This is a genomic window from Hyphomicrobium sp. (assembly GCF_035548195.1).
Classification (GTDB): domain Bacteria; phylum Pseudomonadota; class Alphaproteobacteria; order Rhizobiales; family Hyphomicrobiaceae; genus Hyphomicrobium_B.
On record NZ_DASZTY010000013.1, the window covers coordinates 55364 to 170706 of the forward strand.

The 115343-nt window shown below is 58.2% G+C and carries 101 protein-coding genes and 2 tRNA genes (2 of these 103 running past the window's edge); 46 read left to right on the forward strand and 57 right to left on the reverse strand.

Translation table 11 applies throughout. The features are described 5' to 3' along the window. On the forward strand, nucleotides 1–436 hold the 3' portion of the coding sequence (locus tag VHB22_RS03335) for a transglutaminase family protein (RefSeq protein ID WP_325455533.1). 404 nt of this gene lie to the left of the window's left edge; only the last 436 of its 840 coding nucleotides appear in the window; the start codon falls outside the window, past its left edge; it ends in the stop codon at nucleotides 434–436. A 19-nt stretch (nucleotides 437–455) separates the two neighbouring features. Here the strand turns inward: VHB22_RS03335 and efp are convergent, their stop codons facing one another. Continuing rightward, nucleotides 456–1025, reverse strand: coding sequence for an elongation factor P (gene efp, locus VHB22_RS03340; protein WP_325455534.1), 570 nt, complete (start codon nucleotides 1023–1025; stop codon nucleotides 456–458). Nucleotides 1026–1177: 152 nt separating this feature from the next. Here efp and epmA point away from each other — a divergent pair, with 152 nt between their 5' ends. The 3 genes from epmA to VHB22_RS03355 all read left to right on the forward strand — a co-directional run bounded on the left by epmA (nucleotide 1178) and on the right by VHB22_RS03355 (nucleotide 3829). Next, complete coding sequence (gene epmA, locus VHB22_RS03345; protein WP_325455535.1) at nucleotides 1178–2218, forward strand: EF-P lysine aminoacylase EpmA; 1041 nt, start codon at nucleotides 1178–1180, stop codon at nucleotides 2216–2218. A 70-nt stretch (nucleotides 2219–2288) separates the two neighbouring features. Beyond that, complete coding sequence (locus tag VHB22_RS03350) at nucleotides 2289–2762, forward strand: GFA family protein (protein ID WP_325455536.1); 474 nt, start codon at nucleotides 2289–2291, stop codon at nucleotides 2760–2762. After that, entirely contained in the window at nucleotides 2747–3829 is a 1083-nt protein-coding gene (locus VHB22_RS03355; protein ID WP_325455537.1) for a lysine-2,3-aminomutase-like protein, read from the forward strand. The genes VHB22_RS03350 and VHB22_RS03355 overlap by 16 nt, the downstream gene beginning before the upstream one ends. 12 nt (nucleotides 3830–3841) lie before the next feature. Here the strand turns inward: VHB22_RS03355 and VHB22_RS03360 are convergent, their stop codons facing one another. Continuing rightward, nucleotides 3842–4216, reverse strand: a complete 375-nt coding sequence (locus tag VHB22_RS03360; protein WP_325455538.1) for a DUF6980 family protein — start codon at nucleotides 4214–4216, stop codon at nucleotides 3842–3844. 243 nt (nucleotides 4217–4459) lie between these two features. Here VHB22_RS03360 and VHB22_RS03365 point away from each other — a divergent pair, with 243 nt between their 5' ends. The 4 genes from VHB22_RS03365 (at nucleotide 4460) to VHB22_RS03380 (ending at nucleotide 8627) form a co-directional block, all read left to right on the forward strand. After that, on the forward strand, nucleotides 4460–6592 hold the full coding sequence (locus VHB22_RS03365) for a molybdopterin oxidoreductase family protein (protein WP_325455539.1): 2133 nt from the start codon (nucleotides 4460–4462) through the stop codon (nucleotides 6590–6592). A 294-nt stretch (nucleotides 6593–6886) separates the two neighbouring features. Then, entirely contained in the window at nucleotides 6887–7273 is a 387-nt protein-coding gene (locus tag VHB22_RS03370; protein WP_325455540.1) for a DUF3307 domain-containing protein, read from the forward strand. Between the two features lie 158 nt (nucleotides 7274–7431). Next, the gene (locus tag VHB22_RS03375; RefSeq protein ID WP_325455541.1) at nucleotides 7432–7989 is read left to right on the forward strand and encodes a sigma-70 family RNA polymerase sigma factor; all 558 of its coding nucleotides are present in this window, start codon (nucleotides 7432–7434) and stop codon (nucleotides 7987–7989) included. Next, the gene (locus tag VHB22_RS03380; protein ID WP_325455542.1) at nucleotides 7986–8627 is read left to right on the forward strand and encodes an NrsF family protein; all 642 of its coding nucleotides are present in this window, start codon (nucleotides 7986–7988) and stop codon (nucleotides 8625–8627) included. Before VHB22_RS03375 ends, VHB22_RS03380 begins: the two co-directional genes overlap by 4 nt. A 146-nt stretch (nucleotides 8628–8773) precedes the next feature. Here the strand turns inward: VHB22_RS03380 and VHB22_RS03385 are convergent, their stop codons facing one another. The 5 genes from VHB22_RS03385 to VHB22_RS03405 form a co-directional block, all read right to left on the reverse strand. Continuing rightward, nucleotides 8774–10051, reverse strand: coding sequence for an FAD-binding oxidoreductase (locus VHB22_RS03385; protein WP_325455543.1), 1278 nt, complete (start codon nucleotides 10049–10051; stop codon nucleotides 8774–8776). Between the two features lie 53 nt (nucleotides 10052–10104). Continuing rightward, nucleotides 10105–10929 carry an ABC transporter permease gene (locus tag VHB22_RS03390; RefSeq protein ID WP_325455544.1) on the reverse strand — a complete coding sequence of 275 codons (825 nt, stop codon included), beginning with the start codon at nucleotides 10927–10929 and terminating at the stop codon, nucleotides 10105–10107. Beyond that, on the reverse strand, nucleotides 10926–11828 hold the full coding sequence (locus VHB22_RS03395; protein WP_325455545.1) for an ABC transporter permease: 903 nt from the start codon (nucleotides 11826–11828) through the stop codon (nucleotides 10926–10928). Before VHB22_RS03395 ends, VHB22_RS03390 begins: the two co-directional genes overlap by 4 nt. A gap of 10 nt (nucleotides 11829–11838) precedes the next feature. Next, nucleotides 11839–13044 carry an ABC transporter ATP-binding protein gene (locus VHB22_RS03400; RefSeq protein WP_325455546.1) on the reverse strand — a complete coding sequence of 402 codons (1206 nt, stop codon included), beginning with the start codon at nucleotides 13042–13044 and terminating at the stop codon, nucleotides 11839–11841. A gap of 106 nt (nucleotides 13045–13150) precedes the next feature. Beyond that, nucleotides 13151–14275: a polyamine ABC transporter substrate-binding protein gene (locus tag VHB22_RS03405; RefSeq protein WP_325455547.1), complete on the reverse strand. Its 1125-nt coding sequence runs from the start codon at nucleotides 14273–14275 to the stop codon at nucleotides 13151–13153. 445 nt (nucleotides 14276–14720) lie between these two features. Between VHB22_RS03405 and VHB22_RS03410 the strand changes: the two genes are divergently transcribed. From VHB22_RS03410 to VHB22_RS03440, 7 genes are all read left to right on the forward strand, one after another. Further along, nucleotides 14721–16121: a glutamine synthetase family protein gene (locus tag VHB22_RS03410; protein WP_325455548.1), complete on the forward strand. Its 1401-nt coding sequence runs from the start codon at nucleotides 14721–14723 to the stop codon at nucleotides 16119–16121. Between the two features lie 330 nt (nucleotides 16122–16451). Then, a complete protein-coding gene (locus VHB22_RS03415; protein WP_325455549.1) occupies nucleotides 16452–18122 on the forward strand; it encodes a sulfatase-like hydrolase/transferase in 1671 nt (556 codons plus the stop codon). 193 nt (nucleotides 18123–18315) lie between these two features. Further along, nucleotides 18316–19455, forward strand: coding sequence for a response regulator (locus VHB22_RS03420; RefSeq protein ID WP_325455550.1), 1140 nt, complete (start codon nucleotides 18316–18318; stop codon nucleotides 19453–19455). A gap of 109 nt (nucleotides 19456–19564) precedes the next feature. Beyond that, a complete protein-coding gene (locus VHB22_RS03425) occupies nucleotides 19565–20962 on the forward strand; it encodes a class I SAM-dependent methyltransferase (protein WP_325455551.1) in 1398 nt (465 codons plus the stop codon). A gap of 4 nt (nucleotides 20963–20966) precedes the next feature. Next, nucleotides 20967–23597 carry an ATP-binding protein gene (locus tag VHB22_RS03430; protein WP_325455552.1) on the forward strand — a complete coding sequence of 877 codons (2631 nt, stop codon included), beginning with the start codon at nucleotides 20967–20969 and terminating at the stop codon, nucleotides 23595–23597. After that, nucleotides 23578–24825 (forward strand): response regulator, encoded by a 1248-nt coding sequence (locus tag VHB22_RS03435; RefSeq protein ID WP_325455553.1) that lies wholly within the window; start codon nucleotides 23578–23580, stop codon nucleotides 24823–24825. The genes VHB22_RS03430 and VHB22_RS03435 overlap by 20 nt, the downstream gene beginning before the upstream one ends. A 437-nt stretch (nucleotides 24826–25262) precedes the next feature. Further along, entirely contained in the window at nucleotides 25263–26687 is a 1425-nt protein-coding gene (locus VHB22_RS03440) for a coniferyl aldehyde dehydrogenase (protein WP_325455554.1), read from the forward strand. A gap of 10 nt (nucleotides 26688–26697) precedes the next feature. Here VHB22_RS03440 and VHB22_RS03445 read toward each other — a convergent pair whose 3' ends face one another. Beyond that, nucleotides 26698–27240: a c-type cytochrome, methanol metabolism-related gene (locus VHB22_RS03445; RefSeq protein WP_325455555.1), complete on the reverse strand. Its 543-nt coding sequence runs from the start codon at nucleotides 27238–27240 to the stop codon at nucleotides 26698–26700. Between the two features lie 291 nt (nucleotides 27241–27531). Between VHB22_RS03445 and VHB22_RS03450 the strand changes: the two genes are divergently transcribed. Continuing rightward, on the forward strand, nucleotides 27532–27948 hold the full coding sequence (locus VHB22_RS03450; RefSeq protein WP_325455556.1) for a dihydrofolate reductase: 417 nt from the start codon (nucleotides 27532–27534) through the stop codon (nucleotides 27946–27948). Nucleotides 27949–28039: 91 nt separating this feature from the next. On the opposite strand, the gene VHB22_RS03455 is transcribed toward VHB22_RS03450, so the two are convergent. The 4 genes from VHB22_RS03455 to VHB22_RS03470 form a co-directional block, all read right to left on the reverse strand. Then, nucleotides 28040–28429, reverse strand: a complete 390-nt coding sequence (locus tag VHB22_RS03455; RefSeq protein ID WP_325455557.1) for a hypothetical protein — start codon at nucleotides 28427–28429, stop codon at nucleotides 28040–28042. A gap of 320 nt (nucleotides 28430–28749) precedes the next feature. Continuing rightward, complete coding sequence (locus tag VHB22_RS03460; protein ID WP_325455558.1) at nucleotides 28750–30021, reverse strand: RNA polymerase sigma factor; 1272 nt, start codon at nucleotides 30019–30021, stop codon at nucleotides 28750–28752. Then, nucleotides 30018–30401 (reverse strand): YciI family protein, encoded by a 384-nt coding sequence (locus VHB22_RS03465; RefSeq protein WP_325455559.1) that lies wholly within the window; start codon nucleotides 30399–30401, stop codon nucleotides 30018–30020. Before VHB22_RS03465 ends, VHB22_RS03460 begins: the two co-directional genes overlap by 4 nt. A 161-nt stretch (nucleotides 30402–30562) precedes the next feature. Beyond that, entirely contained in the window at nucleotides 30563–30964 is a 402-nt protein-coding gene (locus VHB22_RS03470; RefSeq protein WP_325455560.1) for a DUF7282 domain-containing protein, read from the reverse strand. 424 nt (nucleotides 30965–31388) lie between these two features. Between VHB22_RS03470 and VHB22_RS03475 the strand changes: the two genes are divergently transcribed. Beyond that, a complete protein-coding gene (locus VHB22_RS03475; protein ID WP_325455561.1) occupies nucleotides 31389–32267 on the forward strand; it encodes a TIGR01459 family HAD-type hydrolase in 879 nt (292 codons plus the stop codon). A 12-nt stretch (nucleotides 32268–32279) separates the two neighbouring features. On the opposite strand, the gene VHB22_RS03480 is transcribed toward VHB22_RS03475, so the two are convergent. Beyond that, nucleotides 32280–33284, reverse strand: a complete 1005-nt coding sequence (locus VHB22_RS03480) for a hypothetical protein (protein WP_325455562.1) — start codon at nucleotides 33282–33284, stop codon at nucleotides 32280–32282. A gap of 474 nt (nucleotides 33285–33758) precedes the next feature. On the opposite strand from VHB22_RS03480, the gene VHB22_RS03485 reads away from it, so the two are divergent. The 5 genes from VHB22_RS03485 to VHB22_RS03505 are packed head-to-tail and all read left to right on the forward strand — an operon-like array spanning nucleotide 33759 to nucleotide 38921. After that, nucleotides 33759–34793: a zinc-binding alcohol dehydrogenase gene (locus tag VHB22_RS03485; protein WP_325455563.1), complete on the forward strand. Its 1035-nt coding sequence runs from the start codon at nucleotides 33759–33761 to the stop codon at nucleotides 34791–34793. Between the two features lie 15 nt (nucleotides 34794–34808). Continuing rightward, nucleotides 34809–35213 carry a 6-carboxytetrahydropterin synthase gene (locus VHB22_RS03490; RefSeq protein WP_325455564.1) on the forward strand — a complete coding sequence of 135 codons (405 nt, stop codon included), beginning with the start codon at nucleotides 34809–34811 and terminating at the stop codon, nucleotides 35211–35213. Beyond that, entirely contained in the window at nucleotides 35206–36252 is a 1047-nt protein-coding gene (locus VHB22_RS03495) for a glycosyltransferase family 4 protein (RefSeq protein WP_325455565.1), read from the forward strand. Before VHB22_RS03490 ends, VHB22_RS03495 begins: the two co-directional genes overlap by 8 nt. Further along, on the forward strand, nucleotides 36249–37103 hold the full coding sequence (locus tag VHB22_RS03500; RefSeq protein WP_325455566.1) for a class I SAM-dependent methyltransferase: 855 nt from the start codon (nucleotides 36249–36251) through the stop codon (nucleotides 37101–37103). Before VHB22_RS03495 ends, VHB22_RS03500 begins: the two co-directional genes overlap by 4 nt. Nucleotides 37104–37133: 30 nt before the next feature. Beyond that, nucleotides 37134–38921 (forward strand): glucan ABC transporter ATP-binding protein/ permease, encoded by a 1788-nt coding sequence (locus VHB22_RS03505; protein ID WP_325455567.1) that lies wholly within the window; start codon nucleotides 37134–37136, stop codon nucleotides 38919–38921. A gap of 8 nt (nucleotides 38922–38929) precedes the next feature. On the opposite strand, the gene VHB22_RS03510 is transcribed toward VHB22_RS03505, so the two are convergent. The 5 genes from VHB22_RS03510 to VHB22_RS03530 all read right to left on the reverse strand — a co-directional run bounded on the left by VHB22_RS03510 (nucleotide 38930) and on the right by VHB22_RS03530 (nucleotide 47774). Next, a complete protein-coding gene (locus VHB22_RS03510) occupies nucleotides 38930–40270 on the reverse strand; it encodes a cyclopropane-fatty-acyl-phospholipid synthase family protein (protein WP_325455568.1) in 1341 nt (446 codons plus the stop codon). Nucleotides 40271–40310: 40 nt separating this feature from the next. Further along, complete coding sequence (locus tag VHB22_RS03515; protein ID WP_325455569.1) at nucleotides 40311–41615, reverse strand: acetyl-CoA C-acetyltransferase; 1305 nt, start codon at nucleotides 41613–41615, stop codon at nucleotides 40311–40313. A 91-nt stretch (nucleotides 41616–41706) separates the two neighbouring features. Further along, the gene (locus tag VHB22_RS03520; protein ID WP_325455570.1) at nucleotides 41707–43722 is read right to left on the reverse strand and encodes a 3-hydroxyacyl-CoA dehydrogenase NAD-binding domain-containing protein; all 2016 of its coding nucleotides are present in this window, start codon (nucleotides 43720–43722) and stop codon (nucleotides 41707–41709) included. 35 nt (nucleotides 43723–43757) lie between these two features. Beyond that, on the reverse strand, nucleotides 43758–46235 hold the full coding sequence (locus VHB22_RS03525) for an acyl-CoA dehydrogenase (protein ID WP_325455571.1): 2478 nt from the start codon (nucleotides 46233–46235) through the stop codon (nucleotides 43758–43760). A 210-nt stretch (nucleotides 46236–46445) separates the two neighbouring features. Further along, the gene (locus tag VHB22_RS03530; RefSeq protein ID WP_325455572.1) at nucleotides 46446–47774 is read right to left on the reverse strand and encodes an NAD(P)/FAD-dependent oxidoreductase; all 1329 of its coding nucleotides are present in this window, start codon (nucleotides 47772–47774) and stop codon (nucleotides 46446–46448) included. A 168-nt stretch (nucleotides 47775–47942) separates the two neighbouring features. Between VHB22_RS03530 and soxY the strand changes: the two genes are divergently transcribed. From soxY to VHB22_RS03545, 3 genes are all read left to right on the forward strand, one after another. Further along, nucleotides 47943–48431: a thiosulfate oxidation carrier protein SoxY gene (gene soxY, locus VHB22_RS03535; RefSeq protein WP_325455573.1), complete on the forward strand. Its 489-nt coding sequence runs from the start codon at nucleotides 47943–47945 to the stop codon at nucleotides 48429–48431. An 8-nt stretch (nucleotides 48432–48439) separates the two neighbouring features. Next, the gene (soxZ, locus tag VHB22_RS03540) at nucleotides 48440–48763 is read left to right on the forward strand and encodes a thiosulfate oxidation carrier complex protein SoxZ (RefSeq protein ID WP_325455574.1); all 324 of its coding nucleotides are present in this window, start codon (nucleotides 48440–48442) and stop codon (nucleotides 48761–48763) included. Between the two features lie 93 nt (nucleotides 48764–48856). Further along, the gene (locus VHB22_RS03545) at nucleotides 48857–49096 is read left to right on the forward strand and encodes a hypothetical protein (protein ID WP_325455575.1); all 240 of its coding nucleotides are present in this window, start codon (nucleotides 48857–48859) and stop codon (nucleotides 49094–49096) included. Between the two features lie 30 nt (nucleotides 49097–49126). Here VHB22_RS03545 and cimA read toward each other — a convergent pair whose 3' ends face one another. The 4 genes from cimA to VHB22_RS03565 all read right to left on the reverse strand — a co-directional run bounded on the left by cimA (nucleotide 49127) and on the right by VHB22_RS03565 (nucleotide 52364). Then, entirely contained in the window at nucleotides 49127–50746 is a 1620-nt protein-coding gene (cimA, locus tag VHB22_RS03550; RefSeq protein WP_325455576.1) for a citramalate synthase, read from the reverse strand. Next, nucleotides 50743–51258, reverse strand: a complete 516-nt coding sequence (locus VHB22_RS03555; protein WP_325455577.1) for a GNAT family N-acetyltransferase — start codon at nucleotides 51256–51258, stop codon at nucleotides 50743–50745. The genes cimA and VHB22_RS03555 overlap by 4 nt, the downstream gene beginning before the upstream one ends. Nucleotides 51259–51413: 155 nt before the next feature. Beyond that, entirely contained in the window at nucleotides 51414–52055 is a 642-nt protein-coding gene (locus tag VHB22_RS03560; protein WP_325455578.1) for a GTP cyclohydrolase II, read from the reverse strand. 224 nt (nucleotides 52056–52279) lie between these two features. Next, nucleotides 52280–52364: transfer RNA gene (locus VHB22_RS03565), tRNA-Tyr, on the reverse strand. Nucleotides 52365–52733: 369 nt separating this feature from the next. Between VHB22_RS03565 and rlmB the strand changes: the two genes are divergently transcribed. Further along, nucleotides 52734–53429 (forward strand): 23S rRNA (guanosine(2251)-2'-O)-methyltransferase RlmB, encoded by a 696-nt coding sequence (gene rlmB / locus VHB22_RS03570; protein WP_325455579.1) that lies wholly within the window; start codon nucleotides 52734–52736, stop codon nucleotides 53427–53429. Nucleotides 53430–53483: 54 nt separating this feature from the next. On the opposite strand, the gene VHB22_RS03575 is transcribed toward rlmB, so the two are convergent. Continuing rightward, nucleotides 53484–53801: a hypothetical protein gene (locus VHB22_RS03575; RefSeq protein ID WP_325455580.1), complete on the reverse strand. Its 318-nt coding sequence runs from the start codon at nucleotides 53799–53801 to the stop codon at nucleotides 53484–53486. A gap of 181 nt (nucleotides 53802–53982) precedes the next feature. After that, nucleotides 53983–54321, reverse strand: a complete 339-nt coding sequence (locus tag VHB22_RS03580) for a hypothetical protein (protein WP_325455581.1) — start codon at nucleotides 54319–54321, stop codon at nucleotides 53983–53985. Nucleotides 54322–54746: 425 nt separating this feature from the next. On the opposite strand from VHB22_RS03580, the gene VHB22_RS03585 reads away from it, so the two are divergent. The 3 genes from VHB22_RS03585 to VHB22_RS03595 all read left to right on the forward strand — a co-directional run bounded on the left by VHB22_RS03585 (nucleotide 54747) and on the right by VHB22_RS03595 (nucleotide 56792). Continuing rightward, the gene (locus VHB22_RS03585; protein WP_325455582.1) at nucleotides 54747–55034 is read left to right on the forward strand and encodes a hypothetical protein; all 288 of its coding nucleotides are present in this window, start codon (nucleotides 54747–54749) and stop codon (nucleotides 55032–55034) included. A gap of 247 nt (nucleotides 55035–55281) precedes the next feature. Continuing rightward, nucleotides 55282–55356 (forward strand) — tRNA-Thr (locus VHB22_RS03590). 248 nt (nucleotides 55357–55604) lie between these two features. Beyond that, the gene (locus VHB22_RS03595) at nucleotides 55605–56792 is read left to right on the forward strand and encodes a TonB family protein (RefSeq protein WP_325455583.1); all 1188 of its coding nucleotides are present in this window, start codon (nucleotides 55605–55607) and stop codon (nucleotides 56790–56792) included. A 114-nt stretch (nucleotides 56793–56906) separates the two neighbouring features. Here the strand turns inward: VHB22_RS03595 and VHB22_RS03600 are convergent, their stop codons facing one another. Together VHB22_RS03600 and VHB22_RS03605 are read right to left on the reverse strand one after the other, a co-directional pair. After that, nucleotides 56907–57278 carry a hypothetical protein gene (locus tag VHB22_RS03600; RefSeq protein ID WP_325455584.1) on the reverse strand — a complete coding sequence of 124 codons (372 nt, stop codon included), beginning with the start codon at nucleotides 57276–57278 and terminating at the stop codon, nucleotides 56907–56909. A gap of 339 nt (nucleotides 57279–57617) precedes the next feature. Continuing rightward, nucleotides 57618–58838 carry a hypothetical protein gene (locus VHB22_RS03605; RefSeq protein ID WP_325455585.1) on the reverse strand — a complete coding sequence of 407 codons (1221 nt, stop codon included), beginning with the start codon at nucleotides 58836–58838 and terminating at the stop codon, nucleotides 57618–57620. Nucleotides 58839–59048: 210 nt separating this feature from the next. Here VHB22_RS03605 and VHB22_RS03610 point away from each other — a divergent pair, with 210 nt between their 5' ends. Further along, the gene (locus tag VHB22_RS03610) at nucleotides 59049–60845 is read left to right on the forward strand and encodes a hypothetical protein (RefSeq protein WP_325455586.1); all 1797 of its coding nucleotides are present in this window, start codon (nucleotides 59049–59051) and stop codon (nucleotides 60843–60845) included. Between the two features lie 194 nt (nucleotides 60846–61039). Next, nucleotides 61040–61279, forward strand: coding sequence for a hypothetical protein (locus tag VHB22_RS03615; RefSeq protein ID WP_325455587.1), 240 nt, complete (start codon nucleotides 61040–61042; stop codon nucleotides 61277–61279). 37 nt (nucleotides 61280–61316) lie between these two features. On the opposite strand, the gene VHB22_RS03620 is transcribed toward VHB22_RS03615, so the two are convergent. Next, nucleotides 61317–62273 carry a patatin-like phospholipase family protein gene (locus tag VHB22_RS03620; protein ID WP_325455588.1) on the reverse strand — a complete coding sequence of 319 codons (957 nt, stop codon included), beginning with the start codon at nucleotides 62271–62273 and terminating at the stop codon, nucleotides 61317–61319. 261 nt (nucleotides 62274–62534) lie between these two features. On the opposite strand from VHB22_RS03620, the gene VHB22_RS03625 reads away from it, so the two are divergent. After that, nucleotides 62535–63275: a DUF1236 domain-containing protein gene (locus VHB22_RS03625; RefSeq protein ID WP_325455589.1), complete on the forward strand. Its 741-nt coding sequence runs from the start codon at nucleotides 62535–62537 to the stop codon at nucleotides 63273–63275. A gap of 83 nt (nucleotides 63276–63358) precedes the next feature. Here the strand turns inward: VHB22_RS03625 and VHB22_RS03630 are convergent, their stop codons facing one another. The 4 genes from VHB22_RS03630 to VHB22_RS03645 all read right to left on the reverse strand — a co-directional run bounded on the left by VHB22_RS03630 (nucleotide 63359) and on the right by VHB22_RS03645 (nucleotide 67293). Continuing rightward, complete coding sequence (locus VHB22_RS03630; protein ID WP_325455590.1) at nucleotides 63359–64354, reverse strand: aldo/keto reductase; 996 nt, start codon at nucleotides 64352–64354, stop codon at nucleotides 63359–63361. 120 nt (nucleotides 64355–64474) lie between these two features. Further along, the gene (locus VHB22_RS03635; RefSeq protein ID WP_325455591.1) at nucleotides 64475–65935 is read right to left on the reverse strand and encodes an MFS transporter; all 1461 of its coding nucleotides are present in this window, start codon (nucleotides 65933–65935) and stop codon (nucleotides 64475–64477) included. Between the two features lie 111 nt (nucleotides 65936–66046). Next, on the reverse strand, nucleotides 66047–66259 hold the full coding sequence (locus tag VHB22_RS03640; RefSeq protein ID WP_325455592.1) for a hypothetical protein: 213 nt from the start codon (nucleotides 66257–66259) through the stop codon (nucleotides 66047–66049). Between the two features lie 599 nt (nucleotides 66260–66858). Further along, nucleotides 66859–67293: a hypothetical protein gene (locus VHB22_RS03645; RefSeq protein ID WP_325455593.1), complete on the reverse strand. Its 435-nt coding sequence runs from the start codon at nucleotides 67291–67293 to the stop codon at nucleotides 66859–66861. A gap of 300 nt (nucleotides 67294–67593) precedes the next feature. On the opposite strand from VHB22_RS03645, the gene VHB22_RS03650 reads away from it, so the two are divergent. Beyond that, the gene (locus tag VHB22_RS03650) at nucleotides 67594–68121 is read left to right on the forward strand and encodes a PRC-barrel domain-containing protein (RefSeq protein ID WP_325455594.1); all 528 of its coding nucleotides are present in this window, start codon (nucleotides 67594–67596) and stop codon (nucleotides 68119–68121) included. A 36-nt stretch (nucleotides 68122–68157) separates the two neighbouring features. Beyond that, nucleotides 68158–69426, forward strand: coding sequence for an MFS transporter (locus tag VHB22_RS03655; protein WP_325455595.1), 1269 nt, complete (start codon nucleotides 68158–68160; stop codon nucleotides 69424–69426). A 15-nt stretch (nucleotides 69427–69441) separates the two neighbouring features. On the opposite strand, the gene lpdA is transcribed toward VHB22_RS03655, so the two are convergent. From lpdA to aceE, 3 genes are read right to left on the reverse strand one after another with little or no spacing between them, the layout of a single operon-like run. Continuing rightward, complete coding sequence (lpdA, locus tag VHB22_RS03660; RefSeq protein WP_325455596.1) at nucleotides 69442–70905, reverse strand: dihydrolipoyl dehydrogenase; 1464 nt, start codon at nucleotides 70903–70905, stop codon at nucleotides 69442–69444. 17 nt (nucleotides 70906–70922) lie between these two features. Further along, nucleotides 70923–72209, reverse strand: coding sequence for a 2-oxo acid dehydrogenase subunit E2 (locus VHB22_RS03665; protein ID WP_325455597.1), 1287 nt, complete (start codon nucleotides 72207–72209; stop codon nucleotides 70923–70925). Nucleotides 72210–72235: 26 nt separating this feature from the next. Further along, on the reverse strand, nucleotides 72236–74911 hold the full coding sequence (aceE, locus tag VHB22_RS03670) for a pyruvate dehydrogenase (acetyl-transferring), homodimeric type (protein WP_325455598.1): 2676 nt from the start codon (nucleotides 74909–74911) through the stop codon (nucleotides 72236–72238). Between the two features lie 315 nt (nucleotides 74912–75226). Between aceE and VHB22_RS03675 the strand changes: the two genes are divergently transcribed. Together VHB22_RS03675 and VHB22_RS03680 are read left to right on the forward strand one after the other, a co-directional pair. Then, on the forward strand, nucleotides 75227–75631 hold the full coding sequence (locus VHB22_RS03675) for a hypothetical protein (RefSeq protein ID WP_325455599.1): 405 nt from the start codon (nucleotides 75227–75229) through the stop codon (nucleotides 75629–75631). Nucleotides 75632–75779: 148 nt separating this feature from the next. Beyond that, nucleotides 75780–76082 (forward strand): hypothetical protein, encoded by a 303-nt coding sequence (locus VHB22_RS03680; RefSeq protein ID WP_325455600.1) that lies wholly within the window; start codon nucleotides 75780–75782, stop codon nucleotides 76080–76082. 39 nt (nucleotides 76083–76121) lie between these two features. Here the strand turns inward: VHB22_RS03680 and VHB22_RS03685 are convergent, their stop codons facing one another. From VHB22_RS03685 to VHB22_RS03695, 3 genes are all read right to left on the reverse strand, one after another. Continuing rightward, nucleotides 76122–77078: a hypothetical protein gene (locus VHB22_RS03685; protein WP_325455601.1), complete on the reverse strand. Its 957-nt coding sequence runs from the start codon at nucleotides 77076–77078 to the stop codon at nucleotides 76122–76124. A 201-nt stretch (nucleotides 77079–77279) separates the two neighbouring features. Further along, a complete protein-coding gene (locus VHB22_RS03690; RefSeq protein ID WP_325455602.1) occupies nucleotides 77280–77882 on the reverse strand; it encodes an SH3 domain-containing protein in 603 nt (200 codons plus the stop codon). 184 nt (nucleotides 77883–78066) lie between these two features. Continuing rightward, on the reverse strand, nucleotides 78067–78240 hold the full coding sequence (locus VHB22_RS03695; RefSeq protein WP_325455603.1) for a hypothetical protein: 174 nt from the start codon (nucleotides 78238–78240) through the stop codon (nucleotides 78067–78069). 180 nt (nucleotides 78241–78420) lie between these two features. On the opposite strand from VHB22_RS03695, the gene VHB22_RS03700 reads away from it, so the two are divergent. The 3 genes from VHB22_RS03700 to VHB22_RS03710 all read left to right on the forward strand — a co-directional run bounded on the left by VHB22_RS03700 (nucleotide 78421) and on the right by VHB22_RS03710 (nucleotide 82123). Further along, on the forward strand, nucleotides 78421–79575 hold the full coding sequence (locus VHB22_RS03700; RefSeq protein WP_325455604.1) for an alpha/beta fold hydrolase: 1155 nt from the start codon (nucleotides 78421–78423) through the stop codon (nucleotides 79573–79575). Between the two features lie 571 nt (nucleotides 79576–80146). Then, a complete protein-coding gene (locus VHB22_RS03705) occupies nucleotides 80147–80743 on the forward strand; it encodes an AraC family transcriptional regulator (RefSeq protein WP_325455605.1) in 597 nt (198 codons plus the stop codon). 384 nt (nucleotides 80744–81127) lie between these two features. Beyond that, a complete protein-coding gene (locus VHB22_RS03710) occupies nucleotides 81128–82123 on the forward strand; it encodes a helix-turn-helix domain-containing protein (protein ID WP_325455606.1) in 996 nt (331 codons plus the stop codon). 49 nt (nucleotides 82124–82172) lie between these two features. On the opposite strand, the gene VHB22_RS03715 is transcribed toward VHB22_RS03710, so the two are convergent. The 4 genes from VHB22_RS03715 to ilvD form a co-directional block, all read right to left on the reverse strand. After that, entirely contained in the window at nucleotides 82173–83105 is a 933-nt protein-coding gene (locus VHB22_RS03715) for a hypothetical protein (RefSeq protein WP_325455607.1), read from the reverse strand. 130 nt (nucleotides 83106–83235) lie between these two features. Then, nucleotides 83236–84390, reverse strand: a complete 1155-nt coding sequence (locus tag VHB22_RS03720) for an alpha/beta fold hydrolase (RefSeq protein ID WP_325455608.1) — start codon at nucleotides 84388–84390, stop codon at nucleotides 83236–83238. Nucleotides 84391–84623: 233 nt separating this feature from the next. Further along, the gene (locus VHB22_RS03725; protein WP_325455609.1) at nucleotides 84624–85511 is read right to left on the reverse strand and encodes an AraC family transcriptional regulator; all 888 of its coding nucleotides are present in this window, start codon (nucleotides 85509–85511) and stop codon (nucleotides 84624–84626) included. A gap of 686 nt (nucleotides 85512–86197) precedes the next feature. Continuing rightward, nucleotides 86198–88027 (reverse strand): dihydroxy-acid dehydratase, encoded by a 1830-nt coding sequence (gene ilvD, locus VHB22_RS03730; RefSeq protein WP_325455610.1) that lies wholly within the window; start codon nucleotides 88025–88027, stop codon nucleotides 86198–86200. Between the two features lie 457 nt (nucleotides 88028–88484). On the opposite strand from ilvD, the gene VHB22_RS03735 reads away from it, so the two are divergent. After that, the gene (locus VHB22_RS03735; protein WP_325455611.1) at nucleotides 88485–88715 is read left to right on the forward strand and encodes a hypothetical protein; all 231 of its coding nucleotides are present in this window, start codon (nucleotides 88485–88487) and stop codon (nucleotides 88713–88715) included. 67 nt (nucleotides 88716–88782) lie between these two features. On the opposite strand, the gene VHB22_RS03740 is transcribed toward VHB22_RS03735, so the two are convergent. Genes VHB22_RS03740 through VHB22_RS03760 form a run of 5 tightly spaced genes read right to left on the reverse strand, consistent with a single transcriptional unit; the run spans nucleotide 88783 to nucleotide 92492 of the window. Then, nucleotides 88783–89625, reverse strand: a complete 843-nt coding sequence (locus VHB22_RS03740) for a heme ABC transporter ATP-binding protein (protein WP_325455612.1) — start codon at nucleotides 89623–89625, stop codon at nucleotides 88783–88785. Continuing rightward, nucleotides 89622–90680 carry a FecCD family ABC transporter permease gene (locus tag VHB22_RS03745; RefSeq protein WP_325455613.1) on the reverse strand — a complete coding sequence of 353 codons (1059 nt, stop codon included), beginning with the start codon at nucleotides 90678–90680 and terminating at the stop codon, nucleotides 89622–89624. The genes VHB22_RS03740 and VHB22_RS03745 overlap by 4 nt, the downstream gene beginning before the upstream one ends. Then, a complete protein-coding gene (locus VHB22_RS03750; protein ID WP_325455614.1) occupies nucleotides 90680–91597 on the reverse strand; it encodes a heme/hemin ABC transporter substrate-binding protein in 918 nt (305 codons plus the stop codon). The genes VHB22_RS03745 and VHB22_RS03750 overlap by 1 nt, the downstream gene beginning before the upstream one ends. Nucleotide 91598: 1 nt before the next feature. Continuing rightward, the gene (gene hutX / locus VHB22_RS03755) at nucleotides 91599–92144 is read right to left on the reverse strand and encodes a heme utilization cystosolic carrier protein HutX (RefSeq protein WP_325455615.1); all 546 of its coding nucleotides are present in this window, start codon (nucleotides 92142–92144) and stop codon (nucleotides 91599–91601) included. 15 nt (nucleotides 92145–92159) lie between these two features. Further along, nucleotides 92160–92492: an antibiotic biosynthesis monooxygenase gene (locus VHB22_RS03760; protein ID WP_325455616.1), complete on the reverse strand. Its 333-nt coding sequence runs from the start codon at nucleotides 92490–92492 to the stop codon at nucleotides 92160–92162. Between the two features lie 440 nt (nucleotides 92493–92932). Here VHB22_RS03760 and VHB22_RS03765 point away from each other — a divergent pair, with 440 nt between their 5' ends. Beyond that, nucleotides 92933–95149 (forward strand): adenylate/guanylate cyclase domain-containing protein, encoded by a 2217-nt coding sequence (locus tag VHB22_RS03765; protein WP_325455617.1) that lies wholly within the window; start codon nucleotides 92933–92935, stop codon nucleotides 95147–95149. A 14-nt stretch (nucleotides 95150–95163) separates the two neighbouring features. Here VHB22_RS03765 and VHB22_RS03770 read toward each other — a convergent pair whose 3' ends face one another. The 4 genes from VHB22_RS03770 to VHB22_RS03785 form a co-directional block, all read right to left on the reverse strand. Continuing rightward, nucleotides 95164–96162, reverse strand: a complete 999-nt coding sequence (locus VHB22_RS03770) for a FecR family protein (protein ID WP_325455618.1) — start codon at nucleotides 96160–96162, stop codon at nucleotides 95164–95166. A 376-nt stretch (nucleotides 96163–96538) separates the two neighbouring features. Continuing rightward, nucleotides 96539–98044: a cellulose biosynthesis protein BcsS gene (bcsS, locus tag VHB22_RS03775; RefSeq protein WP_325455619.1), complete on the reverse strand. Its 1506-nt coding sequence runs from the start codon at nucleotides 98042–98044 to the stop codon at nucleotides 96539–96541. Nucleotides 98045–98241: 197 nt separating this feature from the next. Then, the gene (locus tag VHB22_RS03780) at nucleotides 98242–102336 is read right to left on the reverse strand and encodes a Pls/PosA family non-ribosomal peptide synthetase (RefSeq protein WP_325455620.1); all 4095 of its coding nucleotides are present in this window, start codon (nucleotides 102334–102336) and stop codon (nucleotides 98242–98244) included. After that, the gene (locus VHB22_RS03785; protein WP_325455621.1) at nucleotides 102233–103162 is read right to left on the reverse strand and encodes a 4'-phosphopantetheinyl transferase family protein; all 930 of its coding nucleotides are present in this window, start codon (nucleotides 103160–103162) and stop codon (nucleotides 102233–102235) included. The genes VHB22_RS03780 and VHB22_RS03785 overlap by 104 nt, the downstream gene beginning before the upstream one ends. A gap of 356 nt (nucleotides 103163–103518) precedes the next feature. Between VHB22_RS03785 and VHB22_RS03790 the strand changes: the two genes are divergently transcribed. Further along, on the forward strand, nucleotides 103519–104196 hold the full coding sequence (locus tag VHB22_RS03790) for a M23 family metallopeptidase (protein ID WP_325455622.1): 678 nt from the start codon (nucleotides 103519–103521) through the stop codon (nucleotides 104194–104196). Between the two features lie 92 nt (nucleotides 104197–104288). Further along, a complete protein-coding gene (locus VHB22_RS03795; protein WP_325455623.1) occupies nucleotides 104289–104825 on the forward strand; it encodes a VOC family protein in 537 nt (178 codons plus the stop codon). Nucleotides 104826–104904: 79 nt separating this feature from the next. Here the strand turns inward: VHB22_RS03795 and VHB22_RS03800 are convergent, their stop codons facing one another. The 6 genes from VHB22_RS03800 to VHB22_RS03825 form a co-directional block, all read right to left on the reverse strand. Beyond that, nucleotides 104905–105030: a hypothetical protein gene (locus VHB22_RS03800; RefSeq protein WP_325455624.1), complete on the reverse strand. Its 126-nt coding sequence runs from the start codon at nucleotides 105028–105030 to the stop codon at nucleotides 104905–104907. 324 nt (nucleotides 105031–105354) lie between these two features. Further along, entirely contained in the window at nucleotides 105355–105582 is a 228-nt protein-coding gene (locus tag VHB22_RS03805; protein WP_325455625.1) for a general stress protein, read from the reverse strand. 225 nt (nucleotides 105583–105807) lie between these two features. Further along, the gene (locus tag VHB22_RS03810; RefSeq protein WP_325455626.1) at nucleotides 105808–107343 is read right to left on the reverse strand and encodes a DHA2 family efflux MFS transporter permease subunit; all 1536 of its coding nucleotides are present in this window, start codon (nucleotides 107341–107343) and stop codon (nucleotides 105808–105810) included. Next, entirely contained in the window at nucleotides 107336–108634 is a 1299-nt protein-coding gene (locus tag VHB22_RS03815; RefSeq protein ID WP_325455627.1) for an HlyD family secretion protein, read from the reverse strand. Before VHB22_RS03815 ends, VHB22_RS03810 begins: the two co-directional genes overlap by 8 nt. After that, nucleotides 108627–109097, reverse strand: coding sequence for a MarR family transcriptional regulator (locus VHB22_RS03820; RefSeq protein WP_325455628.1), 471 nt, complete (start codon nucleotides 109095–109097; stop codon nucleotides 108627–108629). Before VHB22_RS03820 ends, VHB22_RS03815 begins: the two co-directional genes overlap by 8 nt. Nucleotides 109098–109377: 280 nt before the next feature. After that, complete coding sequence (locus VHB22_RS03825; protein WP_325455629.1) at nucleotides 109378–110145, reverse strand: FCD domain-containing protein; 768 nt, start codon at nucleotides 110143–110145, stop codon at nucleotides 109378–109380. Nucleotides 110146–110320: 175 nt separating this feature from the next. Here VHB22_RS03825 and VHB22_RS03830 point away from each other — a divergent pair, with 175 nt between their 5' ends. The 3 genes from VHB22_RS03830 (at nucleotide 110321) to VHB22_RS03840 (ending at nucleotide 114877) form a co-directional block, all read left to right on the forward strand. Then, nucleotides 110321–111973, forward strand: a complete 1653-nt coding sequence (locus tag VHB22_RS03830) for an L-lactate permease (RefSeq protein WP_325455630.1) — start codon at nucleotides 110321–110323, stop codon at nucleotides 111971–111973. 88 nt (nucleotides 111974–112061) lie between these two features. Further along, entirely contained in the window at nucleotides 112062–112514 is a 453-nt protein-coding gene (locus tag VHB22_RS03835; RefSeq protein ID WP_325455631.1) for a (2Fe-2S)-binding protein, read from the forward strand. Beyond that, complete coding sequence (locus VHB22_RS03840; protein WP_325455632.1) at nucleotides 112511–114877, forward strand: xanthine dehydrogenase family protein molybdopterin-binding subunit; 2367 nt, start codon at nucleotides 112511–112513, stop codon at nucleotides 114875–114877. Before VHB22_RS03835 ends, VHB22_RS03840 begins: the two co-directional genes overlap by 4 nt. A gap of 72 nt (nucleotides 114878–114949) precedes the next feature. On the opposite strand, the gene VHB22_RS03845 is transcribed toward VHB22_RS03840, so the two are convergent. Then, nucleotides 114950–115343, reverse strand: the end of a protein-coding gene (locus tag VHB22_RS03845) for a Do family serine endopeptidase (protein ID WP_325455633.1). Its footprint extends 1190 nt past the window's final position; only the last 394 of its 1584 coding nucleotides appear in the window; its start codon lies off the right edge, out of view; it ends in the stop codon at nucleotides 114950–114952.

A 115343-nucleotide genomic window follows, 5' to 3' on the forward strand; every position in this document is an offset into this window, starting at 1 on the left:
GGTTTGCGATTTCGTGCATAACCACATCGCGTTCGACTATAAGGCCGCGCGATCGACGCGAACGGCTCTAGGTGCTTACACGGAGCGTATCGGCGTCTGCCGCGATTTCGCGCATCTGGCGATCGCATTTTGCCGTTGCCTCAATATCCCAGCCCGCTACGTCAATGGCTATCTCGGCGATATCGGCGTCCCGCGCGATCCGGCGCTCATGGATTTCAGCGCCTGGTTCGAAGTTTATCTCGATCATCGCTGGATCACGTTCGACGCGCGCCATAACGTGCCGCGCATTGGTCGCATCGTCATTGCCCGCGGCCGCGATGCCGCCGACGTTGCAATGGTGACATCGTTCGGCCAACACACGTTGACGCAATTTACTGTGGTCACGGACGAGGTGGCGCCCCAGAACCCCATTGCCACGGGCCAACACGCGGCGTAGCTCGCAGCTCAGAGATCAATCAGTCCTTGGCGCGTTCGACGTAAGAACCGTCCGCTGTCATCACAACGACGCGTGTGCCTGCACCGATATGCGGCGGCACCATTACGCGCGCACCGTTTGAAAGCTTGGCCGGCTTGTAGGACGACGACGCGGTTTGCCCCTTAACCACAGGATCGGCTTCGACGATCTCGAACGTCACGCGCTGCGGCAGCTCGACCGAAATCGGGTTGCCTTCGTGTAGAGCGACGAGGCAGGTCATGCCTTCCTGCAGCCACTGGCCTTGATCTCCCAAAACGTCCTTGGGAATGGTGATCTGGTCGAATGTCTCGGGGTGCATGAAGTTGTACCCCATGTCGTCTTCGTAAAGGAAATTGAAGTCTTTTTCATCGAGGTAGGCGCGCTCGACCTGATCGGTCGTCCGGTAACGTTCAACCACCTTCACGCCGTCGGCGATCCGCCGCATTTCGAGATGGGTAACGGGCGTTCCCTTTCCGGGATGAATGTTTTCCGCATGCATCACGACGGCGAGCTTGCCGTCGAGATCGAGAACATTGCCTTTGCGGACCGAGCTTGCGATAACCTTGACCACCTAACGTCTCCGTTCTGAAATTCGAAATGCCGCGCCCGTCCGCTGGACGGCCGGTCAGTCGGTATCCTCATGGGAATCTGACGCGTCTCTTACCCGCTTACCCTCGCGTCGCCAAGTGCGGCAACGGCACCGCAAAAGCCCTAATTTCAGCCATGTCCCAATCTTCACCCTGGTGGAACCCCGGCCGGCATTCGGATCGCAGGCCCTTTCTCGTGGCGCGAAGCCGTATCAAGGCCGCATTGAGGGAGTGGTTTGGCTCCGAAGGTTTCCTCGAAATCGACGCCGGATGTCTGCAAATCTCTCCCGGCAACGAGACGCACCTACACGCATTCCGCACCGAGCTTGTCGGTACTGATCTCGCGCGCCGGGATCTTTACCTGCATACCTCGCCGGAATTTGCCATGAAAAAACTGCTCGCTGCGGGCGAGACGAAAATTTTTACATTCGCCCCCGTTTTTCGCAACCGCGAGCGTGGCGCACTGCACGCTCCGGAATTCACGATGCTGGAATGGTATCGCGCCGATGACGACTACGAGACGCTTTGGCGCGACTGCGCGGCCATCCTTACGATTGCAAGCGATATTACCCGGCGCGCGACTTGGACGTATCGAGGCAAAACGTGCGAAGCCGCAGGTCCATTTCAAAAACTCACACTCACTAAGGCATTTGAGCAATTCGCGCATATTCCCCTTTGCAAAACGCTATCGACCGACGGCGTCGATCGTGAGCGCTTCGCGGCCTTGGCTGAGGCGAACGGCATTCGCGTCTCAACGGATGATACGTGGTCGGATATTTTCAGCCGTGTGGTGGTGGAGAAAATCGAACCCGAACTCGGCCGCCGGTATCCCACGATCCTTTACGAATACCCTGCAAGCGAGGCTGCGCTTGCGCGCCCGTCGCCTCGCGATCCGGCCGTTGCGGAACGCTTCGAGCTCTATACTTGCGGTGTCGAGATGGCGAACGGCTTCGGAGAACTGACCGATGCCGAGGAACAGCGCCGCCGCTTCGAAAGATGGATGGCGGAGAAAAGTCAGATCTACGGAGAACGCTACCCGATCGATGAGGATTTCCTTTCCGCTCTGGAGCAAATGCCCAAGGCATCGGGCTGCGCGCTCGGCTTCGACCGGCTCGTCATGCTCGCGACCGGCGCCGAACGGGTCGATCAGGTGATCTGGACGCCACTGCCCGAATGAGGGCAAGTAATTGGATTATCACGTCCCCCTCCCCATTTGAGTGCAGGGAATGGGGAGAGGGAGAAGAGCAATGCACGAGCAAACACATTCAGGCGGATGCCAGTGCGGAGCGGTGCGCTTTCGCATTGCAGGCCAATTGGGAGATGCTTCCGTCTGCCACTGCCGCATGTGTCAGAAAGCGTTCGGCAGTTTCTATGCGCCTCTCGTTTCGGTGCGCAACGCGAAGCTCACGTGGACACGTGGCGCGCCGAAAAAATTCCGCTCGTCGAATTTTGTCGAGCGCGGTTTCTGCGCCGAATGCGGCACACCGCTGACGTACGAGGCGCCCGACGGCATCGCGGTTGCGATCGGTGCGTTCGACAATCCGCAAAACATTACGCCCAAGCTGCAGTGGGGCATTGAAGGTAAGCTCCCCTACGTCGATACGATTCCGGCACTCCCCGCGCATCACACGCTTGCCGATACGAACGCGGCGCCGTTTTTAAAGCAGCTCGTTTCTCACCAGCACCCGGATCACGACACCGCGCAATGGCCGCAGAAATAAAACGCATTACGCGAAAGCTCACCTCTGGTGACGATCTCATCGCCGCCGGTCTGATGCCGCGCGCCGCATCGTCCCTGTTAAGTGAAGTGGGCGCGCGTTATGCCATTGCGCTCACGCCCACCATTGCGAGCCTGATCGACACAGGCAATCCGAACGATCCGATTGCCCGGCAATTCTTGCCCGATGGCCGCGAACTCGAAACGCATCCCGCCGAGCGCAGCGATCCCATCGGCGACATCATAAAAAGCCCAGCGCCCGGCATCGTGCATCGTTATCCGGATCGGGTTTTGCTGAAAATCGCGAGCGTCTGTCCTGTCTATTGCCGCTTCTGCTTCCGCCGCGAAATGGTCGGTCCTGAAAACGGCGAGGCGCTCTCCGCGGACGATTTTGCAGCTGCGTTGGATTATATCCGGCGCACGCCCCAGATTTGGGAAGTCATCCTGACCGGCGGCGATCCGCTTGTCCTTTCCCCACGCCGCATCCGCGAGGTGACACAAGCGCTATCTGACGTCTCGCACGTCAAGGTCCTTCGTTGGCACACACGTGTCCCTGTCGTCGATCCGGAGCGCATCACGGACGAGCTTGTCGATGCGCTGCGTACAACAAACAAAACGGCCTTCGTCGGTCTTCACACCAACCACGTCCGCGAACTGACTGACGCGGCGCGCTCCGCCATCGCCAAGCTCGTCGACGCCGGAATTCCGCTCGTCAGTCAGACTGTTCTTCTCCGAGGCGTGAATGACGATGCCGATACTCTGGAAGGCTTGATGCGCGCGCTCGTCGAAAATCGAGTGAAGCCGTATTATCTTCACCATGGCGATCTTGCGCCGGGGACGGCGCACTTTCGGACAACAATCGCCAGAGGTCAGGAGCTGATGCGCGAATTGCGCAGACGCCTGTCAGGTCTTGCCTTGCCGACCTACGTGCTCGATCTCCCGGGCGCATACGGAAAGGTGCCGCTGGATAGCTATAGTTCGTTCGATGCACGTGGACGGACCCGCATTCACGATGCACATGGGCGTGAGCATTTTTACGACGACTGTTGTACCGCGGCTGACACGCCGTAAGACGCGAACGGCCTAAATCCGGCGACGCCATTCGCTCGTAAAATATCGGGCAGGCGGATCGACGCCTTTGCCAAGGTCGAGCGCATCGACCTCATCGAACCATTTGTCCCGCGCGCTTTCCGGAAGCTTCGTTCCGCACCACGGGCAATGGTCGATCAATAGATATGATGCCGTGCCGTCATGGATGATCAGGCCGTATTCATCCATGACTTCATTGTAGACAATGAGCGCATCTGCGCAGTCGAACGGGTCTGCGTGCTGGTCGCAATCGAATTCGAGCGCCTTCACCATCGAAGCGCAGCAATGGACGACCGAACGCGTAGGCGGGCTCCAGTCCCCAAGCGGCAACCAGATGACTCGTCGGTCCGGAAACAGTGTTTTCGACACAGGGGCGACTCTTCCAGAAGGCAACAACAGCTATTCCACACGCATTGCTACTTTCGATCAATCCTCAGATTGTCATAGAAAATCAGTGGATTGCTAAATACTCGGCGCATGTTTTTGTGCACACGGATATTTGTCACCGTTCGCGATGAATTTTGCTTGGGATTGGTACCTTCCAGTGCCAAACTGTCACAATATAACGGGCAAAGACCTCCTGAAGCGGGGCAAATCAGCCAGGGATGAAACATGAACGAGCAGCTTAAGCGCGATAAGTTTTTCGGCGCATGTCCACATGACTGTCCGGACACCTGCGCAATGATCTACGAGGTCGTCGACGGCAGGCTTGTTGATGTGCGCGGCAACAAAGACCACCCGATGACGCGCGGCGGCTTATGCGTCAAGCTCAAGGATTTTCATGATCACCATGTCAATCCTGATCGCCTGATGTATCCACTCAAGCGTTCCGGTCCGAAAGGCTCGCGAAAATTCAAGCGTATTACCTGGGATGAGGCAATTTCCGAAATCGGCTCGCGGTGGCGCGAGATTATTTCCGAATACGGCTCGCAGGCCATCATGCCTTACAGCTACCTCGGCAATATGGGCCTCGTGCAAGGCATCAATTCCGGCGATCCATTCTTCAACAAGCTCGGAACGACGGTCAACGAAAAGACCTTCTGCGCCTCGGGCTCATCAACGGCCTGGCTTTTGACCGTCGGCCCAACCGGTGGCGTCGATCCCGAAAGCTTTGTCCATTCGAAATTCATCGTCATCTGGGCGTGCAATTCGATTTCGACCAATCTTCATCATTGGCCATTCGTTCTCGAAGCCCAAAAGCGCGGCGCCAAAGTCGTCGTCATCGATTCCTATAAATCGCGCACCGCGAAGGCCGGTGACTGGCACATCTGCCCGAAGCCGGGCACCGATGGCGCGCTGGCGATGGGCTTCATCAATTCCATCATTCAGCAGGGCTTGGTCGACCAGGATTACGTCGACAATTACACCTACGGTTATCCCGAGCTGAAGGAACGCGCCGCCGACTTCACGCCCGAATACGTCGAGAAGGTCACCGGCGTAAAAGCTGCCGATGTCCAGAAATTCGCGCGTGAATTCGCGACGGCTCAGCCTTCCGTTATACGCATCGGCGTTGCGCTGGAGCGGAGCGCCGGCGGCGCTCAGGCGATCCGTGCCGCATGTTGTCTGCCGGCCCTTGTAGGATCATGGCGCCACGTCGGCGGTGGTCTCCTGCAGATGCCGCTCTGGGATTTCCCGATCGACTGGGTAAAGGCCGCACGTCCGGACTGGATCAAGCCCGGCACGCGCGTGGTCAACAATCTGCGCCTTGGCGCGGCGCTGACAGGCGAAATGAAGCTCGATCCGCCGATCAAGAGCCTGTTCGTGTTCTGCACGAATCCCGTTTCGCAGGCGCCTGAAACGAACAAGATCGTCGAAGGCTTGCAGCGCGAGGATCTGTTCACAGTCGTCTCAGAGCATTTCCTCACCGATACCGCCAAATACGCCGACATCGTGCTTCCTGCCGCGATGGCCGGCGAAGCCGAGGACATGATGTGGTCCTGGGGGCACTTCTATCTGACGTACAATCAGAAGGCCGTCGATCCCCCCGGCGAATGCAAGCCGACGAGCGATATGTGGCGTCTGCTCGCGAAAGAGATGGGCTTCGACGATCCGGTCTTCAAAATGACCGACAGCGAGCTTTGCGCCGAATATATCAACTGGTCCGACCCGAAGATGGGCGGCATCGACATGGAATATTTCAAGCAGCACGGCTTCTATAAGATTGACGTTGGGCCGGCCGATACGCGCACGCCGCATGCTGAAGGCAAGTTCCCGACGCCTTCGGGCAAGGTGGAATTCCTGCTGCACGATGCGAAGAACTTCGTCGCGGGACCGTTCCGCGCGATGTACGAAGGCGAGCAATCGGGCGAAGACGTCGATCCATTGCCGGGTTACGTGCCAGCGCGTGAGCGGCCCGAGACCAACCCGGAACGCGCCAGGCTCTATTCGCTCAACATCATCTCGCCGAAGAGTCACGCATTCCTCAACTCGTGCTACGCCAACGAGCCGCACAAGATCAAAGTTCAAGGCGACCAGTTCGTCATGATCTCGCCCGGCGACGCGCAAAGACGCTCCGTCCGCGACGGCGATCCGGTCCGCGTTTATAATGACCGTGGCGATTTCGAAGGCGTTGCACGCGTGACCGACGATGTTCCCGACGGTGTCGTCGTTGCCACGCTCGGCTACTGGCGCTCGTTGAACCGCTCCGACGGCTCGGTGAATTGTATCTCATCTGACGCGTGGTCGGGCCTCGGGCGCGCGCCGACCTTCTCCGACAACCTTGTCGAGGTCCAGCGCGTCAACTGACGCGAAGGACAACATTACCCCGTTTGTCGTCTTGGGCGAGCCCCATCTGCGGCGAGATCCGGGGCTTGCCCAGGAACGCCGGTCTGGTCCCGGCTCTCCGCTTCGCCTCGGCTCGGATGACAGTATTTCATTCGGGGCCACAAATAGTGATGTCGCCCTGTTCCCCGGGTGACAGCGGCGCATGTTTGGTTGCGTTACCAACAGACCCAAAAAGCACCTGCGGCCGCCTTACCTTCTGCTTACGCAGAGCATTCCACAAGAAACACGGTCGGCCGCCCAAAGCACGGGATACCCATGGCACCGACACACGCGGCTCTGGCCGCGATCATATATCTGCTGGCGAAGCATGCCGTCGCCGACTTCTTCCTACAGACGCCGTTCATCTACAGCCAGAAGGGCACCTATGGCGCGCCGGGCGGCGTGCTGCATGCGTTCACCCATATCATATTGACTTTGCCAGTTTTTCTTCTCTTTCCGGCCGGCAGTGCAGCGCTCGCCTTCACCCTTTTGACGGCCGAATTCGTCGTGCACTATCACATCGACTGGATGAAGGAGCAGGTCGTCCGCCACTACGGCTGGAAGTTCGCCGATCGCCAATATTGGTGCGCGCTTGGGCTTGATCAGTTCCTGCATGGGCTGACCTATGTTGCCATTCTCTGGATCTGGCTTCCTATAGGCTGAAGCACCGTGTCTGAGCCCCGCGACTCTGCCATCTTGCGAACCGCCCTGCCTCTCTGCCATATGCGACGGGCTAGCCGCTCCGGGCATTCTGCGCTGATATCGCGGCTGTGATGTAACGTTTTGGTTTCCGCTGGCGAAACTTCTGGAAGGCATGATTTTTGGACCGGAAGGCTCGAGACGCGGAATGGTCGGAGCTGATGCGCACCGCTATTGCGGGCGACGAGGCGGCTTACCGCAAGCTTCTCGCGGAACTTTCCCGGCTTTTGAGAGGAGTCGTCCGGCGCGGCTTCGCTGGTGTCGGCGTGGCGCGCGACGATGTGGAAGACGTGGTACAGGACGTATTGCTGGCCGTTCATCTGAAGCGGCACACCTGGGATCCGGCGATGCCCTTGGGGCCGTGGGTCTTGGCCATTGCGCGCAATAAAATGATCGACGATCTGCGCCGTCGTGGCCGCCGGCCCGAGGTCGCGCTGGACCTGTCTCAGTTCGATATCGAAGGTGAGGACCAGCAGGCTTCCATCGACGCTCACGACGTTGATCGTGTGTTGAACGGGTTGTCCGACCGCAACCGTGACATCGTGAGGTCGATCAGCATTGACGGCCACTCGGCGCGGGATGTCGCTGACCGACTCGGCATGACGGAAGTTGCCGTTCGCGTCGCGCTGCATCGAAGCCTGAAAACACTGGCCGATACCTATCAAGAGAAAGCGGGATGAAGACAGACGACCTCATCAATGCGCTTGCAGCCGACGCCAAAAGCGTCGAGCCGCCGATTGCGCGCACGTTTGCGGTTGCGCTTGCCATTGGTGCCGTGGTGTCGCTCATCGCCTTCATGGTCACGCTTGGACCGCGTCCTGATTTTCCGCAACTATTGACGAATTCGGTGCGATACACGTTCAAGCTGATTGTCATGCTGAGCATTGCTATTCCGGCGTTTTTTATCGTGCGCGGCCTCTCGCGGCCCGATTTCGATCCTGGCCGAAGCCTTTGGTGGCTGGCGTTTGGACCGGCGCTTCTCCTGCTCGGAATTGGAATGGAGCTAGCCGTCGTGCCATCGGGCGACTGGCATCAGCGCATGATTGGGCATAATTCCTTCTATTGCATGACGATTATACCGATACTGTCGGTCGCGCCCTTCCTAGCAATGCTCTACGCCCTGAAATCGGGCGCACCGAGCCATCCAGTGATTGCGGGCGCGATTGGGGGCGTCCTTTCCGCTGGAATTGGCGCCACGCTTTACGCGAGCCATTGTCCGGATGACAGCCCGCTTTTCGTGGCGGTTTGGTATCCAGTCGGCTTTGCAGTAATGGCCGTCCTCGGCGCGCTCGCCGGTTCGCGCTTTTTGCGCTGGTAGCGGCCGCACTCCCCCGCCCCGTACCCGTCCAGGGAAGGGGAGAAGTAGTTTATTCCCCCTCCCTTGACGCGAAGGGGTTAGGCGCAATTCGTAAGGGGCGATGTCTGAAGCACATATACTCCGCAATCGCAGACAAGGGCTCCGATCTAAAGCAAGTCACGCAACCGATAGTAAAGCATGCCGAGCGCCAGCATCTGATTGCCGAACCAGCCGCTGAGCGGCAAGCGCGTATGCCGGATGCGATCAAAAAGGTCGAATCTTTCGGTCGTCCCACAGATAGCATCCGACACAATTTCTGCCGCGATATGCGTGGCGTTGACGCCGTGGCCCGAGTAGCCTTGCAGCACGTACAGATTTGGCGCCAGGCGTTCGATGACCGGCACACGATTTAAGACAATTGCGATACGGCCACCCCACGCGAAATCGATCTTCGCATTCTTGAGCTGCGGAAAAATCTCGATCATGCGGGGACGGATCGAGGCGCCGATATCTTTCGGATCGCGGTTCGAATAGTTACAGCGTCCGCCGAATAGCATCCGGCGATCCGCAGACAGCCGATAATAATCAAGCACGACATTGCTGTCGCATACGGCGAGATCTTGCGGATTGATCTGCGCAACAATGCCTTCGCTTAAGGGCTCGGTCGCGATGATGTAGCTCCCGGTCGGCAGCATCAATCCTTTAAGCCGCAACAGACCGAAGTGGTCGAAGATTTCGCCGCCGATAACAACCGTGCCGGCTTCTACTCGTCCTTTTTCCGTTTTGACCCATGGCTTGGCGCCACCTTCGAGGGCAATGACGCGCGTATGTTCGAAAATTTTGACGCCGAGTGCGGAGGCAGCCCGCGCTTCGCCAAGGCAGAGATTGAGCCCGTGCAAATGTCCGCTGCGCCGGTCTATGAACCCGCCGTGATACGCCGACGTGCCAAGCACGCGCGGCAGATCTTCGGGCTCGACCAATTCGAGATGACCGCCCTCCCCTTCCCGCACCCGCTGTTCGAACTGGGCGCGGATGGACTGCATGTGCCGCGGCCGCGCCGCGACTTCCATCCAACCGTACTTCAGATCACATTCAATGCCGTACTTCGCGATGCGCTGTTCTATGATTTCGTGCCCGCGGTAACGAATGTCACGCACGAGCTTTGCACCCTCTTTGCCGAGTTGCTGCTCGATCATCGCTTCGCCGCTGATGCCGCCTATCATCTGGCCGCCGTTGCGGCCCGACGCGCCCCAACCGATGCGATGGGCTTCGAGAAGCACGACCGATCGCCCGCGTTCGGCCATTGTCAGCGCTGTTGCAACGCCTGAGAAACCGCCGCCGATGACGCAAACGTCGGCCTTGATCGCGCCTTCGAGCGACGGATATCGTGTCGGGTCGTTCGCCGTCGCGGCGTAGTACGATGCTATGTGGTTTTTCCCTGTCACGATGGCACGATTATCGTGCTTTCCAGGAAAGCACAAACCGCCGGATTGACCGCTTAGTCCGTCGCGCCGAAAGCCAAGCGGCGCTCCCGTTCCGCACGCTGCGTCTGGCGACGGCTGAAGTAAGCCGCACACAGAACACCGAACGTCACGATTCCGATCAAGATCGTCGAGATGGCATTAATCTCCGGGGTTACCCCGAGCCGGACCTGGCTATAGATTTTCATCGGCAGCGTCGTCGCGCCAGGCCCCGTGGTGAAGCTTGCAATCACCAGATCGTCCAACGAAAGCGTAAACGCCAGAAGCCACGCGGAAACGACAGACGGCGCGATGATCGGCAACGTCACCTGAAAAAATGTGCGCACCGGCGTCGCGCCAAGATCCATCGCCGCTTCCTCGACCGACTTGTCGAAGTCCTGCAATCGCGCCTGCACGACAACCGCCGCATAACACATCGTAAACGTGATATGCGCCAGCGTAATCGTCCCGATGCCGCGATCGATGTTGAGCGCCACGAAAACCAGAAGCAGCGACAAGCCGGTTATGACGTCGGGCATGACGAGCGGCGCAAAGATCATCCCCGAGAATAGTGTCCGGCCGCGAAACCGGCCCATCCGTGTCAACGCCAACGCCGCAAGCGTCCCCAAAACTGTCGCAACCGTTGCCGATACGAACGCAACACGGATCGTTACCCATGCCGCGTCTTTTAGCGATTGGTTCTGGAGCAGTGACCCATACCACTTCGTGGACCAACCGGCCCACACCGTTACCAGCTTCGACTCGTTGAAGCTGAAAATCACGAGAAGCAGGATCGGAATGTAAAGGAATGCGAAACCGAACGTCAGCGACGTCGCATTAAACCAGGAAAACCGGTTGTTCATCGCCCCGCCTCCCGGACCGCTTCCTGCTGCCGCTGGAACAGGACGATCGGAATGATCAGCACCAGCAGCAAAATCACCGCGACCGCCGATGCGAGCGGCCAGTCGCGGTTGCTGAAAAATTCGGACCACAATGTCTTTCCGATCATCAGCGTATCGGACCCGCCGAGAAGATCCGGAATGACAAACTCGCCGACAGCCGGAATGAAAACGAGCAGACAGCCCGCAAGCACGCCCGGCAACGACAGCGGAAATGTGATTTGCCAGAATGCACGCCAGGGCTGCGATCCGAGATCCTGCGCCGCCTCAAGCAAAGCCGGATTGATCTTTTCAAGGCTCGCATAGAGCGGCAGGATCATGAACGGCAGATACGAATACACGATGCCGATATAAACGGCCGTCGTCGTGTTCATGATTTGTAACGGCTCTGAAATGAAACCAAGCTTCATGAGAAACAGGCTGAGAAACCCTTCGGGTTTCAGAATGGCGATCCAGGCATAGATGCGGATCAGGAAGGACGTCCAGAACGGCAGGATCACAAGCATCATAAGCGTCGGCTGCCAGGCTTTCGGCGCTTTCGCCATGCCGTAGGCCATCGGATACGCGACAAGCAGCGTAAGCAACGTCGAGATCGCCGCGATCTTGAGACTCGACAGATAGGCGTTGACGTATAGAGGATCGCTGAACAGAAACGTGTAGTTCTCGAAATCGAGTTGTTTGAGGAAGTTCCATATTCCCGTCGACCAACTGAAGATCGGCACGTAGGGCGGAATAGCGATCGCGGAATCGGATAACGACAGCTTGAAGACGATGAAGAACGGGATGAGGAAAAAGACGAGCAACCACAGATAAGGCGGCCCGATCACATACCAGCGGCGATAGTTTGCGGTGTTGGTGCTCATCGCTCTCGCCTCAACCCGTCAGAATAACACCAGCGTCAGTTGGCCAATCGAGCCAGACGTTCTCTTCCCAATTGATCGTGCGCTCGACGGCATGCGCCGAATTTGCGCGGAGCGCCGTAACGCGCTGTCCCCCTGGCGTGCGTACGTGATAGTGCGAGATGGATCCGAGATAGCCGATGTCCTCGACCTTGCCGGGAATGGAATTAACGGCGCTCGCCGGCTGGTCATGCGAAATGCGAATCTTCTCCGGTCGCAGCGCGAGCCAAACCTGTTGGCCGACAGAGACCGACTCTCCGCTCCTGGTTTTGAACTGATGCCCATCTTTCCCTTCGATTTCGATGCATCCATCGCTGCGGGCGGAGACATTCCCTTCGAAGACATTGACGTCGCCTATGAAGCCCGCGATGTACCGGGTCTTCGGATTTTCATAGATATCGCCCGGCGTCGCGACCTGGACCAGGACGCCTTTTTCCATGACCGCAATGCGGCTTGCGACCGTCATCGCCTCTTCCTGGTCATGCGTCACGATAATGAAGGTCGTGCCGGTCGTTTCCTGGATGCGCATTAGCTCGAATTGCGCCTGCTGGCGGAGCTTTTTGTCGAGTGCGCCGAGCGGTTCGTCGAGCAGGACGATGCGCGGCTTCTTGGCGATGGCGCGGGCCAACGCGACGCGCTGCTGCTGTCCGCCCGACAGTTGGTTCGGCTTGCGCTTCGCGAATGGGCGCAACTCCAGCATCGCCATTGCTTCCTCGACTCGCGTGGCGATCTTATCTTTCGGCATCCCCTCCTGCCGAAGCCCGAAGCCGATGTTTTTCTCGACCGTCATATGCGGGAAAAGTGCGTAGGACTGGAACATCATGTTGACCGGACGCTCGTAAGGCGGCAGTGCCGAGATGTCCTGGCCTCCGACGATCATCCGCCCGTGCGTCGGCCGTTCGAATCCCGCCAGCATGCGCAGAAGCGTGCTCTTTCCGCATCCTGACGGTCCGAGCAGCGCGAAAAACTCGCGCTCGTAAATATCGAGGGTCACGTTATCGACGGCCGTGAAATCGTCGAAGCGCTTGGTGATGTTTTCGAACCGCACGATCGGCGGTAGATCCGGATCTTTCCAGGGCGCAAAGCCCGATTGAGGCGCGGCCGTACGTGGTCCGGCACGCTGCTGCGGAGCCGATGCCGTTGCGTCGTGCTTCATCCCTCCGACTACACCCCCCGTCATGCTCGTTCCCTTGACTGGCTCGCTTAGACAAAAATATTTTTGTTCGATCGGACGCCCGCAAAACGAAAAGGGCTCGGTCATTGACCGAACCCTCCAGATTGCCGGGCTACTGCCCCGTGATCACCTTCGTCCATGTGCGTGTTACGACACGTTGCGTTTTCGGATCGTACGCGGTCTTGACGAACAATCGCTTCATCGTATCCGCATCGGGATAGATCGATTTATCCGACTTGATCGTATCGTCGAGCATCTTCTGTGATGCGAGGTTGCCGTTCGCATAGGACACATAGTTCGATGCCTTGGCGATCACCTCGGGTTTCATCATGTAATTTAGAAAAATATGCGCTTCCTCCGGGTGCTTGGCATCCGCAGGAATGGCCATTTCGTCGAACCACATCTGCGCGCCTTGCTTGGGCAAAGAGTAGACGATCTCCTGCCCGTTTTTTGCTTCTTGCGCGCGGCTACGCGCCTGCAAAATATCGCCCGAGTAGCCAACGGCAATGCAGATGTCTCCATTGGCAAGCGCATTAATGTACTCGGAAGAATGGAACTTCCGGACATACGGACGAACCTTCTCAAGCAGCGCTCCGGCTTTCTCGATGTCCGCAGGCTTATTGCTGTTGGGATCAAGCCCCAGATAGTTCAAGGCCGCCGGAAGGATATCGTCCGGCGCATCGAGCATCATGACGCCGCAATCCTTGAACTTAGAGATGACGTCAGGATTGAACACAAGATCCCAGGAATCGACTGGCGCGTTTGCCATGCGCTCCTTCACCTTCGCCGCATTATAGCCGATACCCGTCGTGCCCCACATATAGTTGATCGCGTATTGATTGCCGGGATCGTATATCGCCAACTGCTTCATGATCTCCGGCCACATGTTGGCAAGGTTCGGCAGCTTGGACTTGTCGAGCTTTTGAAAAACGCCAGCCGCGATCTGACGGGATAGAAACGGTCCGGTCGGCACGACAACGTCATATCCGCTTCCGCCCGCCAGGAGCTTCGTTTCGAGAACCTCGTTGCTATCGAAAACGTCGTAGACGACTTTAATACCAGTCTCTTTTGTGAAGTCAGTCAGAATGGAGGGATCGATATAGTCCGACCAGTTGTAGACCCTGACAACTTTTTCCTCAGCGCCTGCTTGTTGGCAAATGAGTTGACCCGAAATGAGAGAGGCAATAGCTGCAAACAGATACACGGCGCGGCGCGCCACTTTCCCGAACGTCAACATTAAATGTCTCCACGGACTGGTGTGCCCGAGCGGACCCTGCGCCTAGCCTGTCCCAACAAAGGGCTTGCCGCGTCACACGGCCTTTGCTCAACGCCGACTATTCTGCCAGTTAAATTACGAAGCACAATAACATCCTGCACTAAACCGCCGGACAAACGGCTTTTGCCTGTTACGACATCATGGCGGCGCAAGATTGGGCGAATTAAGCTTGCCGTCCAGAACCTGCATTTTGAGCGGATCGGATGGCCTCGCCTTTAGGCCTGGCATTATTTATGATGCTCATGGAAAGTGGTGCTGCGGCCTCGCTTCCCTCTACCAGCTGCCCTACTCTCTGAGACTTATGAAAGCACGCTCGTCGGAGACCCGACTCCCCGATGGCGACTGTCGCGGCGAAGGCTGATTGCCGCGTACCAGCACGACGAAAATATATACGACCAGGTGACTCATGACGGCTCAAATCGGAGCTATCCCCGGCGAGGACGGCGAATTCGGCGCTGGTTCGACGCCTGAAACATTACGACATTGGCTGAGACAGCATCGCATCGAAGAGATCGATTGCGCGGTGCCTGACATTGCAGGCGTCGCGCGCGGCAAGACGATGCCCGCGGAAAAGTTCGTCAAGCTCGATCCGGTGCATCTGCCGATTTCGATCTTTCATCAGACGATCACGGGAGACTACGTCGGCTTCGAAGAAGATGGCCAGGAGCTTTACGCCGAGAGCGACCTGATGATGGTGCCCGATCTCGCAACCATCAGGCCCGCGCCGTGGGCGTCGAGCCCGACCGCGCAAGTGATACACGATGCGCTCTGGCAGGATGGAACACCTGTCGAGATTGCCCCGCGTAACGTCTTGAAACGCATTGTCGCGCTCTACGAAAAGGAAGGCTGGCGGCCCGTCGTTGCGCCGGAACTCGAATTCTACCTTACCAAGATGAACCCGGATCCCGATTACCCGCTCGAACCGCCGACGGGGCGATCGGGCCGCCCCGGCGCAGGGCGCCAAGCTTACAGCCTTGGCGCGGTGGACGAATACGATAAAATCGTCGACGATATTTATGAGTATGCCGAGCGGCAATATTTGAAGATCGATACGATCATTCAAGAGGGCGGCGCGGCGCAGCTCGAAATCAATCTATTGCACGGCGATCCGGTCGATCTCGCCGATCAGGTTTTCCTTTTCAAGCGCACCATTCGCGAAGCCGCTTTCACGCACAATTGCTATGCGACGTTCATGGCGAAACCGCTCGCGAATGAGCCAGGCAGTGCCATGCACGTGCACCAGAGCGTGGTCGATAAAAAAAGCGGAAAGAACATCTTCACACTCGGCAACGGCGAGCCGAGCAAGCTCTTCTTCAGCTTTCTTGCCGGTCAACAGACCTACCTGCCGGCCGCCATGTGCCTCCTCGCGCCTTACGTCAATTCGTATCGCCGTTTAGTCCCGAACGGCGCAGCGCCGATCAATGTCGAATGGGGTTACGACAATCGCTCGGCAGGCCTGCGCATCCCGGTTTCCGACGATACGGCGCGACGTGTCGAGAACCGGCTGGCGGGGGCCGACTCCAACCCCTATCTAGCACTGGCCGCCAGCCTCGCATGCGGATATCTCGGGATGAAGAACGCGATTGAGCCTCGCGCCGCGGTTGTCGGAAATGCCTATCGCAATGACCACCAGCTACCGCGCGGACTGCTGGAGGCCTTGACCGCTTTCGAGGAAAGCACGCCGCTGCACGACGTGCTGGGCAAGCGCTTCTGCCACGTCTATTTGGCGTTGAAGCGAAGCGAATTCGAGGAATTCATGCGTGTCATTAGTCCCTGGGAACGGGAGCACCTGCTTTTGAGCGTGTGACGCTCAGGAGCGGGCTAAAAGATTTTCGACCACCTCAGGAAGCGCAACAGACTTTTTCCCTAAGATTCGCCGGGAACTTTTACTCGGTGGGTTTGCGAGGCTGAACGCAAACATATCGCGCAATCGCGCTCGTCTAAAACAAACTTATGGCATCCTGGCTCAATGGCCAAATCGCCATGAGAAACATTCTTGACCCATACGAAAGCTGAGTTTTATTTCGACACCACGTTCAATTTATTCGCGCCGTCATTCAAATTTGGACCGCGGCACTCGCTTTTATGACAGCTATATGACATATATGCTCCCCGAAAGCATTTGGGGGATCAGCTTATGCCAAAGCTGGGTTCGGACCGCGTCCGCATTTTCATAAAATTTGCCGCGCTTATCGTTCTACTTTTATCCGCTCCCTTAGCCTGGTCAAATTTGGCCAGACAAGCGCCAGCACTTTTCACAAGATTTCCCCCAGCCCATGGTAATGGAATTTGGTTATATTGGATTGGCTTTGCCATTGGGATTGTCGCCATAGTCGCAACGCCATTTCTCAATAGCGCAACATTACGAGTCTTGTCGGCACTTACTATTCTACCAGGATATATTTTTGAAAGGACGGCGGTATCAATTGGTGCTCTAGAGCCCAACCTGGAACGAATGACGTATGATTTGCTTCATTTGTGCTGGACAGAACTGGGCAGCACGAGCGCTGCTCTCGAGGCATACGGTAACGCCGCAATCCCCTATCTGATTATCGGCTCGGTTTTTCTTTTTGGGTCCGCAATTTCGCCGCCGAAAAAGATTTCACTTCCTAACGTCTTTTTCTTTGTCTTGCCGCTTGCCTTTTTCGTCACCGCATTTGTGGCACAGAAACCTTATTCTTATCTGAGATTTGTGTTCCCCGCGCCATATAATGTTCCGGCTTATTTGCTCCGCGTTGTCATGTTTGAAAAGCACTACACAGGCAACAAAGATCAAATATCAATCGTTCCTACAAATTCTGGTGTACCAAATATCGTATTTATTCTCGACGAGAGCGTACGAGGCGATTTCATTTCTCTCAATCGACCAACTCTTGACGACACGCCTTACCTAACAAAAGCCGCTAAGGAAGGTGTTTCATATGGAATCGCCACATCGATCGCGAATTGTTCGGCGGCATCTCGTCTTGCCCTTCGTGCCGGCGCGCGGACAAAGGACCTTCCTGACAGAAAAGATAAAACCCTGCACAAATCAACTTTTTGGCAGTATGCAAGGGGAGCAGGATACAAAACCATATACCTGAATGCATTTGCACATGGTTTTATGTATCATAGCTATATGAACTCTCACGAAGCAAAGTTCATTTCAAAGCAATACCCCTTTAAACCCGAGATAGAAGTCGACAACAAAGTCGCAGAGCGCATAAAAAACGTTCTCGCAGACCCCGGCAAAAAATTTATTTTCGTTGAGAAATACGGCGTCCATTATCCCCACGACGGTCATAACGCACCACCCAACTACGAATATGAACCAAAAGGCATAAATACCTTGCCTATGAGGTATTCGCAAGATCAGCGGGCTGTTGTCCGCGAATATCTTCGTTCGATACGTTGGAGAGTAGATGAGTTTTTTGAAAAACTAGGCGATACGCTACGTCGTCCCGATATACTTATAATCTATTCATCCGATCACGGACAGAACATGTTCGAGAATGGCACCAAGGGACAGCACTGCGATGGACCTAACGCGTCCAGAGGCGAAGCAGAAGTGCCTCTTCTTGCCTTTTCTGGAGATGCTACGCTTTTGGCCAAACTTCGAAGAAACAGTGACAAGTGGTATAATATGGCGTCGGCAGAAGTAATTTTCCCGACCCTTCTCGTTTCGATGGGCTACGAACCGACGGATGTAAATAGGCTATACGGGCCATCCTTGTTCGACGCGCCAGTTCCGATGCACAGATATTTCATGGCACGCGACCTCTGGGGCACGAAGAAGATTATTGAAATTCAAAGTGCGCATGCCCCCTGACACTCGGCATCCCGTTTTGATCGACGCGAAAACAAAAACTTAATCTTACTACTGATTATTCGGAAAAATACCCACAAAGACGCATTGTTTCAAATTATTTATAATATCACATGGTGGCATAGCCGCGGGGAAATGCCTTTCCCAAGGCATAGAAACCGCACATTGCGCTAAGCGACGGACGAGAACCGAACAGATGAATGTTCAGCCGGAAACAGACGCAATTCGAGGCCGCACTATTCTGTTCGTAGACGACGAGCCTCTCTCGCTCAAATATTTTAAAGCTTCCGTCGGGCGTTACGCCAACGTCGTCACTGCAGACTCGCCGGACGCGGCTTTGAAAATTCTCGAATCCCAAGGCGACGCAATTTCCGTTGTCGTGAGCGATGAGCGCATGCCTCGCGATAGCGGCGTTTCGTTTCTCAGCAACGTGCGAAAATCTTGGCCCCAGGCTGTCCGGATCCTGACTAGCGCTTACGCGAATATCGATTTGCAGCAAGCCATCAACGGCGCGGGCATTCATTGCTTTCTGCCGAAGCCGTGGGATCTCGACGAGCTATGCTCGGCGATGCAGGAAGCCCTCCATGTCGAACGCGCGCAAGATCGCACCGATGCCAAGGAGGAGCGGGTTGCGGACGCAGAAAATGCCAGCCTGGAGTTGCTCGCCGTTCTGAGCCGTGAGCTTGTGCGACCACTGCAGTCGCTCGAAGCAGAAGCTTCCGTGCTTTCTGCTATGTCTGAACTCCAGACCGCTCTGCAGGTACCGAACAGGCAATCTCAAACCGCGAGTTGGTCGGCACAGCTTCGCGCCGGAAAAGCGGGAGCAGCCGCAGGCCGAATGCAGCGCGACATCGCCTATTGCAAGGCGCTTGCGGAACCGATCTCGGCGTTGGCGGAAAGCCTGTGCGAACCTCTAAGCAATCAGACCTTCTCCATGACCGAGACGGCTAGCGCCGTCATGGAAAAAGTCACGGGAAGCGCCAGCGGGAAGTTCATCACTCTGGATGCCCGGAATGATTTCCAATACCGCGCGCCGAAGCAGGTGATCACATTCGTCCTGCTCGATGTCATGCGACGGACAATCCGCCTTGCCCGCAATGGCGCCGACATCTTGATAGAACTCGTTCCATCCCAAGAGTTCAACGAAGTGCGGATTATCGCCCCCATTCCCCGTGCACCAGGCAATCATATTCCGGAGCTCGAGCGTGCATGCCGGAGTGCATTGTGGGCTTTTGGCGGCGAATTGTTGCTTTCCAGTGACAATACGGCGGGTACGGAAACCGCGTCGATACGCCTGCCCAAGCCTCAAACTGGGCTTACTGCTTCAACTCATTAACAAAACTTAAAAAATCATCTAAACGGGATCTTAATCCGACGCACCAAAACTGAACGCATGTGGTAAGGTTGATGCAACAGGCCACATCATCAGTTATGGGAGCAGGTCCTTGCGTATCGAGCGAGATATTGACCGCACGGTCTCCTTCAGAAGCAGCCAGGGGACTATTGTCCGAGGCACGCTCAGCAAGCTCTCACGACAAAGCGTCGTCTTCGAAATCTACAACCCCTTTTCTCCGATCCAGACGAGCGAGGTGCTGAGCGACCTGAGGGTCCGGCGCGGCAAAAATATTCTTTACGAGGGCGACGCCGTTGTCACTGGGGTGGTGAATACGAGCATCCTGGTCGTGGTTTCCGCGACTCTCGTCAACAAGTGGTCGGCCGTCGATACGATCCTCTCCGAGCCCGCAGGGCTTCGGTCGGAGGTCGAGCATTTCGTCACCGAGTGGGAACGCTTAAACCGGCTCGATCCTAATTATCAGCTCAAAGTCGGTGATCTAAGGTCGTTCCTGACCGATTTAAGCTTCTGGCTCAATCAGGTGGATCTGGCCGTCGAGGGCGAGCCCGGCGCATCCCCGATGCTGCTCGACGCCGACCGGTTTGAAGAAATCAAAGTCCCCGTCATGCCGCGCCTCACCAACCTTTTCATGGAATTGGAGGAGGCCTGCCGACAGCTGGACGGTGACGAGGTCGAAAACCATAAGCAGTTGGCTCAGCGGGACTTATTACCGCTGATGATGGCGTCGCCCTTCTTCAATCGAGTCTACTCCAAGCCGCTCGGCTACGCCGGGGACTACGAAATGGTCAACATGATGTTCCGCAAGGAGCGGGGCGGAAAGACGACCTACGGGCAGATCGTCAACGACTGGCTTCTGAACGGCGGCCCGCCGCAGGCCCACCGCAACCGGATTTTCATCCTCGAAAAAATGCTCGAGCAGGCGGCCGAGGAAGCGAGCCTGAGCAATAAGTGTCCTCGCGTTCTGAATGTCGGCTGCGGACCGGTGCAGGAGCTGCAGCTCTTCATTGGAAAAAACAAAGCAGCGCATCGTTTTTCGTTCGATTTGCTGGATTTCAATGCCGAGACGCTCGATTACGCAAAACGCCAAATCGAGACGATAACGGCTGGCCGTACCGAGGCGCCTAAAGTTACTTACATTCTCAAAACGGTACAGGAGCTGTTGCGCCAAGCTATCGAAATGCCGGCAAATGCACAAAGCTACGATATCGTCTATTGTGCGGGCCTGTTCGATTATCTCTCGGACCGTGTTTGTGCCAAGCTCGTCAAGCTTTTCTACCAGTGGTGCGAACCCGGCGGGCGCGTGATCGTCACAAACGTCCATTCTTCCAATCCCGTGAAAGGATTGATGGAGCATGTGATGGAATGGCATTTAGTGATGCGCGACGAGTCAGATATGCTGCGCCTCGCGCCCGATCAAGAATCGGCAAAAATATATACGGATGAGACCGGTATTAACGTCTTCCTTGAGATCGTTAAGCCGACTACCTAGTGCAATGGACGACAAGTTAGACCTTCATCAAGCCTTTGAAGCGGATGAACACGAGCTTCGGTTAAGGCAGTCGAAGGTTGCCTGTATCCTCGGCATCGTCCTAATTCCGGCCGGCGTGACGCTCGATTACATTACTTACCCTGGTCAGCTTATCTCGCTAACCGGAATAAGGTTCGTTGCGGCCGGCTTGATTGCCGTCATCTATGCCTTGCATTTCTGGGACAAGACCGCCGTCTACGTCCGCTATCTCACAATGGCCGGACTGCTGATAGCCGTGACCTCAATCGCCTCGATGGTCGCCATCACCGATGGCGCGATGTCGACCTATTACAACGGCCTATTCCTGATTCTTTTCGCTGTGGGCGTACTGGCGCCGATGCAGCCATTCGAAGCCACGCTTCTTTGCATCTCGACACTGGTCATCTACATCATCGGCTGCTCGCTTGTCCCGAACGCGGATCTCGCACGCAACACGCTGCTGAATAACCTCTACTTCCTCGTTCTGACGTGCATCATCTCGGTGACGGCGGTCCACTTCAATTACCGGCGCCGCTTCAACGAATTCCGGCTGAAATTCAAACTGGCGGCACAGCACCAAGAGCTTTCGGCGCTCGACCGGTTAAAGTCGCAATTCTTCGCCAACGTCAGCCACGAGCTAAGAACGCCGCTGACGCTCATTCTCGCTCCCGTCGAAAAACTCAAATCGGAAGTCGCGGCTTTGGCGGGGCCGGCGCAAGAGCTGCTCGACGTCATCGAAAATAACGCTCTGAGGCTTCTCCGGCTCGTCAACGATATTCTGAGCTTGATACGTCTTGAAGAAGGACGAGCCACGCTCGCCAAAAAGTCGATAGATATGGCGCACTTCCTGAGCCATACGACGGCCTCCATGAAGCATCTCGCGGCGATGAAGGAGGTCATCCTCGACCTCGAAGAACCGCGTGGCGATCTGCATATCGACGCCGACCCGGACGCCCTCGAAAAAATCGTCGGCAACGTGATCGCAAACGCCATAAAGTTCACGCCGCCCGAAGGCCGCATCGATGTCTCGGCGGCATTGGAAGATGAAATGGTTGTGGTGCGAATTTCCGATACGGGTATCGGTATTCCGCCAGAGCAGTTGCCCCATATTTTCGACCGCTTCTATCAGGTCGATGGCTCGGCCACGCGGCGGCACCAAGGCTTGGGTCTCGGCCTCGCTTTGGTTCAGGAATTGATCACGCGCCACGGAGGTGACGTAACCGCTTCCAGTGATTCCGGCCGCGGTACGACATTCGTTTTACGTTTTCCTCACGCTCAACGCGATACTCAGCAAAGCATGGGCAATTCCGAGCCGACACCCGATCGCTTGGCGAACGATCCCTTGCGCACGTTCGATCGCAAGGCCTCGGCGCGCGCGATCGCTGAATTCGACGCGCCTCCACGGCCCGTTTCCGAAACTTTATCCGGCAAAGATACGCGCGGGCTGCCCCTGTTGCTGGTTGTCGACGACGAGCCGGACATGCGGCGCTACCTCGTGACGATGCTCAGGGAAAGTTATCGCGTCATCGAGGCCGGAGACGGCATTGCCGCACTCGAAAAGGCAAGGTCGGCCCTTCCCGATCTCATTCTGCTCGACGTTATGCTCCCCGGTGTCAGCGGGCTTGAGGTCTGCCGCACGTTGAAGGAGCGTTCCGAAACGCGCCCGATCAAGATCATCGTTCTGACCGCGCGAGCGGATGAAGAAGCGAAGATCGTAGCGCTCAAGAACGGCGCCGACGATTTTCTTATCAAGCCCTTCAGCGGTCTTGAGGTTCGTTCGCGCATCGCCAATCTCATCCGCGCCGCTCAACTCGAACGCGATCTTCAGCTTACCAACGTCGAGTTGAAGCACAGCCTGCAGCAGCTTCGCGAAACCGAGGCTGCCCTCGTGCAGAACGCGAGATTGAGCGCGCTCGGTACGATGGCTGCTGGGTTACTGCACGAAATCGGCAATCCGCTGAACTTCATGGGTACGGCGCTGCAGCTTGCCGCTCGTGATCCGACGATCCAAGGCGATCCAGACACCGCCGACACAATGAAAGATATTCAGGCAGGTTACGACCGCATTCATCGGGTCGTCACGGATCTGCGCGGGTTTACCGCGCCCCAAAAACCAGAACATCCGCGTCCCTTCCCCATCGACGCAGCTATCGATCACGCGCTTCGTTTTACGGCACACGTTCAGAAAGGGATAAGTATAAAGCGCGATATTGCTGTCGCCGGAACGGTGTTCGGATCGCAATCGACGATCACGCAGGTGCTCGTCAACCTCATCGCCAACGCCGTGGCAGCCGTCAGAACTATCGAAGAACAGCGCCAGCCGGAGATCAGGTTGAGCTCGTGGGTCGAAGGCGACCAGCTTTTTGTCTCAGTTCGGGACAATGGAACGGGGATCGATCCCGCAATCCAGTCACAGATATTCGATCCTTTCTTCTCGACAAAGGAAGTCGGCGAAGGAATGGGCCTTGGGCTGGCGGTCAGCCACCGCATTATTGCCAATCACGGTGGTTCACTGAGTGTTAAGAGTTCCCTTGGAGAGTGGACTGAGTTCCGTTTCAATCTGCCGCTTGCGTCAGAGAAAGAAGACCAGTTCCCTCATGGACTCGTTTCGTCCTGATCAGCCAGTCGAGATCTTGATCGTCGACGACGAGCCGCAAGCCGTCAAATATTTCAAAAAAGCATTCGGCACCAAATACGACGTCCTGACCGCGACGAGCGCGGACGAAGCGGAGGCTTTGGTGCTCTCCGGCAATCATAACATCGGTCTCGTCATCACCGATCAGCGCATGCCGGGCCGAAGCGGCGTCAGCCTGCTCAACAGGATTCGCAATGAGCGCCCCGATATCATCCGCATGCTGACGACGGCTTACGCCGATCTCGACAGCGCGATAGAGGCCGTGAATAAAGGCGAAATCCTCCGCTACATTTCGAAACCGTGGGATTTGCGCGTCCTTGAGGCCGAGATCGATCAGGCGATCACGTTCTATCTGCTCAAGAGCGAATATGACATGCTATTGCGCGACAAGCTCAGCGCATTGCATCGCAATCTCCTCCGCGACCGCATGAATGGCCTCGCGATCATGGCGGGAACGCTGCCCTACAACAACGCTCCGCGGACGATGTATAATTATCTGAAGGATACACTCGCGGAAACGGCATGGCGTCCGGCCATTCAGAAGCAGTGGTCGCAATTCCGCGCCCAGGACCACTGGCGCATTCCGGTTGAGGAAACTCAGCGCGCCATCAACCTTGCCGAAGATCTTATGGAACGGGTCCTCGTCGCCAGCAACGATACCGGCACCGAGGCAGACCTCGTCGCAATTGCGAATGCTTGCGCCCGCGTGATCAACGACGAATATGGCGGCCAAGATACGCGCGTCACCAGCGATCAGTCAAAAATTGCTGTGATGGCGAGCCCCGACGCGATTCAGTCCATAATGCAGATGGTTATGGAACCGATGCGGCGGTGGGCAGCGCCCGGCAGCACACTTCAAGTCGATCTCGCCCAAGGACCGAATGGGGAAGCGCGTATCCGTTTCGAAACGCGGAATTGCGAGCCGTCGAAAGCAGTCCAGGATTCCGTGTTATTTGCACCTGCCATGCAGGCAACGTCCAAAAGCGCGAGTGATTTTTTGAAAGCCCTTCTGGCAATCGGTCATATGGGGGGAGAAGTCACTTCCCCGCCAATGGAAAACGGCTACAAGCAGATTCAGGTCAGCTTGCCAATGCAGCAGACCGTGCGCTCGACAGAAGACGCCATTCCGGCGTTTCCAAGAGAATGGGTTCAGGATTTAAGCCAGGACTACGAAAAGTGGGTCCTGGGCACGCTTGATATTGCCGCTTGAGCGCTCCCGCGTCCATCTTCTCTGTGACCAATCCCGCGCTCTGCCGCAGGGAATTTTGAACCAGGCAAACGCCGTTGGACTGAGCGCCGCGCTCACAACTGAACGCGTGCCATAAGGTCCGTCGACCTCTGGCTCCACTTGTAGATACCGAATCTGAGTATTACGTCCGACTGGGAGGGTTGAGTCCACGGATTCAGCCCGCCTGATCGGTTGACGAGGCTGCTCCTGGCGTAGCCGGGCAAGTCGCAACCTGAGTGCGCCGTGAAGTTTCCCGAATCCCCTGTCAGCAAGGGGCTGTTGTGTTGCGGACCATGCGCATAAGGCGCACCGTGACTTGGGGAAGCATTCGTCAACAACGAGGGAACCCGCGCCGGCAGCCCGAGCTTTGCAGGTAAGGCGCGGCGGCAGTTGCTATTGTGCAGGGGAGAAGGGATTCAATGACAGCTCACGTTCTGCTCAAGGATGAATTCCTGCTCAGCGGAATTCTGGAGAGACAGCGCGCCGCATTCCTGCGCGAGGGCGCGCCGGGCCTCGCAGAACGTACGGCTGACCTTACCAAGCTCAAACGGGCCGTGCTTGCGCAGAAACGAGCAATCGAGGAAGCGATAAACGCCGACTTCGGTCATCGGTCCGCCTACGAAACACGCATCATGGAATTGGCACCCGTCGTTCAGACGATCAATTATCTGCGGCGCAATTTGAAAAAATGGATGCGCCCAGAGCGCCGCCGCATCGCAATCCATTTTGTGCCGGCACGTTCTTACGTCGTCCATCAACCGCTCGGAGTGGTCGGCATCATCTCGCCTTGGAATTATCCGCTGTCACTCGCGCTGATGCCGCTTGCGACCGCGCTCGCTGCCGGCAATCGTGTCATGCTCAAGCCTTCGGAATTGGCTCCCGCGACGACCGCTTTCCTGAAACGGCTGCTTGCAGATTTGTATTCGGAAGAGAAGGTCTCCGTTGTCACGGGCGGCGCTGAGATCGGTGCAATGTTCGCCAGCCTCCCCTTCGATCACCTCGCGTTCACGGGCAGTACGAGCGTCGGCCGGTCCATCATGAAAAAGGCAGCCGATAACCTGGTGCCGGTCACTCTCGAACTCGGCGGCAAGTCTCCGGGCATTATCGGTCCGGGTGCCGATCTCGATGCGGCGAGTATGAGTATCGCCTACGGCAAGCTCGCGAATGCCGGACAGACATGTATCGCGCCTGACTACGTTCTCGTGCAACGCGACCAGGCAGATGCTTTCCTCTCGGGCTACAAGGATGCCGTCGCCAAATTATACCCAGACGGCGCGCGCAACGAAAACTACACTTCCATCATAAACGCGCGGCATATGACCCGTCTGCGGGACCTTGTCGAGGATGCGAAAAAGAAAGGCGCGCACGCCGTTGAGATGTTTCCCGGCGGATTAGCACGTATAGGTGCTCAAAAACTTGCTCCCATTGCGCTGACCGACGTTTCGGACGACATGGCCGTGATGCAGGAAGAAATCTTCGGTCCCATCCTGCCCATTGTCACATACACCGATATCGACGACGCAATCGCCGTCGTTAACGATCGCGGGCGGCCTTTGGCTCTCTACTATTTCGGCAGTGCTGGAGAAGCCCGCCGCAAAGTTCTGGAGCGAACGACATCGGGCAACGTTACGATCAACGATACCTTGATGCATTACGTGCAAGCCGACCTTCCGTTCGGCGGCGTCGGTGCGAGCGGCATGGGCGCCTACCACGGTATCGAGGGCTTCAAGTCGTTCAGCCATGCGAAAGGCATCTTCGAACAGGCTCGCTGGAACCTAGGGGGTCTGCTGCGTCCGCCGTTCAATCGCATCACCGATATTTCGATCCGCTATCTGTTCTGGTGAGGGCCGAGCATCACGGCCCCATGCAGCTATTTTCGTAATCGGTCGCTTCTTTCGACTTCGCTTGGTGCTTCGCCGGGCGGCCGCGGCCCAGTGCGCCATCAGAGCGCGCCCGTAGATAAACGTAGATGTCGTCGAGATAGCACATGACGTTCTTGTTGGTGCCGAATGCGGGCATCACCAGCGTCTGAGCTGTGTTTACGTCCTGTTTGCCTCCCGAGACGATTGCCGCGAACTGGGAGTAATCGAGCGATTTCAAAGCCTGCGTAAGATCGGGACCGAAGCTCGATCCAGCTCCATCAGGCCCATGGCAAACATCGCACGTCCCATTGAAACGGCGGAATCCCGAAAACGTATACCAATCGACAGTCCCGTCCGGCGCGATCTTGTAGGTCGGGTCGCCTTTCGCATCGAAATACTTACCACCCTCTTCCTTCACGGCCTTGGAGGACGCGGGCGGCGTCGCGGCACTGGCTACATCAGCTGCACCCAAAAGGGACGCGCCAATCAGCAATGCACGGCATGCGGAGCCCCAACCAAGGTTAAAAGAGTTCATCGATATCTCCTTGACGTAAGCAGCCTTGCCGCGCGCCGAACGCCGACGTTATGAACTGCGAGGGATGGAATGATGACAGCCATGAAGGACCGGCCTGCGGCTCTGAGGGCACATTGATCGTTAGAGAAGCCGACACCGGAGCTGGATCGGCGATGACATATGCCTGACGCAGAGTAGGCATCTTTGTTCCGATATTGGCTATTTACTTTCCTGTAATGTAAGCAAAAACAATCGTTTCAATCGTGCTCGATCCAGAGAGCGCGACAACGTGAGCAGAGGGAACGAATACGCGTGCAACAGACAGTCGTCAGGGTGATATGTGCAATTGGCCAATCCGGGCAGCTTGGCCTTAACGGTGTGCTTCCTTGGGAAGGAAACACAGACCCAGAGTATGTCGCCGACGTCGCTCGCTTCTTCGATATCACCAGAGGACATGTCCTGCTCGCAGGGCCGAGGACGATCGCAAGCGTCCCGAAGTTCGCATTCGCCGATAGGACGATTGCCGTTCTACGTTCCGACATGGACCCGGAGCAGACGCTGAAGCATTATGCCGGGCGCGTGGTTTTCATCGGTGGCGGCCCGCCCGTTTGGGACGTCTATGCGCGCTTCGTAAGCCACTGGGATGTCACGCGCCTGCCCTACGATGGGCCTGCTGATCGCTGGTTCAATCCCTCTTGGTTGACCTGCGGCAAACATCAGCGGCGCTAGCTGCGCACCCGCTGCCAGTTGCTTTTAAAAAATTAAAGGCGGCGCAATACGCCGCCCCTCCAAGAAAATCGGACGCCCGCGCCGATCGTCGTCAGTGACGCGGCTCGGTGAATGTGAATTCAAAGTCGTCGTTGATGTTTTGCGTCGCCTGCCGCCAATCGGCGCCGCGCGTGTTGTTCGGCGCAGCTTCGATTTCAGCCTGCTCATAGTTCTGCGTCTGCTGATCAATTGCAGCGACGGTCGCGCGTGCCGCATTCCGCGCCGGAAGCGCGAGCAATCTTGTGGCGAGCGTCTGCAGTTCTCCGACGATCGCTTCCCGTCGCATCTCATGCTGGATCGTCACATTGCGCACTTCGCGCAGAAGCTGCTCGTCGACACGACGGATCGCATCGCCGAGCGCACGGATCAGCTCCGTTTCGCCTTGGGACTCTTCCGTCAGGCGAACCAGCATTTCGTCGACGTTCTGATGTATTCGTGTCATGTATATCTTCGCTCCTAGAGACCGAGACTTAAACTTGTGATTCTAGTGGCGAAAAAATGATCGCTATCGCAGCCGGCATGCGCAATGGCGAAGTTCGGCTACCCCACGAAAAATCGGCGATAGTGCTCAGCGTAGAGAAGATGGATCGCCGAACGCGATTAGGCTCACATCGCGCTTAAAGCTCAAGCTCCGAGCGACACAAGCTTTTCCGCGATAGGGGGCGGTTCCATTCCGCGATGCAGCCATGGTGGATCTTCATCGGAACTGCTCAGGTGCTGGATAATCTGGCAGCTCTCCGACTTCAGCTTGCGGCGGACCCTCTACTGGATCGTTGGAACGCTGCCTTTCGCACTCTCCTTGATAAGCCGGTCGATCTGCGTGCGAATGTGCGCCGCCTCGGCTGGGGTATTGGCGCGTGCAATGGCGTGATCGAACGCAATTCGCGCATCCTCGGCTCGTCCCACCTGCATGAGGAATGCCCCCTTCACACCATGAAAATAAAAGTACCCCGATAATTGCTGTTCCAGAGGCTCGATCATTCGAAGTGCCTGCGCCGGCCCTCGTACCTTCGCGACAGCGACAGCCCGATTAAGCGTCACGATGGGCGATGGCTGCATCAATTCCAAAGTTCCATAGAGAAGATCGATTTGCGCCCAATCCGTATCCTGGGCGCGGGGAGCCTGCGCGTGAAGGGCGGCAATCGCCGCTTGCAGCTGGTAAGGACCCGGTCTGCCGTGACGCACCGCTTTGTCTATCAACGCCAATCCTTCGGCTATCAATCTCGCGTCCCATAGCGTGCGGTCCTGATCTTCGAGAACGACGATGGCACCGTCTGCATCCAGCCGGGCCTTTTGCCGGGCATGTTGCAGCAAGAAAAGTGCCGTCAGCCCCATCATTTCCGGTTCGGCCGGAAAGAGACGCAAGAGCAGCCGGGCCAAGCGGATCGCTTCATCGCAGAGCTGCGCTCGTGCATGCGCGTTTCCAGCGCTTGCCGAGTACCCTTCATTGAAGATCAGGTAAATGACCGTTGCAACGGCTGCGAGCCGTTCGGCGCGTGCGATCGCACCCGGCGTTTCAAACGGGATTTGCGAATGCCCGACTTTTCGTTTTGCACGCGTGATACGTTGCTCCATCGCCGCCTCACTGACGAGAAAAGCCCGTGCGATCTCCTTGACCGTCAGTCCCGAGACGATGCGCAGCGCCAACGCAATCTGCTGGTTCGACGGCAAAATCGGATCGCAGCAGACGAACAGCAAGCGGAGGATGTCGTCGCGATAATGCGAAGCATCGAGTTGCTCGGCCATTTGTCCTTCCGCGTCATCGGTATCGGAGATGACGTCCTCGCTTGGCAGGACATCCTCTTTCCGCTTGCGGCGCAAAGCATCGACAGCGACGTTGCGCCCCACAAAGATCAGCCACGACGCCGGATCGCGCGGCGGTCCGTTCGCCGGCCACGCCTTGAGGGCGCGGACACATGCTTCCTGAAATGCTTCTTCCGCGGTATCGAGGTTGCGAAAATTCCTGAGCAGCGCCGCGACAGCCTGCGGTCGCGCTGCCGTCAGAATCTTTTCGATCGCGGGCGCATCAATCACGCGACGCCGGCCTTTGCGGCCGTCCCATCTTGGAAAAAAGCAACGGGGCGTATCTCATACGCACCGCCCGGATTGACGCGGGCAAGTTCGCGCGTGAACGCGAGCGCCTCGTCAAGCGACGCGAAATCGACGACATAAAATCCGAGCAATTGCTCTTTCGTTTCAGCGAATGGTCCGTCGACCACCAAAGGTGGATCGCTGTCCTTCCGAAGCGTCGTTGCGGCCGTTGTCGGCATCAAGCGCGCCACGGGCCCCAGCTTTCCTGCCTTCGCGTAAGGCTCCTGCACGGTCATCAGCTTGGCCATCACCGCGTCGTCTTCCTCTTTACTCCAAGAGCAGACGACGTCTTCGGAATGGTAACAAAGTATGGCGTACTGCATGTCGGCTCCTAGCTTGCTATTCGGCCACAAATGACCGGCTTAGGACGATCGAGCAAGCTGAAGACCGACATGGGTCGGCAGAAATATAATGCGAATTCGTAAAATTTATCGCCCGAAATCAAGCCCGGCGCTCCCCGCGCCGGGCTTTTTGGCAGATCCCTTTATAGGATTTTGAACGTCCGTTCTGGCAGGTCTCCCGAATTCCGGACCGGTTGACCGGAATGCTCGACGACCGCTTCGAGCCGCTCGCCCTGTTTAGGAGCGGGCTTCAGCGACACGCTTACGTCGCGGTGATCGCCAGCCTTCAGTGAAACTTTGCCGAGCGGCGAACTCGACATCTTCCCCGATGCGTTGACAGAGTAGATGCCAAGAGAACCGTCCTTAGGTAAATACGCGTACGTGATCGAGACGGCATCGTTTTTAAGTTTCTGATTTCTTGCGATGATCGACGCTGGGGTGCTTGCGGCCGCCAAGGCGGCGCCGCTTGCAAGGAGCGTGGCGAGAAGAATCCCGCTTAAGACGGCGACGGGACGTTCGAGGGGAGACGCGACTATGTTTCTCATGGTGATGGTCCTCGACTTTGCGGTTTGCGCAGCTGGACTCCAGCTGCCTGACATCCCGCGAACCAGGAAGCGGCTTGGCTCAAAGACGCTTCATCGATCGCTTCCCAACTCCCTTTTCTAATGTGGCTGCCTCAGTGAAAACGACAAGATCGGGGAGTCTTCACTCACCAAAACGTAAGATTTCAAACATCGCGCTTGGCGCCGTTTCCGATCATGGACGGAAATAATCACAGCGAAGTGATAGCGGACGCGGGCTACTCGACGATGATGCGCATCGGCAAATCCGATCGATCGCGCTTGATTAGCAAATCTGCGAGCGTTAAGTGGCACGTCCGCCAGCGTCGAACAGTCATTGCGCGCGACAGCATCATCAGGTTAATGACGTCGATCCCTCCCCGACATGACGAAAGACCTCTAACCATCTATGTCGAAATCGTACCTGCCGCCTCCAGTCATCGACCACGCCGCGCCGCTTTTCTCGAATTACGAGGTAATTTTCTGCGACGTGTGGGGCGTCGTTCACAACGGCATTACGGCCTTCCAGACAGCTTGTGATGCGCTCGAACGCTTCCGGGCCGGTGGCGGCACCGTCATCCTGGTTTCAAACGCGCCGGTTCCGAAGCGGCGCGTTGCGGACATGCTGGAGAGCCGCAAAGTCCCGCCTTCGGCATGGGATGATATCGTTTCGTCCGGCGACATTGCGCTCGCGCACATACAGGAACGCGGCTTCTCTCGCCTCCACTGTATCGGCCCGCAGGATCGTGACCAGGCGTTCTTCGGCACGCTCAAAGCGCGATCGGTCGCCGTGGCGGAGGCCGAAGCCATCGTTTGCACCGGGCTCAATGACGATAGGCGTGAAACGCCAGACGACTATCGCGGTCTGCTTTCTGACGCGCTGGCGCATAAACTCCCATTCGTTTGCGCCAATCCGGATTTCGTCGTCGATGTCGGCGGAACGCTGCTCTACTGCGCGGGGGCGATCGCCGACGTCTACGCCCATATGGGCGGTGCGGTTTTCTGGGCCGGCAAGCCCCATCTCAACGCCTACGAAACAGCCCATCACAAGGCCGAGGCCCTGCGCGACCGCAACGTGCCGCGCGAGAGAATCCTCGTGATCGGCGATTCTCTCCGCACCGATATGAAAGGCGCGGAGAATTTCGGCTGCGATGCCTTGTTCATCGCATCGGGGATTCACCGTCACGAGACGATGGACGACATCAGCCTTTCGCCGAAACGGCTTGAAGAGCTTTTCGTCGCTGGATCGCCGCCGGCCCTCGGCGCCATGGCCGAACTCATGTGGTAGCTACGAAACCGCTCAGGGCGTCGCTGCGGGCGGCGGCGCCTCGCGTTTCGGACGCTTCGGGATTGGCCCATCCGAAAAGCTGTTGAATACGATATCCGGCGACGTCGTATTGTGATGCGACGGTGTTAGCCGGCCGATCCAGATATCGGTCGCGCGCGCGTGGTCAAACTTCATGATGTTGTCCTCGCGCCAGCCCTTGGCACCCTGCTCCCGCACCGCGATGCGCGCCGCATCGTTGTTGAATTCCGTGACGTACATCGAACGAAGCATCGCGAACGGCGCGCCCGAGATGCCCTCATCGAACGAAACATCGAGCGCGATCCGGTTCGTATCGACGTTTGCGATCCTGAGCGTCGCGGTGCCGCCTTTCACGAACTTGAGCGTAAACGTCCGCGTCTTGGGATCGATGCTGACTTCGTCGATACTGACGTATGGCCGCTCAGCGTATTCCACAGGCCCGATGAGAAACGACGATCCGTACGCGGTGATGCGCATATTGTCCGGCGTCATCGGCCGTGGGCGCCAATAGCCGTCTTGCGGATAAAGCACGAGGACTTCCTCCGCATCGTCCGATCCATGTATCCAGAATTGCAGCATGTGAATGCCGCTATCGACGCGATTACCGATGCGGACCTTAGCCGTTGCTGGACGCCAGAACGTCGGAAATGTGTAGCCAATGACCCAGACGGAGGGATCCTCATAAAGCGTCACTTTTTTCGGTTCGCCGGGCGGTTTGTAGTTCGGGTCGCCCGACATGTCGCAAGCGGTCCAGTCGGCTTCGAGATTGTTCCGCATCGCCGACGAGAGATAGACCGGGTGCGCGGCTTCTATACGAAAGGAGCGGACATCTTTGTTGGCGAACGAAACCGCCACATTGTCCTTTTCGGCGCAAAGCACCGGTTCGCTCTCGTTCTTCACATCTACGGCAAGCCCGTCGAGCGATGCGGCGTTCGTCTCTACGGCGAAGGACGCCGAAAGAAGAAGCGCGAGAGCGAGAGCACGAAAGCAGTGCGGCATTGAAGAACTCCGGTAGTGATGATTTCCGTTTTGCGACACAAGAGCGGCGTGGTCGTAACCCGAATTCGCGGCAGACGGCAGGCTGAAGAGAGGGTGCAGAGGCCCGCTGGCCGAGCCTCAATGTCGGATCCTCGCCGAGTTCGATGTTGTAGAGGTAGTCGCCCAATAACGACAACCTCTTGAAGCTGGCGACGGCAATATCACGCATGATCGGCGTAAATTTGAACAAAGGTTCCGTGCGCGAATAGCCCAAGCCGTTAAGCACGGCGTTTTCCGAGCCGTTGACGTCAGGCCTAGTGGATGCCCACGTCGCAGCGCACGACCCAGGACGGTATCGCAAAGACAGGCGCTCGCGGCGATTGCCTCGACGCCCGCCGGTGTCGTAAAGGCTTGAGCCTGCCGCGGAGCCGCAGACCGCCTCTGGCAAGACTTCACATTCGCAATCAGCCGGCACGTCGGATTGAGTTTCTCGCAATGAACGACCAGCGCAGCACACTCGATCATAACCCTCGACAGACGCGGCGAAGCCAGGGCCAGATTGTCGTCGCCCGGGGGCTTTGGCACGCCCGGCCAGGACACGCCGAATTCCGAACCGAGCGCTTGCCTCCGCTCGCACCCGGCGAAGCGCGCGTCGCGACCGAATACTCCGCCATCAGCCGCGGCACCGAGCGTCTCGTAGCGCTCGGCCAGGTGCCGAAAGAGGAATGGCAGAGAATGCGCGCGCCGCACCAGTCCGGGACGTTTTCTTTTCCGGTCAAATACGGTTATTCAGCGGCCGGTGTGGTCACGGCCGGACGGGAAAAATGGATCGGGCGCCGTGTCTTCGCTTTGCATCCACATCAAGATTATTTTCAGGTGTCCGAGTCCGACTTGATCGAGCTTCCCGATACCGTTCCGACCCGGCGCGCTGTTCTGGCTGCAAATATGGAAACGGCGCTCAATGCCCATTGGGATGCCGGCACAGGCCCGAGCGATCGCATACTTGTTGTCGGTGCAGGCGTCCTAGGATTGCTTGTTGCGTATCTGGCGCGCCGGATCGCAGGAACCGATGTCACGATCGTCGATATCGACCCCAGTCGCGCGGAGCTTGCGGCGGCGCTCGATGTGAATTTTTCCGGGCCGGACGACATCGGCGATGATTACCACATTGCCTTCCACGCAACCGCCACGAGCGAAGGTTTGCAGACTGCCATCGATGCCTGCGCTTTCGAAGGACGAGTGGTCGAATTGAGCTGGTACGGTACGACCCCGGTTACGGTTAAGCTCGGCGGCGCCTTCCATAGCCGCCGCCTCCAAATCGTATCATCCCAGGTCGGCCACGTCGCGCCGAGTCGTCGCAGCCACATCGGACACCGCGATCGTTTGGAACGTGCCATCGGGCTTCTCGACGATCCGGCGCTCGACACCCTTGTCGCTCGATCCATTCCGTTCGATGAATTGCCCGAGGCATTGTCCAGCATCTGGTCATCCGCCGCCTTGCCGCCCGTGGTCTGTTATCGATCCGAGTAGAATGAGCCCCATCGCATGTTTTCCGTCGAAGTCCGCGACCGCATCATGATTGCGCACTCCCTCCCCGATCCGTTTTTCGGACCGGCGCAAAAGCTTCACGGCGCGACATATCTGGTGGACGTGACATTCTTCCGCGAACAGCTCACCACCCAGAACGTCGTCGTCGATATCGGTGCCGCTCTCGACGTGCTCGGCAAGACGCTGAAACCGCTCGCTTACCAAAACCTCGATGCTTTACCCCAATTTGGCAGTCAGCTCACGACAACCGAATTTCTTTGCAAGTATATCTTCGATCGCATCGCCGAAGCGGCCCGTACCGGTGCGCTCGGCGCGGATGGAAAAACCCTATCGCGCATCCGCGTCACGCTTTCGGAGACGGATCTCGCGCGCGCGAGCTACGAGGGAGCGATCGGTGGCTGAGGCTGTCTTCGCCATTCCAGGAGATTTGAAGAGCGCAACCGGAGGCTATGCCTACGACCGGCGCGTGATCGAATCGCTCCCCGATTTCGGCGTGTCCGTCTCGGTATTGCCGCTGCCAGATGCATTTCCTAATCCGACCCCGGCCGATCTTGCTGAAACGCATCATCTTATCGAGAGCAAACCGCGCGATGCCGTACTCCTTGCCGACGGACTGGCGTTCGGCGCATTCAATGAGGATTTGCTGAACGCTCTCCAAGGCCGCGTCATCGCTCTCGTACATCATCCGCTGTTCCTTGAAACGGGATTGCCACACGCGCGCAAGGTCGAACTGAAGGCAACCGAAGAGCGCGCTCTTTGCCGCGCCAACCACATCGTCGTCACGAGCCGCGTCACCAAACGTATTCTCGTGGACAATATGGGCATCTCGACGGAAAAGATCACGGTGGCGGAGCCTGGCACCGATCCTGCCCAACGGGCGACCGGAACGGGCGCGCCGTTGCAGATATTGTCCGTGGGCACCGTTCTTCCGCGCAAGGGCTACCATTTGCTCGTCGAGGCGCTTGCACCTCTCAAACATCTCGATTGGCGCCTGACGATCGCCGGCGCTCTCGATCGCCATGCCGAAGCCGTCGCGACCCTGCGAGAGGCCGTTCGCGCAAATGGCTTGGATGATCGCGTCACTCTCGCCGGCAAGGTCGTTCCGGCCACGCTCGAACGCTACTATGAGAGTGCCGACCTGTTTGTCTCCGCTTCGCTATTCGAAGGTTACGGCATGGTGCTCGCGGAAGCGATGGCCCGCGGGCTGCCGATGGTCATCGCGGCGGGTGGCGCTGCTGCCGAAACCGCAGGCGACGCGGCGGCCCTGCACGTTGAAGCCGGAAATGTCCTCGCTTTGACAACCGCACTGGAGCGCGCATTAACGGACAAGAAGCTGCGTGACCGGCTTGCCGACGCTGCGTGGGAAGCGGGCCGCACGCTGCCGACGTGGCATGAAACGGCTCGGCGCATCGCTGCCGTTATTCTGGGTCTACGCTCGTGAGCGAATTTTCCTCCGAGTGGCTCGACCTCCGCGAGCAAGCCGATGCGCGCGCCCGTTCTGCGGACATCACGAATGCTGTCTCGGCGCATTTCGCTCTTCGCGATGAGGTGCACGTTCTCGATCTTGCGTCGGGAACCGGCGCCAACCTCCGCGCAACCGCATCTTTGCTGCCACGGCGGCAAGCTTGGACTCTCGTCGATCACGATGCCGCCTTGCTCGCGACAGCAAAAAAACGCTTGGCAAGCTGGGCCGACACGTTCGAAACCGAAGGCGAAGCCCTGCAGATGAGAAAAGACGGCTGCGAAATTGCCGTTACCTTCACCGTGGCGGATCTCGCCATTGAAACAGCAGCTCTTCTCGATAAGCCCTGGCATCTCGTCACGGCCTCGGCATTCTTCGATCTTGCTTCCGAAACCTATATCCGCTCGCTCGCGAAGATCCTTGCCGCGCGCCGCACCCCCTTGTACGCCGCACTCACCTACAACGGCTTGCGCCGCTGGATACCGCATCGACCGGCCGACAATCAGATGGCAGCCGCATTTCATCGCCATCAGATGCGCGATAAAGGCTTTGGCAATGCGGCGGGTCCGCTGGCTGCATCGGTCCTGGGTGATCAGTTTCGTTTGCATGGCTATACCGTGCTCGAAGGCGATAGCTCCTGGCGTCTCGAACGTGGCGAACGCATGCTAATCGAGGAACTCGTGCGCACCCATGCAGTCGCCGTCTCCGAGATCGGCGGTGTCGAAGACAAGACAATCCTTGATTGGGTCAAAGTTCCGCGAACCGGTACGCTCGTCGGCCATACCGACACCTTCGCGGTACCGGGCTTGGAGCAGAGTTCGTTCGATTAGAATTCCTTTTCAATCAAACTGCGGGCGCCCATGTCTCAGAAGCCGATGAGCCTCATTCAGATCTATCGGCGCGCACTCGGCTTGCTCGCTTCGGAAAAATATCTCGCGATCGGACTTGCTGCGGCGGGCGTCTTTATTGCGGCAGTACAGCTGGCGGAACCGATTTTATTCGGACGTGTCGTCGACGCCTTGAGCAAAGGACAGAATGCGTTCGGCTACATCGGGCTGTGGGCGCTGCTCGGATTGTTTGCCGTTGTCGCAGGCGTCGTCGTCAGCATCAATTCCGACCGGCTTGCGCACCGCCAGAAGCTGAAACACCTTGCGAGCATCTTCGAGAAGACAATAGCGCTGCCGCAAAGCTCTCATGCCGCACGCGGTTCCGGCGCTACGATCCGAACGATCCTTTCTGGCACGACAGCATTGTTCTGGCTATGGCTCGGCGCCATGCGCGAACAATTGACGGCCTTGTTCGGCATCCTCCTATTGATCCCAACCGCGATCGGTATGGACCCGCGCATGGCCGCAATTCTTCTCGCGCTGGCCGCCACGTACACCTTGATGAATGTGTTCGTGATGCGCCGCACCGCCTACGGACAGGCCGCAGTCGAAAAGCACGAAACAGCACTGTCGAGCCGCGTGGTGGATGTGATCGGAAACGTCACCGTCGTACAGAGCTATGCGCGGCTGCAAGCCGAGGCCGACGCCCTGCGCGGCTTGTCGCGCGATCTCCTGGCTGCGCAGTATCCGGTCGTCACGTGGTGGGGCATCCTGACTGTGATGCAACGTTCGGCGGCGACGTTGACGATGGTCGTGATCTTTATCGCGGGCGCGATCCTTGTCGGACGCGGCGAGCTGACTGTCGGCGAGATCGTAAGCTTTGTTGCATTTGCGACGCTGCTCATCAGCCGCCTCGATCAGTTATCGGCATTCATGGTCAAGGTCCATCAGCAGGCCCCTGCCCTGACTGCGCTGTTCGAATTGATGGACGAAGGCAGCGGCTCTCAGGACAAACCGGGCGCGACGCCACTACAAAACGTTTCAGGCGCAGTTGCATTCGACAACGTCACATTCCGCTATGCCGGCAGTGCGCAGGGCATCACCGGCGTCAACTTCACCGCAAAGGCCGGAGAAACCGTCGCAATCGTCGGGCCGACGGGGTCTGGCAAATCGACAACGATTGCGCTGCTCCAGCGGTTTCAGACGCCGTCGTCGGGACGCATCACGATCGACGGCCAGAACATCGCGGACGTCACGTTATTATCGTTGCGGCGGGCGATTTCGGTCGTATTTCAGGATGCGGGACTGTTCAACCGCACGATCAGAGAAAACATTCGCATCGGCAAGCCTGACGCCACCGAGGCCGAGGTCCAACGCGCCAGCAGGCTTGCAGAAGCGCACGACTTCATCATGCGCAAGCCGGGCGGATATGACTTCATGATCGGTGAGCGCGGCCTGGCGTTGTCCGGCGGCGAACGACAGCGCATCGCCATCGCCCGCGCCATTCTGAAGGACGCGCCCATTCTCATCCTCGATGAAGCGACGAGCGCGCTCGACTCCGAGACGGAGGCGAAAATCAAGCGTGCTCTCGATACGCTGCGATCCGGACGCACGACCTTTGTCATCGCACACCGGCTGTCGACAGTCGCCGACGCCGATCAGATCCTCGTTCTCGATCACGGCCGCATTGTCGAGCGCGGCCAATTCTTGGAGCTTGCCGAAGGAACCGGCCTCTTTGCTCGCCTTGTCGCGGAAGGCGGCTTCACCGTGCCGAAGACGACAGAAAAGCCGCCGCCTGAAGCCAATGGCAAGTCTAACTGACCGCGTGCTTACCGATACAAATCGGCCCGCGTTGGCGGCAACGGAGGCGGGCGTTTCGCAGATTTGGAGGCCAGCGTCTGATAAAGCCGCAGCGAGCCGCGCGAAAAGCCGAGGCTGACGCCTGCGAGATACGCAACCCAGATGCGATACTTCTCCTCGCCGACATAGCCGATGGCCTCAACTTTGCGCGCAGTCAGCCGCTCGCACCACAGCTGGCACGTCCGCGCATAATGCATCCGCCACGCTTCGACGTCGTGAACTTCAAAACCTGCGCGCTCCATCGCGGTGATCGTATGGCCGATATCGTCCAGTTCTCCGCCAGGGAAAATATACTTCGCGATGGCTTTCTTCTCCGGGCGCGTCAGCCATTTCTTACCGTTCTTCGGTGCGCGATGCGAAATCGCGTGATTGAGGAACAAGCCATCCTCACTCAATAGCGAACGTACCTTCTGCATATAGGCGGGAATGTTTTTGAGTCCGATATGCTCGTACATGCCGATCGAAGCGATCTTGTCGTAGGTGCCGGATATTGTCGAATAATCGGCCAGCTCAAAGGTCACACGATCGGCGAATCCAAGCCGTTTTGCTTTCTCGCGTGCAAAGGCGAGCTGTTCTTCCGATAGCGTGATGCCGTGGGCCGTCACGCCGTACACTTGCGCCGCATGGCAGAGTAAGCCGCCCCATCCGGCGCCGATATCCAGCATACGGTCACCGGGCTTCAATCTGAGCTTCCGGCAAATCATGTCGAGCTTGTCGCGCTGCGCCTGCTCGATGCCGTTCGACCAATCCGTGTAATACGCGCACGAATAAACCATCTCGGGATCGAGAAAGAGCGCGTAGAAATCGTTGGAAAGATCGTAGTGAAACTGAATGTAGTCTTTATTGTCGGCGGTCTTGCGATGCTCGCCCGCAATGTCGCCTTGAAACCCGAAGGCGTCGCGTGCCTTTTGCTTTTTCGCGAATAGGAAGGGCAGAAGCTTCGCACATGTGCGCGCGATATCCTTCGCTTTAAGCTTCGGCGCCTGTGGGCTCTTTTGCAGGCTGCGACCTAAATCGATTAGCGTTCCGCCCGAGAAGTCGATCCCCTTGTCGATATACTGCCGAATGACCGTATCGAGCGTCGGCCGCCTCAGCATTGCGCCGATGACGCCCGGATCGCTGATCGAAATTTCGAAATTCGACGTCGGCGCCTTACCGAGCGGCAGGCGGGTTCCGTCCCAGAGACGGGCCCACGCGTCGAGATCGAAACGCTCGGCGACATCCCGGACAAGCCCCCGTGCCGCCTCAAGTTGCCTGTCCTGCTCCGCGCCCATCCGCTTGCCCTCGTCTCGATTTATTGCGAGGTGCATAACGCATTCTATTGCGCCCGTCTCGTGCGGGGTCGCGGTGTCACGCCGCAGCGCGCGCTTCGATGGACGTCGGCGCTTCCATGATGGCTGCGACGCCCATGCCGCCCGCCGTGCAGACCGAGATCAGCCCGCGCCCGCCTTTGATCGAGAGGAGCTTAGCCAGATTGGCGACAATGCGCGCGCCAGTGGCCGCGAACGGATGCCCGAAAGCCAGAGACGAGCCCTTGACGTTGAGCTTGCTCCGATCGATCGAACCGAGCGGCGCGTCCTTGCCAAGCTTTGCCTTGCAATAGTCCACGTCTTCCCACGCTTTCAGCGTGCACAGCACCTGAGCCGCGAATGCCTCGTGAATCTCGTAGAAATCGAAGTCTTGCAGCGTCAGACCGGCGCGGTCGAGCATCTTCGAAACCGCAATTGTCGGCGCCATCAGCAGACCGTCGCCGCCGACGAAATTGTTTCCGATGTGCTGCCCGTACGTCAGATACGCGAGCACCGGCAGATTGTGTGCCTTTGCCCAATCTTCCGAAGCCAACAACACCGTTGATGCACCGTCGGTCAGTGGCGTCGAATTTCCGGCCGTCAACGTTCCGCGCTCGGATTTCTCGAACGCAGGCTTCAAAGAGGCGAGTTTTTCGAGCGTGATGTCGGGGCGGAGATTGTTGTCGCGATAAACGCCGGCGCACGGAACGATCAGATCGTCCATATAGCCTTCATCATACGCGGCCGCGCCCTTCTTGTGGCTTTCATAGGCGAGCTGGTCTTGGTCCGTGCGCGGGATGTGCCATTCCTGCGCCATCAATTCACAATGCTGACCCATCGATAGACCAGTGCGCGGCTCTGCGACGGTCGGCGGCTGCGGCGCAAGCTCCATCGGTGAAAGCCCCTTGAAGGCTTTCAACTTGTCGAGCGGCGCTTTGCTCTGCCCAACCTGCACGAGGCGTTTGGAAAATTTCTTCGAGAAAACGATCGGCGCATCCGACGTCGTATCCGAACCGATGGAAATGGCGCTCTCGATCTCGCCGGTTGCGATTTTTCCCGCCGACATCAGCGCCGATTGCAGCGAGGTGCCGCACGCCTGGATGAGCGTCACGCCAGGTGTCGAGGGTGCGAGCTTCGAAGAGAGCACCGCTTCACGTGCCAGGTTGAAATCCTTCGAGTGGGTCACGACCGCGCCGCCGACCACCTCGTCGATATGCTGGCCTTTGAGACCGAAACGATCGACCAACCCATTCAGCGACGCCGCCATCATGTCGAGGTTCGAGAGATCGGCGTAAAATGTGTTGGATCGGCAAAACGGGATGCGCACGCCGCCAACCACCGCCACGCGCCGAAGTTCTCGTGTCATCTACCAGTCCTCTTATTCATTGTCCGCGTTTGTGTATGGCGCTGCACTAACAGAAGTCCGCTCCCCTAAGGGGGGAGCGATGAGACATTCCCTATTCCGCTGCCGCACGCGTCGCGGATGCGGGTATGGTTTCCGGATGCGTTTTCTTATAATGCAACGGACCGCCACGGAACGGCGCGAACCCGGTGCCGAAAATCATGCCCGCATCGACGAGATCGGCGCTTTCGACGACGCCTTCATCGAGCGTCTTCTGCGCTTCGACAATCATCGGCTCGACGAGTTCGCGGCCCAGCCGTTCAAGCTCGGCCTTCGAGAACTTTGCGTCGGATTTGACCGGCTTGCCGTCCTTCCAAACGTAAAAACCCTCGCCCGTCTTCTTTCCCAGCCGTCCTGATGCGACAAGCCTATCGAGGCGCGAGCCTTCGCTCGAATGACCGAGTATTTTGGCGACGTGAGCACAGATATCAAGCCCGACGTTATCGGCAAGCTCGATCGGTCCCATCGGCATCCCGAACGTGCGCACGGCCTCGTCGATCTTCTCTTTGTCCTCGCCTTCTTCGAGACGCTTCATCGCCGCGAACATGTAGGGCGTCAGCACCTTGTTGACGAGGAATCCCGGCACGTCCTTTGTGATCAGTGGAAACTTGTCGATCGACGTGACGAACACAGCTCCTTTCTTCACGTCATCGTCGTGCGTTTGAGCCCCGCGTACGACCTCGACCAACGGCATCTGCGGCACCGGCGAGAAGAAGTGCAGGCCGATCAAGCGGCCCGGATCCTTCATTGGCGCCGAAATATCTTCGAGCTTTAGAGACGACGTATTCGTCGCCAAAACGGCGCCCGGCTTTATCTTTGCTTCGAGGTCGGCGAACAGCTTCTGCTTGATGTCGAGACGTTCGACGATCGCCTCGATCACGACGTCTGCGCGCGCAACGCCCTTTCCGGTGGGATCGGCAATGAGACGCGCCTTCGCGGCATCGCGCGTCGCTTTCGTTTTGAACTTCCGCGCGAAGAGCTTGCCTTGCGCCTTGATGCCTTTTTCAAGCTGCTCGGGGGAAATATCCTGCAGCGTCACCTCCATGCCGGACGCGACGCACACGCCCGCGATATCGGCACCCATCGTACCCGCGCCAATGACGTGCACGCGGCTCGGGCGCCATTTGAAACCCTTCGGCGCCTGGCCTTTTAACAACTCCGTCAAACGGAATACGCGCCTTAGATTGCGTGCAGTCTCCGACATCATCAGCGGCGCGAAAGCTTTCGTCTCGGCTTTCTTCATCGCATCGAGGTCGCCGCCATCTTTTTCGAAAAGATCGATCAAGCGGAACGGTGCCGGATAATGATCTTCGCGAACCTTCTTCGCCGTCTCCTGACGCATTTTGGCTGCGAGCAATCCGCGTGCGGGCCACTTCGTCAGCAGCATCTTTGCGATGCCCGCCGACTTCGAACGGCGGTTTTGCAGCACGGCTTTCCGGGCCGCCCAGTGGAGTTCGCCAGGGCTTCCGACGAGTTGGTCGATGAAGCCTTGCGCTTTCGCAACCGTCGCGCGGATCATACCGCCCGTCAGCATGGCCTGCATCGCGGCCATCGGCCCGACTTGCTTGATCGACCGCGCCGTGCCGTTGAAGCCGGGGAAAATACCGAGCTTGACCTCCGGGAAGCCGATGCGCGTTGACTCATCGCGCGTCGCGATCCGGTAATGGCAGGCTAGGATCAATTCCAGTCCGCCTCCGACGCAAACGCCGTGAATTGCCGCTACGACAGGGACCGGCAGTTTTTCGATGCGGTCCAGCAAGCCGTTGACCGGCTTCAGCGCGGCAATAACGTCCTGTTCGCTTTGAAATGTCTCGAATTCGCGAATGTCGGCACCGACGATAAAGCCGCGCTCCTTACCCGACATGATGACGAGGCCCCGGATGGTCTTCGCACGCGCCTCTGCCTCAACGCGCTCGATGATTGCGTCGAGTTCTTCGATGGGCCTGCGGCCGAGCGCGTTCGCACTTTCCCCCTCGCGGTCGAAAGTCGCCCAGGCTATGCCTTCGCCGTCGATCGAAAAGCGCCAGTCCTTCAATTTGGGGACACTCGCTTGCGCCGTCGCCTCACTCATCGCTCACACCTCAAACAAACTGAAATATGCCGCCCTCATTCGGCGGCCAGCGGTTCGCCACCCCGAACGTTATGACCAAGCGTCGCGTAATGGGGTTGTAATTCCGCCGGATCGAAGTGATCGACAGCGATCACCCGCGCAACGAGCTGCTCGACCTCGCGAAGCTGCTCGGCTTCCGAAGCGGTAATGGCGCCCTTTGCTTCAGCCTCAGCAAACCAGTCGATGCCGTGATAGCGGCGAACTAGGCCCTCGCGAATGGCCTTTTCGAGTTTTTTCTCGGCGGGCTCGGCGGCGATCACCTTTTCGAGCGTCACCTCCAGGATGCCGGTCGGATCGTTGACGTCCTTGGAAACAAAAATGTCCCGCGTCAGCCGATCCCGTACTTCGCCCGGTTGCAGCGCATGCCTGGCGACGTTATGCGCAAGCTTATCGGACGCCGGTTTGAACCGCCGGCCAAGCGGGAACACGACGACACGCATCAGCGGGCGCGCCCAACGCACAGGGAAATTGTCTATCGCACCGCCAATCGCCTCCTGGAAACGATAGAGCGCATTCATCGCAGCAAGCTCGACGATGTGCTCGTCGCCCGCCGGGCGCCCGTCATCATCGTAACGCTTCAAGGTGGCTGAGAGCATGTAAAGCTCGGAAAGCGCGTCGGCCATCCGGCCGGTAATTTTTTGCTTGGTTTTAAGACCACCGCCGAGTAGCCCCACGGTGAGGTCGGCGACGAATGCATAAGACCGGCTGGCGCGCCCGAGCTGGCGATACCAATGCGACATACGCAATGCACCATTGGGTGCAGAGACAAATGCTCCTCCGGTCAGATTATGGACAAACCCGCCCGTCGCGTTCGAGAGCGAAAAAGCGATGTGATTGTTGAAGGCGTTCTCGAAGGCATCGAGCCCGCGCTCGCGGTCCGGATTCTGTGCCGCCTGCACTTCCTTGTAGAGGTAGGGATGCGAGCGCAGCGCACCCTGTGCAAACGTAATCAGTGTGCGCGTCAGGATATTGGCGCCTTCGACCGTGATCCCGACTGGCACCATTTGATATGCCGACTGCAGGTAATTCGATGGACCGTCGCAGATGCCACGGCCGCCGTGAATGTCCATGGCGTCATTTACGGCACGGCGCATCTTCTCGGTGGTCTGGTATTTCATCAGCGCGGAGATGACCGACGGTTTCTCGCCACGAGACACCATTGCGGCGGTCATCGCGCGCGCGGCCTCGTTGACGTAAGCCGTCTCGACGATGCGCACGAGCGGCTCTTCGACGCCTTCCATCCGCGAAACCGGCAGGCCGAATTGTTTGCGGATGCGTGCATAAGCTGACGTCACGCGCAGCATCATCTTGGCACCCGCCGTGGCCGACGACGGCAGCGAGATCGCGCGCCCGGCTGACAGGCATTCCATCAACATGCGCCAGCCATTTCCGGCCATCGCTTCGCCGCCGATCACCCAGTCGATCGGGATAAAGACATCGTTGCCCCAGTTGGGTCCGTTCGGAAAAGCGGCGCCAGACGGCAAATGGCGGCGCCCGATGTTGACGCCGGGATGATTGGCCGGGATCAGCGCCAGCGTGATGCCGACATCCTCGCCCTTGCCCAGCAGGTTGTCCTTGTCGAACAGATGGAACGCCAAGCCGACGAGCGTCGCCTTCGGCCCGAGCGTGATGTAGCGCTTCTCCCAGGAAAGGCGGATGCCCAGCGTGTCCTTGCCCTGATAAGTGCCCTTCGTCACGTAGCCGATGTCGCGCATGGTGGCTGCGTCGGAGCCCGATGTGGGTCCGGTGAGTGAGAAGCACGGAACTTCCTCACCCTTGGCGAGCCGCGGCAGATAATAATGCTTCTGCTCTTGCGTTCCGTATTTTTCGATCAACTCGCCCGGCCCGAGCGAATTCGGCACCATGACGATCGTCACCACGTCTGGTGACCGCGACGCGATCTTGCCGAGGATCAGCGATTGCGCCTGCGCCGAGAACCCAAGCCCGCCATGCTCCTTCGAGATCAACATCCCGAGGAAGCCATACTTCTTGACGAAGTCCCAGATCTCGTCAGGGACCTCGCGTAGTGTATGGCGCACCTGCCAGTCGCGGATCATCCGGCACAGCTCTTCCGTGGGGCCGTCGAGGAACGCCCGTTCTTCTTGGGAAAGTTCGATCGGCGGAATGGCCTGGAGCTTGTTCCAGTCGGGCGTCCCGGAGAAGAGTTCGGCGTCGAAGCCGACGGTTCCGGCTTCGAGCGCCTGCGCCTCGGTATCGGACACCTTGGGAAGGATCTTGCGGATCTGAGCGAAGACCGGCGCAATGATCAGGCTTCGGCGAACAGAGGGGATCGACAGCACCGCCAGCGCCAGAAAAGGCAGCCACGCAATCCACGTCCACAGGCCAAAGCTTCCATGTGTCGCCAGCAGCGTAAAAACGCCCACAGCGGCCGCCCAACCCCAAAGGGGTGCCCTCAGCATGCCGAGCGCAAGAAAGCCGCCCAGCGCCAAAAGCAGAAGAACTACGGCTGCCATATCCGAGCCTCCTTACGCGAGCCGCTGACGACCCCGATCAGCGTCCGACTAACATAGGTTGACGTATACGTCATCTCAACGGCGCCCGCCCATCGCTGCATCATCCAACGCGGCCAAAGCTCATTTAACCACGTTTGTGCGGCAGCCGCTAACGTTGCCGATGCAAAGTCAGCGTTCAGCCATGACCGGGATGAGGTTGAGCGAAAATCGTTAAGGAGCTTGGATGCCAGGGCTCGCCATTTGCGGTTCTTCTCCGAAAAGATCCGCAACAGCCGATCGATACCAATCCCGGCTCTCGCGATTGACCTGTTTGCGAAGCTCGGGACTGTCGTCGGGCTTCGATATGAACGGTTCCTTAACCGCCAGATACCCTTTGCCGTCTTTCACGCCCGGAGTGTAGTCGCCGCCGATCTTGGCGCTGTTGTCGGGGGCGAGCATCGACCAGCACGTGTTGCGATACTTGCCGGGCGGCCGCGGCTTTCCGGAAAGATCTGCAATGATGTCGTCGGCGACGACTCCGCCTTGGCTCATGGCCGAGAAGGCCGACTTCGGCATTTCGGACGCGATCGCCGCGTCGCCGAGCACATAGATGCCCTTTACTTTCGTCGAGGTGAAATTCTGAGGATCGACCGGACACCAGTCGCCTTCGGTCAATCCAGCCTTCGCGGCGATCGCTCCGGCTTTCTGCGCAGGGATGATGTTGGCGAGCGCTGCGCGTTCGGTCCGTCCCGATTTCGTCGTGACCTCGCCCGTCTGCGCATTGACTTTGACAACCGCAAAGTCGTCGATCTCGTTCGTCAGATTGATTTCGATGATGTCTTTGTAATATTCGTTGAACGCCTCCTCGAACACCGCCTGCTTCGAGAACGTCGGCTTGGCGTCGAAAAGAATGAGCTTGGCGCGAGGCTTCTTCGTTTTCAGGAAATGCGCGATCATGCATGCACGCTCGTAGGGACCGGGCGGACAGCGGTAGGGATTGGGCGGCACTGCCATTACCACCAACCCGCCATCCGGAAGCGCGAGCAACTTTTCTTTCAGGATCCACGTTTGCGGACCGCCTTGCCAGGCGTGCGGCATCACCTTCGCGGCTTCGGGCGAATAGCCGGCGATGCTGTCGTATTTGAGATCGATGCCGGGCGCGACGACGAGCCTATCGTAACTGAGCGGTGCCGACCCATGCGCCAACGTAACGGTCTTTGCCGTCGTGTCGATCGCCGTCGCGGTATCGGACACGACATCGATCCCGCGCTTCTTGACGCCCTCATAATCGAAGGTGATCGATTGGAACGAACGAAATCCGCCGAGATATAGGTTCGAATAGAAGCAGGTTGTGTATTTTTCCTTCGGCTCGATAAGAGTAACGGAAAGGTTCGGATCGGCTGACTTGAGACGATTGGCAACCGTCGCGCCGCCAGGGCCGCCGCCGATGATGACGACCTTCGCCGAACCAGCTGCAAGCGCCGGCCGCGGTAGCTCGGAAGCTGCTGCGACGACCCCCGCCGCCAGAAGAGCAAATTCGCGGCGCGTGATCTGCGACATCCTTCGAACCTTTCATTTCACGTTGTCGCCTGTTTCTGACGACGTCCATTCACGAAACTACGGCACGCAGCGGGCAATTTGGCAGGATTTGTAGGCTCTTGTAACTGGATTTTCGGTAATGCAGCCGCCTATATAGCATTGCAACATCAACCGCCTTCACCGAAGATAATGCGGCTGCGCACAAAAATTTTGATCCTCGATCGCCGATCGTTTTTGGCTTCGGCGGCGGCAATGGCTGCGCTGATGCCCCTTGTCGGCCGAAGCGCTAACGGCGAGCCCGCGAAACTCGAACGGAGCAAGAAATTCGCGGATGCATTTGCGCAGGTTTTGCGCGGCGTGACGCCAGTCGAGGACAAAGTGACGGTCGATCTTCCCGAGCTTGCGGAGAACGGGAACTTCGTGCCGATCACGGTCCAAGTCGATAGTCCGATGTCCGAAGCGGATCATGTCAAAACCATTCATCTTCTTTCGACGGCCAACCCGCACGCCCGGGTCGCGACATTCCATTTGTCGCCGATCAATGCAGTGGCCCGCATTCAAAGCCGCATGCGGCTCGCGAAGACGCAAGATGTCATTGTCCTTGCCGAGCTTTCGACAGGCCAGATTCTGATGTCGACGACTTTGGTCAAAGTCACAATCGGCGGCTGCGGAGACTGAGAGGCAATATGGCTGCGCGTCCACGCTACCGGCTTCCTGCAAACGCCAAGATCGGCGACGTGATCGAGGTCAAGACGTTGATCACGCACGTCATGGAAACGGGCAATCGCCACGACAAATACGGCAAGCTCATACCGCGCGACATCATAAACACCTTCGTTGCGAAATACGGAGATCAAGAGGTCTTTCGCGCCGAGTTCGGTCCTGGCATCTCGGCGAATCCGTATCTCTCGTTCAAGATGCGCGTCCCAGGCCCCGGCGTCTTTGAATTCGCGTGGACCGACGATGACGGCACGACAACTGTCGCTACGGCGCCGCTGAACGTTTCCTAAGGATTGGCGGACTTTGCTCCGCCGGTCCGAATCCGAATAATTTAGCTCGATACAGCGCTTTCACGCGCCGGACGCGGGTTTTGGGACATTCGCATGCATAGAGTTGCGCGCACCATTCTGATCATCATCATCGCCGGAGTTATTTTCTTCGGCCAGCGCTGGTACAGATACGTGAACAATAAAACGAGCCCCTATGACGAGGTCGGCATTGAGTTGAACAGCGCGATGCCGGCACCGGTCCGCAAATGGGGATGCGATAAACTCCACGCAAACTTTCCGAAGTCGCTTCCGCCCTACGGATGCCAGGCCGAAGACGGCAAGAGCTGGATGTAGGCTCCCAAGGGCGGCAGAGCCCGGCCAAGTTCAGTCAACGCGCGCGTTGTCTCTCAGCAGCTTGTAATTGATGCTATCGAGCAGGGCTTCGAAGCTTGCGTCGATGATGTTCGGAGAGACGCCAACCGTCGTCCAGCGGTCCCCGGTTTCAGTGTCGTGGCTTTCGACCAACACGCGCGTCACGGCATCGGTACCGCCGTCATGCGTCTGCGTGAGAATCCGAACCTTATAGTCAACAAGCTCCATGTTCTCGATGTGCTTCTGGTAGCGCCCAAGATCGCTTCGCAAAGCCTTATCCAGCGCGTTCACCGGGCCATTGCCCTCACCGACGGAGACAAGAGGCTCATCTTCCCCCGCGATCGAGACTGTGACGACGGCTTGCGAGCGTGTGCCGTTTCCATTCATCGCCCGCTGGCGTTCTACGGTCACGCGAAACGAGTCGACGGAGAAAAAACGCGGCACGCTCGCCAGCGCCCGTCGCGCGAGAAGCTCGAACGACGCTTCGGCGGACTCATAGGAGTAGCCCTGATCCTCGCGCGCCTTGACTTCGTCGAGCAAAGCCTGGACGCTGGCGTCTTCCTTCTGGAAGGGTAAGCCCAACCGTTCAAGAGCGACGGTCAACGACGAGCGGCCACCCTGCTTTGACACCAGAATACGCCGTTCGTTGCCGACGCTTTCGGGTGGCACGTGCTCGTAGGTTTCCGGCGCCTTGACCAGCGCGGAGGCGTGAATGCCTGCCTTGGTCGCAAACGCGCTTTCTCCAACATAGGGAGCGTGGCGATCCGGCGCCTCATTCAAGACTTCATCGAGAACGCGGCTCGCGTGGGTCAGCGTCCGCAGCTTTTCCGGTGTAACGCTGGTCGTGAACGCGTCGGCGAACTCGCTTTTCAACAGTAACGTCGGAATGATCGATGTGAGATTGGCGTTGCCGCATCGCTCGCCCAACCCGTTCAGCGTTCCTTGAATCTGTCGGCAGCCCGCGCGCACCGCCATCAGCGTGTTGGCCACGGCATTTTCGGTGTCATTGTGCGTATGGATACCAAGATGGTCGCCCGGCACATGCCTTCTGACGTCGGCAACGATCCGCTCGATCTCGTGCGGGAGCGTTCCGCCATTCGTATCGCAGAGCACTACCCAGCGCGCCCCTGCATTGAATGCGGTCTTGGCTACGGCGAGGGCGTAGTTTCTATTGCATTTGTAGCCGTCGAAAAAATGTTCGCAATCGATCATCGCTTCGCGCTGCGTCTCGACGACGGCGCGAACGGATTGCTCAATGGCTTCGAGATTTTCTTCTTTCGAAATGCCGAGCGCCACCCGCACCTGATAGTCGGACGATTTGGCGACAAGGCAGATGCTGTCCGCTGACGATTGCAGCGTCGCTTGCAGTCCTGGATCATTCGAAATCGAGCGCCCCGCACGTTTCGTCATACCGAATGCAGTGAAGCGCGCAGATTTCAGCTCGGGCCGCGACGAGAACAGCTCCGTGTCGGTCGCGTTCGCGCCCGGAAACCCGCCTTCGATATAATCGACGCCGAGGTCGTCGAGTACGCGCATCAGGCGGCGCTTGTCTTCGATCGAAAAGTCGACGCCGGTCGTTTGCGCACCATCGCGCAGCGTCGTATCGAAAAGATAGAGGCGTTCTTTACTCATGACGGTTTGGCCGGAGCCGAAGCCTTGGCATTACTTGCTTTGAACGGCTTTACCATGGTCGTATTCGATAGCCACTGGTCGTCACGAGGAACGGAGTTACGTTGCATGGCGGTATAGCCCCGGCGTTCGAAGAACGGCACGGCGGTATCACTGGCGTCGACGGTTATAGCCTCTGCTCCGCGCGCGTGCGCAATCCTTTCAAGCGCGTCGGCGATCGCTGTCCCCACGCCTTCCCCGGCGAAATCCGGATGCACATAAAGCATCTCAATCGTTTTATTGTCCTTAAGGGAGCCAAACCCGAGATATTCGCCGTCGAGGTTGACGACGAGCGTCAGCATCGATCCAAGGCGGGCGCGAAAATCGGCAGCGTCCTCCGCGGATGCGGCCCAGGCGAGGCGCTGGTCCTCGTCGTAGTCATCGGCTGTCAATTCCTCGATGCTCTGAGCAAAGAGGTCGCGTAGCGCCATGGCGTCAGCAGGGAGAAACGGGCGGAGCGGAAAATCGTCGGACATTGGATGCGTTTCATAGAAGCAGCCGAAAATATCGGCATGACCGAAATAGGGGGATCGTTCGCCCGGCCTATCGCCTAGGACCGAAGGATGCAACCCCCGCAGCATGTCGTGTGGAGCGGTCTGGCTTCGGCAGGGTTCCGTGGCTCATAACAAGCCTAAAGCTTATGCGCCATGCGCGCCCGCTTCGTCTCAAGATAGCGCTTATTGAACTTGTTCGGCACGATAACGATCGGCAACCGCTCGACGATGCGGATACCATGCACCTTCAGGGCCTGCTCCTTGGCAGGGTTGTTCGACAGAAGCTTTATCTCGGAAATGCCGAGATCACGAAGCACCCGCGCGGTCAGTTCGTAATCGCGGCTATCGATTGGCGCTCCGACTTCAATGTTCGCTTCGACCGTATCCAGGCCCTGATCCTGAAGCGCGTAGGCCTGGATCTTCTTGAACAGGCCGATCCCGCGTCCCTCATGATAGGGTACGTAAACGATGATGCCGTAGGGCGCCTCCGTGATGATCTTCAGCGCCGCTTGGAGTTGCTGATAGCAATCGCAGCGGAGCGAATGGAAAATGTCGCCCGTCACGCAACCGGAATGGACGCGCACGACCGGCACCGAAGCCGACGCGGCCGTGGCTTTCGGATCGCGATGGATCAGTACCAGAAGCTGCTCTTCGTCCGTTTCGCCCCGATACGCGTGGGCTTCGAGCATCAGCTCGCGCCCCTGATAGTTGATCGGAAGTATGGTCTCAACGGACCAGTCTGCTGGCAGCTTCACGGACGTCAAGGCACCCGACTTCATTTGTTCTCGTTGCTCCGGGATCGTTGGGGCTATGCCCCATTCACGACAGGAAGGCAAAGTTTTGCGATAAACAGCATTGATGGCCCCAGAGCCACGAGGTTCCCGGACAAAGACTGCTGAGAAACGCGTCGTTAGCTTAAATGGCCCCGCTCGCCATTTACAATAGATGTTCAGAATGCCGCGGCACTTCGGCCGAAGCACTTGCGGCGCCTCTGTTTGGGTGGTGGTGGAGAGGGCTGGATTCGAACCAGCGTAGGCGAAGCCAACGGATTTACAGTCCGTCCCCTTTAGCCACTCGGGCACCTCTCCCCGGGACACCGGGCGAATGCCCGCCGTCCAAACGAAAGCGCCCTGCCGGTCGAGGGCAGGGCCTTCGTCGGGGTTATCTTCACGAGGGCCTTCCCTGTCAATCGGAAAAGCTGCAAGGTCGAGCGGCTGCGCGGACTTGCGCAGCTTTTTCATGCTCTTCGCCCGCTTCGAGCGGACAAAACCTGGCCTTGGCCCATAGCGAGACGTGTCCTGCCAAAAGACCCTTCCCATAAACCGTGGCGCGAAAAAAAATCCGTTTCAGGTTTCGGCCGCGGCCGTCCCGGGACCAAGCGCTGGCCCAAACCGCAAAAGCGAGGCACGACGAACGCCGGACTCGCCGAGGCGGACGGGCCGGTTCGTCTCTTTGGCTTGCACGCTGTCGAAGCGGCCCTGAAAAACCCGGCGCGGCTCATTCATCGGCTGGTGCTGACGGAAAACGCCGAGCGGCGGCTTCAGGATGCCATTGGACCGATCAGCGTGAAAATCGAACGGATGACGCCGCGCGATCTCGACCGCGTGTTGGGATCCGACACGGTGCATCAGGGCGCGATGCTCGAAACCGAGCCGCTGCCCGAGCCCGACTGGCATCATCTCGCGGCCGCGTCAGACGGGCGTCCTCTCATCGTACTCGATCATGTTACCGATCCGCATAACGTCGGTGCCGTCCTGCGGTCGTCGGCGGTGTTCGGCGCGAGCGGACTCGTCATGACGCGCAGACACAGCCCGCCGCTCAATGGTGTTCTCGCCAAATCGGCATCGGGCGCGCTCGAACTTATCCCCGTTGCTCTCGTCGCCAACCTGTCGCGCGCTCTCGACGAGTTGAAGTCGGCCGGCTTTGCGATTGTCGGTCTCGCCGGAGAGGCCGAGCATGCAATTGAAGAGCTCGATTGGTCGCGGCCGACGGCGCTCGTCATGGGATCTGAGGGCAAGGGTCTGAGAGACCTCACGCGCAAGACATGCGATAAGCTCGTGCGGATTTCGACCGACGGTCCGGTTGCGAGTCTCAACGTGTCGAATGCTGCCGCGATCGCACTCTATGCGGCGATGCTCGCCCGGCGAAGATGACTACAGCCGGCACACTTGTATCGCTGCCGGCTGCATTCGTGTTTGGTTGCACCGTCAGTCACAGATCAGGGGGCGTTCGCAGAAAACGCCGCCGCCGCGACAGACCATATCACCGTATTCGTTTTCAAAGCAGCGCCGATGCGTCCGATGGCATTCGCGCGGACCGCGATAGCAGCCGTCGTCGTAGCGCGAATAGTAGCGTGGACCATCGTAGCCGCCATTCGCGATCGCCGCTCCGACGCCGAGACCGATAATTCCGGCTGCAATGCCAAGACCGACACCGCGACCGCGCCAAGCTTGGGCTTCCGCTGATGCGAGCGTCATGCCGCCAGCGACCGTTGCGATCATCAGTCCACTTACGACCTTATTCATCAAAGACCTCCCTCCATGCGCCAGGGCGGCTAGGTGCGACCCGCGCGGGAAATGGCAGATTCGACTAGAACCTCGGCAACCGCGCCTCGGTTTGTCGTCGCCATAAGTCTTTCATATGCCAGATGAATAGGGCATGACCGGGCAATGTATGCGGCGATCCGGTGCGGAAGGCCGCACGCCCTTACCAGTCGCCTTTGCGATGCCCGCCATAGTGACGGCGATGCCACTCAACGTGATGGTAGCGGCGATTATTCGATCCCCAAGACGCATAGTAGGGCGGAAGCTCACCGCGAAACCGATTGATCACGGGACGACCCCATTCCCCCGAGTTATAGTAGGGGTACCAGCCCCGCGGATCGTAATAGTAATGGTAGTACCGTTCGAGCGCGTCGGCCTTGTATGGATCGAATTCGTGGTAGCGCAAATCCGGGCGGCGCAAGGCATCGAAAGCCGAAGCGGATTGGCTGATACCGAGAGCCGCAGTTATCGCGGCCAGCGCCGCCAAGAATTTCGTGGGCATCGAAATCTCCCAAGAGGTCACGACAAGGCGGCGCGACGCGCCAGCCTGCGCTCCAGAATCGTTGCTAGATTAACTGAAGATCCCTTTAACGCCACGAAAGTTCATCTTCGAAGCGCCTTTTTTGGCTTGAGCGTAGCATCTCGGTCCGGGCGAGAATCGGCTGAAACCTGGTCATTTTATCGTGTCGCGGCTTCAGACCTTTCGCTCGCATGCTGGATTAGATCGACAGCAACAGCGGTCTGCTGAGGCGCGAAACATTTCTCCGCTCTAACACCTGCGCGACGTCGCCAGACCGCTAATACTCTCATCAAGCACGGTGCAGGCAGATATCACCCCCCTCCGATCCGGGGCAAAAAAGCTTTCAAAGCAGCCGGCTTCGGTTTACTTCGGCAGCGTTAAACGTCCACACCAATTGGAGATTTGCGTTGAACATTAGAACCGCCGCACTCTTCGCTGTTCTGGCGGCAGCTGCGCCGCTGTCATCCGCTTCGGCAATGACAGTTTCCAAGCCGCAGGCCGTTGCAACGACGTCATCGGCCGTCGTTCATAAGGCCGATTACAAGAGGAAAAAATACCGGCATAAGCGCCAGCATTACAAAGCGGGCGGCCGCTATAATAAAGCCCCGGCGCACTGGCACCGCTACAACAAGCGTCCCCGTGACTGGAGCCGCCGCGGATGCATTATCGTCGGTCCGATCTGGTGGTGCCCGTAAGCGACAGAATTTGGCGTGACCGCCGGGAGCGGAGGCTCGTTCTCCGCTCCTTTTCTTTTCCGACTGGACGTCAGCGCAGACCCTTTTTCCACCTACCGGGGGGCTTCGTTTCGCTTCGCTTCCTGCGGTGGCTCAATCCGGATAAATGCCTGCCATTGACAAGCCTAATCCGATAAGCGAGGTGTTTCGCGCAACGGCCTCGACCGAGACAGCTTCCGCGTCACGGCGTCAGATCGGACGTCGCAGAGCCGGCTTAGCACAGTGGTAGTGCACCTGATTTGTAATCAGGGGGTCGTAGGTTCAAATCCTACAGCCGGCACCAGCAATACTTGCAAAATCGCAGCAAAAATTCCGGATTGCCTCCCGGGCATTAAGCAATCGTGCGGGCGTTTTTTCCGGTCTTAGAGCAAAAGACGCTCAGCCCCGTCGGGCTGAACCTTGTCACAAGAAATCGTCAGAGTTAGCCTCAGTCTCAAGGCCGATAAGCAGGGCGACAAATGGTAAACGCAGCCGGGCTCAATCGAAATCGGACACGTCGTGACGAGAGTGAAAGTCCAGAGTCTTTAGCCCATGCTCGTGCGAACCTTAGCCATTCTATTGTCGGCACTGATGCACGGGCTGATCGGTTACGCAATTTGGCCCAGTCTGGCTAACGAAAGATTGGAAGTGCTCGACCTTGGCAAGGGGCCTGACATCGTTCTGGCGCCTCAGGGTATGGTCATGAGCGAAGTGAGCAATCTTGGCGATGACGTACAAACGATAGAGACTCGCGACGTCGTCCCGCTCGATCAGCAGAAGCCGCCCCCAGCAGCGCCATCCGTTACGCCACCAGAACAGCTTCGCAACGTCGTCGGGAACATTGAAGATAAGAAGATGCCCGAAGCCGTTGCCATCCCTGCCCAGAAGTCTTCCCTCAAACCTCCGGCCGCTTTACCGGCGGAGCAGCTCCCCGATGTCGTTACCGCAGAGGCAAGCGCGATCGAGCAGGAGGTCAGCCAGGCACGCAAGCCGCCACCCGATCCAGTGCAGCAGCCGGCTGTCGTTCAGGCGGACAAACCGGCCCCGCCGGATGCCCTGCAGCAGCCCAACGAAGTCAATGCGGATGCGGTGCCGGCTCCAAAACAAATCGGAGAACCGGAAGCCGCCAGCGCCGATGTACCCACCGCGCCCACCCAAAGCACTGACAAGGCTGTTGCCAAGGCCGATTTGCCGCCGCCTGACGAGCTTAAGGAACCGAAAGTTGCTGAGGCCGACGCCGCGTCGACACCGAAACAACTTAGCGATTCGGCGATCACCAAGGCAGACTTGCCGTTACCAGACCAGTTGAAGGAACCGAAGGCCACCGCAGCAAACGAACCTTCATATGTCGAGACTGCTGAACAGCCGAAGCCTAACCTCGAAGAAGCGATATCGCAGCCGGAAGAGGTCGCCATCGTGAGCGAATTAAGTTCAGGCGAAGCGAAGACCGGAGGCGATGCACATGCCGTCGGACTTTACCTTGGTAAGATCAACGCGCGGATACAGCACTCCAAAGTCAATCCGCATTCGCAGCATACCGGGCGCGTGATCCTGAAGTTTACAATTGGGACTGACGGTTCGCTGCTTTCGAAGCAGGTCGTCTCATCGTCCGGCTCACGCGTGCTCGATGAAGCAGCCTTGGCTGCAATCGATCGCGCGGCTCCCTTTCCAGCCGTTCCAGCGGCAGTGAGCTTGAAGCCGATGGTCTTCTCGCAGCCGTTCAACTTTATCATCCGCTAGCGCAGCATTCGTTTCATCGTCCTTAGAAGAACGAGCAGGCGATGAATGGTGCCGAGAATATCTTTGCCGCAATACAAAAGAGCGGCCTGGTGGCCGCCCTCTGCGTGAGGCCATTTAGCGTGCGCCTCCCCCCGCAACGGGAGGAGTTGATGTCCCAGGCGTTGTTCCCGGACTCATAGTACCTGTACTCGTGCCCTCTCCGCTCATTCCCGTGCTGCTGCCACTCGATGAGTTTCCGTAAGGATCTTGCGCGCTGCCAGGAACAGGTGGCGCCGTAGGCGTGTATCGCGTGCTGCCGCTACTCTTGAAGTTATTAGGGTTCGTCGTCGATGATCCGTAGCCGGCGCTTCCGGGGGTGTTTGCGCTAGAGCCTGCTCCAACGCTGCCAGCGCCGCCTACGCTTCCGGCTCCGCCGGGCGATGCGGCAAATACCGGCGCGATGCCGACGACCGTCGCGAACGCAGATGCAATAATCAATTTTTTCATCGTCTATTCCTCTGAGCTGTTGGCCCAGCTTGGTGAACGGCGAGAAACTGAGGCTGTTCCTTCAAAAATTCCGAAGGACTATGGAAAGCGACCGTCTAGCGCAGAACATTTTGAGCATATGGCGGATCGCCGCCTCTTCTGAAACGGCGATCCATCTTGACGAGGACTGGCGCCGGCAGGCCGCCGCACGTTCGTTGAGACTATGATTTATGATGCGCATTAGGACGCGAGTAAAAAATAGGAACGATTAGAAAATCATTTTTCAAATACCTCCGCCGGATTGAACCGGCGGAGTTTTTAGTTCTCGCGCACTTCGGCTAGAAGTACGCCCTCTCCACATCAGTGGTGGTTTCCGTGTCCACCATCGTTATGTCCGTGCCCATGGCCGGGACCATCTTGGCCCCCGTGTCCATGTTTTTTGTATTTCACGTGTTTCTTGATCCAGCTGATAAGGATATCGGCGATCTGCAGGTTGTTGTTGTCCTGCATGAACATGTGGCTGTTGCCGTGGATGCCGATATCGGGAAGGGCAACGAACGTCATGTCGCCGCCCGCATCCTTGATCTGTTTTTGCATCGTCACGCATGCGGCCGGTGGCTGCGGTGTCGTGAAGTGATCGCCCACCATGATCAGGATCGGGATGTTCTTGAGGATTTTGATATTGGCAGGCGTGAGATTGGCGAAGCATCCGGTTTCAAGCTGGATGATGCCGCGAACCCCCATTGAGCCCGGCCGCAATGCCGCCATGGTCGGAAATCCGCTCGATTGCGAATGTCCCACCAAAATCGCTCCGCCGAGCTGGTTCGCCAGCGTCGCCATGTTGTCGGGTGAGTTGAAAGGCGCATTCGGATCCGACGGCGTACAATTTCCGTCGGCACAATCCGGAGACGCCGCCTCACTCAAGGTCGAATTCAGATCGGGTATCACCTGCTTATAGAAATCGAGCGTTGCATTCTTGCCGACGCCCACGGTTTGCATTGGGAAGCGCTCATCCTTGAACGGCGTCTTCGTATCGTAGTCGCCCCAGCGGAAAACGTTCCAGGCAAACTTGTCGGTTGCGATCAGAATTGCGGGATTCTTGCTGCCAGGCAGATCGCCCGTCAAAACTTTCTGATACGTGAGCGCGTCGAAGCCCGATCGGCCACGGCCGACCTGCTCACCCATATAAGTCTTGAAACCCTTGCGCGTGAAATATTCGTACCATCCCATGCGACCGTCAGGCGTCGTTTCCCACGTCTTCGATGTCAGGCAGCAGCCATGCACGAAGACGATCGGATATTCGTCAATCGTGTTTTTGGGGATCTGATACTGAACGTACATCTGATTGATCATCGAATTCCCGGAATCCGCCGAGAACGCAGACGGCGAAATGTATTTCGGGTCGATAACGTGCGTGCTTCCGCCGACAAAGAAACTTCCCTGCGCGCTAAGCGTGAGCGGGCCGTAGGTCTTTAAGTCGGAATATTGTTGCGCCGCAGCCGCGCCGCTCATCAAGACGAAGGCCAGAACGGCCGCGCCGCCCGCGGCGAGCCTTCTTACCTGCTTTCGTGATTTGAGCATTTTTCACCTCCATAGACCAACGACCTTAAGACGGCAGAGCAGTACGCTCTTGGCTGGGAGCGAACTGAGTGGGCTGGAAGCGAACGGGCAAAAAGTGATGTCGTATTGGGTGAAACGCCCCGACTAGCTCGCCGACTGTTGCGTAGCTGCCACCCCCCTGCCCGCCTGATTCCGGTATTTCTAGCCTCGGGTTGCGCGTGGAGCTTGAGCATGGCGGACGGACAGCCGAGCAAAATCGGCCGAGTGATCGACTATATATTCGGCCGCAATACGTTGATCGGCATCGCATCCTTCATGCTGCTGATCATATCGGGCTATGCCACGTGGCACGGCATGCGCGATTTCATCGTTGGCGTATCGGCGACGCCGGCGGCTCCGGTCGGGAGTGGTATTTCTGTCCCGAATGACGTTCTCGTCGCTGCCGTCGTTATCGCGCTGACCTTCCTGATGTGGCTGACACTGCGCGAAACGTTCGGCGCCAAGCGGCGATTGCGCGAGCGCCTCGTGACTTTCCCGCTCTATATTTTTCTCGCGATCTGGTCGATCGGCTTCGGGTACGGCTTCTGGTGGAGTCTGATCTCCGGCGCAGAAGCAACCAGGACCGGCCTCGCGGGATTGCAGGAAGATGCGCGCGATGCGAGCGCGGCGGTCGCTGCTCGCCTCGATGCCGTTCGCGGACAACTCGACAACGTCGTCACCTGGTCCGACGGCCAGATGACGCGTGAGGAAACGAGCGGCGGCAGTTGCGGCGTTCCTTCCGGTGCCGGTAAAGGCCCGCTCTATAATGCCCGGCGCAGCGTACGTGATGCCGTTACCGCGCTTCGCGATAGCATGACAAAGTCGTGGCTCGAACCTGTCCAAGCCGATGTGCAATCACTTCGGCAAGCAGCTGAAGGTCTTAGCGGCGCGACAATCGAAGAGCGACAGCGCAATTTTGAACGCAAAGCATCGGAAATCCGTGGGCTTGCGCGCAACATCGCGGCGCGGAGCAATCAACTCGGACGCTCTACCGCCGCAGAGATGCGGGCGCTTGCTGATTCCGTTTCCGTTCGGCCCGGAAAATCCGGGTCGTCATGCTATGATCCGACGCTCGCCGAACGATTGCGTGCGGCCGCCGATCAGGCCGATCAACCGGCCGAATTGAAGCTGCGTGAGGCGGTCTTCAGTGAAGGACCTGCCGGCGTCGCCAACGCAGTCAAAAATCTTTGGAGCAACATCGGCGCCTACACTTCCAGCGCATTCCGATATGTCCTCTCGGGTGGCAAGGTCCTGACAGCCGGTCACACCGAGGAAGGCGAACCGATCACGGGGCGCGATGTCATCGCGCTCCTTGCGACGATCGGCATCGACATGGGACTGCTGGCGATGGCGCTGATCAATCCGCCGCGGGAGCCGCCTTCCGTCCGCCCGTCCGGCGCGCTCACCCGGCAGATCCGCGAAGCCATCGATACGGCAATCAACCGCGCGCCCGGCGCCGATCTCGAATGGGTGCGCCGCCATTTCGTGCATCACAACAAAGCGTCCTATCTCGTCATTCCGAACCTCTACAGTTGTGATCCGGAAAACAAAGACGAGGCGGCGAAGGGTATGGCAGTGAACCAACTCGCTGGCGTGTTGAGCGATCTTGAGTTGGTGCGATGGCCGAAGGGCGGACGCTTGTGGCTGTTTCAGAATAACGAGCTGAAGGAACTCAAGAAGGAGGAGTCACTCGCAAGCGATACCGATCTTACCGAGATCCGAAAAAAGTGGGCAGAAGAGCAAGGTCTGACCGGTGACGAGCTCAAAACCTATGTCGAAAAGCGTGCCGTGCGAAATCACGGCCTCTTCTCGAAAGCCGAGCGTGCTCTGCAAATCGCGGGATGGAGTGAGCCCGCGCGCAACGACATCGAGATTTTCAAGCTGGTCGATACCGAAGGACTGACGCCACTTCTGATGGTCTTGAACGAGCCTCATCATTCAACCGCGGCGCGCGCCGATGCGCCGGTGCGAAACGCAGCGGAAGCGTAGTAAAATATGTTTTTCCATTTTGCGTTTATGCAAATGCCGCGCTCCGGGTGGTTTTTAGCGCGAATGAGAACAATATCCTCGCCATGATCTAGCCAAACTTGGCCTGCGGATTGTGGGCGCAAGACACCAAGCTAGTGTTGGCGGCGGCGCGAGGACGTTCTCTCTCTCGCTGCGCTCTCCCCGGGGGCACCGTGATGAGTACGATCTCCAGAGACACGTTGGGACATTTGCCAGGCCTTACACCAAGACCTCCATTGTCCGCATTTCTCTTCAGAAGCACCGAGCAGATTGCCGACGAACTCGTCGCGCGGGAAATCCTGCGACGAGAATACGTTCTCGAGATGCAGCATCTCGATCCCAAATGGGTGACGGCGCTTTACCTCCGCGCTGTCTGCGTTGGTGCCATCGTCGGATATCGGCCAGCATACGGCTGACACCCACCGCCCCAAGGCCCATTAGCTTCAGACAGCGTCACCCGGAAAACAGGCGTGACTGCATCGCCGTTGGTTTCGATTCACCCAAGTAGCGTTCGATAATTGGGATATGCGGCTCGACAGCGGCTCGACCGGCAGCAATCATCTCCTCGGCGCGATGGAAGTCGAGAACGCCAATGTGTGCCAGATCCGGCGACAACAAGAGGTCCGGCGGATCTCCCATCAAGCGCGCCCGAGCGATGCGATCATGGAAGATGCTGAACGAATTCAAGATCACCGAGGTGATCCCCGGAGCCGTTTCCTTCTGATGTCCGAATAGCTGACGATGCAGAAGCTGCAGTGCGCCCCGGCCGTTCCAACGCGTAATCGGAGCGGTCTGCTCGATCACCGGCTCGTCAGCGATGTCCTCGATGGCGTCATCGACAAGGATGCCGCCGCGGCCGAACTCGCTCGTGAGATTGACGGCAACAACCGTTCGCGCGCCCAGCGCTCGACACACCGACACCGGAATGGGGTTGACCAGACAGCCGTCCACCAACCAACGACCGTTCAGGCGGACGGGGCGCACAATACCGGGAATGGCCGACGAGGCGCGGACTGCATCATTGACACATCCCTGCCGCAGCCAGATTTCGTGGCCGGTCGATAAATCCGTGGCGATGGCTGCGAACCGCATCGGCAGATTTTCGATCTTGAGACCGTTCAGATGGTCGTCGAAACGATCGAAGAGGCGCTGTCCCGCGATGAGGCCGGATCCCGATACGCTCAAGTCCAAATAACCGAAGACGCGGCGCTTGGTGAGTTCGCGCGCAAATTCTTCAAGCCGATCGAGACGGCCACCGGCGAAGTGTCCGCCGACGATCGCACCTATCGAAGTTCCGACGACGATATCGGGCGGTAGTCCGGCATCCTCCAATGCTCGCAGTACGCCGATGTGCGCCCAACCGCGTGCGGCGCCACCCCCAAGAGCCAATGCGAATTTGCCTTTTGACATCTGCCTTATTTCTGAAATCCGATGGAAGGTTGAGCGGTTCGAAGTGACCCACTGTCATAACGCCTACCTTCGCATTTTGGTTCGCAAATGCATCCGGAAAAATCCAGTTTGCTTGACGGCCGGTTATGGGTCGGCATCGGGACCTAAGCGCTCCCCATTTTTCCAAGCTCCGATTGGCCGGAACTGCCTTCCATACCGTGGGTTCATCCAACGCCGCTGGGTGAGTGACAGTCATTTGAACGAAACAACGGAGATTGATTGATGTTAAAATATGTCCTCGCGGCGAGTGCGGTTTTGGCCAGCACATCGTTCGCGATCGCGGCCGAGATGGACCGCGGCAATAGTGGACCGCCAGGCGCGGGAGCCGGGATGTCGAGATCGGCTGGCGCCCATAACCCCGGCCATATGAAAGGCGGTTCTGAATCGCGGGCCGCCGAAGGCGCTCGCGATCATCGCTCGCAGTCGAATGCCGGGCACATGAATCGGAATGAGCGCAATGCGCGCGACGAGAATCGTGGCCCGAAAAATGAGCGCAACGCCAAGGAAGAGGATCACAGCCCAAAAAACCAACGTAACGCACAAGACGAGCGCTCGAAAACTCGGACAGAGCGGAACGCGCGTAGCGATGATACGGGTCACAAGGATGACAACCGCAAGCGTGCCGAGGAGCATCGCGGCGGCGCAGCAACCGGAGCGAGCGAAGGAACTGCGGGCCGTTCCGGCGCCTCCAAAGGTTCAGTTGCCAATGTGACGGCCGATCAGAAGACGCGCATAGGAACAATCTTCTTGCATCACCACGCCGCGCCTGTCCGTAATCTCAATGTTGCGGTCAACGTCGGCGTTGCGATTCCGCGCTCGGTGCACGTCTATCCTATGCCTGCCGATATTGTGACGATCGTTCCCGAATATCGCGATTACATGTACTTCATGATTGACGACGACCGAGTTGCGATCGTCGATCCGGACACCTACGAGGTCGTCGATATCATCGTTATCGCGTAGATGTTTGGTCGGTCATCAGGAATTTAACCGCCGCGAATCCAAGTCGCGGCGGTTTGTATGGTAATGCGATTTCTGCGATGCGCTCAGGAAAATCCCTCGGGCGCCTCGTGAGGCCGATAGGGTTCTTCCAGCCGCGCGATCTCTTCGTCCGATAACTTGATGGACAGCGCCCGAACGGCATCTTCGAGATGCTTCGCTTTCGTGGCACCGACAACGGGCGACGTGACGGCGGGCTTATGCAGCATCCAGGCAAGCGCGACCTGCGCCGGTGACTCGCCGCGCGCCTTCGCGACTTCGACCAGCCGGTCCACCACGGGTTTATCGAGATGGGCACTCTTCGGATAGAGGCGCTGCGCGAACGCATCCGACTTTGCCCGCTCGGTCTCGGGCTCGTCCTGCCATGGCCGGGCAAGCCTGCCGCGTGCGAGCGGCGACCACGGCGTGACAGCAATGCCCTCGGACACGCATAGGCGCAGCATTTCCCGTTCTTCCTCGCGATAGAGGAGATTGTAATAGTTTTGCATCGATACGAACGGTGCCCACCCCGTCGCACGCTGCAAGCCGATTGCCTTCATGAACTGCCATGCGAACATCGAGGACGCACCGAGGTAGCGCGCCTTCCCGGCGCGGACGACTTCGTTCAGTGCTTCCAACGTTTCTTCCAGCGGGGTTTCATAGTCGAAGCGATGGATGATGTAGAGGTCGACGTAGTCGGTTCCAAGCCGATGCAGACTGGCGTCGATCTCAGAAAAAATGGCCTTGCGTGATAGTCCCTTCCCATTAGGGCCTTTGCGCATCGGCATACAGACTTTGGTTGCAATGACGACCTCGTCGCGCCTGGTGAAGTCGCGGATCGCCCGGCCCAGCACGCGCTCGCTTTCGCCGTGCGAATAGACATTCGCCGTATCGAAGAAATTGACGCCTGCCTCAAGCGCCGATTTGATGAAAGGGCGGCTTTCCTCCTCGCTCAACGTCCACGGCCATTTCATCACGCCCGAGTCAGATTGCCCATAGCTCATGCAGCCGAGGCAAAACCTGGAGACTTCAAGTCCCGTGTGTCCAAGCTTAACGTATTCCATGCGATGCTTCCCATTCGGGCCCGCGCGGCTCAATCAAGAACCATCTCGGGCGGATTCGAGCGCTGTTTCTATATCTAGACATCAGAGCCGGCGCTATCGACGGCAGGACATGGCAGGTGGTCACTCAGCTGCCGCCAAAGGCTTCGCGACATCTTCGAGCGGTCGTCCTTCCGCAGCGACTGCCCAACACGCGGCGACGACTGCGGCCCCAATCATGAGAGCGGAGCCAATCAAATAACCGACCAGGACTGTCGCGCGCGATCCGCTATCGATGAGGTGACCCAAAAAGAATGGGCCAAGAACACCCCCGACGCCGGTTCCCACGGAATAAAATAGCGCGATCGCAAGGGCGCGCACCTCAAGTGGAAAGGACTCGCTCACCGTCAGATAAGCTGCGCTGGCCGCCGCCGAACCGACGAAAAACACTGCGACCCAGGCAGCCGTCAGTTGCCGGACCGTGACGAGATTTTCCGCAAAAAGGTAACCTGTAATCGCGAGGAGCAGTCCAGATACGGTGTAGGTCAGGAGCAACATCGGGCGGCGTCCCCATGTATCGAACCAACGCCCTATGCATATCGGACCCAAAAAATTTCCGAGGGCAAAGGGCAGGATATACCAACCGATATCACCCGCAGGAATGCCATAGAATTCTGTAAGGATGAGCGCGTAAGTAAAAAATATCGCGTTATAGAAATATGCCTGCGCCGCCATCAGACTGAAGCCGACGAACGCTCTCCGCTGGTAAATATTGAGAATGGTGGTCGCAACTTCCCATAGCGGCGTGTGCGTGCGCGTCTTCAGCCGCTCAGGCGCAGCAGAAACGCTCGCCAGGATAAATCCCTTCCGGCGGAACGCCTCTTCTATACCGTCAATGATTTTGCCGGCTTCGGCGGCGCGGCCGTGTGTGATCAGCCAGCGCGGACTTTCGGGAATCCAGAGACGCATAAAGAAGATGATCGCGCTCAAGGTGCCGCCTATGGCGAAGGCCCCACGCCAGCCGAAATCCCCAGGAAGCAAGCTTGTATCCAGCAGAACAATCGCTCCCAGCGCGCCGATCGCTGCCCCGAGCCAGAAACTGCCGTTGATGACGAGATCGGTCCAACCGCGCACACGCGCTGGAATGAGTTCCTGAATCGTCGAATTGACGGCAGTATATTCCCCGCCGATGCCGGTACCGGTGAGAAAACGGAAGACAATGAAACTCCAGAGGTTCCAGGAAAACGCCGTCGCGATCGTCGCGAGCATGTAGATCGTGAGTGTCGTGAAAAAGAGTTTTTTGCGGCCGAGCCGATCGGTCAGCCATCCGAAAACGAGCGCGCCGATAACTGCTCCCAGGAGGTAGGCGCTGCTCGCGAGTCCGATATCCGTGTTGGTGAAACGAAGCGTAGGGCTTTCCATCAAGGCCCCGGAGATGGCGCCGACGAGGGTCACCTCAAGGCCATCGAGAATCCAAGTCACGCCCAGCGCGGCAATGACAAGAACGTGGAAGCGCCCCCAGGGAAGACGATCAAGACGCGCGGGGATATCCGTCTCGATTACCGAACCGATGCCGGTTGCGTCGGAAATCGTATCTTGTCGCATCCGGCTCCCCTCGCAGGTCGTCCCCCACATAGGTGAACTACTGGAGCGGTTCAACGTCTATGCACGGCGGCACAGTCTCTTGTGCGCGCGCTCGTCTTTGGCAGCGGCCGCCTATTTCTCGGGTGCTGATCCGGACGCGGCGTCGTCGCCAGCTATAGAGAGATACGCCATTACCGCGGCCGCGATCTGCAGTGGGCCAGGCTGCATCCGCTGAAACAATGCATCGACTGCGGCCGCCTCGGCCATCATCACACCGAGATCTTCCGGCGTCAGAATTTCACGCTGTGGATCGGAACGTCCGCTATCGGCTTTCGCCGTCGGCATGAGACAGACTTTCGGATTTTCGCTGGGAAAAAGAATATACGGGGATCACGGCAAGGCACTGATTAATTTTTAGAGCTGGCGAGCGTGGACTAGCCACGCTCGCCTAGGGCCGAGCGACAGAGGAACATTTTCGCTCTCGTATCGAACACGAGACAACGCGTCGAAGCGGACGAGAAAAGTTGCCGACCCGTATACAAAGTGAGCGCTATGAATCGAGTTCAGACAATACGTATGCTGATAAATATTTTCAGTATCAGCATTAAGCCTTGTCCCCGCGCTCAATGTGACTGTCGTGCGGGAAACGACGAGGTGCCGTCAGCACCCCTGTTGCGATCCGTACTCTCGACCTGCAACTTTTCGTGCCACCGAAAGCTACGGCTATCGCGAAATATATTTGAACCGCGCGGCGTTGCAACTTCGAGCACGGGGCGTTGCCGAGGAACTCCAAACTGATGCATGAGTTACGTATTCTGGTTCCCGCCAAGGAAACGTAGTATGAACAGAATGGCGCTATCGGTCATCGTATCGGCCCTAATCTTTGCTTCACCCGCGTTAGCCCAGACAACGACGCCTCCTCCGGAAACTGCGCCTCCGGTCGCTCAGCCGCCCGCCGATACGACAAATCCGGCCACATCGACGGGCACGGCAGGAACGCCATCCGACGCGACGACGACGAGTTCAGCGCCTGCGTTAACCCCCGCACCCCAGGATTCAGAGGGATCATCCGAAACACCTAGCAGCGTCATTTCCTCGCCGGCTGAACGAAATCGGCTCGATCCTTCGGCGCCTAGCCGATTCAGATTGCAGATCGATCCAGGCAGTCCAGGCGAAAGCGCTACCAACCCAGGCACGGTGTCGTCGAACCCTGCTGCCCCCGGCGAACCGTACAATGCGATCACCGAAGGAGCACCATCGGATAATGGCGCCAGCACTGGCACGGCTGGTCTGGGGGTAACTCCGGCGCCATCACCTCTATCGCCAAGTACGTATCCCCAGCCCTTGACGTTCCCGCCGACACCGCCGGCTACCAGCACTTATCCGGCGCCGCTGATCAGTCCGACGACGCCGTTCACATCCGGAGTGGGAACCGGACTCAACGCAGGTCTTGGGAACACCGGCATCGGATCGCTGGGTCTGAACCGATCCTCGATCGGGTCGCCTAGCGGAATGGGCACGATGGTGGGCAACCATGGCCTTATCTCCCATAGCGTGATCGCTCACGGCGCAATGTCCGGCGGCGGTCATCGGTAAGTCGTGAGAACGCCTAAACGGCGGCATGCTTCGGCAGTCGCCAACGGCGAAGCGTAACTCCGAAGAGGGCAAGGGGACGAACGATGCGAACGGCTCGCGTTATTTTGCTTGGCGGCTTTATCTTGGGATCCGTCGCGCCTTCGATGGCCGAGACCAATGCCGCTCCCAAGCCCGCCGCGGAAAAAGCGGTAACGCCAGAGCCGACAGGCGAAAAGCCCAAGCAAGCGGCGAAAGATCGTCCTTCGTCGAACGAGGGTACGCCCGCGGTCGTCGTCGACGATAACAAGGTCGAGAACCTGCTCGGAAGGGACGTCAAGAGCGCCGCCGGGGAGAAACTTGGACAAATCACCGACGTTATCGTCGGCCGGACGGGCGACGTGCGGGCTGCCGTCATCGATTTCGGCGGCTTCCTGGGAGTTGGCAGCCGCAAGGTGGCGGTCGCGTGGAACGCGCTCAAGTTCTCCAAGGATGCGATCGTCGTCGACATGACGCGCGACCAGCTTCGAGTCACGCCGGAATACCGTCCCGGGGAGCCGATCGTCGTTGTCGGGGTGCAGCACGATCAAACATCGAGCCCCGCTGCACCCGCCGACAAACCAGCGGCGAAGTGAGCCGCCACGCGCAACCCTCGGGCATGGCAATGATCGATGCAATATACCGGCGGGCATGGTGAACCTCGGCTCCTTGCCTCGTCGCAAAGGAGCCACGTCGGTCTCGACTGGTTCTCGTTCTTCGTCGCCGATGTGCAGATGGGCTTCGGTCCGTTCTTGACGGTCTATCTCACAACCGAGAAATGGACGAATGCCGACATCGGTCTCGTCTTTACGGTCGGCAGCGTCGTGGCGCTTCTGGGTCAGCTTCCTGGCGGGGCGCTCGTCGACGCGGTAAGGCGCGAACGATTGCTCGCTAGTCTTGCGATGATAGCGATTGGCCTGAGCGCTTTCGCCATCGCGGTATGGCCGCAGTTCTCGGCGGTTCTCCTTGCTCAGCTCCTTCATTCGTCGGCGAGCGTCATCATCGGACCGGCGCTTGCGGCTATCAGCTTGCGCCTCGTCGGACATGATCTGATCGGAGAGAGGCTTGGCCGGAACGCGGGGTTCGCGTCGGCTGGAAGCGTGGTCGCTGCGGCCGCAATGGGCGCGTGCGGTTATTATCTTTCGAGCCGGGCGGTTTTCTACGTTTCCGCGTCGATGGTCATCCCGGCACTCATTGCGTTGCAGCTGGTATCGTCCAAGGATCTTCGCCGTCATGCAATCGCGATGAAAAAACGAGCTGAATACAGCATCGGCGCAGCCGTCGCCGAGCTGGTGAAGAACCGCGTGTTGCTGATCCTGTCGGCGGCGGTCTGCCTCTTTCACCTCGCGAACGCGTCGATCTTGCCGCTTGTCGCCAACACCATCACATTGCGCGCAAGCGATAGGGCAACCGCGCTCGTGGCGCTGTGCATCATCGGCCCGCAGATTGTCGTTGCTCTCGCGTCTCCGCGTATCGGTCGATGGGCTGACGAGCACGGACGGCGTCCGCTCTTTCTTCTCGGCTTTGCGGCCTTGCCTGTTCGAGCAGCGCTCCTTTCCTTCAGCTCCAACCCGCCGGTGCTGGTCGCGATCCAGATCCTTGATGGGTTTTCCGGCGCCGCGATTGGCGTCCTGGTTGCGAGTTCCGTGGCAGACCTCACGAGGGAGTCAGGCAATTTCAATTTGGCCCTGGGACTCATCGGAATCGCGATGGGTGTCGGCGCTGCAATCAGCACCGCACTTGGCGGCGCTGTTGCCTACCGATTTGGCGCCCCCGCAGCATTCATGATGTTGGCGGCAATCGGCCTTGCGGGATTTCTTCTCTATGCCTTAGCGATGCCTGAAACGCGGCATCCGGAAACCGATCCGTCAGACGAGATCGATCCGGACACCGATACCTGAACCGGGTCGTGAAATTCAGCGGCGTTTTTGCGGCGGCAGATCGGTACAGATACCTTCTAATAGTTCGGCGGCCATTCCGATCGATTCCGATAGCGTCGGGTGGGGATGGATCGTCCTGCCGATATCGACGGCGTCAGCACCCATCTCGATGGCAAGACAAATTTCGGAAACAAGATTGCCGGCCTCCGTACCGACAATCCCGCCGCCGATGATCCGATGCGTTTCCGGATCGAACAGGAGTTTCGTGACGCCCTCTGCGCGGCTATTCGCTATGGCGCGACCCGAGGCAGCCCAGGGAAAGACGGACTTCTCATAGGCAATCTCCTTCGCCTTCGCTTCCGTCTCGGTTACGCCGGCCCAGGCGATTTCCGGATCCGTATAGGCGACGGACGGGATCTGGCGCGCATCGAAATAGCTTGTCTTTCCTGCCGCATTCTCGGCGGCGACGTGACCCTCGTGCACGGCTTTGTGCGCGAGCATCGGCTCCGACGCGATGTCACCGATTGCGAAGATATGCGGGACATTCGTGCGCATCTGTTTGCCGGCCGGGATGAAGCCGCGTACGTCCACTGTCACACCAGCTTTTTCCGCCGCGATCTGCCTGCCGTTCGGTCTGCGGCCGACGGCAACGAGAACCATATCATAGGCTTGCGGCCCGGCGGGAGCGTTGTCGCCTTCGAACGTGACCCGAATGCCATCGGCCTTCGCCTCGGCTGCGGTGACTTTCGTGTTCAGCATGATGCGATCGAAACGACGCGCGTTGACCTTCTGCCAGACGCTAACGAGATCGCGGTCGGCACCGAGCATCAGGCCATCGAACAGCTCGACAACATCGATGCGCGCACCCAGGGTCGAATAGACCGTCGCCATCTCAAGTCCGATGATGCCGCCGCCGATCACCAGCAGCTTTTTCGGAATTTGCCTTAGTTCGAGGGCTCCGGTAGAATCGACGATGCGCGGATCGGACGGCATGAACGGCAATGTCGCGGCCTCGGACCCGGCAGCGATAATAACGTTTTCGAAGCGAATGATCTTTTCATTGCCGTCTTCGCCGCCGACACGCAGGTGATGCGGATCGATGAATGAACCCGTTCCCTGCAACGTCGTCACTCTCCGCGCATTGGCCATCGACGCGAGCCCGCTCGTCAGCTTGGCGACAACGGCATCCTTTTGCCGAGCGAGCGCCTTCAAATCGATCTTCGGTGCAGAGAACGCAACGCCATGCTTTGCCAAGTCTTGTGCAGCGTCGATGATGAAGGCGGTGTGCAGAAGCGCTTTCGACGGGATGCAGCCGACGTTCAAGCAGACGCCGCCGAGTACCGGCCAGCGGTCGACGAGGATCGTTTTGGCTCCCAGATCTGCGGCACGAAACGCCGCCGAATAGCCGCCCGGCCCGGCGCCGAGCACTGCCACGTCGCACGTGTGATCAGCCTTGCGATTTGAGTTTTCGCTTGGGGCTTCAAAATTGGAGGTGCTCATCTCTCCTTCTCCGCCGCTCACAAAACCAGCTGGCGCACGTCGGCGAGCGCGTCACAGATTTTGCGGAGAAAGCGCGCCGCCAGCGCACCGTCGACAACGCGATGATCATAGGAGAGACAGAGCGGCAGCATCAGCCTCGGCTGGAACGCGGCGCCATCCCAGAGTGGTTTGATTTTCGCGCGCATCGCGCCGAGGATCGCAACCTCCGGGGCATTGACGATCGGCGTGAAGGTCGTGCCGCCGATACCGCCGAGACTCGAAATCGAGAATGTGCTCCCTTGGATATCGGTCGGCGTAATCTTACCTTGGCGCATGCGTGCTGAAACCTTCGTCAGCTCCTGACTGAGTTCGAGGATGCCCTTGCGATCGACATCGCGGATCACCGGCACGACGAGACCGTCCGGCGTATCGACGGCGACGCCAATGTTGTAGTAGCGCTTGATGATCAACGCGTCTTTCGACGGCGCAAGAGACGAATTGACTTCAGGATATTCCTTCAACGCGGAAACAGCCGATTTCAGCAGGAATGCGACAAGCGTCACGCGATAGCCTTTCGCTTTCGCATCTTCATCGAGACCTTTGCGATAGGCTTCCAAGTCCGTGATGTCGGCTTCGTCGGCGTTCGTGACGTGCGGAACGTTGAGCCAGGCGCGATGTAGGTTTGGCCCGGTCAGCTTCTTCAGACGGGACATGGGTTTTGTTTCGACCGGGCCGTATTTGGCGAAGTCCTGCGGCGGGATTTCGGGGATTCCGGTCGTTGCTCCGCCTGCTCCTTCGCTGTGCGCAATGTGGCGCTTGACATCCTCTTTTGTGATGCGGCCCTTCTCGCCCGTGCCGCTGAGCTTCGTAAGATCGATATCGAACTCGCGCGCGATGCGGCGCACCGAGGGACTGGCATGAACAGAACCGAAGTCTTTGGGTGCAGTTAATTCCTGCTCCTGATTAGGCTCTCGCGACGGCGGCGATGTCGTGGCGGGTTCCGAAGGCGCTTCGGCATGCGTCTCGCAGCTTTTGCCGTTTCCGCTCTTGGCCTCCGTTTTCTTTGCTTCCTGCTTGGTTTCTCCATCCGATACGTCAAGGCGGAGGATCGCAGTGCCCTCGCTCACCTTGTCGCCGATGTTGACGAGAATTTCCGTGACCGTGCCTTGTTGGGGCGCGGGCACGTCCATCGCCGCCTTGTCACTTTCGAGCGTGATCAGCGGATCGTCGGCCTTCACCTCGTCGCCTGGCTTCACCTGGATCTCGACAACCGGGACGTTGTCGAAATCGCCGATGTTGGGCACCCTCACATCTACGAGCGGCATCTTGTTGGGCCTGTCGGTTTTGTTGGTCAGCTGCGAGCGGGGTTTGGCTTCTCAGGATCAATTCCGTATTTGCGGATCGCTTCGGTGACTTTGGTCGACGGAATCCTGTTTTCGTCCGACAACGCCTTGAGCGCGGCGATCGTTATAAAATGCCGCTCGATCTCGAAGAACGCGCGAAGCGTCCGGCGATAATCAGAGCGGCCAAAGCCATCGGTTCCGAGAACGCTGTAGCGGTTCGGAACCGATGGACGGATCTGATTGGCGTAAAGTTTCATGTAGTCGGTCGAGGCGATGACCGGTCCCTCGCCGCGTTCGGAGATTTTCTCGGTCACGTAGGGCACGCGCGGAGCTTCCTCCGGATGCAGCAGGTTCCAGCGCTCGACGTCATAGGCGTTGCGGGCAAGCTCGGTGAAACTGGTGACGCTCCAGACGTCGGCGGCAACGCCCCAGTCGTCGCGCAGGATATCGGCTGCAGCGATAGCCTCGCGCAAAATTGCACCGGAGCCCATCAGCTGCACTTTCTGCCCTTTTGCGTCGTCGGGGGCTTTCCGGAAGAGATACATGCCTTTGACGATATCGTCTGCAATGCCGGACGGCATCGGCGGATGCTCATAGTTCTCATTCAGGAGTGTGAGATAGAAGAATACGTCCTCCTGGTCCGTCAGCATGCGTTTCAGGCCGTGCTGGATAATGACGGCGACCTCGTAGCCGAACGTCGGATCGTAGGAAATGCAGTTGGGCACCGTTGCGGAGAGGATGTGGCTGTGGCCATCCTCGTGCTGCAATCCTTCGCCGTTGAGCGTCGTGCGGCCCGATGTTCCACCGAGCAGGAAGCCGCGGCACCGTTCGTCGCCGGCAGCCCAGGCGAGATCGCCGACGCGCTGAAATCCGAACATCGAATAGAAGATATAGAACGGCACCATCGGCACGTTCGATGTCGAATAGCTGGTTGCCGCCGCCATCCACGACGCCATGGCACCGGCTTCGTTGATGCCCTCCTGCAGCATCTGTCCGGTCTTGTCTTCCTTATAGAACATGAGCTGATCGGCATCTTGCGGGCGATAGAGCTGCCCGACCTGACTGAAGATGCCGAACTGGCGGAACATACCCTCCATGCCGAACGTGCGGCTTTCATCCGGAACGATCGGCACGATGCGGCGACCGAGTTCCTTATCGCGCATCAACGTCGTCAGGATGCGCACGAAGGCCATCGTCGTCGAAATTTCCCGGCCTTCCGATCCCTTCAGTTGGGACTCGAATGCCGACAGATCCGGAACGGGAAGCGAGATCGACTTCCGCCGCCGGGCGGGCAGATAACCGCCCAGCGCTTTACGCGTGTCATGCAGGTAATCGTCTTCCGGCGACCCTTTCGGAAAGCGGATGAAGGCCAGCTCCTCGATCTTGTCATCGTCGACCGGAATTTTGAAGCGGTCTCGGAAGTGCTTCAGCGCGTCGACGTCCATCTTCTTGGACTGGTGCGCGAGCATCGTCGCCTCGCCGGCGTTTCCCATGCCGTAACCTTTGACGGTCTTGGCCAAGATGCAGGTCGGCTGGTCTTTATGGCGAACCGCGGCATGGTAAGCAGCGTAAACCTTGGAGGGATCGTGTCCTCCGCGAGTCAGGCGCCAGATCTTTTCATCCGACCAATCTTCGACAAGCGCCGCAGTCTCAGGGTAGCGGCCGAAGAAATGTTCGCGAATGTAGGCGCCGTCGCGCGATTTGAAGACCTGATATTCGCCGTCGACGCATTCCTCCATCAACTGGCGCAGGCGCCCCGTCGTATCGCGCGCGAGCAGTTCGTCCCATTGCGATCCCCAGACGACCTTGATGACGTTCCAGCCGGCGCCGCGGAAGTTTCGCTCAAGCTCCTGGATGATCTTGCCGTTGCCGCGCACGGGCCCGTCGAGGCGTTGCAAATTGCAGTTGATGACAAAGATGAGATTGTCGAGCTGTTCCCGCCCCGCGAGCGATATCGCGCCGAGGCTTTCCGGCTCATCCATTTCGCCGTCGCCGCAAAACACCCAGACCTTGCGGCCTTCCGTTTTCGCCAGGCCGCGATCTTCCAGATACTTGAGAAAACGCGCCTGATAGATCGCCATCAGGGGCCCGAGGCCCATCGAGACGGTCGGGAACTGCCAGAAGTCCGGCATCAGCCACGGATGCGGATAGGACGACAAACCGCGGCCGCCGACTTCGCGGCGGAAATTCAACAACCGGCTCTCGTCGAGGCGTCCTTCAAGGAATGCACGCGCGTAAATGCCGGGCGAAGAATGACCCTGCACCATGATGAGATCGCCGCCGTGATCTTCCGACGGCGCGCGCCAGAAATGCATGAAGCCTGTTTCGTATAGCGTCGCTGCCGACTGATAGCTGGCAATGTGTCCGCCGAGCTCGGTCGAGTCCTTATTGGCGCGAAGGACCATTGCCGCCGCGTTCCAGCGGATCGCAGCGACGATCCTGTGTTCCAGCTCGCGATCTCCGGGGTGCTTAGCTTCCTCGCGAAGCGGAATGGTGTTGATGTAGGCCGTGCTTGATGCGAACGGCAGCGCAGCACCGCTCCGTCTTGCACGCTCGACCACTTCCTTCAAAATATCGTCGGCGCGTCCCGTTCCCTCGAACGCGATGACGGACGAAATGGACTCGGTCCAATCCAGCATTTCCGCGTCTTCGGACTGGAAGGATTTTTGCTCGTTCTGACCCATGGCATCCTGTGGAAGCAGCGTGCACGCCTGTGAACATTGCTGAAACTCGGTCGGGCGATTTGGGTTCGGATCGGTTCCAGCAGCTCTTTCCAAGATATGTGGGGAGCGGAGCTCATTCCGTGAATGGTAAAAAATCAGCCAATAGAGCGCGTTGATAACCTGGTAACGAAGTTCCGGTGGAAAACGGCCTTCCGCTTACGCCAGACCCGCATCGCAGCAACGATTGTGTTTGACGGGGGATCGTTTCGGGCAGAGCTTTGTTGCGTTTTCTATGGAGGCGTGAGCGATCGCCCGGCCTGGCCGGAAGGAGACGAAATGCCTGACCGAATTTTGTCCCGTTCACATTTCATTGCCTTTGTCGTTTCATGCACGCTTGCAATGCCGATTTTTTCCTCAGCGGCGGCGGCCTATGACTCGGCCTCCGGTCCGCGCGTCCGGGGCCTCGGCGTGGTGTCTGCCCCTGTCGACAGGCTTGGCCCGACCTTGAGACCCGATCCCCTCATAACGCCGGACTCGGGCTGGCTCGGCAGCGGCACGGCCGGGGCTGTCGGCCTCGGAAGAGCCGGGGTGACCCCGCTTGTTCCAGCCCCCGCTCAACCGGCGCCGACGATTATTCCGACCGTGTCTACGGCGGGACCCGGCAAGGGAAAAGGAACGGGCGCGGCAAAGAAATCCCGCAAATCTCGCGGCCGGATTATTCTCCAAAAGCCCAACGGCTGATCTGCTCTTCAGCATAACCGGCGAACGGTGCAGCAAAGCCGCGTTTCGGTGGAAATCGGCGACGCGCAGCGTTTTCGTTTGCGCAATCGGCGAAAAGCTATGGCACGTTCCCCGCCTCACCTTGCTGCAACCAACCGGAGTTCAGCCCATGCGCCGTAGCTCACTGCCGATAATGGCCGCGCTCGTTCTCGCCGCCGCTTTCACAGCTTCGTCGGCGGAAGCCAAGCAATGCTTCCGCAAAGCCGCGATTGGCGATGCATTGACGGAGGACCTCGCGAAATTCCAGGTCGACGCGATGCTTTTGCAGTCGACGGATTTCAGCATCTATCTCACCTATGTCTCAAGTGGAACGACGCCGGGCTATTCGTTCGGCAAGCGCACATACCATTGCGCGCCGGGCAGCACGATCGGCTGGGAGTGCCGGGGCTCGGCAACGCTCTGCAAGTTCTAGGTCCAATAGACGGTGGCGTTTGTTCGTTACTTGCGTTGATCAGCGCTTCGCGGCGATACGTCTTCGGACACCGCACTTCTCCATCGGGAGTGCGGTTGTCGTCCACCCGGCCATCGTGACGGTCACGACATAGCGACGGCAATCGGGCGGAGCGCCCGCCACGAAATGAACTTTAAACAGAGCCCGCCCGGGCTCGCGCTGCTGTGGCCAGATGAATGTGCCGTTGTCGGGTGTCTTGGCAACGGCGGTATCGATCGCGGTCCGCGCATTGCGGAAATCCATTGGCGAAAATCGCGCGAGAACCGCGCGTGAAATCCCAGGGTGGAGGCCGACGGATTCGGCGCGTCTTTGATAACGATCGTGAGGCTCGGGCACTTCCAATCTTGCGGGCGCATAGTCGGACATCGCATCATCGCGATGTTTTCCCTTCGATGGCGGCCGGCCTGAAGCGTCAGCATCGTTGCTATGCTCGGACGATGGCAAAGACGCTGTCTCGACATCATCCTTGGCGGCGGATTTGTCTTTCGGTGCTGCTTCCGTGTCCCTCGGAGCAGAGACTGGCGGCGTTTCGACAACCGGCGAGGCAGGCTTTGTTTCCGGCGCTGGAGGTGCCGGGGGAGCCGATCGCGACGAAAGGATCGGCGTTGGCCGTGACACGGCAGGCTGCGCTGCTTGGGGCGCGGGTGGCGTTGCGGCGGACGCAATATTCTGCGCCGAAGTCGGGGGTTTGTTTTGGTTTGCTGCGAGCGCCACCGACGCGCGCGCCGGCAGATCGGCTAATGCGGATGCCCAACGCGCAGGATCGTGCGTAAGGATCCAGCTGGCGCATAGAATTATAATGAGAGACACGGACCATGCGAGCGCGTCGCTGGTGCCCACACTCGGGCTGCCGATCCTCTCTCCGGGGGACAATTCGAAACGATTGGCAAAATCGTCATCGCCCTCGAACGAGGAATAAAACGGCTCAAATGTCGGGTCGCGCTGCGGGACGGACATGATCCACCTTCCGTGCCGTTGTCCGGCTTGTATCTCCCGCTAGGAGGCCGAGAGTCCGAATTTTCCGGGCAAAAAAATGACGCCCCGTTGTGCTCATGCGCGCCTTTGCGGATTGGCGCCCGACATGATGGCCGCCGAACGCAAACGCGCGCGGAAAGTTCCTTCCGCGCGCGTCGCATTCAAGTTTGGGGTCTCTATGGATTACGGTCTTCTATGATCGTCGTGGCGCTTGTCGCCAGGGCGAGGACCAGGATGCTTGCCGCCGTGTCCGCGCGGGTGCGGCTTCCAGCCGTGATCCATTGGCGGCCTCATGCCCGGAGGCGAACGGTAGCCGCCCGTTCGCCACCAGCCTGCTTTCCGAGGTCCCGGAGGCGGTGCATGCCAGCCCGGACGCGGCCGAGGCTTGTACGCAAACCAACGATTACGCTGGGCGTACCAAGGACGCCCGACGTAATAGCGATTCCAATAATCATTGACGGCGAACGCAACGACCGGAATGCCGAATGCCGCAACTCCGAGATCCGGAAGCGGACGCATTTCACCGCGATAGTCGAGCGATAGATATTCGCTGTAAACCCAGCCGCGATTTCCTGCCCATATCACATCGCACCAGGATTCATCACGCAGACAACCTCGTACGTCGATCGGATCGCTTTCCGGAATGACGCCGACACTCGGATAATCCGTATCGGGGCCGGAACGCAGGTTCACATTGGCGGTCGCGTAGCCGGGGGCAGCTTCCGCGCAGGGGATACCGACAACGGCAGCCAGTAAAAAGGCACCGAGCCATGTTCCAAATTTCATTTGCTCACCTAACTGTGTTTTTCACACCGTAAGCCAAACAAAGCCAATATGTCAGTGTGATGGCGGATAGCTAAATGGAACGTCTGACTTGACGTTTCCACCTGAATTTTCGGCGCTCCGCACGGTCGTGCAGTCGGCTTCGCAAACTCCAGCACTTTATTCGCTCTGACACTAGGCCAGCGCTTCAATGCGTGCGCTTGAGACGCTCGTATTCATCGGGCGTGCGTGCATCCCAGCTCGCGTTTCGTTTGAACTGCTCGTCGATCGAGGGATCACAGCGATGTTTGGCGCACGGCGGCTGCGGTACCGTTCCGCAGCCTGCGGTGAAGATGACGGCAATCGCAAACAGTCTGCGCATCGACTTTCTTCCCCGCCACTGGGCGCGTTAGCGATTCTGAACTCACTTATGACGCCATGTGCGCTAGCCGCCAACTCTGTTCTCTGCCCAGGTAGCGCGCCTGAACCAATTCGGAGACAGTCGAGGACACGCTCGGCCGCCTCTTCAATCGAGAAATCCATCTTGCTGCGGAATTTGAAAATGCCTTCATTCAGATCCACCGTCCTGAAAAGCTCCCGCATTGCCAGTTCTGCTGTTTTGCTCGCCGCGGCGTTGAGCCTTCCGGGCGCACACGGCGCGTTCGCGGAGCCTTTTTCAAGGCGGGACGTCACAAAGGGTCCGCTCGTTCTCGCGAAGCAAGGCAGCTTTTTTGTCGGAGGCGATGAGGTCGAGCAGACCGCAACAGAACTCGGCTTCAGTATCGGCGGCCACGTCGTGATCAATCAGATGTACGTAAGGTACATGATTCCGCAGACGTCCTTCGCAGGTGTTCCCGTCGTCATGATACACGGGTCTACTCTTAGCGGAAAATCGTTCGAAACGACGCCCGATGGGCGAATGGGGTGGGCGGAATACTTCGTGCGCCGGGGCCATCCAGTCTACAATATCGACGCGATCGCGCGCGCGCGATCCGGTTTCGACATCAGCGCTTATAACAAAGTGAAGGCAGGCGAGCTTCCTCCTTCGGCGCTGCCCGATGCCTTCCGGGTGAGCGCCGAGTTCTCATGGCAGTCGTTTCGCTTCGGTCCGACTTTCGGCTCAGCCTATCCCGATGAGAAGTTTCCAGTCGCGGCGGTGAATGAGTTCTTGAAGCAAGGCATTCCAGACCTCAATGGCGTGTTGCCCGCGCCAAACCCCAATTACAAGGCGCTTTCGGACTTGGCCTTCAAGCTCAAAGGCGCCGTCCTTTTGGGGCATTCGCAGGGCGCGCCCTACACGCTCGAAGCCGCCCTCACCAATCCCGCCGGAATAAGAGGTGCAATCGTGATCGAACCCGGCGGATGCGGAGCAACAACTTATACCGATGCGCAAATTCGAAAGCTTGCGAGGATTCCCATATTGGTCATGTTCGGAGATCATTTAAAAACGGCAGTACCTGGTTTTCCGGGATATTACTGGCAGGATCAATTCAACGACTGCAAGGCATTCGTCGCACGGGTCAATGCCGCAAACGGAAAAGCGCTCCTGCTGTGGCCGCCCGATCTTGGTATTCACGGCAATAGCCACCTTATTATGATGGATAAAAACAATCTGAAGATTGCAGATCTGCTGTTGAAGTGGATCGATAAATACGTCCGCCCGCGATACAATCTGGATGCCAGCGCGCGCAAGGTAGCACAAGAATTGGGCAATTGACGCGCTGTAGGCTCATCATGATGCAAGGGCACGCGCCAAATCCCGTCCCGAACCGTTAAGTCAAATTGTATATATGTTGGTATCCCTCCGCTGGGCTACCGGCTTTCTCTCTTGCGGCAAATTTTGTATGTTATCGGAATTGAAATTATCATTTGGAGCCTGATCCGCCGTTCCAATTGTGCCCCGGGGATACGGCGGGCCGTGCGGCGTGGAGATCATCTCGGTGTCTGAAGACCGGATACAGGCACGTGACCGCCTCTCCTCTCCTCCGATATCGGGAGAAATCGATACGGCGGGTCATATTTTGCGGCACACGACCGTGGCTCCGTTACAGCACGCGATCTCAGAACGACTCGATGGGGTCGGTGCCCTGATTGTTTCTACCAATCCCGGACATTCTGTGAAACCTGCGAGCGTCTCGAGCCATGTATTCGGCTATCGCTGCCGGGGCGCCCGAAGCAGACGCGCCGATAAACCCAGCCGCTCGGCGGGGGCCTTGGGCCGGCCGGGGATGTGTCTTTTCCTCGCGGCCAACGAGGAAAGCGCGTGGGAATGCGAGGGTCCCCATGAGATGCTTGGCGTTTTCTGCGGTGTGCACTTCTTAGCTGACTTGGCAACGGAGGCGTTTGGCGTCGACGGGAATGCGATCCAGATCAATGACGGAGCATTTCAGTGGGACGAAACCGGCGCTCGCCTGGGGCGCCTTGTCGAACAGCGTCTCCGCTCCAATGAGCACATTTCGTCACTTGAACTCGATGCGTGGGCTCAAATCATCGGCCTCCATGTCCTGCGCACATATTCCTCGCTTTCCAAACGATATGAACATGCCGGAACTTCAAAGCTGAGCGCGCGGCAGATTCAGGCGGTCATAGAATTTATCCAAAGCAATATTGAATCCCCTCTCCGGCTGCACGATATCGCCGGTAGCATCAACATGCCCCAATACACGTTTGCGCGGGCATTCCGCAACACGATGGGGACCACCCCGCACCAATTTCTAACCGCCCTCCGCATTGAGCGCGCCCAAAAATTACTTGAGTCAGGATCATTGCCTTTGAGTCTGGTCGCCAATGCAGTCGGCTTTTTCGATCAGAGCCATTTCACGGTGCAATTTCGCCGGGCTGTGGGCATGACACCGGCGCGATATCGCAATGAGCACCGCGGCTAACGCAACCTGCCCCAGCGCTAAACTCAAATCCGCAAATTTCCGCTTCGTCGCCTGATCCGTAGGCATGACATGCCTTCTCACGCGCGCACGAAAATACAATTCCCGAAACATTCTACAATACAGGCGGAGAGAGCCCCGCCTATCCTTTCGGCATTCCAAAATAATAATGAGCTGGGAGGAGCAACTTTGAGAAATGCAGGGGCCAATTCTTCTTCGTGAGCGGCGCTAATATGGCTCCGGCTGAATAACAGCAAAGGCTGCGCCGCTCAGCGCTGAGCAATTGTTGCTCGTACCTTTCTTTCCGCTTCCTACGCACGCAAAGACGGAGAACCGGCAGCCGCTGGTTTCTTTCATACATCTTGATGCTCTTCGATCGGCGCAGCCATGATCTCGGATTCTTCAGAAACCGCGGCTACACATTGTAATTTGATCGACTGGGACAGCCGCTATGGCCCAGAGATAAACGCGTTCGGAAGTTTCAAAGAGCTCGTTTGCAGTGCTTTCATGCCGTGGAGCCTCCAGCCGCTGACCGATACATTCGATGGACGTATCGAAAGTGTCAGCGGCGAGCGATGGGCGGTCGGGCGCATTCGTTCCAGTCCACTCGTCGCGAGAAAAACGCTAGCGGATATCGCGAATTCGCGTGAGGAGTGCATTTACGGCGATTTTATTCTCAAGGGGCAACTTGAGATCGAGCGCGATGGTAAGACGACAATCGCCAGAGCAGGCGACCTTGCGCTATACCGAAGCTATCATCCTCTGGCCATGACGCGGCTATCGGAGGATGAATGCGATAATTTCGTCTTCATGGTCCCGAAGGAGCGATTGTGCGCCCCGAGCGAAGGCGAATTTCAAGACGACGTCCTGTCGTCACAGTCCTTGCTGTACCCCCCGCTTCGCAGCTGCCTTCATCTGCTCATGCGCAGCCTCGGCGCTGCCTCGGCGGAGGAGCTAGAGGCTCTTTTCGATGCGTGCGTTCAAATCCTAAGGCTTTCCTTGCGCATGCGATCTACGTCTCGGAAAGCCGATTGGTTCGGCAATCCAAAATTTCGGGAGCTCGTCGAGTTCATACAGCAAAATATCGACTCGCCAGATCTGTCGCCTCACTTCTCAGCGAAACACCTTGGGATTTCTGTCCGCTACGTTCATAAGCTGTTTAAGCAGGCGGGACTGACATTCAGTTCGTACGTGATGTCTCAAAGGCTCCACAAAATTCGCCACGATCTCCTCGCTCATTCGCCGTCGCGCCTGCCGTCGATCTCCGATCTCGCATACAAATGGGGATTCAGAGAACTCTCGACCTTTCACCGAGCATTCAAGGCGCAATTCGGTTGCACGCCGCGCCAGCTTGCCGTCAGGTCTGATATCCATCAAAAATGAGAGAGCAAAGCATTCAAATTCACTCGCGCAGATCTGCCGCGGCTCGGCTTTAATTTTGTCCATCTTCCGCTATGTATGTCGCCGGCTGCTTTGCTAACAGCCTGTAAGGGGCGGCCGAATCGATGCCTATCGCAATCACAAATGTTTTGACAATGCTCTCGCTTGCCTCCGGCAAACGAACGCGGACGGTCACGAGACGCGCCGGCCCGTTTTCAAACGTCAGATAATCAGGAGCCTTCGCCATGAGATCGACGAGAGCGGCCTTGTTTACATATCGGATTTTTTCGATGTCGGCTTGATTGAGATCCGGAATTGCTTCCAGGACCTTGATCGGCGCCGTAGCAGAGTAGATCGTCCCATCGCCGCTATAGACCGTGAGGTAGGGCGCGACCTCGTCGAAGAGATCGCGCGGTATTCCAGGCGTCCGGCCGAATTGCCAGACGTCGATAAAAGCTGCCGCCGCAGAAGTCCGGCGATAATCCGTATCGTTACTTTCCGGCTTACCGGCGTCCGGATTTTTCTCTTTTTCTACCGCTTCGCGCGCCTTTAGGATGATATCCGCATACAAGGCAGATTTGGCCATAGATTTCGTAAACTTCAGAAAGAAAGCTCTTAATAGCTTTCCATTGCTCTTATTGAGGTCAATCAGGCCGCTTGCATCCCTCACGCTGATCGTCAATTCCGCGCCGTCAAACATCATCCGATGCTGCGAACCATCCCCCAGCCAGCGCCGTTTTTCGTTTTTGTCGAGCAGATGCGCCGCTGCAATTTCGAGACCGGCATCGACAAGGGCATCGGATTTGCTCTGCCCGATTTCAGATACAGTGGACGCGGCTCCACTGCGCACAGCAGCGTTATAGGATGCAACAAGCAGGACTGCCGATGTCAGCACCCACAGGACGACAAGTAGTACAAAACCCTGTTCTCGCGCTGCAGCTTTCTTTGCGTCGCAGGCAGCCGTGTCCCGTAGCCTGCTTTCCACGTCTCTTCCCCTGCTTCGCATTCGAGCGGCACCGGTAGCAACGCGACTGAAATTCCAAAAGCGCTTCGTGAGACGAAAGGGCCTTGCCCGCGCAATGCGGACAAGGCTTTACGTCACTGCGTCGTGTTACTTAGTTGCTCGGCTTTGCCCAACCATCCAAGTGGTTTTTCTTCAAGAACTTGTCCAGAAGCGCCGCAACCTTATCGTTGTCCATGTCGGCGAAGGGAATATGGGAGCTCCCCCTCAATCCGGCATCGTCGCCAAGCTTGAGCACGGATGCATTACCGCCGTACTTGTTGATGAGCTTCGCCGCCAAGCGGGACTGCTTAACAAACGCCCACGACTCGTCTCGGTGGTCGCCCCACACGAACTGAATCGCGGTCAGCTTCGCCAGTCTCTTAAACTCTTTCTTGGAAACCAAGATCGGTCCAAACGCACATCCGGGACCATTGGTATCGGCGCACGCAGGAGGGCTCTCCGGATCGCCTTCGGGGAAGATGTATCCGATGCTTTCGTAGGTAACGATTCCTTTGATGTGGTTCTTCGACGTTTTTGTTTGCGTGATCATGGCGCGGAGTCCACCCGCAGAGTTCGTCAGGTAGACAATATTTTTGCCAAGTTTTCCGGAGTCGGCAGCGACAGCCGCTGCATCGGTTTGAAGCTGGATGTTCGCGCCAGTGTCGAACTCATTATATCGGGCGCTGGTCGCCGCCCACCAGGCCGCCTCCAATGCCTTTTTGTTGTCCTTCGGAAACTGCGCATCCGGCCAGAACTCATTCTTCTTCGGGACGAGACCAGCCGGAATAGTTGGCCCGAAATTCCACGCTGTGAAATTGCCCTGATCGCGCGCCGCAGGCGTGTACGTGATCGACTCGCAGCTCCAGTTGGCGCGACCGACCCGCGGCCCGTCCCACAAGTACACCGGATATTGACGACGCAGGAACAGGTCCTTGTAGCCGGGGCCGCCGTCCCACCGGTTCTGCCACACTTGCGTGCTGGAGCTATGCCACATCACGATGCTTGTTTTGCGCGGGTTGTGCGGGTGGAAATATTCGACATACCCGTGATCGCAGGAGAGTGTGCGATTTGGATTATTAGGATCGAGGACCTTGTGCTCACCTCCAATTTGGAAGCCGCCGCTTTCGTCCAACACGATCGTGCCGGTATTCGGATTCTTCTTTCCGGCTAAGGCGCCTGTCGTCGATGCAGCTACGAGCATAAGCGCGACGAGCGGCGCATATGCACGTATTCTGGGTGTTTCTATTTGCTCGCGGATACGTTCCATCGTTTCCTCTCCGGTTTTTTTACTTTCTCAAGGCGAGCATTTTCGAATTGTCGAAAGCGAAAATGCCTCGCCGAGGACCGGACCATAAAGTCGGAGATAAGAGCGGACTACAATGATCCTGCTCTTATGAATACGATACTGCTCAGAACGCCGATTTTTTTGAATTGTAATACGATGCGTGCAAATTAAATCTACTTCTTCCGACAAAACGCGGAATTTCCGCCGCAGCACCGTTAAAGACTCAACCTATATTGCTTAGGGCTCATGCCCGTGAATTGTCGGAAAACTTTCGTAAAATGGCTCTGGCTTGCAAAAGCATACGCAGCGGCTACGTGGCTTGCCGAATGCTTGGTATTGACAAGCATATTTTTAGCGCCTTCAATTCGCGTATGCATAACGAGGCGATATGGCGTCATACCGAATGCCGCCTTGAATACCCGCGTGAAGTGAGACGGGCTCATGTGCACCAATCCTGCGAGTTCGTTGACTGAAATATTGCTCGTCAGATTTTCCTGAATGTATTCGACAAGAATCCGTCTTTGCGCTGACGTTAGACTGAGCTCGCGGGCGTCTGTCCGTCCCGGGGCTGCATACCTGCTCACTATATAAGCCAACAGCGCGAGAGATATGGACTCTGCGAAGAGCCTGCCCGACGGACATCCTGCGCGGACTTCCTCAGACATCGCCGACATCAACGTCGCAAGTTGCAAGTCGTTTGTTACTTGCGCCGTCTCCAACGATTTATCGATAGTGAGGACGTCGTCGGGCGCGACTTGCCGCAATTTGGAGTTATCAAGCTGGAGCACCATCATCGGTATTGAGCCGCTCGGGATCGCCGATTGGATCTCGGCGTCGCGCCGTATAATGGTGACGGTTCCGGACCGGATACGGTCCATGTGCCAAACGCCCCGATGCTTCCAGTTCAAGGAGGCGTCGCCGCCCTTGACATATAAAAGTGTGGTCTTGGACCAGGAATGACTTTGGAGGGGCTCGTTGGGGCTCTCCGCTTCCTCGAAGTCGTAGCCTGTCCACTGGTAATTTGCGTTCTTTGAATCGAACCTCGGCTTAAAAAACGGCGTTCTGCGGCCGTCCGAGATCATCTGTATCCTTGATGTTTTCACGTTGCCTCCCGTCCCAACGCGACGCCATGGTACGCCATACGCTCTTTGTCCTTGTGTCGGGACACAGCGAAGCCAACAGCAAGTGCAAATGCGAAATCTGCCGGATGCCTGCGGGACGCTCCGGCGGCGCGTCAGCTACGGCCCGACCTTTTTTGCTCGCTGACGAAAGCTCCCGCCGTTTTCTTTGCGAAAGACAGCTACAAGCCGTAGCGGTCTAAATGCACATTCGGTGAGATGCCGTGTCCGTCGCGACCTTGCGGAACCTATATTTCTAAGCTCCCGAATCGCGCGATAGCTTTGGGCATTTGTCGCTCCATAGAGCGGCAGCGAGGCAAGCAGGGGGATTTGGGTCCGTCGTGGCCTGACCGAAATTCGCGGCCTCTGCATTGATTATGTGGTGCATGGCAATCTCCGGAAAAATATCTTTTTTGGCGCGCTTACGACGCGCGCGGATAAATTAGTTTGCAAATTCTCCGGTACCGCAGCGCCAGGTGAACAAAATTGGCAACAAGCGCACTTGACGTTAGAAAAGTGCACTTGTGGCACATTTTATCCCGCTGTTGGCCAGCCCAAAGCTAGTGGCATTGGATGCCCTCCTAGCTGTCGAAAGCGTCCCAGGCAGAAGGGACCGCGCCGATCAAAGAGCTTCGGCCGCACTGAAGCAAATATTCGCCTACGTAAAGGATCTAAATGCTGCGTACAGCACCTTTCGCTGCGCTTGTGGCCATTGACGCATAAGCGCGCAACGCCCGTGAAACCTTCCTCTTTCGCGGTTCCGCGGGCTGCCATCCGATGACGGCCTGCTGTTCGCGGCGTGCATTCAGCTCGGTCTCGTCGACGCGTAAATGAATACGCCTGTTGGGAATATCGAAGTCGATCGTATCTCCGTCTTTGACCAGAGCGATTGCGCCGCCTTCCGCCGCCTCCGGCGACACATGCCCGATCGAAAGCCCAGACGACCCTCCGGAGAAGCGGCCGTCTGTTACGAGCGCGCACGCCTTTGCGAGACCTTTAGATTTAAGATAGCTCGTCGGATAGAGCATTTCCTGCATGCCGGGGCCGCCCCGTGGACCTTCGTACCGGATGACGACAACATCGCCCGGCTTGATTTTGCCGCTGAGGATGCCTGACACGGCCGCATCCTGACTGTCGAAAACGCAAGCTTTGCCGGAGAACGTCAGCAGGCTCTCATCGACGCCCGCCGTCTTCACGATGCAACCGTCTTCCGCAAGATTGCCGTAGAGGACGGCCAAGCCGCCATCCTGCGAAAACGCGTGCTCTTTTTGGCGGATCGCGCCACTCTTGCGATCGAGATCGAGATCGGCATAACGATTGTCCTGGCTAAAGGCGATCTGTGTCGGAACACCGCCAGGCGCGGCCTTATAGAAACGGTGTGTCGACTCGCTTTTCGTCCGCATTACGTCCCAAAGCGACAGCGCCTCCTCCAGGGTCGCCGAGTGGACCGTCGGGAGCTTGGCATTAATCAAACCGGCTCTATCGAGTTCTCCGAGGATCGCCATGATTCCGCCGGCGCGGTGAACGTCCTCCATGTGCACATCGGCTTTAGCAGGCGCGACTTTACACAAACATGGAACGCGGCGCGAAAGCCGGTCGATATCCTGCATCGCAAACGGCACCTCCGCCTCATGCGCGGCGGCCAGAAGATGCAAAACCGTATTTGTCGAACCACCCATCGCGATATCGAGGGTCATTGCGTTTTCAAACGCCTCGAAGCTCGCGATCGAACGCGGCAATGCGCTTGCGTCGTCCTGCTCATAGTAGCGTCGCGCCAGATCGACGATCAGATGCCCCGCTTCGACGAAAAGACGTTTACGGTCTGCGTGCGTTGCGAGGGTCGAACCGTTGCCGGGCAGCGCAAGTCCCAGTGCCTCGGTGAGGCAATTCATCGAATTTGCGGTGAACATGCCCGAGCACGAACCGCACGTCGGGCAGGCCGACCGCTCGATGAGTTTGACCTCTTCGTCCGTCACGCGATCGTCGGCAGCCGCGACCATCGCATCGACGAGGTCCATAGCTTGCTGCTTTCCACGCAGAACGACCTTGCCGGCCTCCATCGGGCCACCCGAAACGAATACCGTCGGAATATTGACCCGCAGACATGCCATCAACATGCCAGGCGTTATTTTATCGCAATTCGAAATGCAAACCATCGCGTCGGCACAATGGGCATTGACCATATATTCCACGCTATCGGCAATCAGTTCGCGAGATGGAAGCGAATACAGCATGCCGTCGTGACCCATCGCAATCCCGTCGTCGATGGCGATTGTATTGAACTCCTTGGCGACGCCGCCCGCGCGCTCGATCTCCCGCGCAACAAGCTGTCCCAAGTCCTTGAGATGCACATGCCCAGGAACGAACTGCGTGAACGAGTTCACGACGGCAATGATCGGTTTGCCAAAATCCTCGTCCCGCATTCCCGTCGCGCGCCAAAGCCCGCGGGCCCCGGCCATGTTCCTGCCGTGAGTGGATGTACGTGAACGATAGGGAGGCATGCTGTTTCCCAGAATGTTTGATAATGTGCGGCGGCAAACCTGGGCGCGTGCCCCACGACCGCCGCAAGGTTGACACTCCATCCCTTTGCCCGCGAATACGCGGCGGATCAACCCAATTTGCCGCTAGACATGCGAAAAGGCGATAGCGACTCCGCGTCGCTTGCAAGCCTGCGGACGCCGCAGCTGTATGGCTCTGCGCGCGCGGACGGGCATCAAGCGATAGCCGGCCGATACCGGTTTATCGCCTGGCAGCGAACTACTGCTGTCATGGCCATGGCCACACGGAAATAACCGAATATACGTCCGTTAAAATACTCGGAGGATATTCCCATTCAATTGCCGTGTAATCCCAATACTAACCAATTCATATTTATGGCACCAATCGCGGGGATTGACAGGTCTAGACTCGAATTGGACGCGAAATGCGCCTAATTGGCATAATTCGAGGAGGTATTGAATGACAAAACAGCTATCCTTCGCCGCGGCTCTAGCCTTTGCAACGCTGGTCGCACTTCCAGCGGCATCCGAAGCTCATTGCCTGCATGCGAAACGCTGGGAAGCCCGAACCGCGGCGGCATTCACCGAAACGGGACATGCCGTGCGACGCTTTGGGCATGGCGTCGTTCGCGCGGGCGATAGAATGTTTGGCTGGATTTTCTGCTGCAAGAAACATCGCGTCTGGGGCTAACCCCGATGGCGAATCCGGTGTAAGCCGCGTGGACACGGCTTACACCGTCTTCATCCCCCTCGAACCATCAAACAACAGCAGCGGCCCGCGCGAAGGGAATACCTTCGTTCGCGATATCTTTTTTTGTGACGGGCTGCCATGGCGTGCCTGCGCAGCTTTCCCCGGCAATCGAAACGTCGAAAATCGCCTCGATCACATCTCTCGATAACGGTTTATCCCGTGTCGCTACTGCGACGAGCTTGCCTTTTTGCAGAACGAGAATCCGATCAGCGTAGGTGTGCGCCAGAGCCAAATCGTGTAGCACGATCATGGCCAGCGCATTTCGTTCCCTGGCCAGCGTTTGCACATGACTGAGCAACGCCAACTGATGCCGAATATCGAGACTCGCTATCGGCTCGTCCAAGAATAAAATTTGGGGAGCTTCGACCGCCTGCCCTGCCGCGAGTTGAGCCAATGCACGAGCAAAGTTGACGCGCTGCTGCTCTCCGCCGGAAAGCGTCAAAAAATTCCTGTCTGCAAACTCGTCGGCATCGGCTTCCGCCAAAGCCGATAAAGCCAATCGATCCCGGTCCGCGCGCGACAAGCCAACACCAATGCCCTCGGCTCCCAAACGCACAACCTCGTACGCCGTAAACGGGAACACGACGCGAGTATTTTGCAGCATCACGGCGCGTTTCGCCGCAAGTTGCCGTTGCGGAATTGTCCCGACGGCGCGTCCGGAGATCGTTACTTCGCCTTGGGTCGGACGAACTTCTCCCGAGAGCATGCGCAGCAACGTCGATTTTCCGGCGCCGTTCGGACCGACAATGGCGAGCACGTGCCCGGCCTCGGCCGTAAAGCCCACCCGGTCAAGCAACCGGCGGCCGCCCAACTGATAAGTCACATCGCGCGCGGCAAGCAAATCTGTCATGCGGCAAACTCCGGACCGCGCCGCAGGAGAAGCCATATGAAGAACGGCGCTCCGAGCGTTGCAGTGATGATCCCGATGGGCAACTCGCTTGGCGCAACGATGATCCGCGCAAAAGTATCGGCGAGCACCAGCAACGATGCTCCAAGCAATGCCGAAGCAGGAAGCAGAAATCTGTAATTCGCCCCGACCGAAAGGCGGAGCAGATGCGGCACGATAATGCCGACAAATCCAATCAGCCCCGAGCAGGCGACAGCTGCGCCCACCGCAATCGATACGAGCAAGACGGCTGCTCTTTTCAGAAACTGAACATTTATGCCCAGGTGGAACGCCTCGGCTTCGCCGAGCGCCATCGCGTTCAATCCGTGCGCCAGGAAGGGCATGGCAATGAGCGTGGGTAAGATCATCGGAATGACGATAGCAACCTTGCTCCATGTCGCGCCGCCGAGGCTGCCCATTGACCAGAATGTCAAATCGCGGAGCTGGCGGTCATCGCTAATATAAGAAAGCCAACCTGTTCCAGCGCCCGCCAACGCGGCGAAAGCGATTCCGGCGAGAAGCATGACGGCCATCGAGGTTCGCCCGCCCCGGCTCGCGACGGCGTAGAGAATTAGAGTCGAAATCAAAGCGCCGACAAAGGCTGCGGCCGGCAGGATCACGAACGGCAACTGCGCGGTGGAATCCGGCAAGAATCGTCCGCCGAGCACGATCGCCGCGGCAGCCGCAAATCCCGCGCCCGACGAAACGCCGATCAAACCGGGATCGGCGAGCGGGTTACGAAAAAGGCCCTGCATGACCGCGCCCGAAACCGCAAGAGCAGAGCCCACTGACGCGCCGAGCAAAAGCCTCGGAAGCCGGATTTGCATGACGACGAGGGCGTCCCTCGCCCAATCCGTTTGTCCCGGATTGTGCATTCCGCTCAGAATTCCGAGCACGCGTTCCGGCGCGATCGCAATCGAGCCGAGACTGATCGCAGTCAGCGCCGTGACAAGAAGCAGTCCGGCCAGAACCGCCAAAGCGATCGGCTTGCGCAACCCTGTATGCAACGGCTGGTGCATTACTGCCGGCTGGAGTGCTGATCGGATCTTGCAAGATCAGGATACGCGGCGAGAAGAAGATCTCGCGCCGCGTCCGGCGTTCGCGGGCCGAAGCCCAAAAGATATCCGCCATCGAAAATCAATACGGACTTGGATTTTGCCGCCGGGGTTGCTGCAAACGCCGGTACCGCGAGAATGCTATCCACCGTCACCGTCTGAGGACCGTGGTCCATGGCAATGATGACGTCAGGGGCCGCCTCAAGGAGCGCTTCGTCGCTAATCGGCTTCCAACCTTCGAGCGCAGAGGCGGCATTTTTCATACCCGCAAGCGTGATGATGCCGTCGGCCGATGTGGTGCGCCCGCCGACCATTGCCCGGCCGTTCTGGAACGAAAGAATGAACAAGGCCCGGCGCGGCTTCTCGATCTTCGCGCGCAGTCCATCAAGGGCCTCGAATTTCTTGTCGATTGCGGCTGCGAGAGCGACCCCTTTTTCTTTCTCGCCTATCAGGCTTGCAACTTCGGTAATCTTCGCAGAAATGCCGGCAGGCGTTGCGACCTCCGGAACGCGGGTGATTTTGACGCCAGCTTCCTCGACCGCCTTCAAAACATCGGGCGGGCCTGCCGACTCGATCGCGATGATCGAGGTCGGCTTGAGCGACAGCAATCCTTCCGACGAGAGCGCACGCACGTAGCCCACATTGGGCTTTTCCTTCAATGCCGCTGCCGGGAACTGACTCGTAGAGTCGACACCGACAAGCAGATCAGCGCGTCCAAGCGCATAAACGATTTCAGTAATGACGCCGCCTGCTGAAATGATCCGGGCCGGCCGCGGCGCGCTCGTATCGGCCTTGTTCGGATCGGCAGCGACGGGGAGCGACGCCAGAAGCAAGCTCAAAAACGCAGCGAGCGCGCTTACGCGACTGAATTTGGTGAGCACTCTAATGATCTCTCGCAACTGCGGTCTCTGCGCGAAGCTTTTCGAAGCGCGCCACCTGCTCGGGCTTCAAATTTTTATCTTCGTCACGCCCGACGAAAATCTTGAACATCGCCTGCCCATCGCCATTGATGAACTGCACGGAGCATGACCTGCGTTTGAAAAATGGACGGTCGACGAAATAGATCGCCGCACAGCGATCTATCTTGAGATGACCGCCCAGCGGGCTATCGCCATGGATATTGAAGTAACCGCGTGCATGCGTACCGGGCGGAATAGTGCATGCGGTCTCGAACACGCCGTCGGCAGTATGCACGATAAAAACGATGGGGCCCCAGTCCGTAAGGTCCTGCCAAATGCGATCGAACGCTTCCGTTGGCGCTACGGATGAGTTTTCGGACGGCAGACAATCCAAGACCGTGCGATAAGGCACCGAGTGTTTATCGGCTATCGCTTCCAGGACGCCGTCGGGATTGTCGCGAAGCGCCGCACGGACTGCGGCTTCGGCGTTATTATCGCAGCTGGCATTGCCCACAACGGACAGGGTCATCGATCGACGCCTTCTTTATTCAGCCGCAGCTTTGTGAAGGCTCAGCGATTGCACGACGTGGAAGCCTTCGAACTGCGGGTGGCCAAGGAACATCGGCTTGCGATCGCCCGCACCTTTGTGAGACGCGCGAAACTCGTCCGATTTCGTCCAGGCATCGAAGTCCGCAAAGCTCGCCCAGGTCGTGTGGGACGAGTAAAGCGTGTGATCTTCGTGCTCCGGACCGCGGAGAAGATGAAACTCGATAAATCCCTTCATGCGATCGAGATGGGACTCTCGCCCTTTCCAGGCGGCTTCGAATTCGCTTTCCTGACCCTTGATGACCTTGAAGCGGTTCATTGCAATATACATTGCTGTTCCTTTTTCGCGTTCGATGCCGGAAGACGTGGCTTAAAGCCCACGCGTTTTTCTGAGTTCCACCGGCTCCCGAGCTTCATCGCAATGTGGAGGTTCGGACCGGCTCGGGAATTTCAACGTGCATGCTGCCATACCGCTCATCACGCGGTCACTCCCGCCCTACCAGGCCCTTCGTTTCACCCGCTTTGAAGCTTGCGCTGGCTGGCTCGCGTGGCCCACGTTGGGAAGGCTGGCTGGCTGGCACGGCCGTACGGCGAGATGCCGGCGGCCGCGTTTGATTAATTAAACTTTACTGCATATGTCAACAATGAAAATCGTCTCAGCATACACCGGGAGCACGCGAGCTAGCGCTCTTTGCGAAGTGCACGAGAGCATGCAAAAATCGTCCTCGGGCTGCCGGTCAGGCAACCGTGCGATGGCAGCGGACGGCATACATGCAGTCAATCCGACCCTCGGGAGTTTTCCGCCTTCCGCTGCATGTTCTCGTTTCGGCGATCCTTATCGCAGGCTGCGTGGCGTTGCGCATCGCCGACCCACTGCCCGTTTCCCAATTGAGGCAATCGGTATTCGATACCTATCTTCGCGCCGCGCCGAGACCAATTGATCCGTCATTTCCCGTGCGAGTTGTAGCCATCGACGAAACATCGCTTGCGCGTATGGGCCAATGGCCTTGGCCAAGGACGATCCTCGCCGAGTTGACGTCGCGCCTTCAGGCAGCGGGTGCAAAATCGATCACGTTCGACATCGTGCTGGCAGAGCCAGACCGCCTGTCGCCCGATGCTCTTCTGAGATCCCTCCACGGCCAATCCGTCGGCAAAGACATTGTTTCGGAGATCGCTAAGCTACCATCGAACGATACACGACTTGCACAGGCCGTTGCATCGGCTCCCGTCGTTTTGGGCGTCTCGGGAGACGACAACATTGAGCATCGGATCGGGACGTATCGCGGCGGCATTTCATTTGCGGGCGACGATCCGCGACTGTTCGTTCATTCCTACGCCGGTGGCATAGGAAGTCTCCCGATGCTGGCGGGAGCCGCACGCGGCATCGGCGCCGTCAATTGGATTCCATCCGAGGACCAGGTTGTTCGACGCATCCCTCTGCTCGTCGCGATAGACAAAAAACTCTATCCGTCTTTGGCGTTAGAAGCCCTTCGCGTCGGCACCGCTCAATCCACGATCTTTGTGAAATCGTCGGGCGGCAGCGGGATCAATGCCTTTGGCCAGAAAACGGGTATCGAAAGTATCCGAGTGGGAAAGATCATTCTGCCGTCGACGGGACGCGGCGAGCTTTGGCTCAAATTCGCTCCTGCCGATCCTCGCCGTATTATTTCTGCGAGCGACATTCTCGACGGGTCGTTCGATCCGCAAGACATCGAGTCGCGTCATATCTTTATTGGCGCTACCGCCGCTGGACTGCTGGACCTCAGAGCGACACCGCTACAACCGTCCGTTCCAGGAGTCGAGATCGAGGCACAAGCTCTAGAGCAGATGCTGTCCGGCGATTATCTGGTTCGTCCGGCATACGCTGCCGGACTCGAGATCGCGTTTATCGTTGTTTTCGGCACTCTGATCGCGGGGTTGATTGCGCGCAGTGGAGCCCTCATCGCCGCCGTCATCGGTATCGCTGCGATCGCGTCTATCATCGTACTTTCGTGGCTCGCGTTTTCCCGAGCAGGGCTTTTGTTCGATCCAGTATATCCGAGCCTTTCGATTGCACTTCTTTATCTTGGAACTTCGCTGACGAGCTACGTCCGTTCAGAGATTGAGCGCGGGCAGATCCGCTCCGCATTCGCGCACTACGTTTCTCCTTCGATCGTTGCCGAAATTGCCAGTGATCCTGACAAGCTAAAGCTTGGCGGTGACCGGCGTGAGGTGACACTGCTGTTCGCGGACGTTCGCGGTTTCTCCAAAATTTCAGAGGGGCGTCAGCCAGAGGAACTCGTACGATTCATCAATAGATTATTCACGCCGCTCGCAGCGACGATTCTCGACCATCGCGGGACGATCGACAAATTCATGGGCGATGCAGTGATGGCATTTTGGAATGCACCTTTGCGGGACAGCCAGCACGCACGGCATGCCTGTCTTGCCGCGCTTTCGATGCTGGAGAATGTCGCTCAGCTCAATGCGGAGTTGGCGGAGGAAAGCCGGATACAGTGCGAGACGTTTCTCCCTGTGCGGATCGGCATCGGCCTCAATACGGGGAATTGCGTCGTCGGCAATGTCGGGTCACCCCAGCGTTTCGATTATTCCGTCCTCGGAGATGCCGTAAATGTCGCCGCCCGGTTCGAGGAAGCAACGAAGACATTCGGCACCGAGATCATTGTCGGAGAACGAACCGCGCAACAAGCCGCGAGCTTTGCGTTCCTAGAGTTGGCGACCATCATGCCGCGCGGGAAGGATCGTCCGGAACGCATATTTGCGCTCGTCGGTGACGAGGAATTCGCTCAGTCTGCAAACTTTCTGAAGTTGCAGGATGCGCACGATCAACTGCTCGCGGCAGAGCGCAATACCCCAGAGCAGACTCTCGCGCTCGATCAATGCCGCCGGTTAAACGTTCCGGCGATGTCCCGCTATTACGAGATTTACGCGGATCGTTCGGCGCTGGCCGACGAGATCGGAAAGGACATCGACGGCCGGGCTCTGTAAGTCCCATTGGCCGGTTATCGACCGCGGCCACCGCCTTGCATGCCGCCGCGCCCGCCGCCGCGGAAGCCACCGATGCCACCGCCGCCGATGACGATATCCATTCCGCGCGCACCGTTACCCCAATCATCGTCGTCGTTCTTAGGACGGCTGGCGGTACGTCTCGGCTTCGTCCGGCGCTGTGTTACCTTGCGCTTCTTGACAGGGGCGGCCTTCGCTTTGCGCGGACCCGCGCTCGCCTTCTTTACCGGGTAGCGTGGATGCGGATTGAGGCATGTCCTTTCTGGCGATGGTGGAAATGCGCCTTCGACAATCGCCGTTCGCGTGAGGTGAGGCGTCGGGTCGATCGCCGGCGTGTTCGTCACAAATGGAAATGCGGTATCGAATTGAACCGCAGCGTTATCGGGAAGCTGGGACCAATTCACCGGTTTGCCGACAGTTCCATCCGCGGAAATTCGAATGAGCTGGCCAGGCTGATCGAGAACGTGACAAACGTTGCGTTTTCCGGTTGCCTCGATCGCGCCTTCGTGTAGCAACACCCACACCGAGCGGTCCGGCAAAATATATACGTCGAATATGGTGCCGCGCACGGTGATCGAGGCGTTGGGCGTATTGATGACGTAGGTTGGCTTTGCCGCGAGTCCTGTGATGAAGCGGAATGCGCCCTTCATCATATTGATGATGACCGCGCCCGTCTTTTTGTCGCTGTCATAGACGAACTTATCGAGGACGAGGCGCGATCCTGGTCCCAGAGCGAGTTTTGTATCATCATCCAGCCTGAACTCGCCCTGCGCATCGGTGTTCACTTCGATGGTTTCGTCCTGGCGTACGTCGTCACCCTTCGCGAGCTTACGCTGCTCTTTGGCAAAGTCCGCCATGACAAGATTTGTAATGACGATGGATTCGCCAATCTTGTCGCCTGAGGCGGCGCTTGCACGTCCAGCCCCCATCAGCCAGACAGATCCCGTGACGAACGAAAAAACAACAATGGATTTCATGAATGCGCAGCTGGCCATCACACTGCCCTTTGTCGATCAAACAAAATCGGTTTTCGACCGTCTGAAATGACAGATAGATAGCACACGCGGACGGCCGTCCGGCCACTAAAGCAGGTTTTTGGCAAAGGGTTTGTTCCCTTGGGAACAGCCTGGCACATCACGACGATAGGCTTCTTTACTGCGGGCGGCTATTGCCCCGGGGCAAACCACGAGACAAATGCCGTGATCGTCACGCACTTAGGTTGCGCGGCTGCTCCGCCCAAGGCCCCGTACGGAAGCCCGGCGGACTGCTTAGAAAAGCGCCGTGATGGGTTTTAAGCAGTGCGCTTCCGCACTACGCACGGGCATCTAGCAGTGCCCGCGCGGTTTAATTGTACGATACCCGGAACTTCGATCAGTAATCGAAGCGGACCATGGTGCCGCCGTAGATACCCTCGCCGCCGCTTCTCGACTCGCCGCTGTCGTTGACGAACTGGTTGCCGACATCGAACGTCAAGCGGACGGGGATTTGCGGTGTTAAGTGGTAGCGTAGCGTCGTGAACGCGCCAACGCGCGTTGCAACGTCTCCGTCATCGTCAAGCACCGAAGCCTCGGGTCCGAAGATGACGCTTTCGGCGTTGAAGAGCTTCTGAAAGTTGTAACCCAGACGGCCTTGCGCCCAGTACGAGTTAAAAGCCATCGAATAGCTGGTTTCGAACGAGCCGTAGAACGGGTCGTTGCTCTCGTCGTCCGTCTCCAATTCAAAGGCGACCTTTAGCCCGGAATCGGTCCCCCGCACATCGTTGTTCAGGTCGTCGGGCGAAAGCTGAACGTCGCGAACCTCGTATCCGAGATAGCCGATCGCGCTCCAGTTTTTGAATACCCATTGATAGCCGAGCATGACATCGAGCGAACGGTCGTCCGCATCGATCTTGCTGCCGGACGGTGCCGAAGCGGTCGGATCGGCCGTAGCCGCTGGATTACCCGTGGTTCTGTAATTGTAATCGGCTATGACGCCTTCCGAACGCAGAACAAAGCCGTTGGTGTAGAAGCCGCCGTTGATTTTTGCGAGGGCGCCAGAATAGACATCCCATGCGTGATGCGCACCTTCGACGCCGACGTAGCCGATGTATTTCGGGCCCTGGTCTTCGGTGACCTCGCTGCCGGGATTCATAACCTCAGAGCGTCCCAGCTTATAGACGAGTGATGCGCGCGCAGTCAGAAGCGACGGAACCTCGGCATCGACGTAGTTTGTGCCTTCGTACGTTCCAGCGTTCGTTATGCGCCGCGAATAGTCCGCATACCGCACTTCGCCGCGGAGGAAGAAATTTTCGGTGAGTCTCGTCTCTATGCCGCCGCCGACGAAATACCCGCCGAATTGGCGCGAATGCCTGCCATGAAGGATCGTATCGGGATGAGGCGGGTCGGCGACATCGATATCCCACCATCCGTCATTCTGAAAATGTGCTTGCGTGTAGCCAGCCGTCGCGAAGAAGAGCGTGTCCGGCGTTACGAGATAGCCCGCCCGTGCACCGATCGCCCATGACCGATCGATCTGCAGAGCATTATGATCGTTGTCGCTGCCGCGCGTTATATCGGAAAGATCGATGTCACCGAAGACGCCCAAGACGAATCGGTCGCCGATCTGCCTGTCAATTCCGTAAAGGAGTGAAACCAAGCCGCCGTTGGCGAACTCGTTCTTCGACGAGAACGAGTCGGATTGACCGGCATCATCGTAATAGTTGTTCTTCGAATGGTTGTGGCCGAAGCCCATTCCTGCGCCGAAGTAGACGCCCGACCATGTCGGCGTTTCCACCACTGGCACGGCGTCTTTCAACGATACTGGGCCATCGGCATAGGCGGCTCCCGCCGTCAGCCACAGCAACGCACCAGTCGAGATCGGCATCAAAATCTTTTTCATATGCTTTCCCTAAAAGCACATGGTTAATTTTATACATAATCGGGAGTGTCACGCTTCTAACGAACGATCCCGATTATGTCGCTCTATCAAATTTTTGACTGAGAGTGATTCGCTCTTGTTAGTCGAGACAATAGCCACGATCGATGCCGGAAGCCCACCCGGGGATGACCGGTAAGTCACAGATCATTAGACGCGGGTCACGCTACGGGCTGGAGAAAGCTCGCGGAATTTACCGTGCGCCGCTTCGAAGCTGTTAGTTGTATATTCAATGTCGATGCTGTGGATATCGACTTGACAGCTTCCGGCGCGCGAATGGCTTTCGTGGAGAGCGGTTCGCAAGGCGTTCCCTGCCACCGGCTTCCTTGCGGCAGCATCTCTCCTTTCATCAGGACCGAGAGCGGTCCGAGGTTCGACCCGGTCCGCATTTCGGTCCCATAGAGAACGACCGCCATATTACCGACGCTGCAATCGTCTCCGATATTCACAACGTCAGCCTTGAAGACCCGGTCCTCAAAAAGGTGCGTCTGCACGGTGGCACCCAAATTCAGGCAGGCTCGATCGCCGATTTCAACGAGATCGAACTCGGAAAAGAGGGTCGTGCCGAGATAGCACCACTTACCGACCTTGCAACCCATCAGACGCAGATAAGCAGCAAGGAACGGTGTTCCCATCAACGGCGCCATCGCCGGGGCGGCGACCGCCTCATAGACACCGTTCACGAGTTCATTGTTCCAGATGAAGCGCGACCATAGAGGCTTCACAACGGGCGGTATACGTCCGATGAAAAGCTCTTTGACGAGCGCAGCAATCCTTATCGAGACAAAGGCCAGGGCCGAAGCCACAGCCGGCACCGACAGGACCAGCAGCCACGTCGGCATCATCATCCGGAACGCCAGTACCATCCAAGTTACGAAGACAATCGTTTGCAGCGCAAAGATCAGCCCGGGCAAGAGAATGCGTAGCGTATCGGTCAACGTGCGCGCGATGACAGCGGCTCGGGTTGGCGTGAAAATTTCGTAGCTGCTGAATGTCGCGTCCTGTTGCGTTTGCGGAAGTGCAAACCCCGGCGCGCCGAACCAGCGCGTATCGTCCGGCACGTCGGCGACTCCCATCGGGGGCGTCGATGCGGCGCCGATCAACGCATTGTCGCCAATCGTGTGGCCTCCGGCGACGAGTGCGCTGTTGCCGATAAAGCTGCGCGCTCCGATGCTGACCGCGCCGACTTCGACGACGCCGCCGTTCACCCGCTGCCCGCCAACGAGGCAGGCATCAGCAAGAAAGCTTCCGTCGCCGATTTCAAGAAGGTTCGGCGTGATGTGCGAGACCGTCGAGATTTCCGAACCGGTGCCGATTTTCGCTCCGAGCGCACGCAGGAACGTCGGGCAAAAGATCGTCGCATAGACCGGCTGCAGGATGTTTTTCGTATTCTCGAGCAGGTAGCTGACAAACCAGTGCCGGAGATAGGCAAAGCTATGGATCGGCATTGTGCCTGCCTCAAGCGGGCGCAACAGACGGACGAGCAAGATCGCGCCGCCGACATACGTAAGGATGCCGACAGGGACTGCGAGAAACGTTCCGATCGCACCCCCGACCGGACCGGCATACCAAAGCCCGCCGAGGATCAGCACCATAGGTGGAATGAGCGTCGCCAGCAGGAAGTAGCCCATCGCGTAGATGAGAGCGAGATGCAGCATGCCGAAGATAAATCTCCGCGCACGGCCCACGGCCTTCCCGTTCGCCGCCGGAACAGCGACGTCCGCGGGACGCGCAGGCGATCCGCGGCGCGCTTCGCCATCTTTCATGACAGTGTCATCGGTAAGGAACGACATGTCATCGAGGCGCGCGCCGTCGCCCATCGCGGTATTGAGGCCGAGCGTGCAATGCATCCCGATGAAGCAGTCCTCACCGATCTCAACGGGTGCAATCACCAGATAGCCGTCCTCGACCCGATATCCGAGGATTTGCGTTTCCAAACCGACGCTCGTTCCCTTGCCGATCGAAACAACATCGAACGCACCGCAAAGAGACGTCGAAAGCGTAACGTTGCGTCCGACTCGAGCGCCCATCGCGCGCCAGTAAAGGCTCATGAGCGGCGTTCCGGAGAACATTTCGGCCCAGCTAAGCGGCTGGAAACTGGTAACGAGCCACCAGCGGAAATAATAGAAGCTCCAGACCGGATAGCGGCCGGGCTTCACGCGCCCAAGAACAAGCCATTTGAGTGCGATCGTGAACAAAAGCATGCTCGGCCAAATCGCGAATCCGAAGACAGTCAGAATCGCAGCCGCGCGCGGCCACGCGATTTCGCCATCAACCACCGCAGTCGCCATGACGACGACATACGCCAGTGGCGCCGCGATCAGGCCGAAGTAGATAAAGACGCTCAGGGCTTGCAAGGCCGCGACAGCCCAGCGGGTCAATACGTTGGCGCGTGTGCGAACAACGGGTGTTTCCGCCGCGTGCGTATCTCCAAGGCTCCGCTGCTGCTCCAGCTTCCGTTGTTCAAGGGCTGCTGCCAAGCGCCGGACGGTACGATGATCGTAGAAATCCCGCACCGAAATCGGAATGTCGGGAACAGCGGTCCGGACGAGGCTCACCGACTGCGAGGCCAGCAACGAATGGCCGCCGAGATCCAAAAAGAAATCAGCCGTCGCCGATATTTCCGGCAACTGAAAAGCCTGTGCCCAGGATGCCGCGATCTGCGTTTCGAGTTCACCCTCTGGCGGCACGATTTCGCCGCCGCCGTTCAGCAACGTCTGCGGCTTCGCAAGGCTTTTACGATCGACCTTGCCGCTCGACATCATCGGGAGCGCATCGATCACATCGAGATATTGCGGCACCATGTACGGCGGCAGCCGGCCGCGCAATACATTGCCGATTTCTTCGCGATCGAGATCATTCGGATTCCCGGCGCACACCACGAAGGCAGCGAGCTGCTTCATGCCGCCGATTTCCGTCACCGCGACGGCGGCGGCTTTGATCTTCGGATTCTCAAGCAGGACGGCTTCGATCTCCGAAAGCTCGATGCGAAAGCCCCGGATCTTCACCTGATCGTCGAGGCGACCAAGGAAATAAAGCTCGCCGTCGTGTCCGAGCCGTACATGATCGAACGTGCGATAGAGACGCTGCTTGCGTTCGGGCTCGAATGGGTCTGCAATGAAGCGCTCTTTCGTCAACGTCTCGAAGTTCATATAGCCGCGCCCCACGCCCGCGCCGCCGATGAAGAGTTCGCCATCCGCTCCGGGGGCAACCGGCTGGAGATTTTCGTCGAGAACGTAGGCCGTATATCCCGGTAACGGCTTGCCGATGGAAACGGGCTCGCCGCTCACGCATTCGGACCAGGTCGCGACAACGGTCGCTTCGGTCGGGCCATAGGTATTCAGCATGCGCCGCCCCGGCCGCGCCCAACGCGTCACTAACTCGTTGGAGCAAGCCTCACCGCCGAGAACGAGCGTCTTCACGGACGGAAGATCCTGATCGATCATGGCCAGCATCGTCGGCACGGTCGAAAAATACGTGATCTTCTTGTCGTTGATGAATTGCGCGACATCGGCGGGCGAGCGCTCGATCTCTTCCGTCGGCACGACCAGTGTGCCCCCCCGGGAGAACGCTGCCCAGATCTCCTCGACCGAAGCATCGAAGGCCGTCGAGAACCCCTGATAGACGCGGTCTTCGGCAGTGACGCGGTAGACAGATTTGAGCGACTTCGCAAAGGCCACTGCATTGCGATGCTCGATCATGACTCCTTTGGGGCGCCCGGTCGAACCCGACGTGTAGATGATATAGCTGAGCGCCGTCGGCGTCAGGCCGCGTTCGAAATCGAAGATCGGATCGACAGGCTGGTCGAGAATATGATCCTGTTCCGAATCGAGCCGCAAAAGCGCGGTTTCGACTTCGCCATCGATCTGATCGGCGAGCGTTCCTTCCGAGATGAGAAACGCGAGCTTGGCATCGTCTGCAATGGCGCGAATACGATCAAACGGCCATTTCGGATCAATCGGAACATACGCGGCGCCAGCCTTCAGTATGCCGAGGATGGTCGCATAGAGCCGCGGCGACTTCTTAAGGTAAACACCGACCAGCGAGCCGACGCCGACACCGCGCGCGCTGAGATAATGCGCAATCTGGTTTGCATCGCAATCGAGTTCTTCATAGCTGACGACTTCGTGCGCGAATTCGACGGCCGCTTGATCAGGCCGCTGTTGCGCTTGCAGCTCGAAATACTGATGCAGAAGCCGCGGCTCTCGCGGCCGCTCGCTCGGCAGGAACTGCAAATTTACTTCGTGAATAGACACCGGAACCCTCACTCGAACTGCGCTTAACTGGAGCGCGTGACGTCTCGATTTCGCTCAGTGCGAGCGCGACCGAGTGACGATGCCGTTCGGTGTTGACGATCCATGTCTTGAAACTCGGCTTGGCACGATAGCCACTGGAACCTCCCGACAGAAGTCGATCGTCACTGAGATCGAACGCAACTTCCGACACCTCAGCAATTCCAATGCCAAGCATCTTCACGTAGGCTTCCTTAAGGGTCCAAAGCCGCGCCACGGCGGTGGCCCGAGCGGACGGCGAAAGCTTAACGAGTTCTTGCGCCTCGATGGGGGCCATGACGTCCGCCAGCCAATCCGACGTCGATGCGACCGCAGCGTTTGCGATATCGATGCCCACCTCGCCCCCATTCGAAACGGCAATGACCGACATCTCGGAGGTGTGGGAACAGCTGAATTTAAGCTTGTTCTCGCCGGTCGCGAGGCGCGGCTGTCCAAACTCCGAACGTTCGAAGCACCACTCTCCGGGGGCTGTCGCGCCCCGCGTCATCTCCGAAAGCGCCCGGCGCAAAGCCGCGCGCGTGGCGAGTGAGCGATGGCGCGTTCGGGGATTTCGGACGAAGGCAAACTCTTCAAGGTCGGCTGTGGTTAAGCCGCTTGTCGTCCCCTCATGAGACGCGCCATTATCGTGCTCCACGTACCAGATTCTAACACCTGGGACGATTTCGTGTCCCGAATTTCCGGCTTCGCCGCCAATCGCAATTTCCGGCCTGAATTGCGGAGCAAAATGCGAATTTTTGCGCGAAAACGCACCAAAAGCGATTTTGTTTATAATAAAATTGAAACGATTCACAGCCGGGCCTCGGTTTTTGGAAGCGCTGACTGCGATGTGCTTTAAAAAGACGTGCCAATTAACCGGCCGGCAACTTTTGGGAACCGATTAAATCGCCGAAACCCCAGCAAAAATAAAAAGAGGGTTACAAAAATTCATCGAACGCAAGTTACCTTGCCAATTTAGATCTCTGGTATTGGCTGGCTTTTGATTTATCTCATTCCGCGGCTGTTGTTATGCGGCTGTCGCCGTAGCTCTGAGACTGAAATCGCTTGGTAACAGGTCGGAAGAAATTCTCTGTATCCTTGAGGTTCCGCAGATTACCACTGCGGTTCACAGCGCTGTTGCTCGCAGCCTCAACCGGAGCGAACGCCGGAATGGCGCGTCAAAAGCCAATTCCAATGAAACGCGGCTATGGGGTCACTGAGACCGGCCTGACGCCCGTTTATCCCAAGAATTACAAGTGCTCGCCGATAACCTCGCTCTATGCGAGCTGGATCGACGTTGATGGGACGCGCCGCGACGAAATCCACACCGGCATTGACGCTGGAAAACTCGGCGAATGGATCATCGCACCCGCATCAGGGACTATTCGCGCGGTTTGGAAAGCCAATTGGCAATGGGGAGCCGAGGGTGCTCTCCTCATCCGGCACGACCGACACGACGTCAATGTGCCCGAAGGATCGAGATATTATTACTCCGAATTCGATCATCTGGATTACAACGAAATCAAAGATCTGAAGATCGGCCAAAAAGTGGATCGTGGTCAGAAATTGGCACGCGTCAGCCGTCCCGGCGAAAATGCGTCCTATCTTCCGGAGGTCCATTGGGAAGTCTGGGAGGCCGATAACGACACTGTCGTCTGGAAAACGAACCGCTTTAATGCCCCAGAATGGTGGAACGAGAGTGCGCAGCTGATCGACCCCCTTTACATGCTCGCCCTGCACGATCCGCCGGATGACGGAAAAAGCGTTGCCATCACGCCTTTCGTTCGCGGCAGAAATTACAGCCATTTCCGGGGCTTTACTTATATCCTGCCGTGCCGTCCCAAGTGATGCATGCGGTAAAATTCCGGCGGCGGGCGTCGTCTGGCATTCCACTTGCTTAACCTCCTGCGAGTTTCTCCGATTTTAAGCAGGAGTGTTTCATGCGACCGAATTTGCAATCGCCTCGTCCGCGAGCCGTTTTGTTTTCTCTGTTAACCGCCGCGCTCGCGGTCGGCCTGTCGTCGATGCCGGCGGCCGCTCAAAGTCCCCAGGCCACGACCGACGCCGATACAGGCACGGTCTGGTGGAACGAGTTGATCTCCGCCAATCCGGACCGTAGCCGGGATTTCTATAGCAGCGTGCTCGGCTGGTCGCCGAAGATCGTCGCAGCGGATGACAATTCACGCCCGCCAGCTCCGGGCGAATCCGCATATACCTTGTTTATGGCCAATGGGACGGAAAGCGCCGGTCTTACGAAATACGAAGGCAAAGACCCGAATGATCCGAAGCCCGGTTGGCTGATGTACGTTCAGGTTGCAGACGTCGATAATGCCGTCATCGAGGCACTGAGAAAAGGCGGTAAGGTCCTAAAGGCTCCGACAGATGCCGCCAAAGTCGGGCGCATAGCGGTGATCCAGGATCTCGACGGCAACGCTCTAGGGCTTTACGCGCCGATCAAAGTCCCTCCAACACAGTAGGCTTCGCCTTAGCGCGATAAGCCTGCGAGGTTCATGGACAAACGACGCGAAGCGCGAATGCCTCGCGTCGTTAATGCGTTTAGGGCCGATCACCCCAATGGTGGTGGTCGCGGCCCCACCAGCAAGCGCTCGCAGGCGCGACACTTACGATGGTCGTCACCACGCCAAGCGCAATTGCAATGATCGGCATCAGGGATCGTTTCATGCAAACACCTCCTTGGGCATCGGAGCGGCCGGGGTGACCGTCCGTGAGAACCAACCAAGGCAGGGCACGGCAGTTCCACAGGAAATTTGCACCGGATAATGATGCGTATTCACAACGGGCTGTGTGAACGGGGCGTCGATTTAGCACGTTAATGCCCAGAGGGTCTTACGTTTATTTGTGCCGTGTTATTTGGCGTCGAGAGGACGCTGATCGAATAGCGTTCCTGAAATTTCTACCAGTTGGCATGAAACGCTTTTAAATCGCGCCCACGACGGCAAAAGGCTGCTGCTTGCAACGCAGACTTTATACCTGCTCGCTTCGGCCTTAGCTCACGCCACCTTTACGGCCGGCCTCAGCCGCGCGGCGTGGATTGTTCCGGAAGTTTCCGCCGCTTTCGTGCCCACCCTTTCGGCCGGCACGCGCAGCCAGCTCATGATCTTTCGAAAAGCTTCGTTGCTCGCTGGGTACGCTCTCCCCGCCCTTACGCGCGATGTCGCGCTGCTTGTCTCGATCCATGGACGCAAAACCACGCCGTGACGTATCCTGTGTCATAACTTCTACCTTTAGGTTCGATCTCTATTCAGCTACAGGGCGTTCACCAGCTAGCGAGCTGTGCGCCTATCTTATCGAGGCGCTGCGCGACCGATGCCGCTATACTCCTGCACTTCAGGGAGCAACCGGGAGAACCCGATGCGGTTCCGCAAATCGTTCCCGCCCGTCAGCGACGTTTCGTCCATGAAATCATGGACGTCGAATGTCACGTTGTCGTTGGCCGCGCTATTCCAGCGAGACAGCATGAGCGCCGCTTGGTTGTGAACAGCCCTTGCGAAGAAGCAAGACGAGCGGAACGGCCGCGATTGAGAGCACCATCATCAGCTTGAAGTCATCGATATAGCTGATAATCGCAGCCTGAAATTGAATGATTTGATCGAGAGCGGCGCGCCCGCTTGCATTCCAGGGATTCAAGGCGTGTAAAATCGCCGGGTCATTGAAGGCTCGGTTCGTCGCCGTCACGTAGCCGCCAATCGTCTCGTGGTTGATCTGCCCATTGCGCGTGAGAAGATAGGAAACGACGGAGATGCCGACGCTCGACCCGACGTTGCGCGAGAGGTTGTAAAGTCCGGTCGCATCGGCCCGGTACTGCGAGGGCAGCGTAGCGAATGTGACAGTCGTCAGCGGCACGAACAAGAATCCCAATCCGGCGCCCTGGACGAATCCAACCGTCGCTACCGTCCATTCGGAAATATCCGGCGTCCATCCGGTCATGGCGTACATGGCCCAGGCCGTCAGCAACAGGCCGATCATCAACAGCAGCCGCGTATCGATGCGGCCCATCATGCGACCGACGATGAGCATGGATACCATCGTGCCGACGCCGCGCGGCCCCATCACGATGCCTGCGGTCACCACTGGGTAACCCATCAGCGTTTGGAGATACGGCGTCATCAATGCCATCGACGCGAGATACGTGATGCCTATGATGAAAATGAAAAGCATTCCGACAGTAAAATTGCGATCGAGGAACAGCCGCGGATTGACGAACGAGCGCTCGGCCGTGAACGTGTGAACCAGGAAGACGTAGAACGCCGAGGCGGCGATCACGGCTTCGATTATGATTTCCAGCGACGAGAACCAGTCGAGCTGTGCGCCACGATCGAGAAAGACCTGGGTTGCAGCAATGGCGATGCTGAGGCTCCCGAAACCGAGCCAGTCGAGCTTCGCTTCGGCGCTCGATTTCGTCTCCCGCAAGAATAGCGAGATACCGATGAATGCGAGCGCACCAATCGGGACGTTGATGTAGAAAACCCAGCGCCAGCTGAAATTGTCCGTCAACCATCCGCCGATTACCGGTCCGAGCACAGGACCGACCATCACCGAGACGCCGAACAGCGCCATCGCGGAGCCGCGTTCTTCTGGCGTGTAGATGTCGAGAAGAATTGATTGCGCAATCGGCACGAGCGCCGCACCGAAAAATCCCTGCATCAGGCGGAATGCGACGATCTCGAACAGCGATTGCGCCATGCCGCAAAGTATGGATGCAATGACGAAGCCCGCAATCGCCGTCATCAGCACACGCTGGCGGCCAAAGCGATTTGCGAGAAAGCCCGAGGGCGGCGTCATTATAGCCGCGGCGACGATATAGGACGTCAGCACCCAGTTGATCTGATCGGCGCTCGCCGACACGCTGCCTTGTATGTAAGGCAACGCAACGTTGGCGATTGTCGTGTCCAGCGCCTGCATGATCACGGCAAGGATGATGCACGCCGTAATCGCAGCGCGGTTCGCCGGAACTTTTGCAGCGCCGCTAGCCATGATGCGTTTCAGCCGAGCCGAAGAGATCCGTCAGGAACGTAGGCCAGCCGCGCGGATGGCCGGTATCGATGCTGACCTCGGCGCTCATGCCGACACGCAGCGGCGGCTTGCCCTTCATGTCATTGACCCGGACGCGGAGCGGAATGCGCTGTACGACTTTCACCCAGTTGCCGCTGGTGTTTTCAGCGGGCAGCAATGAAAAGCTCGACGCCGACGCCGGATTGATGCTTTCGACCGTCCCGGTCCAGGTTACGCCGGGATAGGTATCCACGTCGATTGTGGCCTTCTGCCCCGGCTTGACCGAGGTCATCTCCGTTTCTTTCGGATTGGCCTCGATCCAGACATGATCAGTGGAGACGACGTTCATCGCCGTCGCCGAAGCCGCAAGATATTGCCCGGGCTGCAATGACGTCACGTTCGTCGCGATACCGTCGAACGGCGCTCGAACGCTGGTGTGGGATAGCTGTCGCGCGGCTTCGTCTCGCGCCGCGAGCGCGGCCTTGTAACGCGGCTGATTTTCAATGGGTGTATCTGGATTACCGTTGAGGTTTGCCGCAATGCCGGCAAGCTGCTCCTTCAACGACGCAAGTTTTTGTTGAGCTGCGATAAGCGTATTGCGCGATGCATCCAGGGTGGCCTGCGGCGTGTAATTACTGGCTGCAAGCTTCTGCTGCCGGCTGAGATTGACTGTGTCGAGGTCGACATCGGCCTTTGCCTGCTCAATTTGAGCCTGCATATCCTTGTAGCTCGTACGCATCGCCAACAGATCGTTTCGCGTCATGCCGAGTTGGGCATTCGCCTTGTCGAGCGCGATCCTGAAAGGTTGGTCATCGATCTTGAACAGAACGTCGCCCTTCTTGACCACTTGGTTCTCGCGGACAACGACTTGCGTGACGATGCCGGAAATATCGTCAGATACGCCGACGACATCCGCCTGCACGTAGGCGTTGTCGGTCGTCATGATCGCGCCGCCAGTGACGTAAAAGTAGCCGCCGACGACGAGTGCCACCGGCAGAAGTGCAAACAGCACCGTCCGCTTCCAATTGCGCTTTTTTTCAGGAGACGTTGTCGAAGGCGACGCGGTCGCAGCCGGCGCGATTTCGCTTTCCTTCGCTTGGGGTGCTCTACCTTCCGCGAGTGCCTCGGCGAGGGCTTGCCTGTTCACCTTCGCGCCGCCGCGGTCCTCATCCTCAACGCGCGGCGGCAAACGATGCACGTTGTCGTCATATGCATAGGCGGTGTCCGCGACAGCGTCGCGTTCTGCAGTCATCTGTTCGTCGAAATTAGCCATGGGCCGCTCGTTTCTGCTCGGCCGCGGGAGTTCCGCAGGCCTCGGCGAGATTCGCTCGTAAAATTTGCAGAGTTTTCAGGAGTTGCTGTCGGTCGGCCGACGAAATGCCCGCGAGCGCTTCCGCGCGCGTCACATCCCCGATCTTTCGCGCGCGCTGCAATTTCTCGCGAGCCGCCGCCGTAAGACGCAAATTCCATACGCGACGGTCAGACGGATCGGCATGCCGTTCGATGAGCTTCATCGTCTGAAGCTTATCGACAATGCGCGCCAGCGTGATGGGCTCGACGTCGAGCAGCTCCGCGAGCCCACTTTGATTGATCCCCTCGCTCTTCGAGAGATAGGCGAGGACCTGCCATTGCGATCGCGTGAGGCCGGAGCCGCGCGCATTCTGCTCGAAGCGCTTCCGCAACAGCCTGGCTGCATCATGCAGGAGGAAGCCTAGCGTCGGGGAAAGGTCGTCCATGATAGCCACCACAAATTCATAAGCATGCTTATAATAAGGATGCTTTGAACGTAATCAAGGCGGCTTCGCCTTGCTTTCTGGGCATACCTGCTCTTCGGCCGAAGAATTTAGTGGAAAGCCGGGAGGACGCCGATTGAATGAGTGAACTCAGGGTTTCCCTAAAGCGCCTGGATTCGGGATGTCTGCAATACTTGATGGCTTACGTTCATCGGCCGTTGCCAGAATGCCACGCGAAGCGGCTCCGACTTCTAACCAGCCGAGCCGTTACCGATGCGTAAGCTTATTCGTTCGCGAGAAGATCGCCCCGGCCGACGCGCATAAGCGACGTCTTCAGGCGCCGATTGTCGCGCTGGATTTCTTCGACTGTTCCGAAGACGAAACGGATGTGTTCGGCAGCGGCGGTCTCGGCCGCATCGGCGTCGCCCGCCACAACGGCTTCTCCAATCGCGACATGCTGTGTCAGCAGCTTTTCCCGCACCCCGGACCTTAGATAAAGATTCTCGCGGTTGAAAAAGATATTGTTGCGAAGAAGCTCGCTCAGAGCGCGCATGACATGAAGCACAACCATATTGTGGCCTGCCTCATAGACCAGCATGTGAAGATTGACGTCGGCTTCCGCTTCCTTGGCTGGAGTAGCGAGCTTGTGCGCTTTGCGCATGTCTTTGAGGCATGCCCGAATTGCGGCCCTGTCGACGTTCGTTGCCCGGAGCGCCGCTGCGCGTGCGGCTTGCGCTTCGACGGACTGCCTGAATTCGAAATAATCCGCGGCGGCGTTTTGATTATCGCGGTAAAGACTCGCAAGCGGCGCCATGATCGGCGTCAGGAACTGCGCGACATAGGTCCCTCCGCGCGTGGCGGTTAAGAGGCCGCGTTGCGCGAGTTTCTCGATCGCCTCGCGGAGCGACGGACGCGAAACGTCGAACTTCACTGCAAGATCACGATCGGACGCGAGCTTTTCCCCAGGACGAAGCGCGCCTTCGAGAATCAACCTCTCGATGTGCAGCGCGATCGCGTCCGCAATCTTGGGGGTGCTTATGGCCTCGGTCATGCGTTTATCCTGCCGAACGTCATTTGAAGAATAGCAACCTCCGTTTTGCGGCGCCACCACAGGCTTTCGATATAGCCCGTCAGTTATTTTGACCAGCCATCTGCGCTGGCCTAATTTATTTACCAGACGGGAGTTCGGACGTCTTCCGGCAAAGCAGGTCTGGGGAAGGGAACGTATGTGGTCGCAGGCCTATGACCCGTTCGGCAACATGCTGCTTTCCACTGCCGTTGCAGCTCTTCCCGTATTTGTCCTCCTCGGCGCGATTGGGCTTTTTGAAGTGCGCGCTCATGTGGCGGCTCTGTTGGGCTTGGGTACGGCACTCCTCGTCGCGATCCTGGCGTACGGCATGCCGATGCGCATGGCCGGGCTCGCCGCCGGATACGGCGCAGCATTCGGTCTTCTTCCGATCGGCTGGATTATTCTCAACGTCATTTTTCTCTATCAGCTTGCGCAGGAGAAGGGCGAGTTCGTCGTACTGCAGCGCTCTATCGGGGCGATCAGCAACGACAGGCGATTGCAGTTGCTGTTCATCGCTTTTTCCCTCGGCGCCTTTTTCGAAGGTGCCGCAGGGTTCGGGACGCCCGTTGCCGTTACGGCGGCGATGCTTATCGGGCTTGGCTTCTCACCACTCCTGGCTTCCGGATTGTCGCTCATCGCCAACACGGCGCCCGTTGCGTTTGGCGCCTTGGGCACGCCGGTGATTGCGCTTTCCGCGGTGACCGGCCTCGACCTCTATCAGTTGACCGCAATGGTCGGCCGCCAGCTTACGCCGTTCTCGATCCTTGTTCCGTTCTGGCTGATTTGGGCGTTCGTCGGCTGGCGCAAAATGCTGGAAGTCTGGCCGCCAATTCTCGTCGCGGGCGTCAGCTTCGCGGTCCCGCAATATCTCATCTCGAATTATCATGGGCCCTGGCTGGTCAACGTCGTGGCCGCGATTTCATCGATGGCCTGCCTCGCGCTTTTCCTGCGGGTGTGGCAACCCGCAAATCCGATGACCGAAATGCCGGCGGAGCCCGCGGAGACGCACGCGGCGGTGCCGACATTGGCACACTCGGTTTCTGACGGATTCCATGCTGTCCGGCGCGCGTGGACGCCCTGGGTCATTCTCGCCGTTTTCGTATTCCTTTGGGGTACGCCGCAAGTGCGCGCTTCCCTTGATGGGATCTGGTCTCAGAAGGTGCCCGTCACGGGCTTACATGACCTCGTTCAACGGACGGCCCCCGTCGTCGCCACGCCGCAAACCGAAAAGGCAATTTTCAATTTCAACCTGTTGTCGGCGACCGGAACGGGCATCCTATTCGCGGCCATTCTCTCCGGCCTTTTCATGGGGTACGGCTTTGCGGGCCTCGTGCGCATGTACGGACGAACATTATATCTCGTTCGCTATTCGCTTCTGACGATTGCGTGCATGATGGCGATTGGCTTCGTCACGAGATACGCCGGCAGCGATGCGACGCTCGGCCTGGCGTTGGCAAACACCGGACATGCCTACCCGTTCTTCGGGACGATGATCGGTTGGCTCGGCGTCGCGCTGACGGGTTCCGATACCTCTTCGAACGTACTCTTTGGCGGCCTGCAGCGGATTACCGCCGAGCAACTCGGCATCAGCGCCATTCTGATGGCGGCGGCGAACAGCTCCGGCGGCGTCATGGGTAAGATGATCGATGCGCAGTCCATCGTCGTCGCGTCGACGGCAACCAAATGGTACGGCCACGAAGGCGCAATTCTCCGCTTCGTCTTTTTCCATTCTCTGGCGCTTGCGGCGCTCGTCGGCCTCCTTGTCATGGGCCAGGCCTACGTTTGGCCGCTGACCCTGCTCGTCCATTAGAGGGTGCTCAAAATGACATCGCGAGACCTTCAACAAGAAAAACAACGAACCGGCGGCTTCAACCGCCAAGTGAAAGGAGCGTGCAACCATGCCCACCATTAAAATCAACGGCGAAAGCCACGAGTTCAACGGCGATCTTAATATGCCGCTTCTCTGGTACGTCAGAGACGAACTCAATCTCACCGGAACGAAGTTTGGCTGCGGTGCTGGCGTATGCGGCGCCTGCACGCTTCACCTTGATGGTGTCGCCGTGCGTTCTTGCCAGACGACGGTCGGTGAAGCGGCGGGGAAATCGGTCACGACCATCGAAGGCTTGAGCCCTGACGGCAATCACCCGGTGCAACAAGCGTGGCGAAAGTTGAGCGTTCCCCAGTGCGGCTTCTGCCAGGCAGGGCAAATCATGCAGGCTGCCTCGCTGCTCAGCAAAAACCGGGCACCGACCGACGCGCAAATCGTTGAAGAAATGTCCGGCAATATCTGCCGGTGCGGATGCTACGAGCGAATCCACGGCGCGGTTCGACTAGCAGCGGGAGGCGTATGACCATGCTTCAATATTTCGAAACCGATACATTCGACGTTCGAAAGCCGCGCGACGACGCGGTTATCGAGAACGTCAGCCGACGCTCGGTCCTCGGCGGCATGCTCGGCGGAGCCGGGCTCGTGCTGTCCGTCAGCCTGTCCCCAGCAAGCGCACGCGAAGCCTTGCAACTCTACCCGACCGGCGCCGACGACATGCCGAATAAATGGGTGACCGATCCGAAAGTTTTCGTTGCCATCGCGAAAGACGGCACGGTTACGATCGTGGCTCATCGCGCCGAAATGGGAACGGGTATCCGTACGAGCTTGCCTGCCGTCGTCGCCGACGAAATGGAAGCCGACTGGTCGCGCGTCCGCCTGACTCAAGCTCCGGGCGATGAACCCCGTTACGGCAACCAAGACACCGACGGCTCGCGCAGCATGCGCCATTTCATTCAAGCCATGCGAACGTGCGGCGCTTCGATGCGGCACATGCTTGAGACGGCTGCCTCGATACAGTGGAATGTCGATTCAACACTGTGCCGGGCAAGAAACCATCGCGTTTATCTGCTCGATAAAGACAACAAGGAAACGGGCAAGTCGCTCGGCTTCGAAGAGCTGGCGCCGCTGGCGATGACCCTGCCGGTCCCGCCACAGCAGACGCTCCTCTACAAGACGCCCGACGAGTTCACGCTGATTGGCAAAGGCAATTTCAAGATTGCCGACTTGCACGACATCACGGTCGGCAAAGCGCACTATGGTGCCGACACGCGGCTGCCCGGCATGAAGTTCGCCGTGATGGCGCGCCCGCCCGTGCTTGGCGGCAAAGTTAAGAAATTCGACGCATCCAAAGCGTTGAAAGTGCCCGGCGTTGAAGCCGTCTATGAGATCGAAGGCGTTTTCACCGTGCCGCGTGTCTTCGGGATTCTTGGTGGCATAGCGGTTGTTGCGAATTCGACGTATGCGGCCATCCAGGGACGCGACGCGCTCGACATCCAATGGGAGGACGGTCCGAACGCGAGCTACAATTCGCCCGAGTACGATAAGGAAATGACCGCGACCGCGGCGAAGCCCGGGAAGGTTATTCGCGATCAAGGCAATATCGACGAGGCGTTTGCGAAAGCCAAGCAGGTCTTCTCCGCTGACTATCATGCGCAGCACATGGTGCAAGCGCCAATGGAGCCGCTCGTTGCCGTTGCGCGCGTTGCCGATGGCAAAGCCGAGGTCTGGGCGCCCGTTCAAAGCCCTTGGGGCGCGCGCAAAGATATAGCCGCTGCGTTGAAAATTCCGCTGGAGAACGTGACAGTAAACGTCACGTTGCTTGGCGGCGGGTTCGGCCGGAAATCCAAATGGGATTACATGGTCGAAGCCGCGCACATCTCGCAGAAGCACGGAGGTACGCCGATTCTGCTGCAGTGGACGCGCGAAGATGACATACGGAATGCGTTCTATCACACGGTTTCGGTTGAACGCATCGAAGCTGCGATCGATGACAAAGGAAAGGTGACGGGCTGGCGGCATCGCACGGTCGCACCATCGATCATTTCGACGTTCAAGAAGGACGACGGATATTCTTTCCCGATCGAGTATGGCATGGGCTTCGTCAACACGCCGTTCGATATCCCGAACGTCCGGTGTGAGAACGGCAAGGCCATGGCGCACACACGTATCGGCTGGTATCGCTCGGTTTCGACGCAGCCGCATACGTTCGCCGTGCAATCGGCAGTCGGGGAGCTTGCCGACAAGCTTGGCCGCGACCCAAAGGATTTCCTGCTCGAACTGATTGGGCCTGCGCGTAAGCTCGATCCCAAGGCGCTCGGATTTCCCGCGGACTTCTGGAACTACGGCGATCCTTATGAGGCCTTCCCGATCGATACGGGCCGGCTGATTAACGTCATCAACATCGCCGCGAAAAAGGCCGGCTGGGGCAAAAAGATGCCAGAACGCGAAGGACTGGGCATCGCTGCGCATTGCGCCTGGTCGAGCTACGTCGCGACGGTTGTGCACGCGAAGATCGATGAAGATGGCACGATCCGCGTTCCGGAAGTGACAACCGCAGTTGATTGCGGGCTCTACGTCAATCCGGAGCGTATTCGCTCGCAATTGGAAGGCGCCGCGGTCATGGGCATGTCAAACACGCTCTATAGCGGCATCACCTTCAAGAACGGCGCGGTCGAGCAGTCAAATTTCACCGATTACAATGTCGTCAGGATGAGCAACTTCCCGCAGAAGGTAACCGTGCATATTGTCGACGCGCCGCACGGCACGCATTCCGGGGGAATCGGAGAACCGGCCATCGCACCGATGATGGGCGCGCTCGCCAACGCGATATTCGCGGCCTCGAAGAAACGGCTGCGAAGCATCCCGATGGGCGACACGATCACCTGAACGGCACAGAAATAGCGTAAGCAAAACGGCGCGGGCTCATTCGAACCCGCGCCGCATCATTTTTAAAGGCACTTAGCCCTGCTTCAACGGAAGCGCAACAAACCGACCGCCGTCTGCGGTTTTCAGATGCAGTAGTATAGCAGTCTTGCCTTCGTTCTGAGCTTCGTGGATGGCGTCCTGAACATCTTCAGGTTGTGAGACGGCCTTGCCGCCTACGGCCGTTATGACGTCGCCCTGCTGCACACCCTTCTCGGAAGCGATGCCCGTCGGATTGACGCCGAGAACGACGACGCCTTTACCGTGCGCTCCCGCAACGTCATCCGAAGGCGCGAGCGACATTCCAAATGTCGGCTTAACGGACGCGTTGCCGTCATCAGCGGATGCCGTATCCGAAGGATAAGTCCGTGCGATAAGGTCGACCGTCCGCTTCTGGCCGTCACGGAAAACCGTCAGATGAATGGTCTTT

What these genes read in the sequence shown, in the direction of transcription:
- VHB22_RS03820 (WP_325455628.1), bottom strand. Translation starts at nt 109,097, where the DNA reads ATGGACGACCTTTCCCCGACGCTAGGCTTCCTCCTGCATGATGCAGCC.
- VHB22_RS03505 (WP_325455567.1), top strand. Translation starts at nt 37,134, where the DNA reads ATGTCTCAGAAGCCGATGAGCCTCATTCAGATCTATCGGCGCGCACTC.
- VHB22_RS03475 (WP_325455561.1), top strand. Translation starts at nt 31,389, where the DNA reads ATGTCGAAATCGTACCTGCCGCCTCCAGTCATCGACCACGCCGCGCCG.
- soxY (WP_325455573.1), top strand. Translation starts at nt 47,943, where the DNA reads ATGCGGCTGCGCACAAAAATTTTGATCCTCGATCGCCGATCGTTTTTG.
- VHB22_RS03620 (WP_325455588.1), bottom strand. Translation starts at nt 62,273, where the DNA reads ATGTCAAAAGGCAAATTCGCATTGGCTCTTGGGGGTGGCGCCGCACGC.
- VHB22_RS03530 (WP_325455572.1), bottom strand. Translation starts at nt 47,774, where the DNA reads ATGTCGCAGATCACGCGCCGCGAATTTGCTCTTCTGGCGGCGGGGGTC.
- VHB22_RS03470 (WP_325455560.1), bottom strand. Translation starts at nt 30,964, where the DNA reads ATGAGAAACATAGTCGCGTCTCCCCTCGAACGTCCCGTCGCCGTCTTA.
- VHB22_RS03580 (WP_325455581.1), bottom strand. Translation starts at nt 54,321, where the DNA reads ATGCCCACGAAATTCTTGGCGGCGCTGGCCGCGATAACTGCGGCTCTC.
- VHB22_RS03625 (WP_325455589.1), top strand. Translation starts at nt 62,535, where the DNA reads ATGTTAAAATATGTCCTCGCGGCGAGTGCGGTTTTGGCCAGCACATCG.
- VHB22_RS03380 (WP_325455542.1), top strand. Translation starts at nt 7,986, where the DNA reads ATGAAGACAGACGACCTCATCAATGCGCTTGCAGCCGACGCCAAAAGC.
- VHB22_RS03605 (WP_325455585.1), bottom strand. Translation starts at nt 58,838, where the DNA reads ATGCTCAAATCACGAAAGCAGGTAAGAAGGCTCGCCGCGGGCGGCGCG.
- VHB22_RS03795 (WP_325455623.1), top strand. Translation starts at nt 104,289, where the DNA reads ATGCGACCGAATTTGCAATCGCCTCGTCCGCGAGCCGTTTTGTTTTCT.
- VHB22_RS03675 (WP_325455599.1), top strand. Translation starts at nt 75,227, where the DNA reads ATGCCTGACCGAATTTTGTCCCGTTCACATTTCATTGCCTTTGTCGTT.
- lpdA (WP_325455596.1), bottom strand. Translation starts at nt 70,905, where the DNA reads ATGAGCACCTCCAATTTTGAAGCCCCAAGCGAAAACTCAAATCGCAAG.
- aceE (WP_325455598.1), bottom strand. Translation starts at nt 74,911, where the DNA reads ATGGGTCAGAACGAGCAAAAATCCTTCCAGTCCGAAGACGCGGAAATG.
- VHB22_RS03655 (WP_325455595.1), top strand. Translation starts at nt 68,158, where the DNA reads ATGCAATATACCGGCGGGCATGGTGAACCTCGGCTCCTTGCCTCGTCG.
- VHB22_RS03600 (WP_325455584.1), bottom strand. Translation starts at nt 57,278, where the DNA reads ATGAAAAAATTGATTATTGCATCTGCGTTCGCGACGGTCGTCGGCATC.
- VHB22_RS03560 (WP_325455578.1), bottom strand. Translation starts at nt 52,055, where the DNA reads ATGAAGTCGGGTGCCTTGACGTCCGTGAAGCTGCCAGCAGACTGGTCC.
- VHB22_RS03810 (WP_325455626.1), bottom strand. Translation starts at nt 107,343, where the DNA reads ATGGCTAGCGGCGCTGCAAAAGTTCCGGCGAACCGCGCTGCGATTACG.
- cimA (WP_325455576.1), bottom strand. Translation starts at nt 50,746, where the DNA reads ATGAGTAAAGAACGCCTCTATCTTTTCGATACGACGCTGCGCGATGGT.
- VHB22_RS03510 (WP_325455568.1), bottom strand. Translation starts at nt 40,270, where the DNA reads ATGCACCTCGCAATAAATCGAGACGAGGGCAAGCGGATGGGCGCGGAG.
- VHB22_RS03800 (WP_325455624.1), bottom strand. Translation starts at nt 105,030, where the DNA reads ATGAAACGATCCCTGATGCCGATCATTGCAATTGCGCTTGGCGTGGTG.
- VHB22_RS03370 (WP_325455540.1), top strand. Translation starts at nt 6,887, where the DNA reads ATGGCACCGACACACGCGGCTCTGGCCGCGATCATATATCTGCTGGCG.
- VHB22_RS03435 (WP_325455553.1), top strand. Translation starts at nt 23,578, where the DNA reads ATGGACTCGTTTCGTCCTGATCAGCCAGTCGAGATCTTGATCGTCGAC.
- VHB22_RS03840 (WP_325455632.1), top strand. Translation starts at nt 112,511, where the DNA reads ATGACCATGCTTCAATATTTCGAAACCGATACATTCGACGTTCGAAAG.
- VHB22_RS03615 (WP_325455587.1), top strand. Translation starts at nt 61,040, where the DNA reads ATGAGTACGATCTCCAGAGACACGTTGGGACATTTGCCAGGCCTTACA.
- VHB22_RS03555 (WP_325455577.1), bottom strand. Translation starts at nt 51,258, where the DNA reads ATGTCCGACGATTTTCCGCTCCGCCCGTTTCTCCCTGCTGACGCCATG.
- VHB22_RS03395 (WP_325455545.1), bottom strand. Translation starts at nt 11,828, where the DNA reads ATGAGCACCAACACCGCAAACTATCGCCGCTGGTATGTGATCGGGCCG.
- VHB22_RS03685 (WP_325455601.1), bottom strand. Translation starts at nt 77,078, where the DNA reads ATGTCCGTCCCGCAGCGCGACCCGACATTTGAGCCGTTTTATTCCTCG.
- VHB22_RS03350 (WP_325455536.1), top strand. Translation starts at nt 2,289, where the DNA reads ATGCACGAGCAAACACATTCAGGCGGATGCCAGTGCGGAGCGGTGCGC.
- VHB22_RS03790 (WP_325455622.1), top strand. Translation starts at nt 103,519, where the DNA reads ATGGCGCGTCAAAAGCCAATTCCAATGAAACGCGGCTATGGGGTCACT.
- VHB22_RS03765 (WP_325455617.1), top strand. Translation starts at nt 92,933, where the DNA reads ATGCAGTCAATCCGACCCTCGGGAGTTTTCCGCCTTCCGCTGCATGTT.
- VHB22_RS03410 (WP_325455548.1), top strand. Translation starts at nt 14,721, where the DNA reads ATGACGGCTCAAATCGGAGCTATCCCCGGCGAGGACGGCGAATTCGGC.
- VHB22_RS03365 (WP_325455539.1), top strand. Translation starts at nt 4,460, where the DNA reads ATGAACGAGCAGCTTAAGCGCGATAAGTTTTTCGGCGCATGTCCACAT.
- VHB22_RS03630 (WP_325455590.1), bottom strand. Translation starts at nt 64,354, where the DNA reads ATGGAATACGTTAAGCTTGGACACACGGGACTTGAAGTCTCCAGGTTT.
- VHB22_RS03635 (WP_325455591.1), bottom strand. Translation starts at nt 65,935, where the DNA reads ATGCGACAAGATACGATTTCCGACGCAACCGGCATCGGTTCGGTAATC.
- VHB22_RS03680 (WP_325455600.1), top strand. Translation starts at nt 75,780, where the DNA reads ATGCGCCGTAGCTCACTGCCGATAATGGCCGCGCTCGTTCTCGCCGCC.
- VHB22_RS03770 (WP_325455618.1), bottom strand. Translation starts at nt 96,162, where the DNA reads ATGGCCAGCTGCGCATTCATGAAATCCATTGTTGTTTTTTCGTTCGTC.
- VHB22_RS03705 (WP_325455605.1), top strand. Translation starts at nt 80,147, where the DNA reads ATGCTTGGCGTTTTCTGCGGTGTGCACTTCTTAGCTGACTTGGCAACG.
- VHB22_RS03695 (WP_325455603.1), bottom strand. Translation starts at nt 78,240, where the DNA reads ATGCGCAGACTGTTTGCGATTGCCGTCATCTTCACCGCAGGCTGCGGA.
- VHB22_RS03720 (WP_325455608.1), bottom strand. Translation starts at nt 84,390, where the DNA reads ATGGAACGTATCCGCGAGCAAATAGAAACACCCAGAATACGTGCATAT.
- VHB22_RS03515 (WP_325455569.1), bottom strand. Translation starts at nt 41,615, where the DNA reads ATGACACGAGAACTTCGGCGCGTGGCGGTGGTTGGCGGCGTGCGCATC.
- VHB22_RS03700 (WP_325455604.1), top strand. Translation starts at nt 78,421, where the DNA reads ATGCCTTCATTCAGATCCACCGTCCTGAAAAGCTCCCGCATTGCCAGT.
- VHB22_RS03485 (WP_325455563.1), top strand. Translation starts at nt 33,759, where the DNA reads ATGAACGACCAGCGCAGCACACTCGATCATAACCCTCGACAGACGCGG.
- VHB22_RS03760 (WP_325455616.1), bottom strand. Translation starts at nt 92,492, where the DNA reads ATGTATATTGCAATGAACCGCTTCAAGGTCATCAAGGGTCAGGAAAGC.
- VHB22_RS03815 (WP_325455627.1), bottom strand. Translation starts at nt 108,634, where the DNA reads ATGGCTAATTTCGACGAACAGATGACTGCAGAACGCGACGCTGTCGCG.
- VHB22_RS03650 (WP_325455594.1), top strand. Translation starts at nt 67,594, where the DNA reads ATGCGAACGGCTCGCGTTATTTTGCTTGGCGGCTTTATCTTGGGATCC.
- VHB22_RS03390 (WP_325455544.1), bottom strand. Translation starts at nt 10,929, where the DNA reads ATGAACAACCGGTTTTCCTGGTTTAATGCGACGTCGCTGACGTTCGGT.
- bcsS (WP_325455619.1), bottom strand. Translation starts at nt 98,044, where the DNA reads ATGAAAAAGATTTTGATGCCGATCTCGACTGGTGCGTTGCTGTGGCTG.
- VHB22_RS03595 (WP_325455583.1), top strand. Translation starts at nt 55,605, where the DNA reads ATGCTCGTGCGAACCTTAGCCATTCTATTGTCGGCACTGATGCACGGG.
- VHB22_RS03480 (WP_325455562.1), bottom strand. Translation starts at nt 33,284, where the DNA reads ATGCCGCACTGCTTTCGTGCTCTCGCTCTCGCGCTTCTTCTTTCGGCG.
- hutX (WP_325455615.1), bottom strand. Translation starts at nt 92,144, where the DNA reads ATGACCCTGTCCGTTGTGGGCAATGCCAGCTGCGATAATAACGCCGAA.
- VHB22_RS03825 (WP_325455629.1), bottom strand. Translation starts at nt 110,145, where the DNA reads ATGACCGAGGCCATAAGCACCCCCAAGATTGCGGACGCGATCGCGCTG.
- VHB22_RS03455 (WP_325455557.1), bottom strand. Translation starts at nt 28,429, where the DNA reads ATGACACGAATACATCAGAACGTCGACGAAATGCTGGTTCGCCTGACG.
- epmA (WP_325455535.1), top strand. Translation starts at nt 1,178, where the DNA reads ATGTCCCAATCTTCACCCTGGTGGAACCCCGGCCGGCATTCGGATCGC.
- VHB22_RS03400 (WP_325455546.1), bottom strand. Translation starts at nt 13,044, where the DNA reads ATGACGGGGGGTGTAGTCGGAGGGATGAAGCACGACGCAACGGCATCG.
- VHB22_RS03835 (WP_325455631.1), top strand. Translation starts at nt 112,062, where the DNA reads ATGCCCACCATTAAAATCAACGGCGAAAGCCACGAGTTCAACGGCGAT.
- VHB22_RS03805 (WP_325455625.1), bottom strand. Translation starts at nt 105,582, where the DNA reads ATGACACAGGATACGTCACGGCGTGGTTTTGCGTCCATGGATCGAGAC.
- VHB22_RS03690 (WP_325455602.1), bottom strand. Translation starts at nt 77,882, where the DNA reads ATGAAATTTGGAACATGGCTCGGTGCCTTTTTACTGGCTGCCGTTGTC.
- soxZ (WP_325455574.1), top strand. Translation starts at nt 48,440, where the DNA reads ATGGCTGCGCGTCCACGCTACCGGCTTCCTGCAAACGCCAAGATCGGC.
- VHB22_RS03405 (WP_325455547.1), bottom strand. Translation starts at nt 14,275, where the DNA reads ATGTTGACGTTCGGGAAAGTGGCGCGCCGCGCCGTGTATCTGTTTGCA.
- VHB22_RS03420 (WP_325455550.1), top strand. Translation starts at nt 18,316, where the DNA reads ATGAATGTTCAGCCGGAAACAGACGCAATTCGAGGCCGCACTATTCTG.
- VHB22_RS03745 (WP_325455613.1), bottom strand. Translation starts at nt 90,680, where the DNA reads ATGCACCAGCCGTTGCATACAGGGTTGCGCAAGCCGATCGCTTTGGCG.
- VHB22_RS03355 (WP_325455537.1), top strand. Translation starts at nt 2,747, where the DNA reads ATGGCCGCAGAAATAAAACGCATTACGCGAAAGCTCACCTCTGGTGAC.
- VHB22_RS03440 (WP_325455554.1), top strand. Translation starts at nt 25,263, where the DNA reads ATGACAGCTCACGTTCTGCTCAAGGATGAATTCCTGCTCAGCGGAATT.
- VHB22_RS03575 (WP_325455580.1), bottom strand. Translation starts at nt 53,801, where the DNA reads ATGAATAAGGTCGTAAGTGGACTGATGATCGCAACGGTCGCTGGCGGC.
- VHB22_RS03430 (WP_325455552.1), top strand. Translation starts at nt 20,967, where the DNA reads ATGGACGACAAGTTAGACCTTCATCAAGCCTTTGAAGCGGATGAACAC.
- VHB22_RS03545 (WP_325455575.1), top strand. Translation starts at nt 48,857, where the DNA reads ATGCATAGAGTTGCGCGCACCATTCTGATCATCATCATCGCCGGAGTT.
- VHB22_RS03830 (WP_325455630.1), top strand. Translation starts at nt 110,321, where the DNA reads ATGTGGTCGCAGGCCTATGACCCGTTCGGCAACATGCTGCTTTCCACT.
- ilvD (WP_325455610.1), bottom strand. Translation starts at nt 88,027, where the DNA reads ATGCCTCCCTATCGTTCACGTACATCCACTCACGGCAGGAACATGGCC.
- VHB22_RS03445 (WP_325455555.1), bottom strand. Translation starts at nt 27,240, where the DNA reads ATGAACTCTTTTAACCTTGGTTGGGGCTCCGCATGCCGTGCATTGCTG.
- VHB22_RS03710 (WP_325455606.1), top strand. Translation starts at nt 81,128, where the DNA reads ATGATCTCGGATTCTTCAGAAACCGCGGCTACACATTGTAATTTGATC.
- VHB22_RS03640 (WP_325455592.1), bottom strand. Translation starts at nt 66,259, where the DNA reads ATGCCGACGGCGAAAGCCGATAGCGGACGTTCCGATCCACAGCGTGAA.
- VHB22_RS03520 (WP_325455570.1), bottom strand. Translation starts at nt 43,722, where the DNA reads ATGAGTGAGGCGACGGCGCAAGCGAGTGTCCCCAAATTGAAGGACTGG.
- VHB22_RS03735 (WP_325455611.1), top strand. Translation starts at nt 88,485, where the DNA reads ATGACAAAACAGCTATCCTTCGCCGCGGCTCTAGCCTTTGCAACGCTG.
- VHB22_RS03740 (WP_325455612.1), bottom strand. Translation starts at nt 89,625, where the DNA reads ATGACAGATTTGCTTGCCGCGCGCGATGTGACTTATCAGTTGGGCGGC.
- VHB22_RS03415 (WP_325455549.1), top strand. Translation starts at nt 16,452, where the DNA reads ATGCCAAAGCTGGGTTCGGACCGCGTCCGCATTTTCATAAAATTTGCC.
- VHB22_RS03490 (WP_325455564.1), top strand. Translation starts at nt 34,809, where the DNA reads ATGTTTTCCGTCGAAGTCCGCGACCGCATCATGATTGCGCACTCCCTC.
- VHB22_RS03525 (WP_325455571.1), bottom strand. Translation starts at nt 46,235, where the DNA reads ATGGCAGCCGTAGTTCTTCTGCTTTTGGCGCTGGGCGGCTTTCTTGCG.
- VHB22_RS03665 (WP_325455597.1), bottom strand. Translation starts at nt 72,209, where the DNA reads ATGCCGCTCGTAGATGTGAGGGTGCCCAACATCGGCGATTTCGACAAC.
- VHB22_RS03610 (WP_325455586.1), top strand. Translation starts at nt 59,049, where the DNA reads ATGGCGGACGGACAGCCGAGCAAAATCGGCCGAGTGATCGACTATATA.
- VHB22_RS03465 (WP_325455559.1), bottom strand. Translation starts at nt 30,401, where the DNA reads ATGCAGTACGCCATACTTTGTTACCATTCCGAAGACGTCGTCTGCTCT.